The organism is Novosphingobium sp. BW1 (assembly GCF_008107685.1).
Classification (GTDB): domain Bacteria; phylum Pseudomonadota; class Alphaproteobacteria; order Sphingomonadales; family Sphingomonadaceae; genus Novosphingobium.
The window spans coordinates 109,988-223,559 of record NZ_VIRF01000041.1 but is presented as its reverse complement, the minus strand read 5'-3'; the positions used below and the strand labels follow the sequence as shown (position 1 = coordinate 223,559).

At 64.6% G+C, this 113,572-nt stretch carries 102 protein-coding genes, 1 other RNA gene and 4 pseudogenes (1 of these 107 only partly in view); 72 read left to right on the top strand and 35 right to left on the bottom strand.

Going from position 1 to position 113,572, the window contains the following annotated elements; translation table 11 throughout:
- The 4 genes from FMM79_RS02670 to FMM79_RS02655 form a co-directional block, all read left to right on the top strand.
- Positions 1–40, top strand: partial view of a PepSY domain-containing protein gene (locus FMM79_RS02670; RefSeq protein ID WP_162853532.1) — the end only. 284 nt of this gene lie to the left of the window's left edge; only the last 40 of its 324 coding nucleotides appear in the window; the start codon falls outside the window, past its left edge; the stop codon is at positions 38–40.
- A 123-nt stretch (positions 41–163) separates the two neighbouring features.
- Complete coding sequence (locus FMM79_RS02665) at positions 164–841, top strand: response regulator transcription factor (RefSeq protein ID WP_148625876.1); 678 nt, start codon at positions 164–166, stop codon at positions 839–841.
- Between the two features lie 55 nt (positions 842–896).
- Complete coding sequence (locus FMM79_RS02660) at positions 897–2,255, top strand: ATP-binding protein (protein ID WP_148626172.1); 1,359 nt, start codon at positions 897–899, stop codon at positions 2,253–2,255.
- A 144-nt stretch (positions 2,256–2,399) separates the two neighbouring features.
- Positions 2,400–2,603, top strand: coding sequence for a hypothetical protein (locus FMM79_RS02655; RefSeq protein ID WP_039394598.1), 204 nt, complete (start codon positions 2,400–2,402; stop codon positions 2,601–2,603).
- 109 nt (positions 2,604–2,712) lie between these two features.
- Here the strand turns inward: FMM79_RS02655 and FMM79_RS02650 are convergent, their stop codons facing one another.
- The gene (locus FMM79_RS02650; protein ID WP_148625874.1) at positions 2,713–3,012 is read right to left on the bottom strand and encodes a chorismate mutase; all 300 of its coding nucleotides are present in this window, start codon (positions 3,010–3,012) and stop codon (positions 2,713–2,715) included.
- Positions 3,013–3,121: 109 nt separating this feature from the next.
- On the opposite strand from FMM79_RS02650, the gene FMM79_RS02645 reads away from it, so the two are divergent.
- Both FMM79_RS02645 and FMM79_RS02640 read left to right on the top strand, forming a co-directional pair.
- Positions 3,122–4,138, top strand: a complete 1,017-nt coding sequence (locus FMM79_RS02645; protein ID WP_148625872.1) for a polyprenyl synthetase family protein — start codon at positions 3,122–3,124, stop codon at positions 4,136–4,138.
- Between the two features lie 123 nt (positions 4,139–4,261).
- A complete protein-coding gene (locus tag FMM79_RS02640; RefSeq protein ID WP_148625870.1) occupies positions 4,262–5,029 on the top strand; it encodes an energy transducer TonB in 768 nt (255 codons plus the stop codon).
- A 27-nt stretch (positions 5,030–5,056) separates the two neighbouring features.
- On the opposite strand, the gene FMM79_RS02635 is transcribed toward FMM79_RS02640, so the two are convergent.
- Positions 5,057–7,012, bottom strand: a complete 1,956-nt coding sequence (locus tag FMM79_RS02635; RefSeq protein WP_240338933.1) for a bifunctional diguanylate cyclase/phosphodiesterase — start codon at positions 7,010–7,012, stop codon at positions 5,057–5,059.
- Positions 7,013–7,182: 170 nt separating this feature from the next.
- On the opposite strand from FMM79_RS02635, the gene hrpB reads away from it, so the two are divergent.
- The 3 genes from hrpB (at position 7,183) to ffs (ending at position 10,158) form a co-directional block, all read left to right on the top strand.
- Entirely contained in the window at positions 7,183–9,636 is a 2,454-nt protein-coding gene (gene hrpB / locus FMM79_RS02630) for an ATP-dependent helicase HrpB (RefSeq protein WP_148625866.1), read from the top strand.
- A 45-nt stretch (positions 9,637–9,681) separates the two neighbouring features.
- Positions 9,682–9,960, top strand: a complete 279-nt coding sequence (locus FMM79_RS02625) for an ETC complex I subunit (RefSeq protein WP_039394582.1) — start codon at positions 9,682–9,684, stop codon at positions 9,958–9,960.
- Positions 9,961–10,063: 103 nt separating this feature from the next.
- Positions 10,064–10,158: signal recognition particle sRNA small type (ffs, locus tag FMM79_RS02620), an RNA gene on the top strand.
- Between the two features lie 35 nt (positions 10,159–10,193).
- Here the strand turns inward: ffs and FMM79_RS02615 are convergent.
- Entirely contained in the window at positions 10,194–10,691 is a 498-nt protein-coding gene (locus FMM79_RS02615) for a hypothetical protein (protein ID WP_162528422.1), read from the bottom strand.
- A gap of 164 nt (positions 10,692–10,855) precedes the next feature.
- Between FMM79_RS02615 and FMM79_RS02610 the strand changes: the two genes are divergently transcribed.
- From FMM79_RS02610 to FMM79_RS02580, 7 genes are all read left to right on the top strand, one after another.
- Entirely contained in the window at positions 10,856–12,952 is a 2,097-nt protein-coding gene (locus FMM79_RS02610) for a DNA polymerase III subunit gamma/tau (RefSeq protein ID WP_148625863.1), read from the top strand.
- Positions 12,953–12,956: 4 nt separating this feature from the next.
- Complete coding sequence (locus FMM79_RS02605; RefSeq protein ID WP_148626171.1) at positions 12,957–13,292, top strand: YbaB/EbfC family nucleoid-associated protein; 336 nt, start codon at positions 12,957–12,959, stop codon at positions 13,290–13,292.
- 206 nt (positions 13,293–13,498) lie between these two features.
- Entirely contained in the window at positions 13,499–15,904 is a 2,406-nt protein-coding gene (lon, locus tag FMM79_RS02600) for an endopeptidase La (RefSeq protein WP_240338949.1), read from the top strand.
- Positions 15,905–16,178: 274 nt separating this feature from the next.
- Positions 16,179–17,204, top strand: a complete 1,026-nt coding sequence (locus tag FMM79_RS02595) for an aspartate-semialdehyde dehydrogenase (protein WP_148625859.1) — start codon at positions 16,179–16,181, stop codon at positions 17,202–17,204.
- Between the two features lie 248 nt (positions 17,205–17,452).
- The gene (locus FMM79_RS02590) at positions 17,453–17,818 is read left to right on the top strand and encodes a carboxymuconolactone decarboxylase family protein (protein WP_148625857.1); all 366 of its coding nucleotides are present in this window, start codon (positions 17,453–17,455) and stop codon (positions 17,816–17,818) included.
- A 168-nt stretch (positions 17,819–17,986) separates the two neighbouring features.
- Complete coding sequence (locus FMM79_RS02585; RefSeq protein WP_371710731.1) at positions 17,987–18,685, top strand: alpha/beta fold hydrolase; 699 nt, start codon at positions 17,987–17,989, stop codon at positions 18,683–18,685.
- Between the two features lie 105 nt (positions 18,686–18,790).
- The gene (locus FMM79_RS02580) at positions 18,791–20,629 is read left to right on the top strand and encodes a M2 family metallopeptidase (RefSeq protein WP_148625853.1); all 1,839 of its coding nucleotides are present in this window, start codon (positions 18,791–18,793) and stop codon (positions 20,627–20,629) included.
- Positions 20,630–20,706: 77 nt separating this feature from the next.
- Here FMM79_RS02580 and FMM79_RS02575 read toward each other — a convergent pair whose 3' ends face one another.
- The 7 genes from FMM79_RS02575 to FMM79_RS02545 all read right to left on the bottom strand — a co-directional run bounded on the left by FMM79_RS02575 (position 20,707) and on the right by FMM79_RS02545 (position 28,281).
- Positions 20,707–22,140 carry an AMP nucleosidase gene (locus FMM79_RS02575; protein ID WP_148625851.1) on the bottom strand — a complete coding sequence of 478 codons (1,434 nt, stop codon included), beginning with the start codon at positions 22,138–22,140 and terminating at the stop codon, positions 20,707–20,709.
- A 169-nt stretch (positions 22,141–22,309) separates the two neighbouring features.
- Complete coding sequence (gene rplI, locus FMM79_RS02570) at positions 22,310–22,912, bottom strand: 50S ribosomal protein L9 (protein WP_148625849.1); 603 nt, start codon at positions 22,910–22,912, stop codon at positions 22,310–22,312.
- Between the two features lie 15 nt (positions 22,913–22,927).
- Positions 22,928–23,152, bottom strand: a complete 225-nt coding sequence (gene rpsR / locus FMM79_RS02565) for a 30S ribosomal protein S18 (RefSeq protein WP_039284546.1) — start codon at positions 23,150–23,152, stop codon at positions 22,928–22,930.
- A gap of 3 nt (positions 23,153–23,155) precedes the next feature.
- On the bottom strand, positions 23,156–23,515 hold the full coding sequence (gene rpsF, locus FMM79_RS02560) for a 30S ribosomal protein S6 (protein ID WP_039394560.1): 360 nt from the start codon (positions 23,513–23,515) through the stop codon (positions 23,156–23,158).
- Positions 23,516–24,296: 781 nt separating this feature from the next.
- A complete protein-coding gene (locus FMM79_RS02555; protein ID WP_148625847.1) occupies positions 24,297–26,420 on the bottom strand; it encodes a TonB-dependent receptor in 2,124 nt (707 codons plus the stop codon).
- Positions 26,421–26,540: 120 nt separating this feature from the next.
- The gene (locus FMM79_RS02550) at positions 26,541–26,945 is read right to left on the bottom strand and encodes a DUF2946 family protein (RefSeq protein WP_148625845.1); all 405 of its coding nucleotides are present in this window, start codon (positions 26,943–26,945) and stop codon (positions 26,541–26,543) included.
- Between the two features lie 100 nt (positions 26,946–27,045).
- Positions 27,046–28,281, bottom strand: a complete 1,236-nt coding sequence (locus FMM79_RS02545; RefSeq protein ID WP_148625843.1) for a polyhydroxyalkanoate depolymerase — start codon at positions 28,279–28,281, stop codon at positions 27,046–27,048.
- A gap of 321 nt (positions 28,282–28,602) precedes the next feature.
- Between FMM79_RS02545 and FMM79_RS02540 the strand changes: the two genes are divergently transcribed.
- From FMM79_RS02540 to FMM79_RS02530, 3 genes are all read left to right on the top strand, one after another.
- Complete coding sequence (locus FMM79_RS02540; protein WP_148626170.1) at positions 28,603–29,250, top strand: glutathione S-transferase; 648 nt, start codon at positions 28,603–28,605, stop codon at positions 29,248–29,250.
- Positions 29,251–29,620: 370 nt separating this feature from the next.
- Positions 29,621–30,046 carry a DUF2231 domain-containing protein gene (locus tag FMM79_RS02535; RefSeq protein WP_148625841.1) on the top strand — a complete coding sequence of 142 codons (426 nt, stop codon included), beginning with the start codon at positions 29,621–29,623 and terminating at the stop codon, positions 30,044–30,046.
- Positions 30,043–31,395 (top strand): sorbosone dehydrogenase family protein, encoded by a 1,353-nt coding sequence (locus FMM79_RS02530; protein WP_148625839.1) that lies wholly within the window; start codon positions 30,043–30,045, stop codon positions 31,393–31,395. Before FMM79_RS02535 ends, FMM79_RS02530 begins: the two co-directional genes overlap by 4 nt.
- A 158-nt stretch (positions 31,396–31,553) precedes the next feature.
- Here the strand turns inward: FMM79_RS02530 and FMM79_RS02525 are convergent, their stop codons facing one another.
- Positions 31,554–32,378, bottom strand: a complete 825-nt coding sequence (locus FMM79_RS02525; RefSeq protein ID WP_148625837.1) for a flagellin — start codon at positions 32,376–32,378, stop codon at positions 31,554–31,556.
- A gap of 261 nt (positions 32,379–32,639) precedes the next feature.
- Between FMM79_RS02525 and FMM79_RS02520 the strand changes: the two genes are divergently transcribed.
- Together FMM79_RS02520 and FMM79_RS02515 are read left to right on the top strand one after the other, a co-directional pair.
- Positions 32,640–33,590, top strand: coding sequence for a DUF808 domain-containing protein (locus tag FMM79_RS02520; protein ID WP_148625835.1), 951 nt, complete (start codon positions 32,640–32,642; stop codon positions 33,588–33,590).
- Positions 33,591–33,730: 140 nt separating this feature from the next.
- Complete coding sequence (locus FMM79_RS02515) at positions 33,731–34,180, top strand: hypothetical protein (RefSeq protein WP_162528421.1); 450 nt, start codon at positions 33,731–33,733, stop codon at positions 34,178–34,180.
- A gap of 82 nt (positions 34,181–34,262) precedes the next feature.
- Here the strand turns inward: FMM79_RS02515 and FMM79_RS02510 are convergent, their stop codons facing one another.
- The 3 genes from FMM79_RS02510 to FMM79_RS02500 all read right to left on the bottom strand — a co-directional run bounded on the left by FMM79_RS02510 (position 34,263) and on the right by FMM79_RS02500 (position 37,228).
- Positions 34,263–35,822, bottom strand: coding sequence for a globin-coupled sensor protein (locus tag FMM79_RS02510; protein WP_240338932.1), 1,560 nt, complete (start codon positions 35,820–35,822; stop codon positions 34,263–34,265).
- 199 nt (positions 35,823–36,021) lie between these two features.
- Entirely contained in the window at positions 36,022–37,041 is a 1,020-nt protein-coding gene (locus FMM79_RS02505) for a hypothetical protein (RefSeq protein ID WP_148625832.1), read from the bottom strand.
- A complete protein-coding gene (locus tag FMM79_RS02500; RefSeq protein ID WP_039394532.1) occupies positions 37,013–37,228 on the bottom strand; it encodes a hypothetical protein in 216 nt (71 codons plus the stop codon). The genes FMM79_RS02505 and FMM79_RS02500 overlap by 29 nt, the downstream gene beginning before the upstream one ends.
- Before the next feature lie 440 nt (positions 37,229–37,668).
- On the opposite strand from FMM79_RS02500, the pseudogene FMM79_RS22040 reads away from it, so the two are divergent.
- A pseudogene (locus FMM79_RS22040) lies at positions 37,669–37,839 on the top strand (putative quinol monooxygenase); the annotation flags it as partial.
- A gap of 57 nt (positions 37,840–37,896) precedes the next feature.
- On the opposite strand, the gene FMM79_RS02490 reads toward FMM79_RS22040, so the two are convergent.
- Entirely contained in the window at positions 37,897–39,360 is a 1,464-nt protein-coding gene (locus FMM79_RS02490; RefSeq protein WP_148625828.1) for a glutamate ligase domain-containing protein, read from the bottom strand.
- 58 nt (positions 39,361–39,418) lie between these two features.
- On the opposite strand from FMM79_RS02490, the gene FMM79_RS02485 reads away from it, so the two are divergent.
- The 4 genes from FMM79_RS02485 to fabG all read left to right on the top strand — a co-directional run bounded on the left by FMM79_RS02485 (position 39,419) and on the right by fabG (position 42,735).
- On the top strand, positions 39,419–40,243 hold the full coding sequence (locus tag FMM79_RS02485) for an LD-carboxypeptidase (RefSeq protein ID WP_148625826.1): 825 nt from the start codon (positions 39,419–39,421) through the stop codon (positions 40,241–40,243).
- Positions 40,244–40,349: 106 nt separating this feature from the next.
- Positions 40,350–41,300, top strand: a complete 951-nt coding sequence (gene fabD, locus FMM79_RS02480; protein ID WP_148625824.1) for an ACP S-malonyltransferase — start codon at positions 40,350–40,352, stop codon at positions 41,298–41,300.
- Between the two features lie 55 nt (positions 41,301–41,355).
- Positions 41,356–41,952, top strand: a complete 597-nt coding sequence (locus tag FMM79_RS02475) for a cyclopropane-fatty-acyl-phospholipid synthase family protein (RefSeq protein WP_148625822.1) — start codon at positions 41,356–41,358, stop codon at positions 41,950–41,952.
- Between the two features lie 18 nt (positions 41,953–41,970).
- Positions 41,971–42,735, top strand: coding sequence for a 3-oxoacyl-[acyl-carrier-protein] reductase (gene fabG / locus FMM79_RS02470; RefSeq protein ID WP_148625821.1), 765 nt, complete (start codon positions 41,971–41,973; stop codon positions 42,733–42,735).
- Between the two features lie 148 nt (positions 42,736–42,883).
- On the opposite strand, the gene FMM79_RS02465 is transcribed toward fabG, so the two are convergent.
- Entirely contained in the window at positions 42,884–43,252 is a 369-nt protein-coding gene (locus FMM79_RS02465; RefSeq protein ID WP_148625819.1) for a hypothetical protein, read from the bottom strand.
- Between the two features lie 257 nt (positions 43,253–43,509).
- On the opposite strand from FMM79_RS02465, the gene dnaN reads away from it, so the two are divergent.
- The 8 genes and pseudogenes from dnaN to FMM79_RS21710 all read left to right on the top strand — a co-directional run bounded on the left by dnaN (position 43,510) and on the right by FMM79_RS21710 (position 54,456).
- A complete protein-coding gene (gene dnaN, locus FMM79_RS02460; RefSeq protein ID WP_148625817.1) occupies positions 43,510–44,628 on the top strand; it encodes a DNA polymerase III subunit beta in 1,119 nt (372 codons plus the stop codon).
- 373 nt (positions 44,629–45,001) lie between these two features.
- Positions 45,002–47,626: an EAL domain-containing protein gene (locus FMM79_RS02455; protein ID WP_240338931.1), complete on the top strand. Its 2,625-nt coding sequence runs from the start codon at positions 45,002–45,004 to the stop codon at positions 47,624–47,626.
- Positions 47,627–47,658: 32 nt separating this feature from the next.
- The gene (lepA, locus tag FMM79_RS02450; protein ID WP_148625813.1) at positions 47,659–49,476 is read left to right on the top strand and encodes a translation elongation factor 4; all 1,818 of its coding nucleotides are present in this window, start codon (positions 47,659–47,661) and stop codon (positions 49,474–49,476) included.
- Positions 49,477–49,963: 487 nt separating this feature from the next.
- Positions 49,964–50,674, top strand: a complete 711-nt coding sequence (locus FMM79_RS21550; RefSeq protein WP_240338930.1) for a helix-turn-helix transcriptional regulator — start codon at positions 49,964–49,966, stop codon at positions 50,672–50,674.
- Positions 50,675–50,683: 9 nt separating this feature from the next.
- A complete protein-coding gene (locus FMM79_RS02440) occupies positions 50,684–51,193 on the top strand; it encodes a hypothetical protein (RefSeq protein WP_148625812.1) in 510 nt (169 codons plus the stop codon).
- A gap of 166 nt (positions 51,194–51,359) precedes the next feature.
- Complete coding sequence (locus FMM79_RS02435; protein WP_148625810.1) at positions 51,360–52,994, top strand: alpha-D-glucose phosphate-specific phosphoglucomutase; 1,635 nt, start codon at positions 51,360–51,362, stop codon at positions 52,992–52,994.
- Between the two features lie 186 nt (positions 52,995–53,180).
- Positions 53,181–53,873: pseudogene (locus tag FMM79_RS21715) on the top strand (OmpP1/FadL family transporter); the annotation flags it as partial.
- 79 nt (positions 53,874–53,952) lie between these two features.
- A complete protein-coding gene (locus FMM79_RS21710; RefSeq protein ID WP_240338929.1) occupies positions 53,953–54,456 on the top strand; it encodes an outer membrane protein transport protein in 504 nt (167 codons plus the stop codon).
- Positions 54,457–54,585: 129 nt separating this feature from the next.
- Here FMM79_RS21710 and malQ read toward each other — a convergent pair whose 3' ends face one another.
- The 4 genes from malQ to FMM79_RS02410 all read right to left on the bottom strand — a co-directional run bounded on the left by malQ (position 54,586) and on the right by FMM79_RS02410 (position 60,480).
- Positions 54,586–56,655, bottom strand: coding sequence for a 4-alpha-glucanotransferase (gene malQ / locus FMM79_RS02425; RefSeq protein ID WP_148625808.1), 2,070 nt, complete (start codon positions 56,653–56,655; stop codon positions 54,586–54,588).
- Positions 56,656–57,126: 471 nt separating this feature from the next.
- Positions 57,127–57,654 carry a molybdenum cofactor biosynthesis protein B gene (gene moaB / locus FMM79_RS02420; protein ID WP_148625806.1) on the bottom strand — a complete coding sequence of 176 codons (528 nt, stop codon included), beginning with the start codon at positions 57,652–57,654 and terminating at the stop codon, positions 57,127–57,129.
- 31 nt (positions 57,655–57,685) lie between these two features.
- Entirely contained in the window at positions 57,686–59,512 is a 1,827-nt protein-coding gene (locus tag FMM79_RS02415; RefSeq protein WP_148626168.1) for a lytic transglycosylase domain-containing protein, read from the bottom strand.
- Between the two features lie 209 nt (positions 59,513–59,721).
- Positions 59,722–60,480: a uracil-DNA glycosylase family protein gene (locus tag FMM79_RS02410; protein ID WP_148625804.1), complete on the bottom strand. Its 759-nt coding sequence runs from the start codon at positions 60,478–60,480 to the stop codon at positions 59,722–59,724.
- A 90-nt stretch (positions 60,481–60,570) separates the two neighbouring features.
- Between FMM79_RS02410 and FMM79_RS02405 the strand changes: the two genes are divergently transcribed.
- From FMM79_RS02405 to FMM79_RS02395, 3 genes are all read left to right on the top strand, one after another.
- Entirely contained in the window at positions 60,571–62,229 is a 1,659-nt protein-coding gene (locus FMM79_RS02405) for an electron transfer flavoprotein-ubiquinone oxidoreductase (protein ID WP_148625803.1), read from the top strand.
- A gap of 81 nt (positions 62,230–62,310) precedes the next feature.
- Positions 62,311–63,123, top strand: coding sequence for a 4-(cytidine 5'-diphospho)-2-C-methyl-D-erythritol kinase (locus FMM79_RS02400; protein ID WP_148625801.1), 813 nt, complete (start codon positions 62,311–62,313; stop codon positions 63,121–63,123).
- Positions 63,124–63,133: 10 nt separating this feature from the next.
- On the top strand, positions 63,134–63,868 hold the full coding sequence (locus FMM79_RS02395) for an N-formylglutamate amidohydrolase (RefSeq protein WP_148625799.1): 735 nt from the start codon (positions 63,134–63,136) through the stop codon (positions 63,866–63,868).
- Positions 63,869–64,433: 565 nt separating this feature from the next.
- On the opposite strand, the gene FMM79_RS02390 is transcribed toward FMM79_RS02395, so the two are convergent.
- From FMM79_RS02390 to FMM79_RS02380, 3 genes are all read right to left on the bottom strand, one after another.
- Positions 64,434–64,664 carry a hypothetical protein gene (locus FMM79_RS02390; RefSeq protein WP_148625798.1) on the bottom strand — a complete coding sequence of 77 codons (231 nt, stop codon included), beginning with the start codon at positions 64,662–64,664 and terminating at the stop codon, positions 64,434–64,436.
- 76 nt (positions 64,665–64,740) lie between these two features.
- On the bottom strand, positions 64,741–65,136 hold the full coding sequence (locus tag FMM79_RS02385; protein ID WP_148625796.1) for a hypothetical protein: 396 nt from the start codon (positions 65,134–65,136) through the stop codon (positions 64,741–64,743).
- A 213-nt stretch (positions 65,137–65,349) separates the two neighbouring features.
- Entirely contained in the window at positions 65,350–65,781 is a 432-nt protein-coding gene (locus FMM79_RS02380) for a DUF3806 domain-containing protein (protein WP_148625794.1), read from the bottom strand.
- Positions 65,782–65,904: 123 nt separating this feature from the next.
- Here FMM79_RS02380 and FMM79_RS22165 point away from each other — a divergent pair.
- The 11 genes and pseudogenes from FMM79_RS22165 to FMM79_RS02330 form a co-directional block, all read left to right on the top strand.
- A pseudogene (locus FMM79_RS22165) lies at positions 65,905–66,249 on the top strand (DUF805 domain-containing protein); the annotation flags it as partial.
- A gap of 31 nt (positions 66,250–66,280) precedes the next feature.
- Positions 66,281–66,502 (top strand): DUF805 domain-containing protein, encoded by a 222-nt coding sequence (locus FMM79_RS21705; RefSeq protein ID WP_240338928.1) that lies wholly within the window; start codon positions 66,281–66,283, stop codon positions 66,500–66,502.
- A gap of 196 nt (positions 66,503–66,698) precedes the next feature.
- Entirely contained in the window at positions 66,699–68,555 is a 1,857-nt protein-coding gene (gene ilvD / locus FMM79_RS02370; protein WP_148625791.1) for a dihydroxy-acid dehydratase, read from the top strand.
- Between the two features lie 46 nt (positions 68,556–68,601).
- Positions 68,602–68,955 carry a hypothetical protein gene (locus FMM79_RS02365; RefSeq protein WP_148625789.1) on the top strand — a complete coding sequence of 118 codons (354 nt, stop codon included), beginning with the start codon at positions 68,602–68,604 and terminating at the stop codon, positions 68,953–68,955.
- Positions 68,942–70,360 carry an NAD(P)H-hydrate dehydratase gene (locus FMM79_RS02360; RefSeq protein ID WP_148625787.1) on the top strand — a complete coding sequence of 473 codons (1,419 nt, stop codon included), beginning with the start codon at positions 68,942–68,944 and terminating at the stop codon, positions 70,358–70,360. Before FMM79_RS02365 ends, FMM79_RS02360 begins: the two co-directional genes overlap by 14 nt.
- Positions 70,357–71,634: a class I SAM-dependent RNA methyltransferase gene (locus FMM79_RS02355; RefSeq protein WP_240338927.1), complete on the top strand. Its 1,278-nt coding sequence runs from the start codon at positions 70,357–70,359 to the stop codon at positions 71,632–71,634. Before FMM79_RS02360 ends, FMM79_RS02355 begins: the two co-directional genes overlap by 4 nt.
- A gap of 101 nt (positions 71,635–71,735) precedes the next feature.
- Complete coding sequence (gene alaS, locus FMM79_RS02350; RefSeq protein ID WP_148625784.1) at positions 71,736–74,393, top strand: alanine--tRNA ligase; 2,658 nt, start codon at positions 71,736–71,738, stop codon at positions 74,391–74,393.
- Between the two features lie 229 nt (positions 74,394–74,622).
- Positions 74,623–75,090, top strand: a complete 468-nt coding sequence (locus FMM79_RS02345; protein ID WP_148625782.1) for a transposase — start codon at positions 74,623–74,625, stop codon at positions 75,088–75,090.
- 45 nt (positions 75,091–75,135) lie between these two features.
- Entirely contained in the window at positions 75,136–76,209 is a 1,074-nt protein-coding gene (locus tag FMM79_RS02340) for an acyltransferase (protein WP_148625781.1), read from the top strand.
- Positions 76,210–76,268: 59 nt separating this feature from the next.
- Positions 76,269–77,196 (top strand): annotated as a pseudogene (locus FMM79_RS02335) (glutaminase).
- A 115-nt stretch (positions 77,197–77,311) separates the two neighbouring features.
- Positions 77,312–77,515 (top strand): hypothetical protein, encoded by a 204-nt coding sequence (locus FMM79_RS02330; protein ID WP_148625779.1) that lies wholly within the window; start codon positions 77,312–77,314, stop codon positions 77,513–77,515.
- Between the two features lie 117 nt (positions 77,516–77,632).
- Here the strand turns inward: FMM79_RS02330 and FMM79_RS02325 are convergent, their stop codons facing one another.
- Entirely contained in the window at positions 77,633–78,070 is a 438-nt protein-coding gene (locus tag FMM79_RS02325; protein ID WP_148625778.1) for a GNAT family N-acetyltransferase, read from the bottom strand.
- Positions 78,067–79,863, bottom strand: coding sequence for a cation:proton antiporter (locus FMM79_RS02320; RefSeq protein ID WP_148625776.1), 1,797 nt, complete (start codon positions 79,861–79,863; stop codon positions 78,067–78,069). The genes FMM79_RS02325 and FMM79_RS02320 overlap by 4 nt, the downstream gene beginning before the upstream one ends.
- Before the next feature lie 182 nt (positions 79,864–80,045).
- On the opposite strand from FMM79_RS02320, the gene FMM79_RS02315 reads away from it, so the two are divergent.
- The 6 genes from FMM79_RS02315 to ligA all read left to right on the top strand — a co-directional run bounded on the left by FMM79_RS02315 (position 80,046) and on the right by ligA (position 87,008).
- Entirely contained in the window at positions 80,046–80,843 is a 798-nt protein-coding gene (locus FMM79_RS02315) for an outer membrane protein assembly factor BamD (RefSeq protein ID WP_148625774.1), read from the top strand.
- Positions 80,844–81,289: 446 nt separating this feature from the next.
- The gene (gene recN / locus FMM79_RS02310; RefSeq protein WP_148625773.1) at positions 81,290–82,954 is read left to right on the top strand and encodes a DNA repair protein RecN; all 1,665 of its coding nucleotides are present in this window, start codon (positions 81,290–81,292) and stop codon (positions 82,952–82,954) included.
- Complete coding sequence (locus FMM79_RS02305; RefSeq protein ID WP_148625771.1) at positions 82,954–83,292, top strand: hypothetical protein; 339 nt, start codon at positions 82,954–82,956, stop codon at positions 83,290–83,292. The genes recN and FMM79_RS02305 overlap by 1 nt, the downstream gene beginning before the upstream one ends.
- A 79-nt stretch (positions 83,293–83,371) precedes the next feature.
- Positions 83,372–84,268, top strand: a complete 897-nt coding sequence (locus FMM79_RS02300) for a histone deacetylase (protein ID WP_148625769.1) — start codon at positions 83,372–83,374, stop codon at positions 84,266–84,268.
- Between the two features lie 339 nt (positions 84,269–84,607).
- Positions 84,608–84,784 carry a hypothetical protein gene (locus FMM79_RS21350; protein WP_162528420.1) on the top strand — a complete coding sequence of 59 codons (177 nt, stop codon included), beginning with the start codon at positions 84,608–84,610 and terminating at the stop codon, positions 84,782–84,784.
- 76 nt (positions 84,785–84,860) lie between these two features.
- Positions 84,861–87,008, top strand: a complete 2,148-nt coding sequence (ligA, locus tag FMM79_RS02290) for an NAD-dependent DNA ligase LigA (protein WP_148625766.1) — start codon at positions 84,861–84,863, stop codon at positions 87,006–87,008.
- A 124-nt stretch (positions 87,009–87,132) separates the two neighbouring features.
- Here ligA and FMM79_RS02285 read toward each other — a convergent pair whose 3' ends face one another.
- On the bottom strand, positions 87,133–87,435 hold the full coding sequence (locus FMM79_RS02285; RefSeq protein WP_148625765.1) for a DUF1153 domain-containing protein: 303 nt from the start codon (positions 87,433–87,435) through the stop codon (positions 87,133–87,135).
- Positions 87,436–87,674: 239 nt separating this feature from the next.
- On the opposite strand from FMM79_RS02285, the gene FMM79_RS02280 reads away from it, so the two are divergent.
- Complete coding sequence (locus tag FMM79_RS02280) at positions 87,675–87,956, top strand: PilZ domain-containing protein (protein WP_148625763.1); 282 nt, start codon at positions 87,675–87,677, stop codon at positions 87,954–87,956.
- A 207-nt stretch (positions 87,957–88,163) separates the two neighbouring features.
- Here the strand turns inward: FMM79_RS02280 and FMM79_RS02275 are convergent, their stop codons facing one another.
- Both FMM79_RS02275 and bla read right to left on the bottom strand, forming a co-directional pair.
- Entirely contained in the window at positions 88,164–89,078 is a 915-nt protein-coding gene (locus FMM79_RS02275; protein WP_148625762.1) for a 50S ribosomal protein L11 methyltransferase, read from the bottom strand.
- Complete coding sequence (bla, locus tag FMM79_RS02270; protein ID WP_148625760.1) at positions 89,075–90,043, bottom strand: subclass B3 metallo-beta-lactamase; 969 nt, start codon at positions 90,041–90,043, stop codon at positions 89,075–89,077. Before bla ends, FMM79_RS02275 begins: the two co-directional genes overlap by 4 nt.
- Positions 90,044–90,201: 158 nt before the next feature.
- On the opposite strand from bla, the gene sdhC reads away from it, so the two are divergent.
- From sdhC to FMM79_RS02240, 6 genes are all read left to right on the top strand, one after another.
- Positions 90,202–90,594, top strand: coding sequence for a succinate dehydrogenase, cytochrome b556 subunit (gene sdhC, locus FMM79_RS02265; protein WP_148625758.1), 393 nt, complete (start codon positions 90,202–90,204; stop codon positions 90,592–90,594).
- Positions 90,595–90,610: 16 nt separating this feature from the next.
- Entirely contained in the window at positions 90,611–90,991 is a 381-nt protein-coding gene (sdhD, locus tag FMM79_RS02260; RefSeq protein WP_148625756.1) for a succinate dehydrogenase, hydrophobic membrane anchor protein, read from the top strand.
- Between the two features lie 4 nt (positions 90,992–90,995).
- Entirely contained in the window at positions 90,996–92,816 is a 1,821-nt protein-coding gene (gene sdhA / locus FMM79_RS02255; protein WP_148625755.1) for a succinate dehydrogenase flavoprotein subunit, read from the top strand.
- A gap of 243 nt (positions 92,817–93,059) precedes the next feature.
- Positions 93,060–93,671: an HdeD family acid-resistance protein gene (locus FMM79_RS02250; protein WP_148625753.1), complete on the top strand. Its 612-nt coding sequence runs from the start codon at positions 93,060–93,062 to the stop codon at positions 93,669–93,671.
- Between the two features lie 109 nt (positions 93,672–93,780).
- Positions 93,781–94,191: a BlaI/MecI/CopY family transcriptional regulator gene (locus FMM79_RS02245; protein ID WP_148625751.1), complete on the top strand. Its 411-nt coding sequence runs from the start codon at positions 93,781–93,783 to the stop codon at positions 94,189–94,191.
- Positions 94,188–95,858 carry a M56 family metallopeptidase gene (locus tag FMM79_RS02240; RefSeq protein ID WP_148625749.1) on the top strand — a complete coding sequence of 557 codons (1,671 nt, stop codon included), beginning with the start codon at positions 94,188–94,190 and terminating at the stop codon, positions 95,856–95,858. The genes FMM79_RS02245 and FMM79_RS02240 overlap by 4 nt, the downstream gene beginning before the upstream one ends.
- A 70-nt stretch (positions 95,859–95,928) precedes the next feature.
- Here the strand turns inward: FMM79_RS02240 and FMM79_RS02235 are convergent, their stop codons facing one another.
- Positions 95,929–96,591 (bottom strand): hypothetical protein, encoded by a 663-nt coding sequence (locus FMM79_RS02235; protein WP_148625747.1) that lies wholly within the window; start codon positions 96,589–96,591, stop codon positions 95,929–95,931.
- 280 nt (positions 96,592–96,871) lie between these two features.
- Here FMM79_RS02235 and FMM79_RS02230 point away from each other — a divergent pair, with 280 nt between their 5' ends.
- From FMM79_RS02230 to FMM79_RS02210, 5 genes are all read left to right on the top strand, one after another.
- Positions 96,872–98,452, top strand: coding sequence for a M28 family peptidase (locus FMM79_RS02230; RefSeq protein ID WP_240338926.1), 1,581 nt, complete (start codon positions 96,872–96,874; stop codon positions 98,450–98,452).
- Between the two features lie 176 nt (positions 98,453–98,628).
- Positions 98,629–100,086 carry an IMP dehydrogenase gene (gene guaB, locus FMM79_RS02225; protein WP_148625745.1) on the top strand — a complete coding sequence of 486 codons (1,458 nt, stop codon included), beginning with the start codon at positions 98,629–98,631 and terminating at the stop codon, positions 100,084–100,086.
- Positions 100,087–100,100: 14 nt separating this feature from the next.
- Positions 100,101–100,328, top strand: a complete 228-nt coding sequence (locus FMM79_RS02220) for a hypothetical protein (RefSeq protein ID WP_148625743.1) — start codon at positions 100,101–100,103, stop codon at positions 100,326–100,328.
- Positions 100,325–101,497, top strand: a complete 1,173-nt coding sequence (locus tag FMM79_RS02215; protein ID WP_148625742.1) for an RsmB/NOP family class I SAM-dependent RNA methyltransferase — start codon at positions 100,325–100,327, stop codon at positions 101,495–101,497. Before FMM79_RS02220 ends, FMM79_RS02215 begins: the two co-directional genes overlap by 4 nt.
- Positions 101,498–101,546: 49 nt before the next feature.
- Entirely contained in the window at positions 101,547–102,071 is a 525-nt protein-coding gene (locus FMM79_RS02210) for a hypothetical protein (RefSeq protein ID WP_240338925.1), read from the top strand.
- 88 nt (positions 102,072–102,159) lie between these two features.
- On the opposite strand, the gene FMM79_RS02205 is transcribed toward FMM79_RS02210, so the two are convergent.
- On the bottom strand, positions 102,160–102,642 hold the full coding sequence (locus FMM79_RS02205; RefSeq protein ID WP_148625738.1) for an RNA pyrophosphohydrolase: 483 nt from the start codon (positions 102,640–102,642) through the stop codon (positions 102,160–102,162).
- A gap of 276 nt (positions 102,643–102,918) precedes the next feature.
- Between FMM79_RS02205 and FMM79_RS02200 the strand changes: the two genes are divergently transcribed.
- Entirely contained in the window at positions 102,919–103,896 is a 978-nt protein-coding gene (locus FMM79_RS02200) for a metal-dependent hydrolase (RefSeq protein ID WP_148625736.1), read from the top strand.
- On the opposite strand, the gene FMM79_RS02195 is transcribed toward FMM79_RS02200, so the two are convergent.
- Positions 103,868–104,599, bottom strand: coding sequence for a phosphatase PAP2 family protein (locus FMM79_RS02195; protein ID WP_148625734.1), 732 nt, complete (start codon positions 104,597–104,599; stop codon positions 103,868–103,870). The two genes, FMM79_RS02200 and FMM79_RS02195, sit on opposite strands and share 29 nt — an antisense overlap.
- A gap of 41 nt (positions 104,600–104,640) precedes the next feature.
- Between FMM79_RS02195 and FMM79_RS02190 the strand changes: the two genes are divergently transcribed.
- On the top strand, positions 104,641–106,017 hold the full coding sequence (locus FMM79_RS02190; protein ID WP_148625733.1) for a deoxyribodipyrimidine photo-lyase: 1,377 nt from the start codon (positions 104,641–104,643) through the stop codon (positions 106,015–106,017).
- 115 nt (positions 106,018–106,132) lie between these two features.
- Here the strand turns inward: FMM79_RS02190 and FMM79_RS02185 are convergent, their stop codons facing one another.
- The 3 genes from FMM79_RS02185 to purF form a co-directional block, all read right to left on the bottom strand.
- Positions 106,133–106,486: a PilZ domain-containing protein gene (locus FMM79_RS02185; protein WP_148625731.1), complete on the bottom strand. Its 354-nt coding sequence runs from the start codon at positions 106,484–106,486 to the stop codon at positions 106,133–106,135.
- A gap of 95 nt (positions 106,487–106,581) precedes the next feature.
- Positions 106,582–107,310: an SDR family NAD(P)-dependent oxidoreductase gene (locus FMM79_RS02180; RefSeq protein WP_148625729.1), complete on the bottom strand. Its 729-nt coding sequence runs from the start codon at positions 107,308–107,310 to the stop codon at positions 106,582–106,584.
- Positions 107,307–108,743 carry an amidophosphoribosyltransferase gene (gene purF / locus FMM79_RS02175; protein ID WP_148625727.1) on the bottom strand — a complete coding sequence of 479 codons (1,437 nt, stop codon included), beginning with the start codon at positions 108,741–108,743 and terminating at the stop codon, positions 107,307–107,309. The genes FMM79_RS02180 and purF overlap by 4 nt, the downstream gene beginning before the upstream one ends.
- A gap of 315 nt (positions 108,744–109,058) precedes the next feature.
- Here purF and FMM79_RS02170 point away from each other — a divergent pair, with 315 nt between their 5' ends.
- The 4 genes from FMM79_RS02170 to FMM79_RS02155 all read left to right on the top strand — a co-directional run bounded on the left by FMM79_RS02170 (position 109,059) and on the right by FMM79_RS02155 (position 111,912).
- Positions 109,059–110,300, top strand: coding sequence for a lipoprotein-releasing ABC transporter permease subunit (locus tag FMM79_RS02170; protein WP_148625725.1), 1,242 nt, complete (start codon positions 109,059–109,061; stop codon positions 110,298–110,300).
- The gene (locus FMM79_RS02165) at positions 110,293–111,006 is read left to right on the top strand and encodes an ABC transporter ATP-binding protein (protein ID WP_148625723.1); all 714 of its coding nucleotides are present in this window, start codon (positions 110,293–110,295) and stop codon (positions 111,004–111,006) included. The genes FMM79_RS02170 and FMM79_RS02165 overlap by 8 nt, the downstream gene beginning before the upstream one ends.
- A gap of 140 nt (positions 111,007–111,146) precedes the next feature.
- Positions 111,147–111,431, top strand: a complete 285-nt coding sequence (locus FMM79_RS02160) for a hypothetical protein (protein WP_148625721.1) — start codon at positions 111,147–111,149, stop codon at positions 111,429–111,431.
- On the top strand, positions 111,424–111,912 hold the full coding sequence (locus FMM79_RS02155) for a glutathione peroxidase (RefSeq protein WP_148625719.1): 489 nt from the start codon (positions 111,424–111,426) through the stop codon (positions 111,910–111,912). The genes FMM79_RS02160 and FMM79_RS02155 overlap by 8 nt, the downstream gene beginning before the upstream one ends.
- Before the next feature lie 7 nt (positions 111,913–111,919).
- Here FMM79_RS02155 and FMM79_RS02150 read toward each other — a convergent pair whose 3' ends face one another.
- Positions 111,920–113,203 carry a diguanylate cyclase gene (locus FMM79_RS02150; protein WP_148625717.1) on the bottom strand — a complete coding sequence of 428 codons (1,284 nt, stop codon included), beginning with the start codon at positions 113,201–113,203 and terminating at the stop codon, positions 111,920–111,922.
- Positions 113,204–113,572: the final 369 nt, after the last annotated feature.

The window sequence follows — 113,572 nt, the reverse complement described above, 5'->3', positions numbered from 1 at the left end:
CGATGCGCGTACGGGGCGGATCATCGGCCAGTCGCACTGAGCCTGTCCGCTTCGCCATCGAGGCAAGTCGGGCTCGTGTCGCGGGAACCTCCCGCGGCCCCGTCGCTTGACGCTGCACAGCTTTGCACCCATCTCGCATGGGATCTTAGAGGGAGGACCAGAATTGCGCATCCTGATCGTCGAGGATGAACCCACACTCGGCAACCAGCTCAAGTCGACGCTGGAGCAGAACGGCTATGCCGTCGATCTTTCGACCGATGGCGAAGATGGCCATTTCCTCGGCTCAACCGAAGACTACGACGCGGTCATTCTCGACCTCGGCCTGCCCGAGATCGATGGTCTGACGGTGCTTGGCATGTGGCGCAAGGAAGGGCGCAACTTCCCGGTGCTGGTGCTTACGGCACGCGATTCTTGGTCGGACAAGGTCGCGGGGCTCGACGCGGGCGCGGATGACTACCTCGCCAAGCCGTTCCAGACCGAGGAGCTTATCGCGCGCCTGCGTGCCTTGATCCGCCGCGCCTCGGGCAACACTTCCAGCGAATTGACCGCAGGGGACGTGCGCCTTGATACGCGCTCGGGCCGCGTGACGTTGGCCGGAGAGCCGGTCAAGCTCACCGCGCAGGAATACAAGCTGCTGTCATATCTCATGCACCACAAGGGCAAAGTGGTCAGCCGCACCGAACTGATCGAGCACATCTACGATCAGGATTTCGATCGCGATTCGAACACGATCGAGGTCTTCGTGACGCGCATCCGCAAGAAGCTCGGGTCTGACGTCATCACCACGATCCGTGGGCTTGGTTACAGCCTCGACGATCCCGCAGAGCCGACCCGGGCCTGAGGCGTCGGGAGAGGCGAAGGTGATCAGCGCGCGCGGGCCGGTGCCTGCACAGGACATGCCGGCCAATACCGGCTCGCTCGCGCGGCGCATGATGCTGATTGCGGCAGGCTGGATCTCGATCCTGCTGCTGCTGGGCGGATTTGCGCTCGACAGTGCGCTGGCGGGTCTTGTCACGCGCAATTTCGACGAGCAACTCAGCTACATGCTGCTCGGCATGATCGGCTCGGCCGAAATCGCACCCGATGGTGAGGTCTATTTCAACCGGCCACTTGGCGACCAGCGCTTTCTTGAGCCCAATTCGGGCCTGTACTGGCAGATTCGCGCCAAGGGGCATGAGGACTTTTCCTCTCGCTCCTTGTGGGATCTGACGCTGGATGTGCCACCCGATCACTACGATGCGCAGCCCCACGTCTACAATTCCGACCAGTTTTCCGGCGAACCGTTGCGGGTGATGGAACGCTCGATCATTTTGCCTGGCAGCGATGCCGAGTGGATGTTTACCGTGGCCGCAAGCCGCGAGGAACTGGACGAGCAGATCAAGACGTTTCGCTCAATCCTCATCTACAGTTTCGCGGTGCTTGGGGTCGGTCTCCTGCTCATGGCGGGGCTCCAGACCTGGTACGGCCTGTTCCCCTTGCGCCATGTGCGCCGTGCAATCCAGAAGCTGCGCACCACCGGCGTAGCCCGCGTGAACGATCCGCTGCCCAAGGAAGTCGCCCCGCTGGTCGAGGAGCTGAACGCGCTGCTCGCGCATACCGAGAATCAGGCCGAAGAGGCACGCACTCATGCGGGGAATCTTGCTCATGCCCTCAAAACGCCACTGACGGTCGTCACCAACGCGGCTTCGGCACAGGAACCGGACCTCGACAAGACGGTGATCCGGGAGGTTGCCAACATGCGTCGCCATGTCGACCACCATCTCGCCCGCGCCCGCGCCGTGGGGCGTCGCGCTGCGGGCATGTCGCGCGCCGAAGTCTGGCCCAGCCTGGAAGCGGTGTTCCGCGCGGTCGAGCGGCTCTACGACACGACCCGCTTCGACCTTGATGGCGACAAGGGCGCCACGGTCGCGCTGGAAAAGCAGGACCTGGAAGAACTCCTCGGCAATCTTATCGAGAATGCGGCGAAGTACGGCGGCGGCAGTGTCTTTGTGACCGTCGATCCGCCGGGGGCCAATCCTCGCCCGGGGCTCTGCGAAATTTGGATCGAGGATGATGGCATGGGCATCCCGGAAGCCGAGCGTCCGCGCATCTTCGATCGCGGCGCGCGTCTCGATACCGGCAAGCCTGGTACTGGCCTTGGCCTTGCCATTGTGCGCGATGTCGTGGAAATCTATGGCGGTTCGGTCGAACTGGCCGAAAGCGAGGACCTTGGCGGCCTGTTGGTCAAGCTGAGGCTCCCGCGCGCAGCGGTGTAAGGGACGGTGTGAATGGCAACCTTCCAAGGGGCCATGCGCTTTGGGGGAAATGTGGCCGGGCAACGGTTGCAGCGTAGGCGCGAAAGTCTATGTCGGCCCCATACCGACATTCCCCATTCTCATGCGACAAGGCGAGGAGCCGACATGAACGAAGACATCACCCTGACGCTGACCACGGACGAAGTCGCCATGCTGGTCGATGCCCTGGAAGTGGACCTTGAAGGTTATCTGGAATCCTCCAAGGAAGCCGAATCGACGGGTAACCGTTCGGAAGTGAAGACCTTCAACGATGCGGCCCTTCGCATCCAGACCCTCATGGCCAAACTCCAGGAATACGTTCCGGAGTGAGCCTTTCGGGCGCGTTCGCTTGCCGCGTGACGCGGCGCCGTTCGCATACGAAAAAAGCCGTCGCGTAATGCGACGGCTTTTTTCGTATGCGGGCAGGGCGTGCGCGGGATCAGGCGTTCTTGGCCCGCTCGTGATGGCGGATCACTTCCTGGATGATGAAGCGCAGAAACTTCTCGCCGAAGTCCGGGTCCAGATTCGCATCCTCGGCGAGCTTGCGCAGACGGTCGATCTGGATCTGCTCGCGGCCGGGATCTGAGGCGGGCAGATCGTGTTCGGCCTTATAAGCCCCGACCGCCTGCGTGATCCGAAAACGCTCGGCCAGCATGTGGATGAGGGCGGCATCGATATTGTCGATGCTCGAACGAAAGCCGGCAAGAACCGGATCGGTGGCGGGCGTATCCTGTGTCATCGTCTGGGCGCGCTAGCATGGCTTTGGCCCTTCGGCCAGTCGCGCAATGGAGCCGAAGGCGTCCTTTTTGCACTTGCGTCAGAGAGCGTGAGCCCCCATTGCGCCCCCGATGAGTGCAGAAGTCATATCCTTGCGGGAACGCGGGTCGCAGCCTTCCCTCGCTCCCATGCTGGCGCTGACGGCGCCGGGCATGAACAGCGTCAACGCTGTCATCCTTGACCGGATGCAGAGCGAGATCCCCCTGATTCCGGCGCTCGCCGGGCATCTGATTGCCGGCGGCGGGAAGCGTATGCGCCCGATGCTGACGGTCGCCGGGGCCGAGCTGTGCGGCTACCAGGGCACGCGCCACCACAAGTTGGCGGCCGCCGTGGAATTCATCCACACCGCCACCCTTCTGCACGACGACGTCGTGGACGGTTCGGAAACGCGCCGCGGCAAGGCGGCGGCCAACATTGTCTTCGGCAATCCCGCGACGGTGCTGGTGGGCGACTTCCTCTTCACCCGCTCGTTCGAACTGATGGTCGAGGACGGCAGCCTCAAGGTGCTCAAGATCCTCTCGACGGCAAGTTCGATCATCGCGGAGGGGGAAGTTGACCAGCTGACCGCCCAGCGCCGGATCGAGACGAGCGAGGACCATTACCTCGACATCATTGGCTCCAAGACGGCAGCGCTCTTTGCTGCGGCCACGCGCATTTCCGCCGTGATTGCCGAAAAGAGCGAGGCCGAGGAACTGGCGCTCGATTCCTATGGCCGCAATCTTGGAATTGCGTTCCAGCTGGTGGACGATGCCATCGACTACGATTCCGAGGCCGCTGAATCGGGCAAGGACAAGGGCGACGATTTCCGTGAGGGCAAGATGACCCTGCCGGTGATCCTGGCCTACGCGCGCGGCAACGCCGAGGAGCGCAAGTTCTGGGAAGATGCCATTGCGGGCTTTCGCTGCGATGACGAGGACCTCGCTCACGCGATCACGCTTATCAACAAGCACGGCTGTGTCGAAGCGACCCGCGAGCGCGCGCGTATGTACGCGCAGCGTGCCATCGATGCATTGTCGATCTTCCCGTCGGGCGCGGCGCGCGACGCCATGGCCGAAGCTGTCCAGTTCGCGGTCGCTCGTCGCTACTGAGGGGCGGATCGTCACTTGATTTCAAGTGCGTAGCGTTACGCGCCCGATAAGGGCGGCGTAACGCACGATTTGCGCGGCCACGGCAATTGCAGCGCTCTTGGCAGACCGCTAAGGCAGGCCGTGATGCGAGACGTCTCGGCACTTTCCCATACCGGTTACCGCTCCGGTTCCGCGCGCCAGCGTGCCCTTTCAGCGTCGCTGTCGGCGGGGATCGTCGTGCTTGTTCTGCTTGCGGCGATCTACCAGACCCAGATCGCGCCGCACCTTGACGATGCCGCCCCCAAGGTGACGAGCTTCGACGTCGAGGGCGAGCATCAGGACAAGGGCGACAAGGCCGCTGAGGAAAAGCAGGAAGAGGCGGAAGAAGAGGAAAAGCCCGCCGAGCGCGAAGTGCCCGAGCGCTTCGTCGAGCCGGTCGAAGTGCCGCCGGAAAAGGCGCCGACTGCGCCGCAGCCCAAGCCTGCCTATTCCTGGCTCAAGATGTCGAGCACCGACATGGCCGCCGCCGATATTGGCAAGATGAGCGCGCCAGCGCCAACGACCGGAAACGAAGCGGGAGGGGGCAAGACCTACGGGCCGGGTGAGGGGCCAGGCGGCGCTGTTCTCTATAACGCGGATTGGTACCGACGGCCGACCAATGCCGAACTGGCCAGCTACCTGCCCGCGCAGCGGCCCGATGAGGGATACGGTCTCATCGCATGCCAGACCATTGCCGACTACAGAGTGGAGAACTGCCAGATTCTGGGCGAATCGCCGCGGGGATCGGGCTTCGGGCTCGCGGTCCTCAACGCAGCTTGGCAGTTCCGCGTGAAGCCGCCGCAGATCAACGGGAAACCCCAATTGGGCACCTGGGTGCGGATCCGCATCGACTACGGTATCCGTAGGCTCTAGGCCTTAAAAACCATCACGCGGACTTTGCTATTGGGCCAGCTGCGTGTGGACGTTGCTGTCCATTTCCATCCGGTGCAACAGGGCCGCAAGCGGCATGGGCCGGGCAATGAGATAGCCTTGCGCAAGCGGGAAACCAGCCAGGCGTGCGCTGATAAGCTGGTTGTCGGTTTCAATGCCCTCGATCACGCATTCCAGGTCAAGGGAACGGGCAAGGTTGCGGATCGCCGTGTTCAGCCGTCGTCCGGCCGCTTCGTCGAGCTGCGAGGCAAAGCTGCGGTCGATCTTGAGCACATCGAGCGGCAACTGATGAAGCGAAGACAAGCTGGAATATCCAGTGCCGAAATCATCGAGCGCGATCTTGGCCCCGGTTGCGTGAAGGCGGCCAAGCGCGCTGCGGGCACGTTCCAGTTCGGTGATGAGCGAAGTCTCGGTGATCTCGAAGAGAAAGCGCTTGGGCGAGCAGGTCATTCCCTCGATCCGTTCGAGCAGCCCGGCAATCGTGCTCGGGTCGGAAAGGTCGTGGCCGGACAGATTGAAGGACATGCGCAGGTTCTCGGGAAGCGCGCCCATCGCCTGCAACGCCTTGTCGAAAAGGATCAGGGTGACGTCGCGGGCGCGTCCAAGACGCTCACCTGTCGCAATGAGCTGTTCGGGCGAAACCTCACCGATCAGGGGGGACGTCCAGCGCGCCAGGCACTCGACGCCGATGAAGCGAAGGTCTGTCGTGTCGACGATCGGTTGGAAGGCGAGCGAGAGTTCGGCGTCGAGATCGGCCGCCTGGAGCGCGGTCTCGAGCGTCTGCTCGGATCGGATCAGGGCTTCCAGCTCCTCGGTAAAACGCACGCATTGCCCGCGCTTGTGGTTCTTGGCGTGGTAGAGCGCAAAGTCGGCGCGGTCGAACAGCAGGTTGGCGGTTGTCGCCGCTTCGGGATAGGAGGCAAGGCCAACAGAGCAGCCGACCGACACGACCACATCGCCCAGTTGCCCAGGCTTGCCGATTTCCTCGGCGAGGCGCTGGGCGACGGCTTCGGCTTGCTCGAGGTCGCCGATGACAATGAGCCCGAATTCGTCACCGCCGAGCCGCGCAAGGATGGTATCGACGGGCGCGGCTTCGACCATTCTCTGGCCCAGAATGGAGAGCAGGCGATCACCGATGGCATGGCCATAGGTGTCGTTGACCGGCTTGAAGCGGTCGAGGTCGAGCAGCCCGACGCAAAACGGGCGCTCGCGCGGCGAACCGGCAAGGAGCTTCTCGAGGGCGGTGAAGAAGTAGCGGCGATTGGGAAGGCCAGTGAGAGCATCGGTCTGCGCGAGGTAGGCGTTTTCTTCGCCCAGCGACTGGGCCTGGCGCCGTTCGCTGTTGAGCGCGCGCTGCGAGACTTCGAGCTCCACGAAGGCGTTGTAGGAGTTGCGAGTCAGCTTCAAGATGACGACAGCCACCAGCGCGAGATTGATGGCGATTGCGATGTTGACTTCGGTTCCAACGTAGAGCGCGTGGGCGAGGAAGGATAAGGTGCCGGTCAGGCAAACCGCCTCGGCGGCCTGCGGCAGGAAGCTGAGGCAGTAAACGCAGCCAAGCAGGGTTACGGCTAGAAAGATCGAAACATGTCCGTGTTCATAAGGTCCGCCATAGAGATCGAGCGTGAAGGCCCAGAACACGAAGGCGAGAGAGAACAGGAAGGAGAGGCGCGTCGTGGCTTGGAGCTTGGCCGCTACCAGGCTGGGAACGAAGGAATCCGCCTTGACCGGTCGGATCCAAATCACCATGCGCACCAGCGAAATGCCGACCATAACCGCAGGTATGGCGAATACGAGTAGTGCAGGGGCCACGTGGCGATGGGTAAAGGCCAGGATCGTGGTGTTTGTGGACAGAAGCCCGTAGAGAGCCGGGATCTGCTGGCGCAGACGCAAATACTGCGCGACAACCAACGGATGCTGACCGGCTTTCGCGGTGTTCAGGCGAGGGCTATTCTCTTGCTGCAAATCCGTAGTCTCCGCAGGCATGGCTAACGGACAATGATTGACGAAATGTACACGTGCCGGAAATTGAGGCAGGTTTTTCCTTCTACGATGTTTCATGCATTTAACCATATAACTTGCGTATTGTTGCGGAGATCGTGTGAATGCGGCGACCATCTTTCGGGAGGCCGGAGATGACACGCTTGCCGGTAGAGGAGGTTTTTCCCCAGCTTCGCATGGCCCTCAATACGCATGCAGGGGCGGTCCTCATCGCACCTCCAGGGGCCGGCAAGACCACCGCCGCCGCGCCCATGCTGCTCACCCAGCCATGGTGTACGGGTAAGATCATCCTGCTTTCACCGCGCCGTGTCGCGGCCCGGGCGGCGGCGGAACGGATGGCCGAGCAGCTTGGTGAAAAGGCGGGCGATACGGTTGGCTATCTGACGCGGCTCGATAGCCGGACCTCGGCGCGCACGCGGATCCTGGTGATGACGGAGGCGATTTTCGTCTCCACGATCCTGGCCGATCCTGAGCTGGAAGGGGTCAGTGCGGTGCTGTTTGACGAGGCGCACGAGCGTCATCTCGACAGCGATCTCGGCCTGGCCATGGCGCGCGAAAGCCAGGACGTGCTGCGTGAGGACCTGCGCCTCCTGGTCATGTCCGCGACGCTCGACGGTGCCCGCTTTGCGAGTCTGTTGGGGCCGGGCACGCAGGTTATCGAGAGTGAGGGGCGTGCCTGGCCGCTCGAAATCCGCTGGCTCGGGCGCGCGGCCGAGAAGCGTATCGAGGAATCGGTGGCATCGGCCGTCCAGCAGGCCTGGCGCGAGGAGGACGGGGATATTCTGACCTTCCTGCCTGGCGTGCGCGAGATCGAGCGCGTCTCGGAACGTCTTCGCGAACGCCTGCCGTCCGCGCAAATTCATGCGCTGCACGGCCAATGCGATCCCGCAGCCCAGCGCGCAGCTATCCGGCGCGATCCTGAAGGGCAGCGCCGGATCGTTCTGGCCACCGCCATCGCCGAAACTTCTCTTACTCTCGATGGCGTGCGCATCGTGGTCGATGCCGGGCTGGCGCGGCGCGCGGAGTTCGACAAGGCCGCAGGCGTGACCCGCCTCGTTACGCACGCGGCCAGCCAGGCCTCGGCGGCGCAGCGGGCCGGACGCGCGGGCCGTCAGGGGCCGGGCGTAGCCTACCGATTGTGGGAGGAGGCGGCGCACGCGGGACGGCCCGCCTTCGAGCCTCCCGAGATCAAGGTCAGCGACCTGGCGCCCCTCACGCTTTCGCTTGCACAGTGGGGAGCAGGCGATCCGGCTCGGATGGCGTGGATCGACCCGCCGTCCGAAGTCGCGCTGGCGGCGGCGAGGACGCAGCTTCGCGGGCTTGGGGCGCTTGACGACGGGGGGCGGATCACGCCTTTCGGAGACAAGGTTTCGCGCCTGCCTGTCAGTCCAAGCCATGCGAGCATGATCCTTCAGGCCTGCCCACATGGATGTGCGCGCACAGCTGCCCGGCTCGCGCTGCTCTTGCAGGAAAGGGGCCTTGGTGGGCGCAGCGATGATCTTGCGCAGCGCCTGGCGCGGTGGGGCGCGGATCGCTCCGGGCGCGCCGAAGCTGCGCGCCAGCTGGCGGCAGGCTGGGCCCGCAAGGCGCAGGCGCTGATGGGAGGGGCTGTCGAGGAGGAGGACGTGCCGCTCGCGATATTCCTTGCCAGGGGGCAGCCCAGCATGCTGGCCCGGCGCCGCGATGCGAGCGGGGAGCACTGGTTGTCGGCGGGGGGGCGTGGGTATGTCCTCGATCCGGCCTCACCTCTCGCAGCAAGCGAGTGGATGGTGATCGGCGATGCGCAAGGGCAGGCACGCGGTGCGCGCATTCTCTCGGGCATCCCGCTGGAAGCGGCGGATGTCGAGGCCTGGCTGGGGGATCGAATGGAGCGCTGCTCGATCTTGCGCTGGAACGAGGCAGAGGCGCGCGTGGAGGCCCGGCTTGAGAGACGGATCGGTGCGATCGTGCTGGCGAGCAGACCCGATCCCGCACCCAACCAAGATGCGATTCGCACCTTTCTTCTCGAGAGAGTGCGCGCCAGTGGGCTCGACATCGTGCCGATGGGCAGGGCCTCGCAGGCGCTTTTACGACGTGCGCGTCATGCCGGGTTGGATGCCTTGGCCGAGGCTGCGCTGCTCGAAGACCTCGAAAGCTGGCTGGGCCCGGCTCTGGGACGGCGACTCGACGCAATCGACCAAGGAGCGCTTCATGGCGCGCTGCGCGGGCGCCTGACATGGGATGATCAGCAGCGAATTGATCATCTGGCTCCAGCGGAATTTCGTAGTCCGGCCGGCACGAGCCATGCCATCGACTATGAAGATGAAGGCGGGCCAAGTGTCGAGGTGCGCGTGCAGGCGCTGTTCGGGCTCGACCGGCACCCGGCCTATGGGAAGTCTGAAAATCCATTGCTTTTGAAGCTGACATCGCCCGCAGGCCGTCCGATCCAGACCACCCGGGATCTCCCTGGGTTCTGGCGGGGTAGTTGGAAGGATGTACAGCGCGAGATGAAGGGCCGCTATCCCCGGCACCGCTGGCCGGACGAACCCTGGAACGAGAACCCCAGTCTGAAGACCAAAAACGCGTTCGAACGCTCCGGAAAGGCGTGATTTGAACTTGATTTCTGGCGCGATTTGGGGGCAATGCTCATCCCCATGAGTGCACGCATCTACCAGCGCCCGAAGAATGCCATGCAGTCGGGCAAGGCCCTCCTGGACCAGTGGGTCCTCGAATTCCAACCCGCCGAGGCCAAGAAGCCCGATCCCCTCATGGGGTGGGCCGGTTCGGGCGACATGAAGCAGCAGCTCCAGCTGCGCTTCAACAGCGCCGACGAAGCCAAGGCCTACGCGACGCGTTACGGTATCGATGCCGAAGTCCACGCGACTCCGCCGCGCCGCCTCAAGATCCAGGCTTACGCCGACAACTTTCGCTGAGCTTTTCCCTCAGCGGGCAAGCGTTTGAAAGGAATTGCCCGGCTTCAGGAGCTCCAGGCAATTCCCGGGTTGCATTCCTGCCAAAGCATTGCCATAGGGCGCGCCGGGAGTCGGATGGACGTTTGCGTTCGCCAACTTGGTCAGGTCCGGAAGGAAGCAGCCACAACGGATTGCGACGGGTCATTCGGCTCCTTTGAAAACAGCGCCCATCGGGCGCTGTTTTTGTTTGTGCCTCAATCGTTCTCTTCGGTCCTGGTGATTTCCCGGTCGATCGTGAGCGCAAGCCTGTCCCACTGGGCTGCGACTGAAAGCAGCATTGTGTGGATCTCACCCGAGATGTGGACGATGGCGCGGCAGGCCTCGGCATCGCTGGGATCGCTTTCCAGCGTCTTGAAATGCGGCTTGAGCGCGGCGTCGCGCCGGGCATTTTCATTGGTTGTCGACGCAAATTCGGGGCTCATGAGCGTCGCATCCAGAATCGCGCGGCGTTGCTCTGCAGAGATGTCCGTGTGGTCGAGGCGCCCCAGCGTGCCTTGCGCGCGCGCATTTACATAATCCTCCAGGTGCTCCTCGTAGGTTCCATCGGCAAAGGGGCTGGTCAGGACCTTGGCGCGCGAATTGGCGCTGGCGCAGTCGTCTGCCGCGAACACGGGTAGCTTGGGCAGGGGTGTTGCTGTGGGCGCCGGCGCAGCTGCGGAGGCGGCAAACAGCGCAAGAACTTCCGAAATCATATCAAATCCAATTGTTTGATGGGGGAGCATTGGTGATGTGCGCTGGTACTGTCTTTGGCAAGCTGCGTGCGGTGTACGGCTTGTCCTCAAGAGCGCGCGAGTCTGTGGAGCAACGCGCAACGCACCTGACATTCCGTGCGCAAGCGCCTAGTCTTGCCAGCACGATGGACGATTCACGCGAAAACCCTGAGAACCGCCCGCCCTGGGATGACGCCGGGCAGGACGATCCGCGCCCCACCTCTCAGGAGCTTGAGGATGCCGGGCAGGCCTCGATGCTCGGGGAGGCTCCGGCGCAGGACCGCGGAGACGATGCGGACAAGACCCCTGACGGGCCCAGTGCGGCGGAACAGGAAGCGGCCGGACAAGCCTCCATGTTCGGTGGCAAACCTGCGGCACCTGCCGAGGAGGCCGCTCCAGCCATCGAGCCGGCACCATCTCCGGCTCCGGCCGCGTCCGTCACGGATGTTGCGCCTACGCCGGCGGCAAAGTCCGCCCCGGCTGTCTCGTCCGAAGACGCGCAGCAGCCTTACCGGGTGCTTGCCCGCAAGTATCGCCCCCAGACCTTCGACGAGCTGATCGGGCAGGAAGCGATGGTTCGCACGCTGGCCAACGCGATCAAGCGCGATCGCCTGGCCCATGCCTTTCTGATGACCGGCGTGCGCGGGGTGGGCAAGACCTCGACCGCGCGCCTGATCGCCAAGGCGCTCAACTGCATCGGTCCCGATGGCGAAGGCGGCCCCACGATCCATCCGTGCGGCCAGTGCGAGCCGTGCCGCGCGATTGCCGAGGGGCGCCATATCGACGTGATCGAGATGGACGCGGCCAGCCATACCGGCGTCGATGATGTCCGAGAGATCATCGAGGCGGTACGCTATGCTGCCGTTTCGGCGCGCTACAAGATTTACATCATCGACGAGGTACACATGCTTTCGCGCAACGCGTTCAACGCGTTGCTCAAGACGCTCGAGGAACCCCCGGCGCACGTGAAGTTCCTCTTCGCGACGACCGAAGTTGACAAGTTGCCGGTCACCGTGCTCTCGCGGTGTCAGCGCTTCGACCTGCGCCGTATTCCCACACCCATGCTGGCCGAGCATTTCGCTAAGGTCTGCGGACTTGAGGGTGTCGAGGCCGAGGACGAGGCGCTGGCGATGGTCGCGTCGGCCGCCGAGGGCTCGGTGCGCGATGGCCTCTCGATTCTCGACCAGGCGATTGCCCATGCCGACCTGGACGGGGAGGGGCAGGTCCGCGCTGACAAGGTGCGCGACATGCTGGGCCTGTCTGACAAGACCGTGCAGCGCCAGCTTTTCGCTAGCCTGCTGGAAGGTAACGGCGCGGGCGTTCTCGAGATCGTGGCGCGCCAGTTCGCGCTCGGCGTCGAGCCGATCGCGCTGATACGCGGGCAGATGGACCTTGCACACCGTATCGCGCTGGCGCAGGTCTCCGGTTCCGAGCCGGAGGCGCATTCGGCCGAGGAGCGCGAAGCCATTGGAGGCTGGGCAACGTCCCTCTCTGCCGGACAGGTCCATCGGCTGTGGCAGCTCCTCCTCAAAGGCTTCGAGGAAGTGAAATCCGCGCCCGATCCGCTGGTTGCCGCGCAGATGGCGCTGCTGCGGATCATGCATGCCAGCGACATACCCGATCCGGGGGCGCTGGTGAAGAAGCTGGAAGACCTCGTCGCGCGCGGACCCGTGCCCACCCAGGCATCTGCGCCAGCGCCCGCGACCGCTGCTCCATCGGGCGCAACGGCTGAGGCGGTCGCGTCGGCTGCTCCTGCAGGTTCGGCTCCTGCGACATCAGCGCCGGACCAGGCTCCCGCGCCGGACCCGGCAGTTCCGCCTGCTTCTGCGACTGAGGCTATCGCACCGGAATTTCTGGCGGCGCGCTGGGACAGTCTGGTCGATGAAGTCGAGCATGCAGGCGGTCCGACGGTTGCGAACATCATGCGCATGCAGGTGCGGGTGGCACAACTTGCACCGGGAACGTTGAAATACGAGCTTGCACCGAGCTTTCGCGAGGATATCAGCGGCTACCTGCGTGATGGTCTCGCCAAGGCAACTGGCCAGCGCTGGGAAGTCGAGCGCGTCGAAAGTGGCGGGATGCCGACAATTGTCGAGCGGGCCGAGGCCGACCAGGCGGCGGCTTCGCAGGCCCTGCGCAGGGCTCCGCTCGTGGAGGCGACTCTGGCAGCCTTCCCGGACGCCGAACTGATCGAGGATGAACGGCCCGCCGCCATTGGCGGTGGTGGCCGCAACTGGAGATAATGCAATGAAGTCCATGGAAGAAATGATTCAGGCGGCCCAGCAGGCTGCCGAAACGATCCAGAAGCAGATGACCGAAACGCAGAGCAAGCTCGACTCGATGGAAGTCGAGGGACTTTCGGGTGGCGGTCTTGTGAAGATTCGCTGCTCGGCCAAGGGTCGGGTCATCGGTGTCGCCATCGACGACAGCCTGATGCAGCCGAGCGAGAAGGGAATGCTCGAGGACCTGATCGCCGCGGCCTACAACGACGCACGGGTCAAGGCCGATTCGGTGGCGAATGAAGAGATGGGCAAGGCGCAGCAGGGCATGGGTCTGCCGCCGGGCTTCAAGATGCCGTTCTGAAGAATTTGTGCCGGGTTGTCCGCAGCTTGGGTGACCCGGCTGTGCCGTGATCTAACAGGGCAAGGGAAACTGCCGCAGGGCCTTCGAAGCACTTCCACAAGGCTTTGCGCGCTACCTCCATTGCGGATTGATAATTCGCCCCCATATCGTGCAACACTCTAAGCTGGGTGGCCGTTACGGCCCCCCATGAACAAGACCAGATGGAAATGCCCTTGAACCTGCTGCCCCTGCTTCCGCTCCGTGACATTGTCGTCTTTCCCGGCATGGTGGTGCCGTTGTTCGTCGGCCGTGAAAAATCGGTGGCAGCCCTTGAAGCCGCGATGGCAGGCGACAAGGACATTTTCCTGCTCGCGCAGCTTGATCCGGGCTGCGACGACCCGGATCGCGATGATCTCTACGATACAGGCGTAATTGCCAGCGTTCTTCAGCTTCTGAAGCTCCCCGACGGCACCGTGCGTGTTCTCGTCGAAGGGCAGGAGCGCGCGAAGCTGGAACGCCTACGCGCCGAGCAGACCGACGATGGCGAGATGCTGCTCGCCGAAGTCGAGAAGCTTGAAGGGGCGGAGGCCGAGGGCACCGAGGTCTCGGCCATGATGCGCTCGGTGATTGACCAGTTCAATGAATACGCCAAGCTCAACAAGAAGCTGAGTCAGGACGCGGGCGACCAGCTCGACGATATCGAGGATGCGGCCAAGCTCGCGGATACGGTCGCCGCACAGCTTTCCGCCAAGGTTTCCGACAAGCAGGCGGTCCTCTCCGAGGACGATCCGCTCAAGCGTCTGGAAATGGTCTATTCGTTCATGGAAGGCGAGCTCGGAGTCCTCCAGGTAGAGCGCAAGATCCGGGGGCGCGTGAAGCGCCAGATGGAAAAGACGCAGCGCGAGTATTACCTCAACGAGCAGCTCAAGGCGATCCAGTCCGAGCTCGGCGGCGGCGAAGGCGAGGAAGCCAACGAGCTGCAGGAATTGCAGGACAAGATCGAGAAGACCAAGCTTTCCAAGGAAGCGCGCGAGAAGGCGAACGCCGAACTCAAGAAGCTGAAGTCGATGCAGCCGATGAGCGCGGAAGCGACCGTCGTGCGCAACTATCTCGACATTCTTCTCGGCCTGCCGTGGGGCAAGAAGAGCAAGCTCAAGCGCGACATTTCGACCGCGCAGGACGTGCTCGATGCCGACCATTACGCGCTCGATAAGGTCAAGGACCGCATCATCGAGTATCTGGCCGTCCAGGCACGCACCAACAAGCTCAAGGGGCCGATCCTGTGCCTCGTGGGGCCCCCGGGCGTGGGCAAGACGTCGCTGGGCAAGTCGATCGCAAAGGCGACGGGCCGTGAGTTCATCCGCCAGTCGCTGGGCGGGGTGCGCGACGAGGCCGAGATCCGCGGCCACCGCCGCACCTATATCGGTTCGCTGCCGGGCAAGATCGTCTCGAACCTGCGCAAGGCAGGCAAGTCGAACCCGCTCTTCCTGCTCGACGAGATCGACAAGCTGGGCCAGGACTTCCGCGGCGATCCGGCTTCGGCGCTGCTTGAAGTGCTCGATCCCGAACAGAACGCGAAGTTCCAGGACCACTACCTGGAACTCGACATCGACCTGTCCGACGTGATGTTCGTGTGCACCGCGAACAGCCTCAATCTGCCGCAGGCGCTGCTCGATCGCATGGAGATCATTCGCCTCGAGGGGTACACCGAGGACGAGAAGGTCGAGATTGCCGAGCGTCATCTTGTGGCCAAGCAGGTCGAGGCGCATGGACTGAACGACGGCGAATTCACGCTGGCTGAAGCGGGTCTGCGCGATCTTATCCGCTACTACACCCGCGAGGCGGGCGTGCGTACGCTGGAACGTGAGATTGCGCGTCTTGCCCGCAAGTCGCTGCGCCAGATCCTTGAGGGCAAGACCAAGAGCGTGATCATCACGCCCGAGAATCTTGCCGACTACGCCGGTGTCCAGAAGTTCCGCCATGGCAATTCCGAAGAGGAGAACCAGGTCGGTGCGGTGACAGGCCTTGCCTGGACCGAAGTGGGCGGCGAGTTGCTGACTATTGAAAGCGTGACCGTTCCGGGCAAGGGCCAGATCAAGGCAACCGGCAAGTTGGGCGAAGTCATGAACGAGTCGATCCAGACCGCTTGGAGCTTCGTGAAGGCGCGCTCGCCAGCCTACGGCGTGAAGCCGAGCATCTTTAACAAGCGCGACATCCACATCCACCTTCCCGAAGGTGCTGTGCCCAAGGACGGACCTTCGGCGGGTATCGGTATGGTGACTTCCATCGTCTCGACGCTGAGCGGCGTGCCGGTGCGCAAGGATGTCGCGATGACTGGCGAAGTTACGCTGCGTGGTCGCGTTCTGCCCATTGGTGGTCTCAAGGAAAAGCTACTCGCGGCGCTGCGTGGTGGCATCACCACGGTGCTGATCCCGGAAGAGAACCGCAAGGACCTGGCTGAGATCCCGGAGAATGTGAAGCAGGGCCTGGACATCATTCCCGTCAGCCATGTTGACGAAGTGCTTGCCCGCGCGCTGACTGATACGCTCGAGCCCATCGAGTGGACTGAGGCGGATGAACTTGCGGCAGCGCCTCCGGCCCACGGCGGCGTGAGCGGGGCGACCGCGCACTGAGCAAAGCGGCGACCAGATTGAGAACAGGGCAAAGGGCGTCGCTTCGGTGGGCGCCCTTTTCCTTTGTGCTGTGGCACATGGACAGTTCGTTCCGCGCCAGGATTGACCGATTTTGCGTGTTGCTGCTGCTGTTTGCGTAATCTTTTGCGGCAATCGGGCGCATTTTGCGCAATCAATGGCAAAGGGCGCTTGTCATTGGGGGCAGGACCCTGTAACCGCCCGCCTTCACGTTTGGGCATGGGTCCTTGCGTGTTAAGCCAAGAAGGATCTTGAAATGGGTTACCGGGTAGCCGTTGTCGGCGCGACCGGAAATGTCGGCCGCGAAATGCTGAGCATCCTTGCCGAGCGCGAGTTCCCCTGCGACGAGATCGCAGCGGTGGCTTCGTCGCGTTCCACCGGCACGGAGATTGATTTCGGCGAGACCGGCAAGAAACTCAAGGTCAAGAACATCGAGCACTTCGATTTCACGGGCTGGGACATTGCGCTGTTCGCCGCGGGCTCGGGTCCGACGAAGATCTACGCACCCAAGGCCGCTGCACAGGGCTGTGTCGTGATCGACAATTCGTCGCTCTACCGCATGGAGCCTGACGTGCCACTGATCGTGCCGGAAGTGAACCCGGATGCGATCGATGGCTACACGCAGCGCAACATCATCGCCAACCCCAACTGCTCGACCGCGCAAATGGTTGTCGCGCTCAAGCCGCTGCACGATGCCTTCGGCATCAAGCGCGTCGTGGTCTCGACCTACCAGTCGGTTTCCGGCGCGGGCAAGCAGGGCATGGACGAACTGTTCGAGCAGAGCCGCGCGATCTTCGTAGGCGACCAGGTCGAGGCCAAGAAGTTCACCAAGCAGATCGCCTTCAACGTGATCCCGCACATCGACGTCTTCCTCGACGATGGTTCCACCAAGGAAGAGTGGAAGATGGTCGTCGAGACCAAAAAGATCATGGATCCCAAGATCAAGCTGCACGCGACCTGCGTGCGCGTGCCGGTCTTCGTGGGCCACTCCGAAGCGCTCAACATCGAGTTTGAAAAGGAAGTCTCGGCCGAGGAAGCGCAGAACATCCTGCGCGAAGCTCCGGGCGTGATGCTCGTCGACAAGCGTGAAGACGGCGGTTACGTCACCCCCGTTGAGTGCGTGGGCGACAGCGCCACCTACATCAGCCGCGTGCGCGAAGACCCCACGGTCGAGAACGGCCTTGCTCTGTGGTGCGTTTCGGACAACTTGCGCAAGGGCGCGGCGCTCAACGCGGTTCAGATCGCCGAACTGCTTGGCCGCCGCCATCTCAAGAAGGGCTGATTTCAGTACTTTGCGAACGGTTTTTGAAGCCCCCCGTCAGGTGTACTGGCGGGGGGCTTCTTTGTCCGGTCCTCTCGATAGCCGACATCCGAACCTTTGTCGCAAGCAAGCCTCGGGACATACCCCGATAGTGCCGGGAGGCCGACGCTGCCTTGGAAGGTGGGCCTGTGTTGGGTGGCTCTTGATCTGGCGCAAGGCGACACGCGGATCACGGGGCGCACAGTGCTCCCATCAAGGAGGTAGAAGGTATGTCAAAGAGCAACTTTCACGACTGGCCGCAGATGGCGAAGGACCTGAACCCGGCCATCGGTGAACTCAAGAAGAGCTCGCCGGGGCCGATGCAGGCTTTTTCCGAGATGGGTAAGGCAGCCCTTGCGCCCGGTGCGCTCGACACCAAGACCAAGGAGTTGATCGCGCTGGCTATCGGCGTGGCGGCACGCTGCAGGCCTTGCATCACCTACCATTCCTCAGGGGCCCAGCGTGCCGGGGCGACCCGCGATGAGATCGCCGAGGCCATGGGCCTTGCGGTCTACATGGGGGCAGGCCCTTCCGCGATGTATGCGGCACAGGCCCTGGAAGCTTTCGATCAGTGGGAGGAGAAAGCCTCTGGCTAAGGTTGCAAGATCGCGCCGAGCCGCGCAAAGACCCCCGGTGAGAGGTAGGATGCTGGTCCCGCGAGGCCGGTGCCTGCCTCTTCTGGTATGAGAAAGGGCGCGCGCGTGAGTGAGATCGAAAGCCGGATTGTCGAGGGTTTCGCCGATACCAAGTTGGTGGTGCATTGCATGGGGGAGGCGAGCGGGCATCCGCTAGTCCTGCTGCATGGCCTGTTCTCCAGCGCGCACGTGAACTGGATCAAGTACGGCAATGCACAGATCCTCGTGGATGCGGGATTCCGTCTCTACATGCCCGATCTTCGCGCGCACGGTGAAAGCGAGGCGCCGCATGATCCGCGCGCCTATCCCGAGGATGTCCTGGTCGAGGATCTCAAGAGCATTATCGCCGAGCTGGAGCTGAGAGATTACGATATGGGCGGCTTCTCGTTGGGGGCCCGGACTTCCGCGCGCGGTGTTCTGGCCGGGCTTGCGCCGCGCCGTCTGATCCTCGCGGGGATGGGCCTGTCCGGGCTTTCGGGCTGGGCGCATCGTTCGGCTCATTTCGTCGATGCCATCGACCGTTTCGGTTCCATTGAGCGCGGAGACCCGGCTTTCGTGGCCCAGGCTTTTATGAAGACGATGAAGATTGATCGCGAGGCCGCCCGGCTGCTGTTGGGTTCGGTCGACGATACCGCGCCTTCGGAGCTGGCGCGCATCATGATGCCGACGCTGTGTGTGTGCGGTGCGGACGATGAGGACAACGGCAAGGCGCAGGAACTGGCCGATGCCTTGCCGGACGGCCACTACGCCGAAACGCCGGGCAACCACATGTCTTCGGTGACCTTCAAGGAGATGGGGCGTGCGATGGCCGAGTTCCTGCTCGCCTGATTCGGCCGGCGTCCTTGCGGTTCGCCCTGTCTCTTATGTTGATCTTGTCGGACCATTGGCTAGTCTTCCGGTCCGACAGATACAAAACAGGGTGATTTTCTTTCCATGAAACGTGCGACCACAGCTCTTGCCGCGCTGGCGGCGAGCTTGTCCTTTGCTGCAGTCCCCGCCGCCTGGGCTCAGGAAACCGCGGCGAGTTATCCGCACACCGTGCGAGGCGCTGGGGATTTCGTCGCCGCAGCCGAACAGGATCTTTCCGACTTCTCGCTCGACAATGCGCGCGTGAACTGGGTCAACAGCACCTACATCACCGACGACACCAACGCGCTCGCGTCCAAGTCGAATGCCGAACTAACCGAAAAGCAGGTCGCGTACGCGGTCGAAGCGGCGCGCTACAAGGACATTCCCGGGCTCGCTCCCGACGTCGTGCGCAAGCTCGATATCCTGAGCCAGGGCATCGTCATGCCTGCGCCAACGACGCATGGCGCGGCGGACGAGCTGGGCACGATCATGACCGATCTCAGTGCGACCTATGGCAAGGGCCGGGGCACTCTCAATGGTCAGGAGATCAACGGCTCGGACATCGAGGAGGAAATGGGCAACCTCGATCACACACCGGCCGAATTTGCCGAGATGTGGGCGAGCTGGCACGACAACGTCGGTGCGCCGATGAAGGACGATTATGTGCGCATGGTCGAGATCGGCAACGCTGGTGCTCGCGAACTTGGCTACGCCGACGTCGGCGCGATGTGGCGCTCCGGCTACGACATGGAGCCGGAAGCTTTCGCCGCCGAGACCGAGCGCCTGTGGCAGGAGGTCAAGCCACTCTATCTTGCGCTGCATACGTATGTCCGCAATAAGCTCAACGCGAAATATGGTTCGGACGTGCAGCCGCAGACCGGGCCGATCCGTGCCGATCTGCTTGGCAACATGTGGGCGCAGGAATGGGGGAGCATCTACCCGCTCGTCGCGCCCGAAGGGGCTGGCGATCTTGGTTACGACATCGGTGATCTGCTGAAGGCGAAGGGCGAAACGCCTGTCGACATGGTGAAGACCGGCGAAGGCTTCTATTCCTCGCTCGGCTTCGATCGGCTCCCGGAAACCTTCTGGACGCGCTCGATGATCACCAAGCCCGCCGACCGGGAAGTGATCTGCCACGCTTCGGCCTGGGATGTCGACAACAAGGACGACATCCGCATCAAGATGTGCACCAAGGTGAATTCGACGGACTTCATCACGATCCACCATGAACTGGGACACAACTACTACCAGCGCGCCTACAACGAGCAGCCTTACTTGTACCTCAACGGTGCGAACGATGGCTTCCACGAGGCTATCGGTGACTTTGTCGCGCTTTCGATCACGCCGCGCTACCTGGTCCAGATCGGCCTGCTTGAACCGGCCAAGGTGCCCAGCGCCGATAAGGACATTGGCCTGCTCTTGCGTCAGGCAATGGACAAGGTCGCGTTCCTGCCGTTCGGCCTGATGATCGACCGCTACCGCTGGGGTATCTTCGACGGTTCGATCAAACCTGCGCAGTATAACTCGGCATGGACCAAGATGCGCCTGGAGTACCAGGGCATCGTGCCACCGGTGGAGCGTCCGGCGGACGGCTTTGATGCCGGTGCCAAGTTCCACATTCCTGGCAACACGCCTTACACGCGCTATTTCCTCGCGCGGATACTGCAGTTCCAGTTCTATCAGGCTGCGTGCAAGCAGGCCGGATGGACAGGGCCGCTGCACCGCTGCAGCTTTTACGGCAACAAGGAAGTGGGCGAGAACCTGAACGCGATGCTGAGCATGGGTATGTCCAAGCCTTGGCCTGAAGCGCTCAAGGCGTTCACCGGCTCCTCGAAGATGAGCGCCAAGCCGATGCTCGACTACTTCGCGCCGCTCAAGGAGTGGCTCGACGAGCAGAACGAGGGGCAGAAGATGGGCTGGTAAGCCTTTACTTCACGCATTAAAAAAGCCGGGATGCGAACGACGCATCCCGGCTTTTTTCGTATCGACTCCAGCGGGCTTTAGCGGAACGGAGGCTCATCGAAGGCGCGCAGCTTGCGGCTGTGGAGGCTGTCGCCTTCTGCCCGCAGCAGGGCGCAGGCGTGGAGCCCGATCTTGAGGTGTCCGGCGATGGCTTCCTCGTAGAAGCGGTTGGCCTGGCCCGGAAGCTTCAGTTCACCGTGAAGGGGCTTGTCCGAGACGCACAGCAGCGTGCCGTAGGGGACACGGAAGCGGTACCCTTGCGCGCTGATGGTCGCGCTTTCCATCTCGATGGCAATCGCGCGCGAGAGGCTGAAGCGGTGGGCCGATGCGGTGTAGCGCAGTTCCCAGTTGCGGTCGTCGGTGGTGACGACCGTGCCGGTGCGCATGCGCTTCTTGAGGTTGGCTCCGCTGTCGCCGCTGACGATTTCGGCCGCCTCGGCAAGCGCCTGCTGGACCTCGGCGATGGCAGGCAGGGGGATCTCGGGAGGCAGCACGGGATCGAGAACCTTGTCGTCGCGCAGGTACGCGTGGGCGAGCACAAAGTCGCCGATGCGCTGGGTTTCGCGAAGGCCGCCGCAATGGCCAATCATCAGCCAGGCTTCGGGGCGCAGGACCGCGAGGTGATCGGTGATCGTCTTGGCGTTGGAGGGGCCAACGCCGATGTTGACCAGCGTGATGCCCGACTTGTCCTCGCGCACAAGATGGTAGGCGGGCATCTGGTGGCGGCGCCAGGCGGTGTCGGACAGACGCGCGCGGGCGTTGTCGGTGCGCTCGTCCAGATAGAGGCCGCCCGCGCCTGCCAATGCGGTGTAGCCGTCCTGACCGATCTGCTTGCCCGCCCAGTCAACGAATTCATCGACATAGCGGTGGTAGTTCGTGAACAGGATGAACTTCTGGCAGTGGTCAGGGCTGGTCCCGGTGTAGTGGGCCATGCGTGCGAGGCTGAAGTCGGTGCGCAGACCGTCGAACAGCGCGAGCGGCTTGGGATCGGTTTCGGCAAAGACCATCAGGCCATCGGCGATTTCGTCGCCGATCATCGCCAGTTCCGTGCTTGGGAAGTGGGCGGCAAGCTGCTGCGGTGTCGCCGTGCCTACGCCGATCCCGTCGAGAACATAGGGGAACGGAATTTCCTGATCCGAGCGTGCGACCTCTATCTCGATGTCGTACTCGGCATCGAGCAGGGTGAGCTGCTCCTTGAGGTAATCGGCAAAGAGGTGGGGCTTGGTGATCGTGGTCGCGTAGGTGCCCGTTTCGACGAGGCGACCAAAGGCGCGGCCATAGACGGCCTCGCGTTCGTGCCCCGCATAGCGCACGGTGAGTTCGGGATAGGTCCACTCCCGCTGGCTGCGGCGCTCCAAGGGCGGGAGTGTGCCGTGTTCGACATAGGCGGCGATGTCCGCCTTGAGAGTGGCGACGGCGGTTTCATAGACGCGGACCAATTCCGCGTGGATCTGATCTATTCTGTTTTGCATCGCCTGTAGTTACGCAATCCATGTTGCAGTGCAAGGGCAGGCGGGGAGATTGCATTCGTGCAGTGGCCCGAGCGTTGCGCGGGCGCAACAGGTGGAGGAGCCACGAAAAAACCCCCGCAGCCGTCCGGCGCGGGGGTTTTTCGTGTCCTGAAGGTCAGGAAGAGGAGGCTCAGGCTTGCTCTTCGCCGTCCTCGGCAGGAGCTTCTTCCTCGACTGCGATCTCGCCGGGCTCGGCGTTGGGATCGTAAGCCTCAGTGAAGCCGCTGGTGTCTTCTTCGAACATGGCTTCCATGACGTTGACGCCCTGGGCCTGCAGTTCGGCTTCGTCAGGCGAACGTGCGACGTTCACCTGGACGTTGACGGCCACTTCGGGGTGCAGCGAGACGCGCACGTCGAAGACGCCGAGGGTCTTGATCGGGTGCTCGAGCACGATCATCTGTTTGGTGACCTGCGCGCCTTCGGCGTTCAGGGCCTCGGCGATGTCACGCACGGTGACCGAGCCGTAGAGCTGGCCCGAGTTCGACGACGCGCGGATCAGGACGACCTGCTTGCCTTCGACGCTGGTCGAGTGCGATTCGGCGGCCGAACGCTTTTCGGCGTTGTCGGCTTCGATCTTGGCGCGGTTGGCTTCGAAGACCTTCTTGTTGGCTTCGTTGGCGCGCAGGGCCTTCTTGTTGGGAAGAAGGAAGTTGCGTGCGAAACCGTCCTTGACGGTGACGACGTCGCCGATGTTGCCGAGCTTCTCGACGCGTTCGAGGAGGATGATATCCATGAGGTAATTCCTCCCTTACTTGACGATGAAGGGCAGCAGGCCGATGTGCCGGGCGCGCTTGATGGCCTGGCTCAGCTCACGCTGCTTCTTGGCGGACACCGCGGTGATGCGGCTGGGGACGATCTTGCCACGCTCGGACATGAAGCCCTGGAGGAGGCGCACGTCCTTGTAGTCGATCTTGGGCGCGTTCTTGCCCGAGAACGGGCAGGACTTGCGGCGGCGGAAGAATGCACGTGCCATGGATCAGTTCTCCCGGTCGCGACGGCGACGGTTGTCGCGGTCGTTCTTGCGCATCTGGACCGAAGGGCCGCCTTCGTGCTCTTCGACCTTGATGGTCATGTAGCGGATGACGTCTTCGTTGATCTGCGTCTGGCGCTCGAGCTCGGCGATGGTGTCGCCGGGGCACTCGATGTTCAGCATCACGAAGTGAGCCTTGCGGTTGCGCTTGATCTTGTAGGCGAGGTTCTTGAGGCCCCAGGTCTCGGTCTTGGTGACCTTGCCCTCGTGGCTCTCGACGATCTCGGTGGCGGCGGCGGCCAGCGCATCAACCTGCGACTGGCTCAGATCCTGGCGCGCCAGGAACACGTGCTCGTAAAGCGGCACTGCAGCTTCCTTTATCTGTCTAACCGATCGCTGGCTTGCCGCACCATTGCGGGGCCCCTCCGGCTTTCTTCAAGTTTCCCGCGAATCCGTGTACGAACGCGTGGGAAGCGGCGCCTTTAGCCGATTGCGGGCCAAATGCAAGATGCCTGAGCACATTCTCGAGTGCGAGGCCGGGGACGAGGGGTGCGCGGAGTGTGACACCCAGGCTGACACAGGTGACCCACTTCAGTGGGAAAAAGGTGTCAGCTGTCACCCTGTCCGACCGGGTCGTCCTGCCGCGCCGGGCCCGCGTGCGCGAACATCGCGGCAAGCAGGGGACGTCGATCCCGCAGGCCCGCATGCGCTGCTTCCGATGAGGACCAGTTCATCGTCGAAAGGTCTCGTGAAACGAATGTTGTTCCTGCCAGGGCGTGGGAAGTGCAGATCTTGCGGTCCTGGCGGAGCCTGGACGGGGAAAACGATGTGCGGGCGTTCGGCAAGGAACGTACATTCAACTGCTGTTTGCGCGACACGCAGATTGAGTTTTGTTCGGTAATTGATTGGTGAGGGGTAACCTTCGAGGTTGCCCCTGAATGTCGATGGAGTATTCGATGACGCTTCGCTCAAGATCAATTTCGAGAGCCGGCGAGAGGTTTTGACGCGGATGGTCTGGATGCCCTGCGTCCCGATCTGATGCGCTGGTCGATCGTGGGCCGGAAATTGGGCGCGTGTGGAAGTTCGCCTGACGTGAACGCCCACGGACGCAAGGCCCGGTCGTGCGCGCCGGGCCTTGCGCTGATGGTCAGAACGCGGTTGAGATCGACAGGTTGACGCTGCGGCCTTGTCCGGCGACCGGGCGCCAGGTGTCGGTCGCGGCGAAGCCGCCCAGGGCCATGCCGCCGAGAGGCAGGTAGTAGCTTTTATCGAAGAGGTTGTTGGCCTCGATCCCGAGGCGCCAGCCTTGCAGGGTATAGGCAGCGCCCAGGTTGATGAGGGCGTAGGCCGAAGTCTCGGGCTCGTTGCGGCGGGTGTCGACGCGGTCCTTGCGGTCCACCCACTCGACGCCTCCGGTCAACTCCAGCGGGCCAGTCCGATGGGTGACGGCGAGCACGGCGTTGAGCGGCATCTGGTGGTAGAGCGGCACTTCTGCGCCGGTGTTCTCGCCATGCACATAGGCCAGCGTTGCGGTGAGGAGCGTGCCCTGTTCGGCGCTGCCCTGAAGGATCGCGTCGGCCGAAACATCCACGCCGTAGAACTCGGCATCGGTGTTGGCGAACTGGAGCTGGACGGCGCGTTCGCCGAGCGTGCCGATTACGTTGGCGTCGATATAGTCGTTTACATGGGTGTAGTAGGGGGAGACCTTCAGGTGCACGTCCTTCGCCGGGGAGACGGCAAAGGCGGCGCTGAAAGTATCGGCGTGCTCGGGATCGAGCGCGATGTCGCCGACATAGCCGTTGCCATCGCCGTACCAGCCGATCATCCGGCTCGCCATCGATCCGCGCCCCCAAGTGTAGCGCTCGTAGATGTTGGGTGAGCGGACCTTGTGCGCATAGCCCAGTTCGACAGAGAGCGCCGCGCTCGGCGTCCAGCGCACCAGTGCCGAGCCCGACCAGTTGGAGTCGGTGCGGCGGCGGTCGGCGGCGTTGAAGGCGGTGGCGGCCGCGACGTCGGCGGCTTGCATCATGCCCGTGCCGTAAGGGGCGACATCGCCGGTGTTCATCTCTACCCGGTCATAACGCAGACCCAGCGTGGTGGTGAGGCTCGATGTCCAGTCGCCGGTCCACTCGCCGAAGGCGCCCACGCGGTTGCGCGATCCCTCGTTGATGTTCACGAAGGCATTGGGGCCCATCATCATCGAGCCTTCGACCGGCGGCCACCAGTCGTTCAGCCACTGGTGATGGTATTCGAGCCCGGTTTTCAAAACGTGATGCTCGCTCAACGGGATCTCGAACTTCGCCGCGCTGGTGAACATGTGGACGCGCGTTTCCATCGGCATGGAGCCCGGGAGCTTGTCGTCCAGGAAGTTCATTGTGTGGTCGGTGTCGCGGTAGCTGGCCGAAAGATCGGCCTTGCCCCAGTCGTATTCGCCCCGGAAGCGTCCCTGGACGAACCACGAGCGGTTGTCGGTCATGTCCATCGACTGGTTCACGAAGCCCTCGTAAGGGCTGTAATGGTAGCCCCCCTTGAGTTCCAGAAGGCCCGCCTCGGTGCGCAGCGCAAGGGCGAGCGCGTGGTCGTTCTTGGCGTATTCGCTGGAGTGGACGGTGCCCAGGTGCCCGCCCGCCTTGTAATTTTCGGACCGGGTGTAGGCGCCGGTATAGGTGGCCGAAAGGTTCTCGCCCGCCAGCGTCAGCGAAACCGAGGTGCCAACGGCGTCGCCGTTCGAGCGGTAGTAGCCCGAGGCGCGCCCGGTCACGAGAAGTGAGCCATCCTTCGAAAAGACCGGCGGCGCGCTCTCGGCGGCAATGACGCCGCCGATTGTGTCACCGCCCAGGCTTACCGGCGAGATGCCCGGGATCACGGTCAACGCGGAGAGCGTCTGCGGGTTGGTGTAGGACAGCGGCGAATTCATGTCGTTGGGGCAGGCCATGTCGATCGGCTGGCCGTCGACGGTGATGCGCAGGCGTTGCTCGGAGAGGCCCCGGATAGCGGGCATGGCGGAAAAGCCGCCGCCGGTGTTGGCCGAGACCCCCGCGATGCGCGCGAGGACCTGCGCGGTGTCGCTGGCCATGGCGCCCTTTTCGAGCAGGTCCTGCTCGGACACGCGCGATCCGACCACAGTGGGATCGGGCATGTGGCCCTCGACGACGGTGAGCGGGGGCGGGGCCTCGTCGGCTTTTGCGGTAGTGCTGGCAAGGAGGGCGGGGGCAAGGAAGGTGCTGGCGTAAAGAACGGTGCGCGCCGCGCGCACGAGACAGGTCTGCATGGTTATGGGGTGTCCTGAATGCGGGATCGGGCGAACGGCGCCGCGCGGCCGCACGCAGGCGGCGCATCGTGGGGGCAATGTTCGCAAGCTAAGAGGCCCCGCCATGGGGCCTCGCAAAAGTCAGGACAGGTGGGGCGGGGCGCGCAGCGGCGGGGTCCAGTAGCGAGGCCGGAAGAGCCGAAGGGGCGGTGCGGGCAGGAAGCCAAGCGCCAGGATGAACGCGAGCGCCAGCGCCAGCAGCGTGGGCTCCGCATGGCCCAGGGCATGCGCGGACAGCGCGGTGAAGGGGCATTCCTTCGCCGCCTTGGCGTGCTGCTGCGAGGAGGTGTCGGGCTTGCCCGGAAGCGCGATCTTCTGGAGCCGGGTGTGGCCCTGGCTGTCGCAGATCCCGACCGTGAGGACCTTGGCGCCCGCGCTCTCGATCATGAAACCCGCCGGGACCAGCGCCTTCATGGCCAGCGCCATCGCGAGCACGAGCGCGAAGAGCCACAGGTGGCGCGCAAGGAAGGAGCGAAGGGCGTGCATGGTGGTCCTGCGCCTAGACCGGAACACAGGGCCTGTCACGCGGGCACGGTGATGATCGCCGGGACAAATCGTCCCAGCCCTCGGGGCTCGTGCGTCGAACTTAGTTCATCGCGAGGATGAGATTCTTGACCTGGGGGTAGACCTGCTTTTCCCACTTCGAGCCCGAGAAGGTGCCGTAGTGGCCCACGCCGGGCTGGAGGTGGTGCTGCTTCAGGTGCGGGCGCAGGCTCGTGCACAGGAGGTGGGCGGCTGCGGTCTGGCCGACCGCGCAGATATCGTCGCGCTCGCCCTCGACGGTGAGGAGGGCGGTCTTGCGGATCGCGCCGCAGTCGACGGGCTCGCCCCGGAAGGTCAATTCGCCCTTGGCGAGAAGCGCGCGCTGGAACACCTTGTCGATGGTATCGAGGTAGAACTCCTCGGTGAGGTCGAGCACGGCGAAGTACTCGTCGTAGAAGCTCTCGATCTTGGTGACGGTGGCCGTCTCCTCATCGGCCAGCGCCTGGTAGAGCTTGCGGAACTGGTCGATGTGGCGGCCCATGTTCATCGACATGAACGCAGTGAGCTGGAGGAAGCCGGGATAGACCCGCCGCCCGGCCCCGCGATTGCGCCAGGGCACGGTCTGGATCATGTTGGCGGCGAACCAGTCGTAGGAATTGGTGGTGGCAAGTTCGTTCACCAGCGTGGGCGATTCGCGCACGTCGATCGGCCCGCCCATCAGGGTCATCGTGCGCGGCTGGCAGGGATCATCGTCGCTCGCCATGATCGCGACGGCGGCCAGCACCGGCACGCAGGGCTGGCATACGGCAAGCACGTTGGCGCCCTTGCGCGCGACCGGATCGCCCAGCTCTTGCAGGAAGGTGATGATGTAGTCGATATAGTCGTCGAGCCCGAAGTCGCCAGCCGAAAGCGGCACGTCGCGCGCGTTCTTCCAGTCGGTGATGTAGACATCGTGGTCGCACAGCATGGTTTCGACCGTGTTGCGCAGGAGGGTCGAGAAGTGGCCCGATATCGGCGCCACGATGAGCACCTTGGGCTGGGGCACCGCGACATCGGGCTTGGCGAAATGAAGCAGGTCGCCGAAGGGCAGGTCCATGAGCACTTCCTCGACAACCGGTGTCTCACGGTTGCCGCAGGGCACGCTCTCGATGCCGTAGGACGGGCGCTTGTGGGTGATCGCGGCCTTTTCGTAAACTTCGGCCAGCGCGAAGAGGCGGCGGGCAAAGGGCATGTCTTTTGCACCATCGAGCGCCTCGTCGCGGAAGCGCCGCGCCATCTTCGCGACAAAGCGAGAGGGGGCGAGGAGATCGTTGGTGGCCTCGTAGGCGTCGTAAAGCATGGGTCTTATCCCTTGTCTTCCGCGTCGGGCGTCGGGTTCCCGTGGCAGGGAACGCGGCGCTCTTCCATCTGCCGGCGGTCCAGGCCCCCGGCCGGCATTGCTGCCTTGCACATGCGCTATGCACCCGGCATGCTGCGCTGCATCATTGGTGGATGCAAGCGAAACCGCCTTTCGTAAGAGAGGCATTTCCGCAGTGCGTCAAGCCTGCAGGGGTGATAGGCTATCCGGCGAGCGGCCAGACGAGGAAGAAGGATACGAGCCATGGTTGAGACGGCGTCCACGCCTGATGGCAAGGCCACGAAGGGCAGCACGGTGCCCGAAATGGCAACTCTCACGATCTCCAGCAAGACCTATTCGGCCTGGTCACTGCGCGGCTGGCTGATGTGCCGCCTGGCCGGCCTCAAGGTGATCGAGAAGCCCGCACCCAACGATGCCAATAATCGGGCCGAACTGCTCCTGCTCTCGCCCTCGGTGCTGGTGCCGCGCCTTACTTATGATGGGGCGAGCGTGTGGGACGTGCTCGCCATTGCCGAGTTCCTCAACGAGGAATGCCCCGATGCACATCTCTTCCCCGAAGACCGCATCGCGCGCGCGCATTGCCGCTCGGTCTCGGGGGAAATCCATTCGGGCTTCACCAACCTGCGCTCGGCGCTGCCGATGAACCTCAAGGTCCGTCACGAGAGCTTCCCCGTCTTCTCGGGCGCGCGTCCCGACATCGAGCGGGTCGAGACGGTCTGGACCGAGTGCCTCGAAACCTACGGCGGCCCATTCCTCTTCGGCGAGCACCCCACCGTGGCCGATGCCATGTATGCGCCCGTCGCGACCCGCTTCCTCACCTATGCCGTCGCCGTTTCGGCGCCGTGCCTCGCCTACTGCAAGACGATCACCGAGTGGGCGCCGATGGCCGAGTGGATAGCCGCAGCGAAGGCTGAACCCGAAGAGATGGAGGAACTCGAAGTCGAGTTCTGAGGTTCGGTTCAGGGAAGACGACATCCGTTCCGCGTACCGTCGTCCTCGGGCTCCCCAAACCATCGACCTCACGTCTCGCGCGCTACTTTCGGCTGAGAGGGGGGAGGTCGCCCATTTTGGGGCCGAGGGGGATGATCCCTTGAAACTACCTGCTTCCTTTTTCGCCTTCTGGCTGTCCTGGTCTGTGGGCCATGTGTGCGACAAACCTCGTTATTTCTGCTAGGAAGTGCCCGCAACCCTATTGAATTTCAGCGATTTTGAGGGGCGTTGGGAACAAGCCCGGCCTTCCCGCTTTCTCAGGAGGTATCGCTGTGTGCGGCGCCGATGGCGCAGCCCGGACATTTCCTCCTCCTGACATGGGATCGCCGCCATGCCTCCTTCTCATCGATTTCGCCCCGCTCCGGCGCGTGCGCTGCACCCGGTGCACGCGGCCCTTCTTGCCGGTTCGCTGCCGCTCTTTGCGGGCACGCTGCTGAGCGACTGGGCCTATGCCGCCAGCTACGAGGTGCAGTGGACCAACTTTGCGTCCTGGCTCAATGCTGGCGCGCTCCTGTTCCTGGGGCTGGCGCTGGTGTTCGCGCTGGTGGATACCATTCGCGGCCTTGGCCGGGGCATCATCTACCTGGTGCTGGTGGCGGCGACCTTTGCCATCGGTCTCGTCAATTCCTTCATCCACGCCAAGGACGGCTGGGCCTCGATGCCGACCGGCCTTGTCCTCTCGATCCTCGTGACGGGCCTCGCGCTGGTCGCGGTCTGGTTCGGCTTTGCCACGCTGCGCAAGGGAGAGGCGGCATGAGGGCGCGTTCCTTCTTCGGCACGCTGGCGGCCTGCGTCGCGCTCGCGGCCTGTTCGGGTGGCAGTGAGGCGCCCGAGTATGGCGAGAATCCGCAGCTTCCCGAAAAGCAGCGCGGGCTTTTGCCCAACATGGAGATCGCCAATCCCGCGTCCTGGGGTGATGCCCGGCCGCAGGTTCCCGAAGGCTATGCGATCACGGCCATCGCCACTGATCTCAAGGTGCCGCGCCAGACGCTGGTCCTGCCCAACGGCGATATCCTGGTGGCCGAGGGCAGCGGCGGCCATGCGCCCAAGCTGCGCCCCAAGGACATCATCGCGGGCTACATCAAGGCCAGGGGCAAGACCTCCGTGGAGGGCGGCAACCGCCTGACGCTGCTGCGCGATGCCGATGGCGATGGCACCTATGAGGCCCGCAGCGTCTTTGCCGACGGGCTCGACGCGCCCTATGGCCTCGCCTTCGCGAACGGCATGATCTATGTTGCCAACCAGGGCGAACTGGTGCGTTTTACCTATCGCGATGGGCAAACCAAGGCCGATGCGCCGCCGATCCGGGTCACCAGGTTGCCAGAGAAGATCAATCACCACTGGACCAAGTCGCTCGCGGCGAGCCCGGACGGGCGTTTCCTCTATGTCGGCATCGGCTCGAACAGCAACGTGGGTGACCGGGGGATGGACGTGGAGGAGGACCGCGCGATGGTCTGGCAGATCGACGCGCGCACCGGCATGCACCGTCCTTTCGCCACGGGCATCCGCAACCCGACTGCGCTCGCCTTCCGCCCCGGCAGCGACGAGCTGTGGGCGGTGGCCAACGAGCGCGACGAACTGGGCGCGAACCTTGTGCCTGACTACCTCACCTCGGTGCGCGACGGCGGTTTCTACGGCTGGCCCTACAGCTACTGGGGGCAGAACGTGGACACCCGGGTCAAGCCCGCGCGGCCCGACCTGGTCGCTGCCGCGATCAAGCCGGACTACGCGCTTGGCGCCCATGTCGCGGCGCTGGGTGTCACCTTTTCCGCCCCGATCATGGGCGAGCGCTTTGCCCAAGGCGCCTTCGTGGGCGAGCACGGCAGCTGGAACCGCAGCGAACCTGTCGGGTACAAGGTCGTATTCGTGCCCTTCAGCAACGGGCGTCCGGCAGGCGATCCGGTCGATGTCGTCACTGGCTTTCGGGGCGAGGACGGTCTGACGCGCGGGCGTCCGGTGGGCGTGACCTTCGATCCGCGCGGGGCGCTCATCATCTGCGATGACCTGTCCAACACCGTCTGGCGCCTCGTGCCCGAGACTCCGGGCAACTCAAAGGACTTCGTACCGGTGGGGAGCACGCGGACGGACATGATGGACGAGGGGTAGGGCGGCGCCCGCACGCCAGCTTCCGCCGTTGGCCACACCCGACAACCTGCCCGAAGCACCCTGAACGCGCAGCCACCCGCTGCACACGCGATTGACCCGGTGGGGACCATTCCCCACCGGGTGCTTTCGGGACCTGGTTGGTCTGAGGCTCGCCGCGCTTAGCGCAGGAGGCTCATCACGTTCTGCTGGGCCTGGTTCGCCTGAGCGATCATCGCCGTCGACGCCTGGCTGAGGATCTGCGCCTTGGCCATCGCGGTCGTTTCCGTCGCGTAGTCGGCATCCTCGATGCGGCTGCGGGCATCGGAAAGGTTGGTCACCGTGCTGGTGAGATTGTTGACCACCGATTCGAGGCGGTTCTGACCGGCACCGAGCGAGGCACGGGTGGCGTTCACTTCATCGAGTGCGGTGTCGACGTTGTCGAGCGTCGTGGTGGCCGCGGCCGCAGTCGAGACGTCGAGCGCCGTGGCGTCGATCAGCGTGCCGTTGATCGCGGTGGAGGTCAGGGTGACCGTCTCACCCGAGTTCGCGCCGGTCTGGATGTCGAAGGTCAGGTCGGTGCCCGAGGTGGTCGAGAACAGCGTGTTGCCGTTGAACTCGGACTGGCTGAGGACATCGTCGATCTGATCGGTCAGCGCGGTCACTTCCTGCTGCATCGCGGTGCGGTCGGTGTCCTGGTAGGTGCCCGAGGCCGACTGGATGGCCAGTTCACGAACGCGCTGGAGCATGTTAGTGACTTCCGACAGCGCGCCGTCGGCGGTCTGGGCAAGGCTGATACCGTCGTTGGCGTTGCGCATGCCCTGGCTCATGCCGCGGATCTGCGAGGTCATCGAGGTCGAGATGGCCAGGCCAGCGGCATCGTCCTTGGCCGAGTTGATGCGCTTGCCGGTCGAGAGGCGTTCCATCGACACGCCGAGCATCTTGTTGGCGGCGATCGAAGCGTTCGAAGCACGGATGGCGGAGATGTTGGTGTTGATGACAGACATGATTTAATTCCCCAGTTTCAGAAAGTTGTGAGAGCGTTTGGTTGTTCGCTCCGGTCATGGGGAAGAACGGACGGGGCGTGGGAGCTTTAAGGCGCCGTTCGCGTTTTTTCGTGATTGGGGGCGCATGCAAGGCCGCTGCGATGGGGGCAAGGCCCCGGAAAGGCGCAGGTTACGGCGGCTTTCGCTTGATTGCCGAAAAAATCCCCCGCATGTCGTCTCGAAGGGGCCTTCTGCCCCGTTCTTCATGAGGATTACTGCACGATGCCCACCGGTCTTGTCGCCCTTCTCGACGACGTTTCGGTCATTGCCCGCGCGGCCTCTGCCTCGATCGACGATGTCGGGGCGGGCGTGGCCAAGGCGGGAAGCAAGGCTGCGGGCGTGGTCATCGACGATGCCGCGGTGACGCCCGGCTATGTCACCGGCTTCACGCCCGACCGCGAACTCCCGATGATCTGGCGCATCACCAAGGGCTCGATCTTCAACAAGCTGGTGATCTTGCTCCCCATCGCGCTGATCCTGAGCGCTTTCCTGCCCCAGGCGATCACCCCGATCCTGATGGCGGGCGGCCTGTTTCTCTCCTTCGAGGGCGCCGAGAAGGTGATCGAGAAGCTCTCGGGCACCAAGCACGGCGAAACGCTGGAGGACGAGATCAAGGACCCGGTCGCCTTCGAGAAGGCGCGTACCAAGGGCGCGATCCGCACCGACCTCATCCTCTCCGCTGAGATCATGGCAATTGCGCTGTCCGAAGTGAGCGACGAGGGGCTTGTCACCCGCGCGATCACGCTGGCCGTCGTGGGCCTCGTCATCACCTTCTGCGTCTATGGTGCGGTCGCGCTGATCGTGAAGATGGACGACGTTGGCCTGCATCTGGTGCGCAAGTCCTCCGAGCTGGCGCAGGCCGTCGGGCGTTTCCTGCTCAAAGCGATGCCGGTGGTGCTCAAGGTGCTGAGCTTCGTGGGCATGCTGGCCATGCTGTGGGTCGGCGGGGGCATTATCCTTCACGGTTTGGAGGAACTGGGCCTGCCGGCCCCGGCGCATTTCGCCCACGGTGTCGAGCATGCGGTGGCGAAGGCTTCGGGCACGCTGGGCGGCGTGACCGGCTGGGTGTCCTACGCCGTGGTCTCCGCGCTGCTCGGGCTGGTGCTGGGCACGATCATCGCTTTTATCTTACACATGTTTGCCAAGGATGAGGGCTGCGAAGCGGCGCATTGATTGTTTAATTGCCGACACAATCACTGTCCAGATTTAGGACATATGCCTATAATTAACCTTGTTTTTATTTAATTCAGCCGATCAGTTCATTCATGCTTAACTGCATTTAATTGTTGTGGTTTGGAGAGAGTGTGGTGGGCATGTCGATGAATAATCGGAATGAATACGGGTATGTCGCAATGATGCGGGCGCGCGCCGCCATCGACGATCTGACGAAACTTCTTGAGGTACAGCAGGCGGCAGGCGCGGATGCACAGGTGAGGCCGAAGTCACCGTTGGAGGCGGTCTCGAACCTCTACCGTGTACGCAGAATGCGCGACGAAGTCCTGGGCAAGGACCTGTTCGGGGAGCCAACGTGGGACATTCTTTTGGATCTCTACGCGATGCACCAGCAGGGCCGCGAGTGTAGCGTGAAGTCGGTTTGTATCGCCTCGGCCGTTGCTCCCACGACGGCGCTGCGCTGGTTCAATGTGTTACTGGGCAAGGGGCTGTTGACGCGGCTGGACGATCCACGCGACGGGCGAAGATCAATCGTGCAGATGACCGAGAAGGGACTTCGCGCGATGGATGAGCTTGTCGCGCGGATCTGAACGCGACCTTCGCGGTTGCGATCGTGACCGGCTTGGTCAGAGGTGCGCTATCCGTTGTTCGAGACTGCCGATCACGCGGTGATCAGAATTCGGCCCAGTCGGCGTCGGTGGCTTCCTCGGGCTTAAGCGCGAGCGCGCCCGAGGTGCGCGGCGCGGAATAGGCCGCCGGTTCGGGCAGGGCGCGCGGTGCAGTCGCCTGGGCGGGCGGCACGACGCTCAGGGGGTTTCCTCCCGTCGCGCCGACATCCAGCTTGAACATGCGCACCAGCTTGGCAAGGTCCTCGGCCTGCTGGGCGAGGTTGCGTGCGGCCGCGGTGGTTTCTTCGACCATGGCCGCGTTCTGCTGGGTCATGCGGTCCATGTCGCCAATGGCTGAATTGACCTGGCTAAGCTGCCCGGCCTGGTTCTGCGAGTTGTCCGAAATCTGCGCGGCGAGCCCGGTGATCCCGGAAACCTTCTCGACGATGCGGCGGAACACCTCGCCGGTGCGCCCGACCAGCGCGACGCCGCGTCCGACCTGCTGTTCGGACGATCCGATGAGGTCCTTGATGTTCTGTGCGGCTTCCGCCGAGCGCTGGGCGAGCGCGCGCACTTCGTTGGCGACGACCGCAAAGCCCTTGCCGGCATCGCCGGCGCGCGCGGCCTCGACTCCGGCGTTCAGCGCGAGAAGGTTGGTCTGGAAAGCGATCGAATCGATGACGTTGACGAAGGCGCCGATTTCCTGGGTGGACTTCTGGATACCGTCCATCGCCTCGACCGCTTCTTCGACGACCTTGCCGCCTTCCCGGGCCTCGGCCTCGGCGTCGGAGACCGAGCGGTTGACTTCGCTCGCCCCTTGCGCCGACGTTTGTACGCCATTGGTGAGCTGGTCGAGCGCGGCGGCCGATTCCTCGAGCGCGGCAGCCTGGCTTTCGGTGCGCTGTGAGAGGTCGTCACTCGCTGCCCGGATTTCGGAGGCGCCGACTCGGATCTGCTCGGAGGAGGCGGCGACCGCGCCCAGCGTCTGGGCGATGCAGTCGCACATCGCGGCAAAGTCGGACTGGATCTGCTCGAACCCGGCGGGCAGCTCGCCCAGCTGGGTGGTGAGATCGCCCTGCGCGACGGTCTCGAGCGCGACGGAGAGCGATGAGAGCGTGCTCTCGCGGCTCTGGTCCTGCGCGGCAAGATAGGCCGAGGTGGCGATGTCCATGTCCATTAGCGAGACCTTGATGAGCGTGCCCAGGCGCTTGGCGCGGGTCTTCATCAAGGGGCCGGCAATGCCGCCGGTGATGTCGCGTTCGATCACTTCGGCAAGGATCTGCGCATAGGCGCCGATGTAGAACGTGGGCGGAAGGCCGATGCGGGCGTGGACCTGCCCAATGCGTTCGGCGCGCGCCATGTAATTGCTGTCGATCCGGCCCGAGAACAGGTCGACCCAGTGGTCGAGCTGCTTGGCGCGGGCGTGGTCCATGACGCTCTGCGACTTGAAGAAGGAGGCGCGTCGCCGGTCGGCCCGGACGAGCGCGTAGAACTTGTCGAGGACGGCCGGCCCGGCGCGGGAGATGAGCCGGGCGATCCCGCCGAACCGGGAATTGTCGGTTTCTGTCAGTGCGAACATTTCCAGCCGGTCGGAAATGTCCATTTTCGATGTCGTCTCGGACATGCCATGGCCTCGTTGGATTTCGATGCCTTGGTCCTAGGGATGCTTGTGGAATTTAGCGTAAGCAAGGGCTTAGGTAGCCTTACGCGAAGCGGTGCAGGAAAGGGGGCGGTAAAGGCGTTGCGAGCCGACGCAACAATGCGCGCCGGGAAACCGAAGTCTCCCGGCGCGCCGTGGCCGTGTGCGGGGGATGGAGAAGGGATCACTCCTTGCGCAGGACGACCATGGTCTGGTTAAGCAGCTGGTACGCGATCTCGCCGAAGGTGACGGGCCCGGCCGCGCCGCCGATGGCCACGCCCTCCAGCTTGCCGAACGTGAAATTGAGGATGCAGTTGCACGACCACACCGTGCCCGCCGTGGGGTGTTCGGCGAGCGCCTGCCGGAAATCGTCCGCATAGTCCGCCACCGGCGCGGCAAAAGCATAGTCGACTCCGGGGAATACGGGCGCAAACAGTTCCACCGTGCCCGTCTCGGTATCGATGGTCTTGAGAGAGGCGTTGACGTGCGCGCCGCCATAGTTGCCTACCAGTGGCAGGTCGCACCCCTGGAGGCCCCGCGCCAGCACGTAGTCGTGGAAGCGCTGCCGGTTGCCATTGACGGTGCACCACTCGGGCGTGAAGCTGGTCTCTTCGAAGTGGATCACGTCGCCGCCGTCGGGTGCGAAGATGTTGACGATCTCGATCAGCGGGCTCTCGCCGTTGGGCAGGGTGACCTGGGCCACCGCGACGCGGTCGGGGAAGGCCTTGGCCACCTGGCCGTCGTAGACCCAAGGGGTATGGCCTGCCTTTTCCAGATCATGCCCCGAGATCCAGCCCACGGTCGGGCGCATGAAGGCCATCGGGTAGTTCGCCGCGTTCTGGGCAAATTCGGTGTGGCATGCCGAGCCGCCCGGAATGATGGCAAGCGCCAGGCCGTTGTCCGGCGCCTCGCCCGAGATGCGCTCCAATTCGTGCGCTTCGTAGGTGGCAAAGGTAACCGTCCCGATCGCGCCGAGGTCGGTCACGAAGAGCACGTCGTCATCGACGATCTGGCCCCCTTGCGCAGTCATGAAATAGGGCGAGGTGCCCGCGATCCAGTTGCCCGCGGGCAGCCGATCAAGCGCGGCCTTGCGGCCGGCCAGGCTGAGGCTGGCCCCGGCCTTGATGAGATCGACAACGGTGTCGATAGGCAGGAGGCCGTTGATGGCCCCGCCCTCAGAGACGATTGAGCTGGGCGACTTCATTTGCAAGGGACCTCTCCCACTTGACGAAATAGTTATAGATTTCGGTGGCCTTGGCGCTGGCCGGGGCCGGGCTGAGTTCCAGCCTCTTCATGAGCATCTGCGTGCCCAGATGGCTCGTTTGCAGGCGCGAGAGGCCGCCATTGGCCAGTCGCCCCCACACCGGCGAGCCTTGTGCAGGTAAAGACATATCCGCTCCCGAATGTTCGTGGCATCCGCCCTCTAGCGGAGGGTCTGCTAAATCCGGGTTGGAGGCCCTTAGGGATATCTGCGAGGCTGGCGGACGACCGGGCGCTATTGCGAGGCCTCGCAACAAGCAGGCAGGGGGCCCCGGAAATACAGGATGAGAACTTCGCGTCGCGCCGTGGAGCCGGGCAGGGCTTTACAGTCGCCCCTACGCTACCTGCTAGGTGATTGAAAAAACTCTCTTTACACGGCTTCCCCGCGCCGCAGAAAGGGCTGTCCCACCTCTGCGTGCACAAAGGAATGACCCATGAGCACGACCAATACTCTGCCTGTCCATTGCGTGGCCCTCAATTTTCGCCAAGCCCGGATGCGAGGACAAGCTTCGCGACGCGCCGCTGGAGCCCGGTGGCGTAGGTCCACAAGGACAAACGCTTTGTAAGCTACGATCTGCACCAGCACCTCGACGATCCGCGCCGCTTCGTGATCATCCCGCAGGGGCATGACCGCGCGACTTTCGATCCCCACATTCGCGCGCCGCATGTCAACGCGTTCCAAGCCAAGGTTGATGACTGGATCGAGAGCGGCTTCTGCCATCCGCTGGCGCGCATTTCCTGACGCTGTCCGGCCCGCGCGAAGGGCCGGCTGCTCGGGGACTGCGCTCGAACGCGGTGCTCAGGCGAGGCGGGCGAGCAGGTCGTGGGCAAAGACCGTCAGCGTGTCGTCGCGCGCGCCCATCACCACGATGCGGTCACCGGCCTGCGCGATCTCGGCAATCCGGTCCGCGCAGGCGCTGCGTTCGGGAACGTACTCGGCGCGCGCGCCAGCCTCCTCGATCTGGCGCACGATCCGTTCGCTACCTTCGCTGCGGTCGACCGTGCCACCGAAATAGACCGGATCGCACAGGATCGCGACGTCGTTTGCGCCCAGCTTCCAGCCGATTACCTGCGCCAGCTCGGCGCCCATCTGGCGCAAGGGACCGTAGCCGTGCGGCTGGAAGAAGGCGATCACGCGGCCCGGGTGGGATTTGAGCGTCGTGAGCGTTGCTGCGACCTTGTCCGGGTTGTGCCCGAAGTCATCGATGACGGTAATTCCCGAAGGCGAGGTGCCCACGATGTCGAAGCGACGGGCGAGCCCTGCAAAGCTGGAAAGCGCTTCCACCGCGTCGGCGATCGCCACCCCGGCGGCGTGGCTGGCGGCAATCGCGGCAAGCGCGTTGTAGAGGTTGTGGCGCCCGGGCACCTGCAGCGTGAGCGCGTGGCGGGTGCCTTCCAGCCGGTCGTGGACGGTAGCCTGCAGCGAGGTTGGCCCCTCCATGATCTCCCCGGCGCGCAGGCGCGCATTGGGACTGCTGATGCCAAAGGTGATCGCGGCATTGGCCCGGTGGGCGAGCGCGGCGCTTTCGGAATCGTCGAGGTTGATCGCGGCGATCTCGGCTGAGGCGAGGAAATCGCCGAAGAGTTGGCGCAGCTCCTCCATCGACTTGTGGTCGAGGCTGACGTTGAGAAGGGCAGCCACCTTGGGACGGTAGAGCGCAATCGAGCCGTCGCTCTCGTCGACCTCGGAGACGAACGCGCGGCCCTTGCCCACGCGCGCGCTGGCGAAGGGCGCGTCCTCGGAGACGAAGTTCTTCATCACCGCGCCGTTCATGATCGTGGGATCGGCGCCCGTTTGCGTGAGGATCCAGCCGGTCATGCCGGTGACGGTCGACTTGCCCGAGGTGCCGCCGATGGCGATGCCTTCTCCGGCGGCGTTGAAGAGCGTGGCGAGAAGCTGCGCGCGGCTCATACGCGCACAGCCCAGTTCTTTCGCGCGCACGACTTCGGGAACGGTGTCCTCGACAGCGGCCGAGGCGACGAGGGTCTGTGCGCCATGCGTTATCCCGCTGCCGTCCTGAGGGTGTAGCGCGAAGCCCAGCTCTTCCAGCCAGGCGAACTTTTCGGGGCTTCGGCCCTGGTCCCGGCCCCGGTCCGAGCCTGCGATGGTGGCGCCAAGGCCCTTGAGGATCAGGGCAAGCGGCAGCATGCCCGATCCGCCGATGCCGCAGAAGAACCAGGGATGCGCGGTCAGGTCCGCGGGCGTCGTGGCGATAACGGGGGTATTGGCGGGAACGGCGGCGGCCTCGGGGCTTTGGGTCATGCCGCTATCGGTATGCGCCCTTGCAGCGCATGACAACATGGATAGGAAGGACATCACCATGCGTATCGCTGTTTGTGCACCGTCCACCCCGATCACCCGCGAGGATGCCGCGCGCGTCCAGGCGTTGGCCGCGTCTGAGTTCCCCGGCGTCGAGCTCCTCGTCCACGAGCAGTGCTTCGCCCAGGAGGGCCATTTTGCCGGCAGTGATGCGCAGCGCACCGCGGCACTTGTCGCATGCGCCAACGATCCTGCCATCGATGCCGTCTGGTTCGCGCGCGGTGGCTATGGCGCGTGCCGCGTGGCCGAGGACGCGCTCGCGGCGATGGACCATGCGGCGCAAGGCAAGGTGTTCCTGGGCTATTCGGACGCGGGGTATCTTCTGGGCGGGCTCTACCGCGCGCGCATCGGGCGCCCCGTTCACGGCCCGATGCTTGCCGACATCCGCCGCGAGGGGGGGGGGGAGGCGATCCGCCGTGCGCTCAGCTGGCTGACAGGGGCAGGGCAGGGGGAGGAAGAGCCGAGCCTAGCGCGCGAAAAACACCCCGTCGTGGCCTTTAACCTGATGACGCTGGCTATGCTGGCAGGCACGCCGCTGATGCCGGGTCTTGCGGGCCATGTGGTCATGGTCGAGGAGGTTTCGGAATACCTTTACGCAGTCGACCGCCTGTTCTTCCACCTCACCGCGCACCTGGGCGGCATCGCGGGCCTGCGCCTTGGTCGGGTGAGCGCGGTGCCCGAGAACGAGCGGCCTTTCGGCGCAAGCGCGCAGGAGATCGCGCGCCACTGGTGCCAGCGCCACGCCATCGCTTATCTGGGCGAGGTCGACATTGGCCACGATGCGGCCAACAAGATCGTGCCCTTCGGGCGGGCAAGCGCCCGGTGAAGGGCGCTGCCGATGGCTTGCCCTTGGGCGCGGAGCGCACTAAGCGCTGCGAGTTTCCCCGGCACTTACCATGGACAGACACGGCCGGGATGAAAGGATTTTGCTGATGCGTGCGTTCGTTTTTCCGGGTCAGGGCAGCCAGAAGGTGGGCATGGGCGTCGAGTTGGCGCAGGCCAGCGTAGCCGCGCGCGAGGTATTCGAGGAAGTCAACGACGCGCTTGGCCAGGACCTCTTCAAGATCATGTCCGAAGGCCCTGAGGACCAGTTGACACTGACCGCCAACGCCCAGCCCGCGATCATGGCCCACGCCATCGCCGTGCTGCGCGTGCTGGAAAAGGACGGCGGCATCAGCCTTGCCGACAAGGCCGATTTCGTCGCCGGGCACTCGCTGGGTGAATACACCGCGCTGTGCGCCGCAGGTGCCTTCAGCCTCGCGGACACGGCCCGTCTCCTCAAGCTTCGCGGCGAATCGATGCAAGCCGCCGTGCCGGTCGGCGTGGGCGCCATGGCCGCCCTGCTGGGCGCGGACATCGCCAAGGCGACCGCGCTCGCCGAAGCGGCCGCGACCGGCCCTGACGGCGAAATCGAGGTCTGCACCGTTGCCAACGACAACGACCCCGGCCAGGTTGTCCTCTCCGGCCATAAGGGCGCGATCGAGCGCGCGGTCGCAATGGTCAAGGACCATGGGATCAAGCGCGGCGTGCTGCTGCCCGTCTCGGCGCCGTTCCACTGCCCGCTGATGCAGCCCGCTGCCGATGCGATGGCCCAGGCGCTCGAGGAAACGCGCCCGGGCGCGGTCAGCGTGCCGCTCTTCGCCAATGTCACGGCCGCCATCGTCACCGACCCGCCCTTGATCCAGTCCCTCCTCGTCGAGCAGGTCTGTGGCCGCGTGCGCTGGCGCGAGAGCGCGATTGCGATGGCCGAGGCAGGCGTGACCGATTTCGTCGAACTGGGCGGCAAGGTCGTGGGCCCCATGATCAAGCGCTCGGCAGGGGATGTGAACGTACTGACCGCTTCGAGCATGGCCGAGATCGAGGAACTGGCCAAGTCTCTCTGAGGCGCTATAGCTGGTCGGCGCAAGGCAACCCTCATACCTGAAGGAGTGTGCACCCATGTGGGATGAACGCTATGCCGAAGCCGACTTTGCCTATGGCTCCGAGCCCAACGACTTCCTGGTCGAGCGTGGTGCAGACCTGACGCCGGGGCGCTGCTTGTGCCTCGCCGAAGGGCAAGGCCGCAATGCGGTCTGGCTGGCGCAGCACGGCTTCGATGTCACCGCCATAGACCAGTCGCCGGTTGGGCTTGATCGCGCCCGCGACCTTGCCGCCGAGCGGGGTGTGGAGATCGCGACGCGCGCCGTGGACCTGGCGGACTACGACATGGGCACGGGTGTGTGGGACAGCGTGGTTGCGATCTTCGCGCACCTACCCCCGCGCCTGCGCCGCGATGTCCACGCCCGCGTGGTCAGGGCGCTGAAGCCGGGCGGGACGGTCCTGCTCGAAGCCTATACGCCCGACAAGTACACCCAGCCCGGTAAAGGCGGCCCGCCGCCTTCGCAGAAGGACTGGACGATGACCCGCGAGGGCCTGCTGGCCGAATTCGCCGGGCTTCAACCCATCTGCGCCGAGGAAGTCGTGCGCGAGATCACGGAAGGCGAATACCATCGCGGGCAAAGCGCCGTCGTGCGCTTCCTCGCGAGGAAGCCTTGAGAACCAATGAGGAAAGACATGTTTGACCTTCACGGAATGACCGCCCTTGTAACCGGCGCCAGCGGTGGCATTGGTTCGGCGATTGCCCGCAAGCTGGCCGCGCAGGGCGCGCGCCTTGCGATCTCGGGTTCCAACGCGGACAAGCTGCGCGCTTTCCGCGACGAGCTGGACGAACACACCCCGCAGGCCCCGCAGGAAGTCGACCATGTCGCCATCCCCTGCAACCTTTCGGACGCCGAGCAGGTCGAGAGGCTGGTCCCCGCCGCGCTCGAGGCGCTCGGCAAGATCGACATCCTCGTCAACAACGCGGGGATTACCCGCGATAACCTCGCCATGCGCATGAAGGACGAGGAGTGGGACCAGGTCATCAAGATCAACCTGGAATCGACCTTCCGCCTGATGCGCGGCGTGACCAAGCCGATGATGAAGGCGCGCTTCGGGCGCATCATCAACGTAACCTCGGTCGTGGGCACGACCGGCAATCCGGGGCAGATGAACTACTGCGCGGCCAAGGGCGGTATCACGGCCATGTCGAAGAGCCTCGCGCAGGAACTCGCCAGCCGCAACGTCACCGTCAACTGCATCGCGCCGGGCTTCATCCGCACCGCGATGACCGACGTGCTACCCGATGCCCAGAAGGACGCGCTCAACGCGAAGATCCCGATGGGCCGCATGGGTGAGGGCGACGACATCGCCGCAGCCACGGTGTTCTTGGCGTCGAAAGAAGCGGGCTACGTCACCGGGCAGACCATGCATGTCAACGGCGGCATGGTGATGATCTGATGCGATACCGGGTGCGCTGCCCGCAGCGGGGCCTGCCCTGCCGGTAGGGAGCTGCACCCGGTATTCCGACCGCGACGGGCGGGAAGGAAGGCGAGAGCATCGTCTTCAAGCCTTGCAACTGGGCGATGCCATCGGATCGTAAACCGGGCTAGTCGGTCTCGACGCCCTCGTCGTTGTAGATCTTCGCATCGAGCTTGAGGGCGAGGCTGCGCGCGAGCGAGAGGCGGTGCAGTTCTTCGCGTACGCCTGGTTCGGGCGCGGGGAAGCTGATGTAGCCTTCGGGCGAGTACCAGAAGACGCGCAGCCAGTCCTCGCAGTCCGGACGCCAGATCTCGACGTCGCCGCCACGGTTGGGCATCGAGACGATCTCGTGCGTGCGCGGGTTGATCTGCTGCGCGTCGCCATCGGCGAGGCGCAGGTCCTCGATTGTGGCGACAGCCTTTTTCCAGTCCTCCAGGTCGATCATGGCAAGGGCGCCGTCGTGGTCCTTGCGCTGGATATGAAGGGTACTCGACACGTCGCTTCGACTCCCGTGGTTTCGCCGGTATCTCAGGGGCTTTGAAGCGAACATGGCGCTTCCTTGCTGCAGTGCAAGGTCAATCTTGCCAGCGCCCTCATGTGAAAAAAGCATGAAACTCCCCCGAATTATCCCCAGATTCACCTTCTGTGGACCAGTTCCCGCTTGCCGCGAGGCTTGCGTGCGTTAGAGATATTTGTCCTGTTTTTGGGGATTATGAACATTCCCGGGCCGACCAAAGGGGACCTGAGGCTGCTATGAAGGCCACCATCGAACGTTCCACGCTGCTGCGTTGCCTGAGCCACGTGCAGTCCGTTGTCGAACGCCGCAACACCATTCCCATCCTCTCGAACGTCCTGATCGAGGCATCGGGCACTTCGTCTCTGCGCATCATGGCGACCGACCTCGACCTCCAGGTCGTCGAGACGCTCAACGCCAACCACGTCGAGCAGCCCGGCGCGATCACGGTGTCCGCACACCTGCTGTTCGACATCGCCCGCAAGCTGCCCGACGGCAGTGAGGTGAGCCTGGCGGCCGCGGACAACCGTCTCGTCGTCAAGGCCGACCGCAGCCGCTTCCAGCTGCCCACGCTTCCTCGCGATGATTTTCCCATGATCGCGGAAGGCGAGCTGCCGACCAGCTTTGAGATTCCGGCCGCGACGCTGGCGCAGATGATCGACCGTACGCGGTTCGCGATCTCGACCGAGGAAACGCGCTATTACCTGAACGGTATCTTCTTCCACGTCACCGAGGACGAGTTGAAGGCTGCGGCAACCGACGGCCACCGTCTCGCCCGCTTTACTATCGCGCGCCCCGACGGGGCCGATGGCATGCCCGACGTGATCGTGCCGCGCAAATGTGTTGCCGAACTGCGCAAGCTGCTGGAGGAATCGCTTGATTCCAACGTGCTGATCGATCTTTCGGCAAGCAAGGTGCGCTTCACGCTTGGTGGTGAGATCGGCGTCGTGCTCACCAGCAAGCTGATCGACGGTACATTCCCCGATTACACCCGCGTCATCCCGACCGGGAACGACAAGCTGCTGACGCTCGATCCGCGCGCCTTCTTCGAAGGTGTGGACCGCGTCGCGACGATCGCCACGGAAAAGACCCGCGCGGTCAAGATGGCACTCGACACCGACCGGATCACGCTTTCGGTGACCTCGCCCGACAACGGCACGGCGGCCGAGGAAGTGCCCGCCGGCTATGGCGCGGACAACTTCGAGATCGGCTTCAACGCCAACTACCTCAAAGACATCCTGGGGCAGATCGACGGCGACTCGGTCGAACTGCACCTTGCCGATGCCGGGGCGCCAACGCTCATCCGCCAGAACGACAAGAGCCCCGCGCTCTACGTACTGATGCCGATGCGCGTCTGATCGCGCCACCATCGTGAAGCCATGGCATTCGGGGCCGGGAGTGCATTGCCCTCCCGGCCCTTTTGCATGGGGGAGGGCGGAGGCTCCCGTGCGTTAACGCTTTGGTCCGGCGAATCTTGGGGAATTTTCGTGCGAATGTGGCCTGTGAAGTGCGCGCAGATGGTTCACATTTAACCGTTTCGCAATTGCTTTGCGGCAAGACCATCGCATGAGCAGAAAGGGACCCGGTCGCCGGAGCGCTGCGCGTCGCGCGCAAGCCGCGCAATCGGACGCGCGGCGGCAAACGATTGAAGGCGCTGGGAAAGGTTCGGGCGACACTGCTGCCCGGAGCGATTCCGGTACATGCCGACGTACGCCTGGAATCCCGGGGAAGGTGGCCGTTGCGCGCGGCAAGCCGGGCGATTTCGCGGTGGCCGCCGAAGGCGTGGCCGCGACCAGCGACCCGCTCCTCTATCTTCTTCCGGCCAATTGGATCCTGATCGTCATCTGCATGGGCTCGATCCTGATGACGATGGGGCTCCTTTCGCACAGCTTCCCGGCACCGCTCTCTGCCGGTCTTCTGGTGATCAGCTTTGCGATCTGCCTTGCAGGTACGCGCCTGTTCCGGCTGGAGCAGAACATCGGGCGCACCGGCTGGAAGCGCTATCTTCTGCTGATCTTCGCAATCGGGGTGCCCATGGCGCTGTTCGGCCATGTCGGCGCGCGCTGGACCGAGCGGGTGCCGGAACTGGGCTGGGAGACGACCGCGAGTTGCTTCGTCATCCTTATCCTCATGGCCAATGTCCTGCTCGAAGGGCGGCTGGCCTCAATCATCGTCGCCACCGTTGCGTTGTGGGGCGGGGCCTGGACCATTTCAGGCTCGGTGCCCTCGTTCATGCTTCTGCTGGGTGGAAGCGCGATCGGGCTCTACCTCTCAGTGAAGCGCAGTGAGCAGGTGCGCGCCGAGATCGAGGCCCGGTCCGAGCGCGAGCGCGAGCAGCGCCGCGCCGAGGAACTGCTCAACGAATACGAGGAGACCGGGCAGGGCTGGTTCTGGGAGACCGACCGACGCGGCCAGCTCACCTATGTTTCGGCGCATATCTGCGCGCTCCTGAAGACGACGCCCGAGGACCTGGTTGGGCGTCCGCTTTCGGCGCTGTTCCTGCTCCAGGGTCATGAGAACGAGAACGAGCGCACGCTTGTCTTCCATCTCTCGACGCGCTCCTCGTTCAAGGATCTGTCGGTCCGTGCGGCGACGGCTGGTGCGCCCGGCGATGAGCGCTGGTGGTCGATCTCGGGGCGCCCCGTGCTCGACCCGTTCGACAATTTCATGGGCTTTCGTGGCTCGGGCACCGACCTTACCGAAACCCGCCGCTCGCAGCAGCATGTCACCCAGCTGGCGCGTTTCGATTCGCTGACCAAGCTGGCCAACCGCTTCCAGATGTCGGAGTGGCTCGAGAAGATCCTCGCTGCGCCCCGGCTCGACAGCCGGGCTTGCACGGTGTTTCTGCTCGACCTCGACCGCTTCAAGCAGGTCAACGACACCATGGGCCACCCGGCGGGCGATGCGCTGTTGCGCCAGGTTGCCGATCGGTTACGCGCGACCGTGGGCAAGCATGGCCGCGTGGGCCGCCTGGGCGGTGACGAATTCGAGGTGATTCTGCCCGGTCACCACGTCACCGAGGGCCTTGCCAATCTGGCGCGCCGGATCATCGAGAACCTCTCGCAGCCCTATTCGATCGACGGTGCACGCGTGGTCATCGGCGCCTCCGTGGGGATCGCCTCGTGCCCGCAGAACGGCACAACGTCGGAGGAGATCATCCGCAACGCCGACCTTGCACTCTACGCGGCCAAGGGTGGCGGGCGTGGGCGCCACCACTTCTACGATGACGATCTCCACTCCGACGCCAAGGAGCGTCAGCAGATGGAGGAGGACCTGCGCGATGCCATCACCCACGGCACGCTGGAGCTGCACTACCAGCCCCAGGTTCGCACGACCAGTGAGACGATCACCGGCTTCGAGGCGTTGCTGCGCTGGAAGCACCCGGTTCACGGCTACATCTCTCCGGCCAAGTTCGTGCCGATCGCCGAGGATACCGGACTCGTGGCGCCGATCGGCGAATGGGCGCTGCGCACTGCCTGCCGCGACCTCGCCCGCTGGCCCGAGAGCGTGCGCGTGGCGGTCAACGTATCGCCGCTGCAGTTTGCCAACCCGGCGCTTCCGGCCATCGTGACGAGTGCGATTGCCGAAGCGGGCATCGCGCCGGGACGTCTTGAACTGGAGATCACCGAGAGCGTGTTCCTGGGTGAGGACAAGTCGACCGAGACGATGTTCAGCGCCTTGAAAGGCGTGGGCGTGCGCCTTGCGCTCGACGATTTCGGAACCGGCTATTCCTCGCTCGGCTATCTGAAGAAGGCGCCCTTCGACAAGATCAAGATCGACCAGAGCTTCGTGCGCGGCGCGACCATCAAGGGCAGCCGCAACGGTGCAATCATCTCCTCCATCGTCAATCTGGCCGAGGCGCTGGGCATGGAGACGACCGCGGAAGGGGTGGAGACCCTCGACGAGCTGGACCTTGTGCGCATGCTGGGCTGCAGCCACGTGCAGGGCTACATTTATGAAAAGCCCCTGACCGTTATCGACGCCAATGCCCGCCTTGCCCGCGGACTCGAGGCGGTCGCGCAGGGGCCCCGTTCCAGCCGCGCCCCGCGCCAGACTATGCTGCGCAAGGTCATGCTCGAGCATGGTGGTCACGCCTACAACGGCACCATCCGCAACATCTCGCAGACAGGGGCCCTGATCGAGGGGCTGTGGAACGTGCCTGTGGGCACGACGTTCGCCGTGCACCTGGCCCGGGACTACGTGCTCGACGCCCATGCACGCTGGAGCCGGGAGGACCGCATGGGCGTGGAATTCGCGGTCCCGCTCGAGCTTGATGCCAATGGCGCGGTGCTGTTTACGCCCCCGAAGGGCGGATCGGATGAAAATCCTTCACGCTCGCTGCGCAAGGCAGGCTGACAGCGCATCAAACCGCTGCTAACGGCGATTCCATGACAGACCTTTCCCTGATCCGAAATTTCTCGATCATTGCCCACATCGACCATGGCAAGTCGACGCTGGCCGACCGCCTGATCCAGTACACCGGTGGCCTCACCGAGCGTGAGATGTCCGCGCAGGTCCTGGACAACATGGACATCGAGAAGGAACGCGGGATCACGATCAAGGCGCAGACCGTGCGTCTGAACTACACCGCCAAGGACGGCAAGACCTATGAGCTTAACCTCATGGACACGCCGGGCCACGTTGACTTCGCCTACGAGGTCAGCCGCAGCCTCGCGGCCTGTGAGGGCGCGCTGCTGGTCGTGGACGCGGCGCAGGGTGTGGAAGCCCAGACGCTCGCCAACGTCTACCAGTCGATCGAACACGACCACGAGATCGTGCCCGTCATCAACAAGATCGATCTTCCCGCCGCCGAGCCCGACAAGGTCAAGGCCGAGATCGAGGACATCATCGGCATCGATGCCTCCGAAGCGGTGCTCGCCAGCGCCAAGTCGGGGATTGGCATCGAAGAGACGCTGGAAGCCATCGTTACCAAGATTCCGGCGCCCTCGGGTGAGCGCGATGCGCCCTTGAAGGCGATGCTGGTCGATTCCTGGTACGATCCGTACCTGGGCGTCGTCATCCTCGTGCGCGTGATGGATGGAGTCATCAAGAAGGGCCTCAGCGTCAAGTTCATGCAGGGCGGGACCGAGCACCTGATCGACCGCGTGGGCTGCATGACGCCCAAGCGCGTCGACCTGGCCGAACTGGGCCCGGGCGAGATCGGCTTCATCACGGCGCAGATCAAGGAAGTCGAACAGGCCAAGGTCGGTGACACCATCACCACCGTGAAGAACGGATCGACCACGCCGCTACCGGGCTACAAGGAAGTCCAGCCGGTCGTCTTCTGCGGCCTGTTCCCGGTTGATGCGGCCGACTTCGAGAAGCTGCGCGATTCGATCGGCAAACTGCGCCTCAACGACGCCTCGTTTTCCTACGAGATGGAAACCAGCGCGGCGCTCGGCTTCGGCTTCCGTTGCGGCTTCCTGGGCCTCTTGCACCTTGAGATCATCCAGGAACGCCTGTCGCGCGAATACGATCTCGACCTTATCACCACCGCGCCCTCGGTGGTTTACCGCATCCAGCTCTCGCACTCGAAGAACGAGGATGCCAAGACCATCGAGCTGCACAACCCGGCTGACTATCCCGATCCCAACCGGATCGAGACGATCGAGGAGCCGTGGATCAAGGCGACGATCTACACCCCCGACGAGTACCTAGGCGCGATTCTCAAGCTGTGCCAGGATCGCCGTGGTATCCAGACCGACCTGACCTACGTTGGCGGGCGCGCGCAGGTGTCCTACGAGCTGCCGCTCAACGAAGTCGTTTTCGACTTCTACGACCGCCTGAAATCGATCAGCCGCGGTTATGCCAGCTTCGATTACGAGCAAATCGGCCTTCGCGAGGGCGATCTTGTCAAGATGAACATTCTTGTCAACGCCGAACCCGTCGATGCGCTCTCGCTCATCGTCCACCGCTCGGTCGCCGAGGAGCGCGGGCGCGGTATGTGCGAACGCCTGAAGGAGCTCATTCCCCGCCACCTCTTCAAGATCCCGGTCCAGGCCGCGATCGGCGGCAAGGTGATCGCGCGCGAGACCATCGCCGCGATGCGCAAGGATGTCACCGCCAAGTGCTATGGCGGTGACATCAGCCGCAAGAAGAAGCTGCTGGAGAAGCAGAAGAAGGGCAAGGCCCGCATGCGCGAGTACGGCAACGTCTCGATCCCGCAGGAAGCCTTCATCGCTGCGCTGCGCATGGGCGAGGAATAACTCCGCCTTCTTCTGGCTTCCAGACCCGCAGGGTCTTGCCGCCCAAGGCTTGAAGAGGGCCCGTTCCTATCTGGGGACGGGCCCTTTTTCGCGGCCGCGACACTGGAGGCGGGAGTGCGGGTACTTCTGTTTTGTGAGCCGCTCGAAAACGCCCGGAGCAGCCGGCGCAGATGGCGCTTGCTAGCGCGATCTTGCGGCTCGTCGTGCCAAAGGCTTCATTTCATTGCTCGAAAATGCACTTTTGGTTCTCGACAAGTGACCAACAAATGTTCCATGTTGCTGTGCATCGAGATCGTGGTTCTAGCTATATCTCCCTCGATGTTTCGGGAATTCAATCCGAAATTTCAGCGAGTATCGAGAGTTAGTTCTGCGAAACACACGTTCCGTTTAGGAACGTAGCGCTTGTGTGTGGAAGCTGTGTCGGCCCGTCCCGAGAGGGCAAGTCGATGCGGCACTTTCACAGGCCTTGGCAGGCGGAATTTTAAGGGTGGAATACAAAGTGTCGGTGTGTGAGAATGCTTTGCAGCTGGATGATGCGTTCGCGAACGTTACCGAAAAGCAGCACGAGGTTCTTCGGCTTGTAGGCGACAATTTCACAAGCAAGCAGATCGCCCACGAACTGGGGATTTCGATCAGTGCGGTAAACCAGCGGATCGAAACCGTCCGCGCCCGTGCAGGATCGGTTTCTCGCCTGGAACTGGCGCGCGCTTACCGGGAATACCGTCAAGCGCAGGACGAAGAGCAACTTCAGGACCCGGAAGAGGCCGAGGAAGGCAGTTCGACGGCGGTCACTATGCCCGAGCAAGACCATGCGCTGCCGGGCGCAGAGGCGGACGAGCTTGCAGGCGAGCCGCATGGCGCGTGCCTGGACGACGCCGCCTGCCGCGATTGCGAGCATTGGCCAGGCGGCGACCTCGGCTCCGGGCAAGATGCAGGGCGATTTCAGATAATCAGGGTGCAGCCGCCATCGGTGGAAGCCGAACGTGTGCCTGTCGGCCTTGGCGGGCCTCGTCCCGCCAGCGGGGCCGCGGGTGCGCTGGCAGGAGGAGAGCAGACACCGGGACCTGTCCCGGACTTGCTTGACGGGCGCAATGGGCGTCTCGGGCGCACGGCGGCCATCGTCGTGATGGCGTTCGGCCTGCTGCTCGTTTCGGTAATGGGCCTGGGTGTGCTGCATTTGCTGGCCGAGCTGTTCTGAGCCGCAGGCATGTTCGAGACACTCATGGACCTGCGGGTCCAGTTGCAGACGGCAATGATTTTTATTCTGTTCCTGGCCACGCTGCGCTGGGGGGCGGTTCCGGAGAAGCTGGTGGCCGCCCTGCTCTCCGCCACGATCGTGTTCCACGTCGGCTACCATTCGCTCGTGGGTGGAGAGATCGTCCTGGCCGGGGTGGACCTGGGCCATGTCGTCATCGATCTGGCGCTTCTCGTTGGGCTGGGCGCCGTGGCGCTCCACGCGAATCGGGTCTATCCGCTCTGGCTCACCGCGGCCCAGTTGATTTCGGTTTTCTCCTACGCCTACCGGTATCTCTATGGGGAGGAGGATCTGGGCCGAGGGCCCTATGACGTCATGGCGACACTGCCCTTCTATCTGTGCGTGCTTTTTGCCTGGGTGGGATTCGTGCGCCATGTCCTGCGCCAGCGGCACCACGGCGATTACCCCGCCTGGAGTAGGGCCGCTGCTCGTCGGCACAGCGGCGATCCGGTCCGCAACTGACCGCAGAAGGCGGCCATCCCGTCGCCGGGATGCGTAGGGTGCACGTAAATTTTCCAAATAGTCTTCGAAAAAGCAAAAAGAAATGCCATCTGCGGGATGGAACATTCAGGGGCGTTCGATTTATTCCCCAAGAGTGAAAGCCTTCACGTTGTCTGGAGAGACTGTTTTGACCGAAATCGTGTCCATGCCCACCACGCCTTTTGATGGTCAGAAGCCGGGAACCTCCGGGCTGCGCAAAAAGGTGAAGGTCTTCCAGCAGCCGGGCTATGCGGAGAATTTCATCCAATCCGTCTTCGATGTGGTCGACAAGGGCGAGGCGGCAACGCTGGTCCTGGGCGGCGACGGGCGTTTCCATAACCGCACCGTGATCCAGCAGGCGATCCGCATGGCCGCGGCCAACGGTTACGCGCGCGTGCTGGTGGGGCAGGGCGGTATCCTCTCGACCCCGGCGGCGAGCCACATCATCCGCAAGTACAAGGCGAGCGGCGGCCTTGTCCTTTCGGCTAGTCACAACCCCGGCGGGCCGGACGAGGATTTCGGCATCAAGTACAACATTTCCAACGGCGGCCCCGCACCCGAAGGCGTGACCGGAGCGATACATGCCCGCACGCAGGAGATCGACCGCTGGCTGACGATCGAGGCCGCAGATGTCGATCTCGACACCGTGGGCATCGTCGAGGTGGGCGACATGAACGTCCAGATCATTGACCCGGTCGCCGATTACGCCGATCTCATGGAAGAGCTCTTCGACTTCGCCGCGATCCGCAAAGTCGTTGCCTCCGGCTTCACCATGCGCTTCGACGCGATGAGCGCGGTGACCGGCCCTTACGCGAAGGAGATCCTGGAAGGGCGCCTGGGCTTTGCCGAGGGTACGGTCGTCAATGGCACGCCGCTGGAAGACTTCGGTGGCCATCATCCCGATCCCAACCTGATCCACGCCAAGGAACTTTACGACTTGATGATGAGCGAGGGCGCGCCCGATCTGGGCGCGGCGTCCGATGGCGATGGCGATCGCAATCTCATCATCGGGCGCGGGCGTTTCATCACCCCGTCCGATTCGCTGGCCATGCTGGCCGCCAACATCGAGTGCGCGCCCGCCTACAAGGGCCGCCTGACCGGCATTGCTCGCTCGATGCCGACGAGCGCGGCCGCGGACCGCGTCGCCGAGGCGTTGGGCGTGCCCGCCTTCGAAACGCCGACCGGCTGGAAGTTCTTCGGCAACCTCCTCGATGCCGGGATGGCGACTATCTGCGGCGAGGAAAGCGCCGGCACCGGCTCGGACCACGTGCGCGAGAAGGATGGCCTGTGGGCGGTCCTGCTCTGGCTCAACATCCTGGCCGTGCGCGACATCTCGGTCGATGATCTGGCCAAGGCCCACTGGGCCCGCTTCGGACGCAACTACTATGCGCGCCACGACTATGAGGGGATCGAGAAGGACGGTGCCGACGCGCTCATGGCCACGCTGATGGACGAACTGGAGGCGCTGCCCGGGCAGGAATTGGGTGATCTCGTCGTCGAGGACGCCGACAGCTTTTCCTACACCGATCCGGTCGACGGCTCGGTCAGCGCCAATCAGGGCATCCGCATCCTCTTCGTGGGCGGCAGCCGCGTGGTCTTCCGCCTATCCGGAACCGGGACGGCAGGAGCCACCTTGCGCGTCTATCTTGAGAACTACGTGCCCCCCTCGGGCGATCTCGATGCCGAGACCGGCGAGATGCTGAAGGCCCAGGTCGCGGCAGCCGAGGTGGTCGCGGGGATCTCCCGCTTCACCGGACGCACGGCTCCCGACGTCATTACCTGATCGGGAGGCCGGGGCAGGACGCCTGCTCCGGTCCTAGTTGCCCGCAGGACACGCTATCTCGCGGTTTGCGGGCAACTAGGGAATCTTTCTTTCCCAAGGCGTGCAAATCATCAGGGCAGGCCCCCTGCACACCGGGGCGTGTTCGATCCCGGTCATCTACCGCTTTCAGGGATCGCCGCACCTTCCATGTCTACTTTCGTGATCCGCGCCGGCGGTGCCCGCGCGCCGCGCGCGGCCCTTGCCGTCAGCGCCGCCGCTCTCGTCCTTTTCGCCAGCCCTGCGCAGGCGACCGACGGTTACTTCCTCAATGGTTCGGGGGCGAAGGCAAAGGGCGCGGGCGGGGTCGGCATCGCGATGCCGCAGGACGCTCTTGCCATCGCCGCCAACCCGGCCGCCGCCACCTCGCTCGGCCACCGACTCGACATCTGCGTCGAACTCTTCGTGCCTGATCGCGGGGCAGAGATCACGGGTAATGGTGCCGGGCTCGACGGGCGCTATTCGGGCAACGGCAGCAATCCCTTCGTGCTCCCCGAGATCGGATATGTCCGCCCGCTTGCGGACCGTGTGGCGCTTGGCCTCGCGATCAACGGCAACGGGGGCATGAATACCCATTACAAGGCCAACCCCTTTGCCAGCTTCGGGGCGGAAGGGGCCGCAGGCGTCAATCTCCAGCAGATTCAGGTTTCGCCGACGCTGGCGGTTGAGGCCGTACCTGGCCATTCGCTCGGTGTGTCGCCGGTGATCGTGTTGCAGGGCTTCGAGATGACCGGCGCACAGCCTTTCGCGGGCTATTCGCAGGCTCCTTCGAACTTCACCAACCGGGGGACCGACTGGTCGGCGGGCGTCGGCGTGCGGCTGGGCTATCTTGGCCAGCTCACGCCGTTCCTCAAGGTCGGCGCGTTCTACCAGTCCAAGGTCAAGACCGGCGATCTTGATCGCTACGCGGGGCTCTTTGCCGATGGCGGGAGCTTCGAGGTGCCCGAGGCCTGGGGGCTGGGCGCCGCGCTCACGCCTGTTCCGGCGGGCGGATTACAAGCGCATCAACTATGGCGGTGTCGCCGCGGTCGGCAATCCTATCGACGCACTCTTTCAGGGGCGCCCTTTCGGGTCCGAAGGAGGCCCCGGTTTCGGCTGGCGCGATGTCGAGGTGTGGAAGCTGGGCGCCGTCTACAGCGCATCCGACAGGCTGACCCTGCGCGCAGGGTATGGCCGCTCGGACAACCCGGTGCCGCGCGCGCAAACGCTCCTCAACATCTTTGCGCCGGGTGTTGTGCGCAGCCACTACACGCTGGGTGCGACGTTCGCCCTCTCGGGCAGCGCGGAGATCACCGGCTACGCCATGCGCGCCCCGCGCCAGACGGTGCACGGCGAGGGATCGATCCCCGCGCCCTTCGGTGGCGGCGAGGCGGACGTGTCGCTGGCGGAGACCTCGGTAGGGTTTTCGCTGGGTCTGAAGCTCTGAGGTGGACCATCGCCCCTTGCCTCCGCGACCGGCGACTTTGCCATTCTCAGCCAAGGCGGTGTGAGAGCCCCGAGGTCGCCAGTTTTGAGAGCCTGAGGGCGATGGCCCGAATCATCTTTTCTGATTTTTCTAACCGGAGGGCGGATCGGCCGGCGCCTTGCGCGCGGTGTCCAGCGCCGAGATCCTTCCGGTGATCTGCGCATCCTGCAACCATTCCCCCAGTGGCCGCGCCAGCCGGCGGCGCCAGTTAGGGTGCTCGGTGACGGTGCCGGGCAGGTTGGGTTGCTCGCTCTCGCCCAGAATATCCTCGAGCGGGGCGATGGCGAGCCCGGCCGGGCTCTTGCCGATGTGCATGAGGGCGGCCTTCAGGACCGGGGCGGGATCGCCGGGCTCTGGGCGCGGCGTGGCGTCATGGGTGAGGCTGGCCCACAGGAGCCCCCGGTCCCACGCGCGCTTGCGTTCGGCGTCCTCGCGCGTGGTGCCTTCGGGCAGGCGGCCCAGGTCCTGCGCCCAGTCGAGATCGCGCCCGCGCCACCAGCCTGCGATGGTCGCTGTGTCGTGCGTACCGGTCATTGCCACGCTGTCGGCCGGGTAGTCGCCCGCGCCAATGAAGCCCTCGTCGGCGGCGCGCTCGAACCAGAGCACACGCATGTCGAGGAGGCGGCGTTCCTCCAGCGCGCCGAGGAAGCCGAAGGGGGCGGTTCCCAGGTTTTCGGCGATGAGAAGCGCGCCTGCCCGGTGCGCTTCCAGGACGGCAAGGCGCAGCATGTCCTCGAAAGGATAGGAAAGGTAGGCACCTTCCTCCGGGCCTTCGCCGTCCGGAATTACCCAGAGCCGGGCCATGCCGAAGGCGTGGTCGATGCGCAGCGCGCCAGTGCGCGAGAGTGCCGCGCGTAGCATCGCGATCCAAGGCGCATAGCCGGTGCGCTGCAGGCCCTGCGGCGAGAATCCCGTGAGCGTCCAGTTCTGGCCGAGTGGGCCGAGCGGATCGGGCGGCGCGCCGATGGTGAGCCCCTCTAGCATCGCGCCCTGCAGCGCCCAGGCGTCCGCGCCTGCGGTGTGGACGCCCACGGCCAGATCTCCGACGAGCCCGATCGCCATGCCCGCGGCCTTCGCGCGCGCCTGCACCGCGTCGAGCCCCTTGGCTGTCAGCCACTGTGTGAAGGCATGGAAGGCGACGTCCTCGGCATGGGCCTTGGCAAAGTGCGCGGCGCCCTTGCCATCAGGATCGCGGTGCTTGGCGGGCCAGTCCTGCCAGCGTGCGCGCCCGTGGCCGCGGTGGTGGACGTCGAGCGCGTCGAACAGGGCCTGGCGCTGCAAGCTTTCATCCCCTGCAGTCTCGGCGGCAATGCGCGCACGCGTGGCGGGATCGAGCCCGTCGAACAGTGCGCGCAGCGCGGCGTGCTGACGGGGCAGCGCCTCTTCCCAGTTGATGAATGCAGGTTCGTTGGAACCGCGAATATCCAGCGTGGGGAGGCCGGCCAGTTCGGGCGCGGCGAGTGCAGTGTTGAGGTGGAGGCGGCTTGAAGGGGAATAGGGGCTGTACCCCTCGCCAACCCCTGCAAAGAGGGCGTGGATAGGGTTGATGGCCAGCGCGTCGGCCCCGCGTGCGGCAAAGAGGTCCACGGTCTCGGCCAGTTCGGCGAGCGTGCCGTAGGGCTGGCCGCTGCACGCCGAACGCAGGGCGGGGATCTGTACGGCCGGGCCCCAGAGACGCTCGCCTTGGCGTGCTTTGGGCAGGACGTCGGCCAATGTCGGGCTGCGGGTCGGCGCGACGGCCAGCGTCAGTTGGTGGCCGTAGAGGCTGACCTGGTGGTAGCCGGGGGTGTTGATGGCTGGCAGGATCCCGGCCTCCAGCGTCACGTCCTGCACCTCGCCGTTTTCGGCGGTCACGCGCGCGCGGGTGAGGCTGGCAGGAAGCGGGGTTGGCCGACCGACCTCGGTGACGAGCATCGCGGGCAGACTGCGCGCTGCGATGGCAAGGCGTGCGTGGCTGCGGGTGAGCGCCTGAGGTGTGGCGGAAGGGTAGCCCAAAGCCGTGACGATGCGGGCGAGCGCGGTGTCCGATACGGTCTGGTCGCGTCCCTCGACATCGCGCCAGTGCCGCGAAAGGCCGAGCGCCTTGGCAAGCGCATGGAGCGAAGTGGCCGGATCGCCCGGATCAAGAGCACGGGCGCACGGATCGGGGGAAGGCTCCAAGGCGGTCTCCTGGCACAGGCGCAAGATGGCGCCCTGCCAAGCGTACTTGCAATCAGGGGGGCTCGGCAATCGTCTTGATCGGCGCAGGCGGCCATGCGGGGCGCGTGGTTACCCACCTGCTATCGGCACGATATCCTCACGCTACGAACAGAATATCCACAACCATGTCCACATGACGAGCTTGGAGTTCGGCCGGGATAGGTCGCCCGCTTCCTGGATTTGCGAGGAGGTGGAGGGCCGCGGAGCGCAGCGCACGAGATGCGCAGGGCATGACATTCTCGCGCATTGGCCCGAGGGCGCGGTGCGCGGGATCGTACCCTGGAAAGGTATAAGACAGGTTTTCCAAGGGGCTATTTCCCCTTGCCCCGAGATAGGGCGACGCCGTCTTTTCACCCACGGTGGCGCGTGTAAGGTAAGCCAGACGGTACGGGAAGCCCGAAGGCGATGGCCCGCGGATATCCTTTTGCCTGCTTAGATTTCGCGCAGGCGCGGCATCAATTCCACGAAATTGCAAGGCCGGTTGCGCGCGTCGAGCTGTTCAGCGAGGATGCCGTCCCAGCCGTCCTTGACCGCGCCGTTCGAGCCGGGAAGCGCAAAGATGTAGGTGCCGCGGCTGAGCACGGCCATGGCTCGGCTCTGCACGGTCGAGGTGCCAATGGTCTGGTAGCTGATCCAGCGGAACAGCTCGCCAAAGCCGGGGATGTCCTTTTCCTTCACTCTGTCGAGCGCCTCGGGGGTCACGTCGCGCCCGGTAAGGCCGGTGCCTCCCGTCGAGACGATGGCGTCGATGCCTTGGTCGTCGATCCAGTCGTTGAGGCGGCTGACGAGGCGCTGGGCATCGTCGCGCTCGATCGCGCGCGCGACCAGCTTGTGCCCTGCTCCCCTGATCCGCTCGGCGAGGATGTCGCCCGAGGTGTCATCCTCGGGGCCGCGCGTGTCGGAAACGGTCAGAAGCGCGATGTTGATGGGCTTGAACGTGCGGTTGGTGTCGATGGCCAAGGCGGTACGGGTCCTGGTGTTTCAGCGAGTGTCAGCGGCGGCTGTCGGCAAAGCGCACGGCGCCTGTGTGCAGTGACTGGGGTGTGGCGAGCTGGCCGTTGGCCGACATGCGCACGCCCTTGGAGCCTGACAGGCCGGGGAAGGTGGGCCACATGCCCTGGGCCAGCGCCATCCGGCTCTCGGATTCGCCGCCCGCCTGGCGCTCGTACATCCAGTAGTTGCGCATGACGATATTCACGTAGCCGCGCGTTTCCCAGTAGGGCAGCGACTCCATCCACAGCAGCGGATCGCCGCCGTCGCGCACTTCGGTGTTCCAGCGGCGGACCGGCACGGGCCCTGCGTTGTAGGCGGCCATGACCTTGGGCAGCAGCCCCTGCGTGCCGCTGTCGTTTTGAAGCATGAGCAGGTGGTTCTGGCCGAAGGCAAGGTTGATGTCGGGCTTGTTGAGGTCGCTCGCCGAACCCGAGACGCCGAGCGAGGCGGCGTGATCGCGCGCGGCGGCGGGCATGATTTGCATCAGGCCGCGCGCGCCTGCCGGACTGACGATGCTGGTGTGGAAGATCGATTCCTGCAACGCGTGGGCGTAGACCAGCGCCGGGTCGACGCGCCAGCCGTTGGCAGGCGCCCACTTGGGCGTGGGGAAGCGTGAAGCCGGGTCCGGACGGCCGCCGCGCGGTGCGTTGTAGGCCATCCACAGCTGGGTCTGAGGGAGGCCGAGATCGCGCGCGAGACGCGAAAGCGGGGCATACTGCGACGCCTCCCCAATGCGCGCCTGGTGGCGCAGCACTTCGTCGGCAAGGCCATCCTCGCCGATCTCGGCGAGCGAGACGGCTGTGCGCACGTTGGGAATACCGCGCAGCTTCTGCCAGTCGGATTGTGAGAAGTCGGCCTGCGCGTGCTGGGCGGGAAGCTGCATGCCCAGCTGCTCGACCGCGAGCATGCCGTAGAGTGTTTCGTGGCGCGCGGCGGCCATGCGTAACACGTCGGCGGCCAGTTCGGGGCGGCGCGCGCGGGTCAGAGCGCGCGCGTTCCAGTAGTAGCCCGCGCTCTTGAGCTCATCGTTCTCCGCCGACTTTGCGCAATTGGCGAAGGCCTCTGCCGCGCCGTCGAAGTCGCCGATGCGCCAGGCCGCGAGCCCGGCGGTCCACCACGCCTCGCCGACCCAGGGGCCCACGCCTTGCGTCGCGAACTGGGCCATTTCGTAGGCTGGCGCGTCCTGGTTGGAGATGTAGTAGCTCCACGCGACCTTCTGGCGCCATTCCGCGCGGGCCGAGCCCGAGAGACTGGCGTCGACCCCGTCGAGCAGCATGCGTGCGCCTGCCGGATCGTCGGCCTTGATGTGGTCGACGATGGCGGAGGAGATCGCCTCGGGCATGGTGCCGTCGTTGATCGAGGAGGGGCGAACGCGCTTGGGCAGAGTAGGCAGGCGCGCAAAGCTCTGTTCGCTTGGGAGTGCGGGTGTGGAGGAGACGCCGCGACGCTGGGCGAGGCGGGTAATCTGGTCGGCGCCGGGAAGCTGCGTGCCCTCGGCCAGCCAGGCGGCAAGGTCAGGCCCTTCGATCTTCGGCGAACCGGCGGCGAGGTAGTACTCGGCCCGGGCCTCCTGATGCATCGGGCCATCCGGGCGCTGGGCCAGCATGCGCTGCACCTTGGTCCAGTCCTTGGCCTCGACCGCAGCGAAGTACTCGCGGTAGTAGTCCCGGTCGTCGTGGCTGAGCAACGAGGGCACGACGCTGGTGGTCCCCCGGCTGCGGAAATAGTCGACTGCGGCGCTGTTCGCATGGGCGGTGCTTACGCTGCACAGAAGCGCGGCAAGCCCTGCAGCGCCCAGCGCAGCCTTGTCGAGCGTCCTGATCATCGTGCCTGCGATTGCATCACGCGCACTGGCGGTCTTGCGGACCTGTGTCTGGCTGCGTGCTGTTCCCCAAACTCGTTTCACGTTGCGTACCCCGAAAAAATGCCGTTTCGCATATGTGCCGCCGGGTCCTTGCGAGGCCTCGTGCGGCGTGTTTCGCCTTGCCCTGTCCCATCGCCTGCCAGTACCCTTTGTGTCGCGCGGAGGGCCTGTCAGGTGGCGGTCCAGTCGAGCATCGCCTTCCACAGGACCGGTTTGGTTCGCGGCCGGTTCAGCAGCGAGTCCAGGCCCCAGGAAGCGAGCAAGGGTATCGATGTTCCTTGATGGTTAAATTTTCGCGAAACGGCAGCCCGTTGCGGTGATTCGTGGCCCAAAAGCGCTGGAACGTTCCCTCCCAGCACGAAAAGCCGTTTCGGGCCGACAAGGCCGATATGGTGCGTCAGCACATCGCCCAAGCCCAGCGCACGCGCCTCGGCCCAATCCGGGGCGGGCATCGCGCGGGGCAGGGCGCTGGCGAGGTAGGCGTCCTCGCGGGAAATTCCGACACTGGCGAGGATCGCATCGAGTAGCTGGCCATGGGGGCCTGTGAGCAGTCCTTCGCGGTCCTCGCGTTCGGGCGCCTCGACGATCACCATAACCTCGGCGCCCGCCTTGCCGACCGGCGCGATGCGCGTTTCGAGCGAGCCGGGGGCCAGCAATGGCTCGGCCTTCCACCAGGGGGCGAAGCCTTCCAGAGTTGCAGGCAGGGTCGCGATGTCGATGCGCTTGGCGTTCTCCGGCGCAATTGCGGCCTTCGCCTCGTTCTCGGCGCGCGCGATGCTCCACTCGCTTGGCGGGGGGAGTTCCTCTTCGGGCGGCGCCAGCCAGTCCTGCGGATCGTCGACATAATCGCAATCGACGCCCGCCAGTCTCCACCAGTCGAGCGCGCCCGTGATATCTGACAGAAAGTGCTGGTTTGACCCGTGATCCATTGCGGGGGGTATTGACCTGTCGGCACCGAGCAATCAAGGCAAAGGGAATAAAGCGCGCAACAAAATCGGTGTATTGGATCAGGGGACCCCATGATTGAACGCGAAGAGATGCCTTATGACGTCGTTATTGTCGGCGGCGGGCCTGCGGGCCTGTCGACCGCGATTCGACTGAAGCAGGTCGATCCCGATATTCAAGTCTGCGTGCTGGAAAAGGGCTCCGAGGTTGGTGCCCACATCCTTTCGGGGGCTACCTTCGACCCCAAGGCGCTTGACGAACTGCTGCCCGAATGGCGCGAGATGGACTGCCCGATGGCAGAGACCCCGGTGACTGACAACTGGCACTGGCACCTGACGCGCGGAAAGAAGTTCTCGATCCCCCACGCGATCCAACCCAAGTTCATGTCGAACCACGGCAATTACACAGGCTCCTTGGGCAACCTGTGCCGCTGGCTGGCCGAGCAGGCCGAGGCGCTGGAAGTGGAGATCTTCCCCGGCTTCCCCGCCGCCGAGATCCTCTACGACGAGGCGGGCGCGGTCATCGGTGTGCAGACCGGCGACATGGGTGTGGGCCGTGATGGGGAACCCAAGGCCGATTTCCAGCCGGGCATGAACCTGCTCGGCAAGTACACCGTCTTCTGCGAGGGCGCGCGCGGGCACCTGACCAAGCGCCTCAAGGCCAAGTACGACCTGGAAGCCAACTGCGAGCCGCAGATCTATGGTCTGGGCATGAAGGAATTGTGGGACATCGACCCCGACAAGCACGTGCCGGGCCGCGTGATCCACACGCAGGGCTGGCCCTTGTCGGAGAACGATGCCTGGGGCGGTGGCTTCCTGTACCATCAGGCGAACGGGCAGGTCTCCTTGGGCTTTGTCGCCGCACTCGACTACAAGAACCCCTACATTTATCCTTTCGAGGAGTTCCAGCGCTGGAAACAGCACCCCGAGATCAAGGCGATCCTGGAAGGCGGCAAGCGAGTGGCGTATGGCGCGCGCGCCATCAACGAGGGGGGCTGGCAGTCAGTGCCGCAGCTGGCCTTCCCGGGCGGCGTGCTCGCGGGGTGCTCGGCAGGCTTCGTCAACGTGCCGCGCATCAAGGGCAGCCACACCGCCATGAAGTCCGGCATGCTCGCCGCCGAAAGCATCGCCGCGGCGGTGAAGGCCGAGCGCGCGCACGACACGCTGCAGGACTATGATGATGCCGTGCGCTCCAGCTGGATTGCCGATGAGCTGAAGCTCGTCCAGAACGCCGAGCCGCTCGTTGCCAAGTGGGGCGGTGAGATGGGCACGGTGCTTGCCGGTGCGGACATGTGGCTGCGCACGCTCTTCGGCTTTGGCATCACCAAGCCGATGAAGCACCACACCGACGCCTCGTGCTTGCAGCGTGCGGACCTTTACAAGCCGATCGACTATCCCAAGCCCGATGGTGTCATAAGCTTCGACCGCCTCACCAGCGTCTCCTACTCGTTCACCAACCACGAGGAAGAGCAGCCTTGCCACCTTCTGCTCAAGGATCCGGCGATCCCGACCAAGGTCAATTTGCCGGTCTACGCAGGGCCCGAGGCGCGCTATTGCCCGGCAGGGGTCTACGAGTTCGTGGCGGATGAAAGCGCGGAGGGCGATGCCCTCAAGCTCCAGATCAACGCGCAGAACTGCGTCCACTGCAAGACCTGCGACATCAAGGACCCGACCCAGAACATCGAATGGGTCACGCCCGAAGGCGGCGGTGGACCGAACTATCCCAATATGTGATCGGGCTTATCGCCGGATGACGGACGATTGTGGAGCGTCGGGGCTTGCCCCGGCGCTCCTGTCGTTTCAGGGACATGAGCCATGAACGAAACCGCCTACGCCAAGATCAACCTTGCTCTCCATGTGCGCCGCCGCCGTGAGGACGGCTACCATGAGCTGGAAACGCTGTTTGCCTTCGTCGACGATGGAGACGCGCTTGTGGCCACCCCGGCGGACGAGGATCTGCTGGAAGTGCACGGCGAGTTCGTGGGGAGCCTTACCAATCCTTTCGACAACATCGTTGCGCAGGCGCTGGGCGCCTTGCCGCACGGGAAGGGGTGGGCGGTAACACTGGAAAAGCGCCTGCCGGTCGCAGCCGGGCTGGGCGGTGGGTCGGCCGATGCGGGCGCGGTGTTCCGCATGGTCGAGCGCGCGCAAGGCTTGCCCGAAGACTGGCACGCACGCGCCGCGAAGCTGGGCGCGGACGTGCCCGCCTGCGTTCTCTCGCGCGCGTGCATCGGGACAGGCACGGGCACCGATCTCGCCGAAGTCGCCGAGAACAATCTGGCGGGCTGTCCGGTACTCCTCGTCAACCCGCGCGAGGCAGTGCCGACAGGCCCCGTGTTTATGGCCTGGGATGGCGTGGATCGGGGCGCGATGCCAACCGAAGGCTCCTTGCGCGCGATTGCCCTTGCAGGCCGCAACGATCTGGAAGGCCCCGCGCTCAAGATCTGCCCCGTGATCGGCGATGTGCTGGCCGCGCTGGAGGCGACGCAGCCCTTCCTTGCGCGCATGTCCGGCTCGGGCGCGACCTGCTTTGCGCTCTACGACAGTCTTGAAGCGCGCGACGAGGCGGCGGAAAAAATGGCGCAAATGCATGGCGACTGGTGGCAAATGGCGGGCAAGCTGCGTTAGGACGGATGCCATGCAGACCACGACCGAGACCGAAAGCTACCGCATCGTTGGCACGCCCCGCTTCGGGGGCATTCTTGTCGTTGCCGATCACGCCTCGAACCGCGTGCCGGACGACATTGACCTGGGCATCGCGCCCAAGCTGATGCACGAGCACATCGCCATCGATATTGGCGTTGCCGCGATTGCCGAGCGGATGTGCGCGCGACCCGGCACCGCTGCATTGCTCGGGAATGTCAGCCGCCTCGTCTGCGACACCAACCGCACCGTGGACGATCCCGCCGCGATCCCCGAGACGAGCGATGGTTCGGCCATTGCGGGCAATGTCGGTATCGACCGCGAGTCCCGCTTGGCGCGCTTCCATCACCCCTTTCATGAGAGGCTGACCGCGCTCCTTAACGAGCAGCCGCCCCAGCTCACGCTGATCCTGCACAGCTTCACCCCGCAGATGGCGACGAAGCCCGACGAGACCCGGCCCTGGCACTGTGGTGTTCTCTACGATGCGGACGATCGCGGCGCGCGCATCGCCACGCGCCTGTTCGAGGAAGAGGGCCTCATCGTTGGTGACCAGGAACCCTACTCCGGCAAGATCTATAACGCCGCCATCGAACGCCATGTCGAAAGCGAAGGGCGACCCTACCTCTATCTCGAGGTCCGGCAGGACCTGATTTCGGATGAGCACGGCCAGGCGCAATGGGCCGAACGCCTCATCCGGGTGTGCAACCAGGTGGCGCTCGAGATCGCCTGACGGAGGCGGGCCCCTGGAATAGTCCGCCCCGATTTGAGCGGACGATTCGGATGGCCATTGCCCTCGGGCTCCCCATACTGTCTGGCGCACTTCGTTCGCGCCACCTTGCCTAACCAAGGCGAGGGCGCCCGTTTTCGGCAGTGAAGGTGCCTCCATCATTTTGGGAGGAATGGCGCCCCACGTATCCCGGGCAGGATTGCGTGAGGAGCTTGAGTTCGACAAATTCCGGAGCCCCAAGGGCGATGGCTCTTGGAATAAAATTCTGATTTCCGGTCTTTTTCTGAAAGAAGGCGTTCTGAGCCTTTTCAACCTCTGGGGTGCTCGCCTCAGCCGATAGGTTCTCGATCCTCGCCTTCGCGCGGACGATGGCGGCCGGGCCGGGGACTGGGTCGGCTAGAAACGGGTCGCCAAGCGCGCATGAGAAAGGCGCCGGGAAGCCAAGCTTCCGGCGCCTCAATTCATAGCGGGTTAGACGGCCTCGGCTATGCCGCTCGGGATGCAGGGAAGGTGTCTGAGCCTCCCAGCTTTCTGCCGAGCTCGATTGTCGGAACGGTGCCTGTCGCCGTTAACGTGCGGCGGCGCTGTGCAGACCGGCTTCGAGTTTTGCGGGCGCGGCGCAGGGTGTATGCATCCAGTCCTGGGCCGCGGCGGCGCCGAGGTCCTGCTGGAAGCTGCCGATTCGCGTCGCGATGCGCGCGGCATCGGCGAGGCGGTCTCGGCGTGCCTGCGGGTCGATCGCCATGCCCGCTGCCATCAGGGCGCGCTGGTGCGCGGCGTAGGCCTTGTTGAGATCCATGTCGTGTTCTCCTGGTTGGCGAGGCGGATAGGGCGGATGAAGCGGTTCGGGCCGGTGGGGCAGCAACTGGGGCTGATCAGTCGACCATCCCGGCAACGAGCCGCTGGAGTTCGGATGTCGGGATCAGCGCGGGGCTGCCCTTGGTATCCTGCGCCGCACTGGCGCGAACCATCGCGCGGTGGTGTGGCAGGGCGGGGTTCCTCTCGAGGTGCATGTTCTTGTACTTCATATTCGTTTCGTGCGGCAGGTTCGTCCTGCCTCCTTCTTCAATGGTCTGTGCGCCGGATTGGGCGCCGGTGTCTTCAAAGACGTTGTAACGGCCTTTGCGGTCGTTTGGATGACAGCCTGTTAGCAAGGCCTTGGCAACCCCGAGCCGGACCGGGATGGACCCATCTGGCGAGGCGGTGCGCGCAAGGCGCGGCGCAAACAGTCGGAACGTCCGCTGGAAGGTGGAGCTGTCCGGGTGGATCATGCTCCGGCGTATTGTGAACGCGTCTGTCGCCAAGTGGTTGCTGTGGCAGATAAAAAACTCTGCGAGGAGCCTTGCTCCCGAGCAAATTTAACTGGCGAGAAATGAAAGCCGAAATCGTGAGATGTGTCAGCAATCGTCACCGCGATTATTGGCGACTTAGTGCCTTGTATACCCCAATCCTGAAAAAATACAAGTGCCAGTGTATCGCAGCGCCTATTCGACATCGCCCGAGAAGGCTATTTCGTTCAATTGCACACGTGTGGTCTCGTACATGGTGTCGATGTCGACATGCTCGCCCTCTTCGACGCGCTGGGCGATCATGGTGAGGGGAAAGCACACGATCGAGGTGCCTGGCCAGTGCAGCGCGGGCTGGCGTCCGAACTCGTCGTCGATGGTCACCCAGTCGAGCATGAGATCCTGCGCCAGCGCATCGCCCATCGCGATGCCCAGCGACTGCAGTTTCCAGGTATCGTCGGGGCCGACCCAGCCTTGCGCAAGGTTCGCACGCACCACGGCCAGCTTTCCATCCACCGAGGAATAGGCATCTTCGGGGTCGCTGGCGAAGTGGCCCTTGATCCAGACCCGCGCGAGGTCCAGCCACTCCTGCTCTTCCGGTTCCAGTACGAGGCGATCGACGGGTTCCATGGGAGGAAGATAGCGAACTATCTGTTGCGATGCAAAATACGCGAAATTCTCTATGAATGGGAATGCGTTGGCCGCGGTGGCCACGGCTCGCTAACCCTGCCTTGGGTCGGATGAGGGGGATCGATGATAGCCTATCATATTCGCAACTCGGGGCGCCTCTCCGGGCGTGAAGGGCAGCGCAGCTTCTGGCTCTGGTTTGCGCTCGTGGCCGGGCTGTGCGTGGCACTTGGTGTCGCGGTTGTCGGGTCGCTGATTCAGGCTGCGTTCGCCCACATGGCGCGTTTTGCGCGCGATCATCCCGAGAGTGCGACGGTCTCGCGCGGGCCGGGCCGCGTCGAGATCCAGATCTACGGGCCGCACCCTGAATTTCTCCCCAATATGAACGCGATCATGGCATTTGGCGCGGTTGTCTCCCTGATTGCCATCGTCTTGCTGTGCGCGGCCATGGTTCGGCGGCTTCACGATGGCAATGGCAATGGCAATGGCAATGGCAATGGCAATGGCAATGGCACGTGGGTGCTGCGTCCAGTGCCCTTCTGGGGTGTGGGGGGCGGTGGGCTATCCTGCGATCTCTGCAATGCGAGACGGGGAGATGCTGGGCGCCGGCACCTTTGCGCTGATGTTGCTCGGCAACATGGGCGCGCTGGCAACGCTGCTGATCTTCCTCGTGCTGCCCGGAACGGCTAGCCCCAACCGCTTCGGTGACGTGCCCGAGAGATAGGCGCGGGTTTGAGTGGCGGTAGGGCGCTTGGGTACGATCCGGCAAGCCGCTGGCCCTTCGTGTGAAATTTTATGCCTTTCGGCCCTTCGCCTTTTGGCGTAGGGGCGCCACATGATCCGCGCGCGGGAAAACGTGCCCGCGCGCACAACCCAGACCTTAGGGCCAGAGCGCTGGCCAGACCTTTCGGAGTGTACCCATGCCCGCCTTTCGTTCCCGCACGTCGACCCACGGCCGCAACATGGCAGGCGCGCGTGGCCTGTGGCGTGCGACCGGCATGAAGGATGGCGACTTCGGCAAGCCGATCATCGCCGTCGTCAACTCGTTCACGCAGTTCGTGCCGGGCCACGTCCACCTGAAGGATCTGGGGCAGCTGGTCGCGCGCGAGATCGAGGATGCGGGCGGCGTCGCCAAGGAATTCAACACCATCGCGGTCGATGACGGCATTGCCATGGGCCATGACGGCATGCTCTATTCGCTGCCCAGCCGCGATCTCATCGCCGACAGCGTGGAGTACATGGTCAACGCGCACTGCGCCGACGCGATGGTCTGCATTTCCAACTGCGACAAGATCACGCCGGGCATGCTGATGGCCGCGATGCGCATCAACATCCCCGTCGTCTTCGTCTCGGGTGGCCCGATGGAAGCGGGCAAGGTTACGCTGAAGGGCAAGGAAACCGCGCTCGACCTCGTCGATGCGATGGTCGCCGCAGCCGATGAGAGTTACTCCGACGACGAAGTCGCCGCGATCGAGCGTTCGGCCTGCCCGACCTGCGGGTCGTGCTCGGGCATGTTCACCGCCAACTCGATGAACTGCCTGACCGAGGCGCTGGGCCTTTCGCTGCCGGGCAATGGCTCGACGCTCGCCACCCACGCCGACCGTGAGCGCCTGTTCAAGGAAGCGGGCCGTCTCGCCGTGGACCTGTGCCAGCGCTACTACGAGCAGGAGGACGAGAGCGTCCTGCCGCGCGCCATTGCTAGCTTCGAAGCCTTTGAGAACGCGATGAGCCTCGATATCGCGATGGGCGGGTCGACCAACACCGTGCTGCATCTTCTGGCCGCTGCCGTGGAAGCGGGTGTCGATTTCACCATGGCCGACATCGACCGCCTCTCGCGCCAGGTTCCCTGCCTCTCCAAGGTCGCGCCTGCCAAGGCCGACGTCCACATGGAGGATGTGCACCGGGCTGGCGGCATCATGGCGATCCTGGGGCAGCTCGACCGCGCCGGCCTGCTGCACTCGGAATGCCCGACCGTGCATGCCCGGACGCTGGGCGATGCGCTCAACCGGTGGGACATCAGCCGCACGAATGATGAAAGCGTGCAGAACTTCTACAAGGCCGCGCCCGGCGGCGTGCCGACGCAGACCGCGTTCAGCCAGGCCAACCGCTGGAAGGAACTGGACCTTGACCGCGAAGGCGGCGTGATCCGCTCCAGGGAGCACGCCTTCAGCCAGGATGGTGGCATTGCAGTGCTGTTCGGCAACATCGCGCGCGATGGTTGCATCGTAAAGACGGCGGGCGTGGACGAGAGCATCCTCAAGTTCACCGGGACCGCGCGCGTCTACGAAAGCCAAGACGCGGCTGTCGCGGGGATTCTGGGCGGCCAGGTAAAGGAGAACGACGTCGTCGTGATCCGCTACGAAGGTCCGCGCGGCGGGCCGGGCATGCAGGAAATGCTTTACCCCACGAGCTACCTCAAGTCGAAGGGCCTCGGAAAGGCCTGTGCCCTTCTCACCGATGGGCGCTTCTCGGGCGGCACTTCGGGCCTTTCCATCGGGCACGTTTCGCCCGAGGCCGCCGAGGGCGGTGAGATCGGCCTTGTCGAGAACGGCGACACGATCGAGATCGACATCCCCAACCGCACCATCAATCTGATGGTGAGCGATGAGGAAATGGCCGCGCGCCGCGCCACGCAGGACGCTCGCGGCCCGGACGCCTGGTCGCCGGTCCATCCGCGCAAGCGCAAGGTTTCGGCCGCACTCCAGGCCTACGCCGCGATGACCACCAGCGCCGCCAAGGGCGCGGTGCGCGACGTCACCCAGCTCAAGCGCGGCTGAGCAGGCGAGCGTGCCGCGCAGCCGATTCAGGGCAGTCAGCCGGGGCATGGTTGCCCCGCTGCTTGCCGTGGGCGGGCTGGCGGCTTGTTCCTCGTCGGACGCGCCCCCTGATGTGGCCGAGGGCGAGGAGCATATACCTTGCGCGTTGAACGGTGCAGCGGAGCTCAAACCCGTCTGCGCGGTCGAGCGTGTGGTGCACAGCGGTTTCCTGACCCTCGTGGTGCGTCATCCCGACGGGGGATTTCGTCGCTTCGATGTCCAGACTGACGGATCGGGCCTTGCCCCCAGTGACGGGGCAGATGCCATCGTCGCGCGGCTGGGCGAGGACCGGATGGAAGTTACGCTGGGGGACGACCGCTATCTCTTTCCGGTAACGATGAAGATGCATGACCCACGTTGATACCTATAGCTCCTCCGACCAGATCCTGACCGTTGCGCAGATGCGCGCCGCTGAAGAGGCGCTGATCGCGCAAGGGGCATCGGTCGACGAACTGATGCAACGGGCAGGGCAGGGGGCGGCCGCCTGGGTCTGGCGCGTTTCGGGCGGCAATGCGGTGAGCGTGCTGTGCGGTCCGGGCAACAACGGCGGGGATGGCTATGTCATCGCCGAAAGTCTGCGAAGGCGCGGCGGCAAGGTCGTAGTCATCGCTCCGATGGCGCCGGCAACGGAAGCGGCGAAGACCGCCCGCGGGCTCTACCAGGGCGAGGTGCGCGATGGTGAGGGGGACCTTCCGCGCGGCGAGGTCTTCGTCGATTGCCTTTTCGGATGCGGCCTTTCGCGTCCGCTGGAAGATGCGCACTGCGACCTTGTGACCAGGCTTGCCGCGCGCCATGCCAAGGCGGTCGCGGTCGATATGCCGAGCGGCATCGCCTCCGATTCCGGACTTCTCCTGAACGAGAACCTGCCCACCTACACTCTGACCCTCGCGCTCGGGGCGTGGAAGTTCGCGCACTTCCTGATGCCTGCGAGTGCCCGCATGGGGGCGCTGCGTCTCGTGCCCATTGGCGTGACGCCCCTCGAGGACGCCGCACAGGCCATCGTGCGGCCCGAGATTGCTATGCCTCAGGCCGACGCGCATAAGTATACGCGCGGGCTGCTTGCGGTCGTGGGGGGCGCGATGCCGGGCGCCGCGATCCTTGCCAGCACCGCCGCGCAAGGGGCCGGGGCGGGCTACGTCAAGCTCTTCGCCGCCGACAAGCGCAATTGTCCGAGCGACCTTGTCGTCGAAACCGGACCTGTTTCGGAACTTCTCTCCGACCACCGCAACGCCGCGATCCTGATTGGACCTGGTCTTGGGCGCAACGGTGCGGCGCGCGAGCGGCTGGCTGTCGCACTGGCGGATCCGGTGCCGGTCGTCCTCGACGCCGATGCGCTGGTGCTGCTGGGACCGCGCCTTCTGGCCGAACGCAGCGCGCCGCTCATCGCCACCCCGCACGAGGGCGAAATGGTTGCGCTCGAACGTGCGTTTGCGTGCGAGGAAGGCACCACCCGCATCGAACGCGCCGTGGCGCTTGCCCGCGCGAGTGGCATGGTGATTGTTGCCAAGGGGCCGGACACGGTGATCGCCGGGCCGGACGGACAGCTTGCCTGCGCGCCGCGTGCCTCGGCCTGGCTCTCGACGGCGGGATCCGGCGATGTGCTGGCGGGCATCATCGCCAGCCGCCTTGCGACGGGCCTCGATCCGTTCGTGGCGGCGTGTGAGGGCGTGTGGCTTCACGGCGAGGCCGCGCGTCTTTCGCCCAAGCCTTTCACCGCATCGCAGCTTGCCGAAATGATACCGGCTGCGCTAGCGGCCTGCTTGTGAACGAGCAAAACGAAGAAATCCTGCGAATCGCCTCCAAGGGCGACGGTGTAACTGCCTCGGGCCGCTTTGCCTGGGGTGCGGCGCCGGGCGATATCCTGCGCGCCGATGGCACCCTCGAATGGGGCCCGCACCACATCGAGCCGGCCTGCAAGCACTTCGGGCGCTGCGGGGGCTGCCAGCTCCAGCAGCTCGATGCCGAGGCGCTGGAGGGCTTCGTCGAGGCGCGTGTGGCCAACGCCTCGTCCTCGCAGGAACTGGGCGCTGAAGTGATAACCGCGCCCTATCTTTCGCCGCCCGGCGCGCGCCGTCGCGCCTCGCTGCGCGCCGAAAGCTCGGGCGGGCGCATCGTCATCGGTTTTCGCGAAGCCAAGTCCCATCGGCTCGTCGAGCTGGAGGAATGCCCGGTCCTTGCCCCCGAGCTCACCGCGCTCCTGGGCCCGATCCGCAAGCTTCTCATTACCATGGGCAAGGCCGCGCCCGTGAAGAAGGGCCCGCGCGGAAAGGGCGGGAAGTCCTCCCCAAATGCCATGCCGCGCATGGCCTGTGATATCGAGATGACTTTGGTCGACCAGGGCGTGGACCTTGGCGTCAAGGGCCTCACCGCTGAAGGCCTGGCCGCCACCGAGGCGATGCTGGACTTCGCGCAGGCCCATGGCCTGGCCCGTCTCACGATGGACGGAGGCTACGGCTACGAGACCGTGTGGGAGCCCGCGCCCGTCACCGTGACATTGGGCGAGACGCCCGTGCCGTTCCCGCCCGGAACCTTCCTTCAGGCGACCAGGGATGGCGAGGACGCGCTCGTCTGCGCCGCGCGTGAATGGATCGGCGATGCGGCGAGCGTGGCTGACCTGTTCTCCGGCCTTGGCACTTTCGCGCTCGCACTGGCCGGGCCAACATGCAAGGTCTTTGCCGCCGAAGCCGCGCGCGATGTGCATCTTGCGGGCAAGTCTGGCGCCGACCGCGCCCAACGCCCGGTCTTCAGCGCCCACCGCGACCTCTTCCGCAACCCGCTCATGGCCGATGAACTGTCGAAGTTCGAGGCGGTCCTCCTCGACCCGCCGAGGGCCGGTGCGCGCGAGCAGGTGGAGTGCATCGCGGATTCGAGCGTCAACCGCGTGGTCTACATCTCCTGCAACCCGTCCAGTTGGTCGCGCGATGGCGCGCGGCTTTCCGAAGCGGGCTTCCGCCTCGTCGAGCTGCGCCCCGTCGGCCAGTTCCGCTGGTCCACCCATGTCGAACTGGCCAGCTACTTCGTGCGCGACCGGGAAGATTGAGCGCGCTCACCGCACAAAACCCCGTTTCATCGCCCAAAACGAACAGTCTGACCGCACGCAGCGTCTTGCCGACCCCGCCCGGGTAGCTTATCGGCGCTTGCATGCAGACGACGAACGATATCCGCCGGTCCTTTCTTGACTACTTCGCATCCAAGGGCCACGCACAGGTCCAGTCCGCGCCGCTGGTCCCGTACAACGACCCGACGTTGATGTTCGTGAACGCCGGCATGGTGCCGTTCAAGAACGTGTTCACGGGCCAGGAAAAGCGTGACTACACCCGCGCGACGTCCTCGCAGAAGTGCGTACGCGCCGGCGGCAAGCACAACGACCTCGACAACGTGGGCTATACCGCGCGTCACCACACCTTCTTCGAAATGCTCGGCAACTTCTCGTTCGGTGACTATTTCAAGGAAGAGGCGATCCTCAACGCCTGGACGCTGCTGACCAAGGAATGGGCGCTCCCCCAGGAAAAGCTGCTCGTCACGGTCTACCACACCGACGATGAAGCGGCCGAGCTCTGGAAGAAGATCGCAGGTCTGGGCGATGACCGCATCATCCGCATCCCGACCAAGGACAACTTCTGGACGATGGGCGATGATGGCCCGTGCGGTCCATGCTCGGAAGTCTTCTTCGACCATGGCGATCACATCTGGGGCGGCCCTCCGGGATCGCCTGAGGAGGACGGCGACCGTTTCATCGAGATCTGGAACCTCGTCTTCATGCAGTTCGAGCAGGCAGGCGGCGAGATCGTTGGCAACCTGCCCAACCAGTCGATCGACACCGGCATGGGGCTGGAGCGTATCTCGGCGGTCATGCAGGGCGTCCACGACAACTACGATATCGACACGTTCCGCAACCTCATCGCGGCCTCGGAAGGGCTGACCGGCGTCAAGGCTGAAGGTGATCGCACCGCGAGCCACCGCGTGATCGCCGATCACCTGCGCTCGACCAGCTTCCTTCTCGCGGACGGCGTGCTGCCCTCGAACGAAGGCCGTGGCTATGTCCTTCGCCGTATCATGCGCCGCGCCATGCGCCACGCGCACCTGCTGGGCGCCAAGGATCCCCTGATGCACCGACTGGTGCCTGCGCTCGTTGCGGAAATGGGCCAGGCCTTCCCGGAGCTCGGCCGCGCGCAGGCGCTGATCGAGGAAACGCTGGAGCGCGAGGAAGTCCAGTTCCGCCGCACGCTCTCGAACGGTTTGAAGCTGCTCGATGAGGCGACCGGCGACATGGCCGAGGGCGCGACGCTTGCGGGCGAGACCGCCTTCAAGCTCTACGACACCTACGGCTTCCCCTATGACCTTACCGTCGATGCGCTGCGCCCGCGCGGCATTTCGGTCGACGAAGAGGGTTTCCAGTCGGCAATGGCCCAGCAGAAGGCCGCCGCGCGCGCCGCGTGGAAGGGCTCAGGCCAGGCCGCCGACGCCGAGATCTGGTACGACATCGCCGAGCGCGAAGGTGCGACCGAGTTCACCGGCTACACCGCCACTACGGGCGAGGGCCGCGTTGTTGCGCTGCTTGTCGATGGCAAGGAAGTCTCCGAAGCCGAGGCGGGCGAGAAGGTCACGGTCCTGACCAATCAGACTCCCTTCTATGGCGAATCGGGTGGCCAGGTCGGCGATGCGGGCACGATCACCGGCGCGGTTCCGGGCAGTGACCTTGCGATCACCATCGAGGATACGGCCAAGCCCTTGGGCCGCCTCCACGCAATGTCGGGCACGGTTACGGCCGGCGCGATCAAGCTGGGCGATTCGGTGCTGATGTCGGTCGATGTCGCGCGTCGCGACGCGATCCGCGCCAACCACTCGGCCACGCACCTTGTCCACCAGGCGCTGCGCGACCGTCTGGGCGATCACGTCACGCAGAAGGGTTCGATGGTTTCGCCCGACCGCCTGCGCTTCGACTTTGCGCACCCCAAGGCGCTCTCGGACGAGGACATCACGGCGATCGAGGCCGAAGTGAACGCGGAAATCCGCGCGAACGAAGGCGTGATGACGCGGCTGATGACCCCGGACGATGCCATCGACGCCGGCGCTATGGCGCTCTTCGGCGAAAAGTACGGCGATGAAGTCCGTGTCCTTTCGATGGGCCGCACCGATGGCAAGCGTTCGTATTCGGTCGAGCTGTGCGGGGGCACCCACGTCAACGCGACCGGCGACATTGGCCTGTTTCGCATTGTTTCGGAAAGCGCCGTCTCCTCGGGCGTGCGCCGCATCGAGGCGCTGACGGGAGAGGGCGCGCGCCAGTGGCTCGTTGCTCGCGAGGACGCGCTCAAGGCCGCGGCCTCGGCGCTGCGCACGACGCCCGACGACGTGACCGAGCGTGTCGTGGCGCTGCTCGACGAGCGCAAAAAGCTGGAACGGGAACTCGCCGAAGCGAAGAAGGCGCTGGCTCTTGGCGGCGGTGGTGCGGCTTCGGGCCCGGCCGACGAGGACGTCGGTGGCATCACCTTCTCCGGCCAGGTGCTTGAAGGGCTCGACCCCAAGGAACTGCGCGGCCTGCTCGACCAGGCCAAGCAGCGCATTGGCTCGGGCGTCGCAGCGATCGTTGCGGTAAACGAAGGCAAGGGCGCCATTGCGGTCGCCGTCACCGATGACCTCAAGGACAAGGCTTCGGCCGTGGACTTGGTGCGCGCCGGTGTCGCTGCGATGGGCGGCAAGGGCGGCGGTGGCCGTTCCGACATGGCGCAGGGCGGCGGCCCGGACGGCTCCAAGGGCGCCGAGGCGATTGCCGCCGTAAAGGCCGCGCTCGCAGGCTGATCGTTCCGCTGCAGCGTGATGCGGCGACGGACTAGGATAGATGCTCGGGGGCTCTGCCCTCGGGCGTTTTTCGTTGTGGGTAAGAGAAGGCTGGAAGAAATACATTTTTCAGGGGGTTATTATACCAACCTGCGATAAGGCTGGCTCATTTGGGGGCTCCAAGGCGGCGACAGTCTGACTCAATGGCGTCCTGCATCAGGAGGATGCGATGATGGGCTGAGCGATTGGCTTGCGGGACAATTTCGACGGACCGGCGCTTCGGCGACTGGCATGTAATTCGAAGATTGCGCCGCCGGCCAGGCAGTTGCTAGCACTGGCCCAGATCGCGCTTGCGGTGGCCCCCGGCGCGCATGCTGTCGTGCTGATGGATCAGGCCGGTTGGCACGTGACCGGCGAGCTCAAGGTGCCTGCCAACATCGGCATCGTCGCGCTGCCGGCCAAATGCCCCGAGCTGCACTCGGTTGAAGACGTCTGGCAGTTCATGCGCGACAATTGGTTCTCCAGCCGCATCTTCATCTCTCACGACAATACCATCGATCGTCGCTGCGAGGCTTGGAGCAAGCTCGTCGATCAGCTCTGGGCGCATCATGACCATCGAACGCCGCAAATGGGCCCAGAATTTCCGATCAATGCAGGTTGGTACAAGCCTCCAGAATGGAGCCGTTTGCACTCCCGGTATACGCGGCCGGCGAGGTAGCGTTCGAGACGCGGCATTTCCGCCGCATCTTTGAGCGAAACATCAATGCCGGGATCTGCGGGACCTGTCCTGATCAACGTACAGGTGCTCCGCGCCGTGGCTGCCTACATGGTCGTGGCGCACCACATTGCGAACAACCTTGCGCATTACACGGCTGCGGGACGTGTGCCGGAGCTTCCGGCGCTGGGCGCGCGCGGGGTGGATATCTTCTTCGTGCTGTCCGCCTTTCTGGTGGTGACGCGCAGTGACCGGCAGGGTCCTTCCCCGCGTGCGTTTCTGTTCCAGCGTTGCGTGCGGATCGTGCCGGTTTACTGGCTGCTGACAGGGCTTGCCACACTTGGCATTGCGGCGGGGTATCGGTTGTTTGACCGTGGCGCCATCACTCTTGATGCGCTTCTTGCTGCGCTCTTTTTCCTTCCCGACTTTACCCAGCTCGGCGCCGTGCGTCGGCCGATCCTGGTGGTTGGCTGGACGCTGAACTACGAGATGGCCTTCTACCTGCTCTTTGGCCTGTGCCTGCTGGCGCCGCGGCGCGGGCGCGTGGCGTTGGCGTGCGGCGTTCTGGGTCTGCTGTGGCTGGCGCAGGTGTTCGGGGCGGGGGGATTGGTCGGGTACTGGGGAGCCGACAGCGTGCTGGCCTTTGCCTTGGGAATGGTGCTCGCGCGGAGCCTTCCGTCCTCCGGATTGGCCCCGGCTCTGGCCTTTAGCGCTCTGCTGGTGGGCGCTCTAGGACTGTGCACGCTCGAGGTGCTCTACGTTCCTTCCGGGGTGGCCCATTCCGACCTGTGGGGGGCAATGCTCGCTGCGCTTGTCGTACTGGGGGCCGTGGCGCTTGAGCGGCGCGGGATTTCGCTGCGGGCCGCCTGGCTGCATCGCCAGGGCGATGCGTCCTTCGCGATCTACCTCGTCCACGTATTCGTTCTCCAGTTCGTGAGCAAGGCCTGGAAGGCCTGGGGGCTGACCCAGACAGTGGCCGGGCTGGTGGTGATGGTGGCACTGATGGTGGCCCTGGTGCCGCTTGTGAGCCTGGCCTTCCACCGGCACGTGGAGGTGCCGCTCACACGCTACCTGCGCGGCAGGACGGCCCTTGCCAGGCGTGGCCCCGGACTGGCGCTCTAGCCTCCCGGCCTTGCGATTAGCGCTGGCGGGCCGGCGCGGCCTGTGCAACGATTTTTGCCATGGATATCACGCAGCTGGTCGAAGAGATTGCCGCCGACATGGCGACCCGCCGGGAACGCGGCAGGGTGGCGGACTACATCCCGCCACTGGCCGCACTCCCGGACAGCAAGTTCGGGATCGCGGTGGTTCTCAAAGATGGCTCGGTGCACACGGCGGGTGATGCGCATGAGCCCTTCTCGGTCCAGTCCATTTCCAAGGTTTTTTGCCCTGACGCTGGCACTGGGTACGGTGGGTGACCAGCTCTGGAGCCGGGTCGGGCGGGAGCCCTCCGGGTCGGCCTTCAATTCCATCGTCCAGCTTGAGAGCGAGCGGGGAATACCGCGCAATCCCTTCATCAATGCCGGTGCCATCGTGGTGACGGACGTGCTGCTGGGCCATCTCGAACCGCGCGAGGCGATCGGCCAGATGCTGCGCTTCGTGCGCGAACTCGCGGGCGACGAAACAATCGTGATCGACAGTGCGGTTGCGCGGGCCGAGGAAGAAACCGGTTTTACCAACATGGCGCTTGCAAACTACATGCGCGCCTTCGGAAATATCCAGGGCGAGGTGGCCAAGGTGCTGGGCACCTATTTCCATTTCTGTGCGCTCTCCATGTCCTGTCGGCAACTCGCGATGGCCGGACGCTACCTCATGGATGCGGGGCAGGTCGAGGGGCGCAGGATCGTTACGGCGCGCCGCGCGCGGCGCATCAACGCGCTGATGATGTCCTGCGGGCACTACGACAATTCGGGCGATTTCGCCTACCGCATCGGCCTTCCGGGCAAGTCGGGGGTGGGCGGCGGCATCCTGTGCGTGGCGCCCGGGCGTGCAAGCATCGCGGTCTGGTCGCCGGGGCTCAACGCAAGCGGGAATTCGCATCTCGGGCAAGTCGCGCTGGAGAAATTGGTTCACGCGACTGCCTGGTCTGTGTTTGATTCACACAAGTAATAAAGTTTTGTTTGTGCCTAATAGGGGCAATATCGAAATCGAAATAGAAATTTCGTTCATCATGTAAAATGATATATGCACTTTCACTTAGTTTTTGCGTTCGGGGGGTTTCTGCATGCCAATTGTCGATGTTTTTGCGGATGAGGATGACGAGGAGCCGCTGTTCGCGACCGAGTTCGACTTTCTGCCGCACAAGGGGGAATTTCTCGCGCTCGAAGTCGACGCGGAGTCGCTCCACCTCGAAGTCGTCGAGGTCTGGCACCGGCAGGACGAGGATGACGGCGCCTTCCATGCCTGCATCCGCATCGAGATCAACTGACGGGTTGTATTTGGTTAACGTGAATCAAGCCTGTTGATTCAGGCACAGGCCTCTATCTGCGCGGCAAGACGCGAGGGGCCAGGGGCTCTGATCAGAAGCGCGCCGCTAAACCTGCATTTAGAGGGGGCGCACCATGACCAGGCGATCCTGTCCGGGGCCATAGTAGTCCGGGCGCAAGGCCTCGGCGCAAAATCCATTCTTTTCATAGAGCGCGACAGCGTGGCCGTTACCTGGCAGTACCGTCAGGCGGATCACGGGGGCATCCTTCAGCGTGGCAAGCACCGCGCCGAGCAGTCGCGTCCCGATGCCTTGACCCTGGAAGGCCGGGCTGACGCCCAGCGAGAGCAGCCAGCCCTCGCCCGCATCGTCGATACCGCCCAGCGCATAGCCGGCAACCGTGTTCTCGCTCTCGGCCACGAGAAAGCGGGCGGGGAACAGGTCGATGAACTGGCGCAGCGCGATCTCGCCGTAGGTTTCCTCGGGGAAGGTGGCCTCCTCCAGGGCGAGGATCGCGCCGAGATCTGCACGCCTTGCAGGGCGGACCTGGACGCTCATCGCGCGGCTCCCGGAGTATCGCGGTCCTTGGTAAGGACGCCCGAACGCAGGGCTGGCTTTTCCGCAAGGCCGCCCTGTTCCATGATCTGTTCGCGCAAGGTGTCGCGCTTCTCGTGGATCGAGGCGATGACCGGACCCATCGGCACGCCGGTCTCGACCAGCACGGCCTCGGACAGCTGGAGCGAGCTTTCCAGCGTCTCGGGCACGGCGTGGGTGGCGCCGGCGCGGTAGAGCAGGGCGGCGTGCTCGGCATCGCGCGCACGGGCGATGATCGGCAGATCGGGATACTGCTGGCGTAGCTTGCGCACGATGCGCTGCGCGGTCACGGGGACGTCCATGGTCAGAATGACTGCGGCCGCGTTATCGGCGCCCAGGCGCTCCATTGCATCGCCGCGCGCGGCATCACCGAAGGCGACGTTGTAGCCTTGCGTGCGCCCTTCGGCGATGAAGTCGGTGTCGGTGTCGATCGCGATGTAAGGGCGGTCGTGGCGGGTCAGCATGTCGGCGACCAGCTTGCCTACGCGCCCAAAGCCGATGATGATCGTGCTCGGCTTGTCGTCTGTCTCGGCGGGGTGGTGCGGGGCCTCGACCTGGTCGACCCGGCGCGCGGCGATCTTGCCGAACATCGAGAGCAGCGGCGTGACGGTAAGGCCGATGGCGGTCACGATCTGCCAGAACTGGTTGGTGCCGGGCTGGATGAGCTGCGCCGTGGCCGCGGCCGAGAGGACGATCAGGGTCGTCTCCGAGGGGCTCGACATGAGAATGCCGGTCTCGGTCGCGGTGCCGCGCCGCGCGCCCATGAGGCGTAGCAGGACGCCCGTGACGACCGCCTTGAGAAGGATCACGCCCACGGTCGCGACCAGGATCGAATAGAGGTATTCCCAGACCACCAGCAGATCGATGCTCATGCCGATGGTGATAAGGAAGACACCGAGCGCAAGGCCCTTGAAGGGCTCCATGATCTGCTCGACCTCGGAGTGGTACTCGGTCTCGGCGATGAGGAGGCCCGCGATGAGCGAGCCCACGATGGGCGAGAGGCCGACAGCGGCCGTCAGCAGCGAGGCGAGAATGACCACCAGCATCGAGGCGGCGAGGAATAGCTCAGGGCTCTTGGTGCGCGCGGCCTGCGCGAAGAGCGGGGGCAGCAGGTAGCGCCCGAATACCAGCAGCCCCGCGATGACCGCCGCGCCCCACAGCAGCGTGTGGATGAGATTGCCCATCCCGTCGGCCGATGCGTGCGGGGCGAGCGCGCCCAGAAGGAAGATGATGGGGACAAGCGCGATGTCCTCGAACAGCAGCATGGCGAGCGCTGCGCGCCCCACCGGCGTTGCCGCGTTGGTGATCTTGAGCACGAGCGCGGTCGAGGACAGTGAGAGCGCGAGGCCGAGCGCCACCGCGCCGGCAAAGGCCTGGCCGATCGCGGCGAGGATGAAGGTCAGCGCGCTGCCGATCACCACCAGTTCCATCATGCCCAGCCCAAAGACCATCCGGCGCATGTCCCACAGACGTCCGAATGAAAGCTCAAGGCCGATCGAGAACAAGAGAAGGATAATTCCGAACTCGGCAAAGATGTCGAGCCCGCCGGGGTCTGTGATGCTGATATGGGTCAGCCAGGGATGCTCGAAGACGTGCCGGCCGAGGCCGAAGGGGCCCACCAGCAGGCCCACCAGGATGAACCCGATCACGGGTGTGATCTTGAAGCGGTTGAAGACGGGGATGACGATGCCCGCGGCGCCCAGGATGACCAGGGCGTCGGACATGACGGGGGAATAGAGTTCGTTGCTGCCGGCCATTGCGGGCCACTATGGCAGGCTGGAGGGGGCAGGCAAGGCGCATCTGCCGAAGTTTTCACCCTAAGTCTTTGGCGTTGCCCGCTTGCATCGCCTCAAGCCGGCGCCGGGTGAAGAAGGGGCGGGTGGAAAAACAGTGCGCAACTTCACTTGGCGTTCAGCCGCGCGCTGGTTATAGACGCGCCATGTTCGAACGTTCGCGCCTCAAACCCGTTGTCCTGGCCGCTGCATGCGGCGCCCTTGTCCTCACGGCCGGCTGCGGTGGCGGTTCGGGTGGCGCCAAGGATACCGCCTACGTCGCGCGCGACGTCGACACGCTCTACGCCGCCGCGCGTGAGCGTCTCGATACCGGCCGCACCAAGCAGGCCGCAGCGCTCTTCGATGAGGTAGAGCGCCAGCATCCCTATTCGCCCTGGGCGCGCCGGGCGCAGCTGATGAGCGCGTTCAGCTATTACGCTGCGCGCGATTACAACAAGGCGATCCAGTCGGCGCAGCGCTTCCTCTCCATCCATCCGGGCAACAAGGATGCGCCTTACGCCTACTACCTGATCTCGATGTGCTATTACGAGCAGATCAGCGACGTGACGCGCGACCAGAAGACGACCGAGCAGGCCAAGGCCGCGCTTACCGACATCATCCGACGCTATCCGACCACGCAGTACGCGGCCGACGCGCGCCTCAAGCTGGACCTGGTCAACGATCACCTCGCCGGCAAGGAAATGACTGTCGGGCGCAACTACCAGCAGCGCGGCAAGTGGCTGGCCGCCACGCTGCGCTTTCGCGCCGTGGTCGACAACTTCGAGACCACCAGCCACGCGCCCGAGGCGCTGTTCCGCCTGGTCGAGTGCTACCTCTCGCTCGGCGTTCCCGAGGAAGCCCAGAAGGCAGCGGCCGTGCTCGAGAACAACTACCCCAATTCCAAGTGGTATGAGCGCGCCTACAAGCTGATGGACAAGAACGCGCCCGACTTCATCGCCGCCTGAACGAACGGGACCGACGACGGTTTTCAAGCCCCGCGCAGCCTGCGCTGCGGGGGGCTTTTCGTATGTGCGGCGCTGTGTCGAGCGCTCTTTGCGATTGCTAAAAATTCACTTTGTCTACTTTTTTGGTCGAGATAAAAGGCGCGGGCAACGGCGCGAGGGATGCGCCGATTGGCTTCAGGAAAGTTTCGCTACGATGGCTGCTCCGCACAATTTCGAAGCCTCAGGTCGCTGCTGGGAAATCGAGGCCCTGTGTGCTCTTGTCCTTGGTGTCTGGACACTGGGGATCGCCGCCGGGCTCCATCTGCTCGCCTGACGCTTCCGCCCTTCGGGGCGCACCGGAACAGGGCAAGGGAACAAGGCGGGACGCCAGCGCCCGCGGACAGCGCGTCGACAGGCGTAAAGCCGGGTGACGAAAGCGAATTCGTACGATAGAACGATTCGCGAACATGCTGACTCGTCTCTCCATCCGCAACATCGTCCTGATCGAGGCGCTCGACCTCGATTTTGTCCGTGGCCTTGGTGTGCTGACCGGTGAAACCGGTGCCGGCAAGTCGATCCTGCTCGACGCGCTGGGCCTCGTTATCGGCAACCGCGCCGATGCCGGCCTTGTCCGCGCGGGCGAGGCACGGGCCAGCGTGACAGCGACGTTCGAGTTTGCCGAATTGCCCGCTGTAATCGAGGCGGCTCTTGAGGGAGCTGCCATTGAGGTGGAGCGGGGCGAACCGCTCATCCTGCGCCGGCAGCTCAAGGCTGATGGCGGCTCGCGGGCCTGGCTCAACGACCAGCCAGTCAGCGTCGCGCTCCTGCGTGAAATCGGTCCGGCCCTGGTCGAGATCCACGGCCAGCACGATGACCGCGGCCTCGTCAACGCCAAGGGCCACCGCGATCTGCTGGACCGTTTTGCGGGCGGCGATCTCGCCGGGCTCGAAGCCGCCTTCAAGATCTGGCGGCGCGCACAGGACGCGCTCGACCTCGCGCGCGAGGAAGTCGCCCGCGCGGCCGAAGACGAGGAATTGCTCACGGCGCATCTTGCCGAACTGGAGGCGCTCTCGCCCGAAGAGGGCGAGGAGGAAACCCTCGCGCTGGCCCGCGCCGACATGCAAAAGGGCGAGCGCCTGTCCGAGGACCTTGAGGGCCTGCGCTTCTTGTGGGACGGTAACGATTCGCCGCTCGCCGCCTTGCGCGGGGCTGCACGGCGGCTTGACCGCATCGCCCCCGAACATGCCCTCCTGGCCGAAGCGCTCGACGCGCTGGACCGCGCCGTGATCGAGGCAGGCGAGAGCGAAGCCAAGCTGGAGGAAGCCGCGCAGGCGCTCGCCTTCGATCCCGCCGAACTCGACCGTATCGAGACGCGCCTGTTCGACCTGCGCGCGCAGGCCCGCAAACATTCGTGTAATGTCGATGACCTGCCCGGCAAGATGGCGACAATGCGCGCTGCGCTCGACGCCATTGAAGGCGGCAGCGAACATATCGCCAAACTGGAGGCCGCCGCGCAGAAAGCTGCGCTCGACTACCGCGACAAGGCGAGCAAGCGCCACGATCTGCGCCGTTCGGCCGCGCGGCGGCTCGACAAGGCCGTGGCGGCCGAGCTCGCCCCGCTCAAGCTTGATGCCGCGCGCTTCCAGACCTCGGTCGTCAAGCTGCCCGAGGCACGCTGGAACGCGAGCGGCATGGATGGGGTGGAGTTCCTCATTTCGACCAATCCGGGCGCCGATTTCGCACCGCTCGCCAAGATCGCGTCGGGCGGTGAGCTTTCACGCTTCATTCTCTCGCTCAAGGTCGCGCTGGCCGAAGAGGGCGGCGCCGCAACGGTGATCTTCGATGAGATCGACCGGGGCGTGGGCGGCGCGGTAGCCGATGCCATCGGTGAGCGCCTCGCGCGCCTTGCCTCGAACGGGCAGCTTCTGGCCGTCACCCACAGCCCGCAAGTAGCCGCGCGCGGCAACCGCCATTACATGATCTCCAAGTCCTCGCGCGGGACGGTGACCAAGACCTCGGTCGTCGCGCTGTCAGATGCGGAGCGCAAGGAAGAGATCGCGCGCATGCTTTCCGGCGCACAGGTGACCCAAGAGGCCCGCGCACAGGCCGACCGGCTGCTCCAGGGCGCCTGATGCGCCGCCCCACCCGCGCCGAACTTGGTGCATTTGGAGCGACGCTTGCTTTTCCCTTTGGCGCGCTGGCGTGGGGGATCAGTTCCTTTGGCTGCGCGGTGTGGATGCTCCTCCTCCTCGTGGGGCTTGCCCTGTCAGGCTTCAGTGCCTTTTTCATGACCCCGTTCGGGATGGCGGTCCTCGCCTGGACGATCGTGGCGGGGGTGTTGGGGGCTTGGAATTTCTCCCGCTTTTTTCGCTGGTTTGGTGACGAAAGCGGGGCGCGCGATCTGGCACTCGTGGCCCTGAATTCCGTTGTCCTGTGCACCACTAACCCTGTCGTGTGGGTCGGAGCGTAAGGCCTGAACCCGAGCCACAATGCGACGCGGTGCGCGTCAAGGGCTCGACCGGAGCGGCGCGCCCGATTAACCGCGAGGGATGCTGCACATCGTCCATCACTCCGATTATGCGGTGGAAACCGCGCGTGCCGGAACCTTCCCGCACGACAAGTACGCGCTGGTCATGCTTGCGCTGGGCGAGAGCGGGGCGGCGATGACGGTCCATGAACCCGAGGCCATGCCCCCCGAATGGCTAGAGGCTGTCCATGACCCGGACTATGTCGAGGAGGTACTTACCTGCCGCGTACCACCGGCCAAGCAGCGCCGGATCGGCTTTGCAATCGACGCGCGGATCTCGCGCCGCTCGCAGCTTTCGCCGGGAGGTACGTGGCTGGCGGCCCGGCTCGCGCTCACCCACGGATACGCCGCCAACAGCGCGGGCGGCAGCCACCATGCGCTGGCCGATACCGGCGCGGGGTACTGCGTGTTCAACGATCTGGCTCTGGCGGCCAACCGGCTGATCGAGGAGGGAGACGTTTCGCGCATCCTGATCCTCGACCTTGACGTGCACCAGGGCGATGGGACCGCCGCATTGACGGCTGGGCGGGGGGACATCTTCACGCTGTCGCTTCATGCCGAGAAGAACTTTCCCTCGCGCAAGGCGCGTTCCTCGCTCGATATCGGCCTGGCCGATGGCCTTGGCGATGCGGACTATCTGGAGGCGCTGGCGGGCGCGCTCCCGCAGGTGCTGGATGGCTTCGCGCCCGAACTGATCCTGTTCCAGGCGGGCGTCGATGCCCACGTGGACGACAAGCTGGGCCATCTCGCGCTGTCGGACGAGGGGCTGGCGGCCCGGGACCGCATGGTCGCGGGAGAGGCGCGCGCGCGCGGTGTCCCGTTGGCCAGTACGCTCGGTGGTGGCTACGGCGCCGACCGCCGCGCCGTAGCCCAGCGCCACGCGCGCACGATCCTGACGCTGGGGCAGGCACTGGGTTGAATTTCGCGCCTTCTGCGGATGCATGATCTCGCGCGGCCTTTGTCCCTTCCTTCTGATACCAATCCAATGGTACAAGAGGAGAAGAACATGCTTCGCAGGCTGACCGGGTTGGCGTGCGACACCTTTCTGGCGGGTGCTGGTGTGCCTTCCACGATCCCCTTGGGCGAAATCGAAAGCCAGAATGCGATAGCGTTGAAGGCGTGCCTGCTCCCGGCCGATCTCGCCGCCCATGTCGTACCGCGTCGCCGAGATGGGCGCGGATGCCGTAGTATGCGCGGCAGAGGAAAGTTATGTGGCGCTTCGCGAGTCCCGGACAATGCCGCGAGCCAGGAGCCGCGCATGTCGCTGGCGCATGTGCCGATGGTTGCACGGTTTGGGATTGATGTTGGCCACTACGGCGGCAACGTCAACTTTAGCAGAGATATGGAATATGTGTCCGAGGAGGTTCTGGCCCAAAAGGGCGATGGCGCGATGCCCGTCATCGTGATGCGTCGCGCCGAGTTCCTTTACCACTGATATCGGGTGGCAAAAGTCGGGGGCAGGGCCGCAATGCAGGCTCCCGTTCTGGCGGGTTTTGCGCCATAGCGGGGTCATGAGTTCCGAATCCGCACCCGATTTTCTCGCCGAAGCCGACGCCGCCAACGAACTGATGCGGCTCGCGCGCCAGATCAAGCGCGCCAACCGCAAGTACCACGCCGAGGACGCGCCCGAGATCTCGGACGCGGAGTACGACGCGCTGGTGCGCCGCAACGCCGAGTTGGAAGAGGCGTTTCCGCACTTGAAGCGCCCCGACAGCCTGTCGAGCGCGGTCGGCCACGAAGTTGCCGCTTCGCCGCTCGGCAAGGTGACGCACGAAGTGCGCATGATGAGCCTCGACAACGCCTTTTCCGATGAGGAAGTGGCCGAGTTTCTGGCGCGCGTGCGCCGGTTTCTCTCGCTTTCGGCCGAGGAAGCGCTGGCGGTCACCGCTGAGGACAAGATCGACGGGCTTTCCTGTTCGCTGCGCTACGAGAAGGGCAAGCTGGTGCGTGCCGCGACCCGGGGCGATGGCCAGGTGGGTGAGGACGTGACACCCAACGTCGCGCACATCCCCGACATCGTGCAGGAACTGACCGGGGCGGGCATCCCCGAGGTCTTTGAAGTGCGCGGCGAAGTCTACATGGAGAAGGCCGCTTTCCTCGCGCTCAACGACGCACTGATGGAAGAAGCCCGGGCCGAGGCGGAACGCAAGGGCGAGCCGCTCGACGAGGCCAAGGTGCGCCAGTTCGCCAATCCGCGTAATGCGGCCGCCGGCTCGCTGCGACAGAAGGACGCGAAAGTTACCGCCAAGCGGCCCTTGCGTTTCTGGGCGCATGGTTGGGGGGCGGCGAGCGTGGTGCCGGGTGACACCCAGTATGAGGTCATCCGCCGGATCGAGTCCTGGGGCCTGCCGGTCTCGCCCCAGTTCCGCCGCTGCGAAAGCCTGGACGAACTGCTCGATGCGTACCGCGCGATCCGCGATGGGCGGGCGAACCTCGATTTTGAAATCGACGGCGTGGTCTACAAGATCGACCGGCTCGACCTGCAGCAGCGCCTGGGTTTCGTGGCCAAGGCACCGCGCTGGGCGCTCGCGCACAAGTTCCCCGCCGAACAGGCGGAGACTAGGCTTGAGAAGATCGAGATCCAGGTCGGGCGTACCGGCAAGCTGACTCCGGTCGGACGCCTGCAGCCGGTGCTGGTGGGCGGTGTCACGGTCACCAATGTCACGCTCCACAACCGCGACGAGATCGCGCGCCTGGGCGTGCGTCCGGGCGACCGGGTCGTGATCCAGCGCGCGGGCGACGTGATCCCGCAGGTCGTCGAGAACCGCACCCGTGATGAGGTGCGTGATCCCTTCGTATTCCCCGAGCATTGCCCCGAGTGCGGCTCGGAAGCGGTGGCGGAAGAGGGTGAGGTCGACGTGCGCTGCACGGGCGGTTTGATCTGTCCGGCCCAGCGCACCGAGCGCCTCAAGCACTTCGTCAGCCGCGGCGCGCTCGACATCGATGGTCTGGGCGAAAAGACCATCGACGAGTTCTTCGCCAAGGGGTGGCTGGAAAGCCCGGCCGACATCTTCCGTCTGCGCCAGCGCCGGGACGATATGCTTGCGCTTGATGGGTGGAAGGACAAGTCTGTGGACAACCTGTTGGCCGCTGTGGAAAACCGCCGTGCGCCCGATGCAGCGCGGCTGCTGTTCGGGCTGGGTATCCGCCACATCGGCATCGTGACCGCGCGCGAGCTTCTCAAGCGTTTCGAGACGCTTCCTGCTCTTCGCGAGATCGCCGAGAAGGCCCATGTCAAGGACGGCGAGGAGGCAGTCGCAGAAGCGAGCGAGGCCTATGCCGAACTCATTTCGATTGACGGTGTGGGGCCGGTGGTCGTGGGTGCGCTTGGCGATTTTTTCCACGAGGAGCACAACCGCGCGGTCTGGGACGATCTTCTGTCGGAAGTGACGCCGCCGCCTTTCGTGGTCGAAAGCGTCGAAAGTGAAGTGGCGGGCAAGACTGTTGTCTTCACCGGCAAGCTGGAGACGATGAGCCGCGATGAGGCCAAGGCGCAGGCCGAACGGCTCGGCGCCAAGGCGGCGGGCTCGGTCTCGGCCAAGACGGATCTCATCGTTGCGGGGCCGGGCGCAGGCTCGAAGCTCAAGAAGGCAGCGGAACTGGGAATTGCGGTTATCGATGAAGCAGCCTGGGCGAGGATCGTCGCCGAGGCTGGCTGAGAAGCGATGTAAAAGCGGGCTGGGCAAAAACGGGCTGGCGCCCGCAAGCGTCAGCCCGTTCTCAAAAGGGATCCTCAAAAGACGCCAGGCCCGTACCGCCGAACAGACCGCTGCGGGTCATCTGTCAGGACTTGCGTCCCTGCCGTTCATGCATTTGCCTGTAATGCTGAACGCGCGTGGCTCGAAGTCCCGCCATCCCTTCACGTTCGACAGAGCGTTGCCACGACGCAAGTTCTTCGAGCGTTAGTCCATAGCGGTCGCATGCTTCCGCTATCGTAAGCAGACCGCCATTGACGGCTGCGACAACTTCGGCCTTGCGGCGCACGACCCATCGCGAAGTATTCGCGGGCGGTAATGTTGCCCTCTCTAGTTTTTCCCCTAAGGGCCCAATAACGGAATCGGGCCGTTTTTTCTCGTCATGTTCCATGGTTGGCCTCTCTCGATTGTCAGCACCAACCCCCCTGACGGCAACTATTCTTGCCAAAATGCGTTAAAATTAATTAACTTGCGAAGGTTAATTACAAATTATGTATTATACCGAGGAAACGCGGATGATCTCTTGTGTGTCACTAAATGTGCTGTTTACGAAAGTTTACAAGACATTAATCTTTATTAATTAGCCTTGCGGGCAGGAGAAGCGGCGCAGCGGAGGAGGGCATCAAGCAGATGCGGGACGTATGCGACCATCCAAGCGTGGTAGCCCGGCATGTTTCGTCGGCGGGCTGCCAGTTCGTAGTGGAATGCGGCGAACTGGTGTGCGGCCAGAAACTGGCCTTCGCGCTCGATGGTGTAGGGAAGATCAAGGCGCGGGTGCGCTGGAGCGTGGCTGATCGCGTGGCTGATCGCGTGGGGGTGGCGTTTGACCGGGTGCTGGATCCCGGTGCGGAGAAGATATTGACGCGCTATGGCCGCGCGGCCCGGCGTTTGGAGCTGGAGATCGTTGTCTGAGCTGAAGCGAGCCGGCCCTTCGGGCGCTCATGTCAAAGGAATTGAGTGACAATGTTTCCCAAGGGTCATCGCCCTCGGACTCCTCAAATTTGTGACCTCATCTTGCCTGCGCCGCCCTGGCTGAGAAAGGTGAGGTCGCCGGGGGCGGGGGCAAGGGGTGATGGCCCCTTGATAAATCCCTTTCTTCCCCATTTTCTGCGGCCAGCCTCAGCTGGCCCGCCAGCGGCGGCGCTTGCGCAGCCACAGGATCGACCAGTCGCCGTTCACCATGCGTCCGGCGAGGCGAAGGCCCGCCTGCCGGCAGGCGCGGCGCACGGCAGGTTCCTGCGTTTCCAGAAGGCCTGCAAGGACGAGGTGTCCGCCCGGAACCAGCGCATCCGCGAAGTCGGGGGCGAGTTCGACGAGCGGTCCGGCCAGGATGTTTGCGAGGACAAGATCGTAGGGGCCTCGCGCGTGGAGCAGGGGGTGGTCCATGCCGGCCGCGACGGTCATGATGAGCTCGCCGTTACCTTCGCCCATGGCAATGCCGTTGGTTCGTGCATTGGCTTTGACCACGGCGGGGCAGACCGCGTCGATGTCGCTCGCGATGGCCAGCGCATTGGGCCACAGGCGCAAAGCGGCAAAGGCGAGGAGCCCTGTGCCCGTGCCGATGTCCGCGCAGCTGCGTACGATGACGCCGCGCTGCTTCATGTGCGTGAGCATGGCAAGGCACCCTGCGGTTGTCGCGTGCTGTCCGGTACCGAATGCCTGGCTTGCGGGGATGGTGAAGTCGAAAACGCCGCCTTCCTTCAGAGCGGGGTGTTCGGGTGTGTGGACATGAAAGGCGCCTGCGCGGATCGGTTCCAGGTCCTGCTGGCTGGAGACTAGCCAGTCCGTCTCGGGCAGTTGCTCGATCTCGAATTCCGGAGCCTCGCCGGGGAAGAGAGCTGTCAGTGCCTCGGTTTCAGCCGGGCCGGGTTCGTGTCCGAGCCAGGCCTCAAGCTGCCAGTCGTCGGGCTTGTCCTCGGCGATCTCGCTGCCCGAGATGACGATCTCGGGATCCCAGTCGAAGGCGTCCTCGTGCGCGATGAGGACATGTTCGATGGTGGCGCGGTCGGCAAAGGCGGTAATCTTCCAGCTCATGGCTTTGTTACTTCTGCTTGGGGGGCGTCCTCGCGCTCTTGGGTGAGGCGGGTGTCGAGATAGGCGGATGCCTTTGCGGCATAGCGGGCGCAGGCCCCGGCGTCGATCAGCGGGGCTTTGCCGGCCAGGCGTGCAAAGAGATCGCTGGCCGAAGGGTGCGGGGTGACAAGGACGTGGCAAGGCAGGTTCCGGATAACGGAAAAGCCGTTGCGTGCCTGTGCCACGCGGTCGGGATGGTCGGTGAAGCGATAGCCCTTGGCCGAAATGGTGGTGGCGCTGTCGACATAGGCGATTGTCATCGCAGGCGCCTCGGCCGCGCTTCGCGCAATGGTCCAGCTCATCGATCCGGGCGTGTGGGCGGGCGTTGCGTGGACCGCGATCTTGAGCGATCCTACCGCGAGCGCGCCGCCATCGGCAAGGATGCGGTCGACCGGAAAGGGGGGGAAGTCCGCGATCCGACCACGCTGGGGGTCTTCCGGACTGATTTTCCCGCGCGCGAAACTGCGCGCAGCGACAGCGAGGGCCGCTGTCTTCGCGCCTGTTGTGCGTCGCAGCGCAGCATGGCCACCGACATGATCGTGGTGCTCGTGCGAGCTGAGCAGCCAGCGTACATCGCGTGGATCGAAACCCAGCTTGCGGATATTGCCAAGGACGATGTCCGCGGCCTCGGCGACACCACTGTCAATCAGCACCAGTCCATCGTCGCTGTCAAGGAGCAGGGTGGTGATGCCACAAGTCCCGACATACCACGCCTTTATCCCGGTTTCCGAGGCGATGCGCGCAGGTGGCGCGGGCTCGGCCCAGCCATCGCGACCCGCGCAGGCCTGCGCCAGTCGTGCGCCGGACGCATCGTCGCTGCGCGCAAATGCGTATGGGGCGAGCAGGGCGAGGGCACCTGCGGTCAGCGCGGCGAGAAGGCGATGCGAGCGGCGTGCGCGGGGCATAAAGAGGGCGGGCTTCGTCATCTTGCGTGCCTTAGGCGCGAGGCCTGCGCTTGGCTAGTTGCGCGCCCCAATCCTGCGGATGTGACTGTGGAACTTGCGCGTTGCAGCGAAATGACTAAGGGGGACTTCCACGAGGGCAGCGTACCTAGGCTGCCGCAGGCAAGGGGATTCGCAAGGACATGGCCACCGCTGGCAGCAAGAACCGTCCGTTATCGCCGCACCTCCAGATCTGGCGCTGGGGTCCGCATATGTTTGTCTCGATCATGCACCGCGTGAGCGGGCACGGTCTGGTTGTCGGCCTCGCGCTGCTGCTGTGGTGGCTTGGCGCGCTCGCCAGTGGCCCTGCTGCGTACGCGCAGCTTGCCGAGTGCATGACCTCGCCCATTGGTTACATTGTTCTGGTCGGCGTTAGCTGGGCCCTTTTCAATCACATGATGAGCGGCCTTCGCCACTTCGTCCTCGATATCGGCGCCGGTTTCGAGTTGAAGGGCAACCGCAACTGGTCGATCCTGACCAGCGTGCTGGGTGTCGTTCTCACCATCGCCTTCTGGGCGATCCTGCTGCTGCGCTGAAGATAGGGTAGACATCATGGGTAACGGAACCTCCATCGGCCGCGTGCGCGGTCTCGGCTCGGCCAAGCATGGCGCGCATCACTGGCTGGTCCAGCGCTTCACCGCGGTCGGCAACCTCTTCCTGCTGATCTGGCTGGTCGCCTCGATCCTTCTGTTCGACGATCTGTCCTACGTCACGGTCATCGACTGGATCTCCGCGCCGGTACCGGCAGTCGCCATGGGCCTGCTCATCATCTCCACGTTCTGGCACGCGCGCCTGGGCATGCAGATCATGATGGAAGACTATGTCCACGACCACGGCACCAAGTTCGCGTGCCTTGCCGCTCTTAACATCGCCGTTTTCGCAGGTGCCGCCTTTGGCGTCCTGTGCATCCTTCGCCTCGCGCTGGGAGCCTGATTGAATGACCCAGGATAAGACTGGTCCCGCCTACAAGATCATTGACCACATGTATGACACCGTCGTCGTCGGCGCCGGTGGCTCGGGTCTGCGCGCCACGATGGGGTCGGCCGAAGCCGGCCTGAAGACCGCGTGCATCACCAAGGTCTTCCCCACCCGCTCGCACACCGTGGCGGCGCAGGGCGGCATCGCAGCCAGCCTCAAGAACAACACGCCCGACCACTGGACCTGGCACATGTACGACACCGTCAAGGGGTCGGACTGGCTGGGTGACCAAGACGCGATCGAGTACATGGTGCGCGAAGCGCCCGACGCGATCCTCGAACTGGAGCATGCGGGCATGCCCTTCAGCCGCAACGAGGACGGGACGATCTACCAGCGTCCGTTCGGCGGCCACATGCAGAACATGGGCGAAGGCCCGCCGGTGCAGCGCACCTGCGCTGCGGCCGACCGTACCGGCCACGCCATGTTGCATACCCTGTACCAGCAGTCGCTGAAGTACGCGGCGGACTTCTTCATCGAATACTTCGCCATCGACCTCATCATGGACGGTGGCAAGTGCGTCGGCGTGATCGCGCTGTGCCTCGATGACGGCTCGATCCACCGTTTCCGTTCGCAGGCTGTGGTGCTGGCGACGGGCGGCTATGGCCGCAGCTATTTCACCGCGACCTCGGCCCACACCTGCACCGGCGACGGCGCGGGTATGGTCCTGCGCGCAGGGCTGCCGCTCCAGGACATGGAGTTCGTCCAGTTCCACCCCACCGGCATCTACGGTGCGGGCGTGCTCATCACGGAAGGTGCGCGCGGCGAGGGCGGCTACCTCACCAACTCCGAGGGTGAGCGCTTCATGGAGCGCTATGCCCCGTCGGCGAAAGACCTTGCCTCGCGCGACGTCGTCTCGCGTTCGATGGCGCTGGAAATCCGCGAAGGCCGCGGCGTGGGCCCGAATAAGGACCACATCTACCTGCACCTTGACCACATCGATCCCAAGGTGCTGGCACAGCGCCTTCCGGGCATCACCGAATCGGGCAAGATCTTCGCGGGCGTCGACCTGACCCGTCAGCCGCTGCCTGTCGTTCCCACCGTCCACTACAACATGGGCGGCATCCCGACGAACTACCACGGCGAGGTCATGACGATCGGTGCCGATGGTAACCCCGAGACGGTTGTCCCGGGTCTGTTTGCGGTGGGGGAAGCGGCCTGTGTGTCGGTCCACGGCGCGAACCGCCTGGGCTCGAACTCGCTGACCGACCTTGTGGTATTCGGCCGTGCGACCGGCCACCGCCTCAACGAAACGGTCAAAGCTGGCGCGGCTCAGCCCGAACTGCCCAAGGATTCGGCGGACCTGGCGCTCACGCGTCTCGATCACTTCCGCTACGCCGATGGCAACACCCCCACGGCTGAGATCCGCAAGGAAATGCAGCAGAACATGTCGGCCCACGCCGCCGTGTTCCGCACCGAGCAGCTCATGGCCGACGGCAAGACCGCCATGGCTGAGACCTACAAGAAGATGCAGGACATCAAGGTTTCGGACCGCGGTCTGATCTGGAACTCCGACCTCGTCGAGACGATGGAACTGGACAACTTGATCGGTGCGGCCACCGTGACCTTGCACGGTGCCCATGCGCGCGAAGAAAGCCGCGGCGCCCACGCGCACGAGGACTTCCCCGATCGCAACGACGGCGAGTGGATGAAGCACACTGCCGCCTGGTTCAACGGCTGGGGCGGCAAGGGCGGCGAGGTCCGCCTCGACTACCGTCCGGTGCACGAATACACGCTCACTGACGATGCCGAGTACATCAAGCCCAAGAAGCGCGTGTACTGATCCCGGCGCCTTCGCTCGGTCCGAAGGCCAGGTGTTCAAAAGGCGGTGTTCCCGGAAGGGAGCGCCGCCTTTTTACGTCTCGGGCGGCTACTGAGATCAGGCGACGCAGGAAAAATCGTTTGCAAGAGCGCACTTTCCTACGCGCGGCGGCAACTTCCTGGTGGGTTTCAGTGTTTTTGCCAGTGTCGCTCCTCCTGTGGTGAGGGCACATTTTCAGCCCGTGAGCCCGCCAAGGAGACGCCCATGCCGCGCGAAGAACTCGACCCCGCTCTCACCCCCGATGTTGAGAAGGACCCGGTCGTGGCCGCGCTTGCCCATGCGCCGGGCAAGATCTGGGGCTGGATACTGGCCTACGGGATCTTCCTGTTAGTCCTGGGCCTGCTGATCCTCACGAACCCTATTGCGACGGGGGTGGCGACAGGCATCATCGTGGGCATCACGCTTCTGCTTTACGGTGTCGCCGCGATTGCCGCAGGGGCCACCTCGATGGCACATCGTGGGCGCTGGGTGGAAATCGCGCTGGGCGTCCTGGCCCTGATCGCGGGCCTCTTTGCCCTGTTTAACCCGGTGGTCGGCGCGCTGTCGCTCGTCTGGGCGATCGGCGCGTGGCTCGGGATTGCGGGTGTCCTGCAAATCGCCTGGGCACTCAAGGCCAGCCACGACAGGGGCTGGCGCCTGTTCATGGGCGCGCTCGACCTCGTGCTCGGCCTCATCCTGCTATTCTCTTCGCCCGCGACGGGCCTTGCGTTTCTGGCGGTGATCCTGATGATCTCGTTCGCCGTGCGGGGCGTATTCCTGATCGTGCTGGCGCTGGGCATGCGCAAGGTCGGCAACGCGGTACGCTCCCGCCTTTAGGGGGCTCCGGGGCGCTGGTGCTCGACCAACGGCATCCCGGGATCTGCGAACGACATCTGCGCGATTGACGCTCATTGTTTACAGGCGTAGTCGATTACGTGTGTAAACGATGGAGCAAAACGTGGCCGCAACACCCGAAGCCAAAGCCCAGTCTGGCGAGCGTATTTCCGAAGCCGAGCATGCGGTGATGGAAGTCCTGTGGGAAGAGGCACCGCTCTCTGCGCAGGATGTCTGTGCAAAAGTCTGCGCCGCGCGCGGGTGGAGCCTGCCAACGGTCAAGACCCTGCTCGCGCGCCTCGTGACCAAGCAGGCGCTCAGCACCACGCGCGATGGCAAGCGCTTCCTCTATAGCCCCGCCATGGCCCGGTCCGACTATGTCGGCACCGAAAGCCGCCGCCTTGTCGACCGTCTGTTCGGGGGCAGGGCGGCGCCGCTGTTCGCCCAGCTCGCGCAAGCTGAAGCGTTGACCGATACCGACATTGCCGAGATCGAAGCTCTCCTCAAGGAGTTGAAATCATGACCGAATGGTTGATTGATACGCTGACGATGACCGGCGCGCTGATGGCGCTGGTACTGCTTCTTCGCCGCCCGGTGGCGCGTAGCTTTGGTGCGCAGGCCGCATATGCCCTGTGGCTGTTGCCCGCGCTTCGCTTCGTGATGCCGCCGCTGGCCTTGCCCGCGGCTCTGGCGCCGACGCGTTGGCTCGCGGGGCTGGAAGTCGGCGTCGCGCAGAGCTCGGCGCGCGCCGGGGAAGCATCGACTGCGCTTCGGCCTGCGTCCGAGGCGGCGGGGATCGTCTTTGCCGCCGAGCCTCCCGCTGATTTTGTGTTCGTGCCCGCCGAGCCCGAGTCCTGGATGCAGATCCCCTGGACCAGCACGCTCCTCATGGTCTGGCTGGCAGGGGCACTTGCGTTCCTTGTCTGGCGTACCTGGAACTACCAGATGATGCGCCGGCAGATCCTCGCCGATGCGCGGGCCGTCGCCAGCGCAGGCCGCGTTCGCATTATCGAAAGCCCGCTGGTGGCTGTGCCGCTTGCCTTCGGGGTCTTCGACAAGGTGGTCGCGCTGCCCTTTGGCTTTCTTGCCAAGGCCGATTCCGAAACCTCGGACTTTGCTATTGCCCACGAACTCGAGCACCACGCTGGGGGGGACCTCATTGCAATCATGGCGCTGCAGCCGCTTTTTGCGCTGCACTGGTTCAATCCGTTGGCTTGGGCATCATGGCGCGCGCTGCGCGGCGACCAGGAGGCGGCCTGCGATGCCCGCGTCATGGCTGGCCGGGACCGGGCCGAGAGGGCGCGCTATGGCCAGCTCATTGCCTCGTTTGCCGGGCATGCACCGCTGGCTCTGGCTGCGCCGATGGCGGGCGGGCTTGGCGGCGGCAAGCCTATCATCCAGCGCCTGCGGGCGCTCAACCAGGCCGAGACAGGCCCCAGGCGCAAGCTGGCCGCGCGCAGTCTTTTCGCGCTCGCTATCGTGGCGGTGCCGATGACCGCGACGGTCAGTTACGCGGCGCGCGGGCAGGACGAGGTCACGGCCGCCACGGACCTCGACGTGCCGCTATCTCCTGCGCCTCCCGCGCCTCCATTCGTGCCCGGCCGCATTGCCGCGCCGCTCCCGCCGGAGGCTCCCTCCGCTCCCGAGGCCCCCGCCAGCGTGAGGGATATTCCCCCGGTGCCGCCCGCTCCGCCCTCCGTGTTCGATGAGGTCGCAGCCTCGACCGAACGCGCCGTGCGCCGGGCCGAGAAGCAGGCGCGCCATGCGGGACTGAACGAGGTCGAGATCGAGGCGATCGTCGCCAAGGCCCTGGCGAATGCGCCCAAGGTCGAGGAGTTGGTCTCGAGGGATGGCAAGGTGAAGACCCTGCGCATTGTGCATCCGGCGCAAGACGGTGTGGGAGAGGCACGCCGTGAGATGGTGATCGATACGCGCTGCCCGGCCGACACCCAAGGTCGCTCGCGCGCTCGGAAGCAATCCAAAGACGGCGAGCACGTCGTGATTTGCTCAGGGCCCCCGCAACACATCGCGCAGATCGTGCTCAGCGCGCTGGAAGGTGCCCGCCACGAGATCGCTGCGCAGGCGGGGCACGATGCGCCAAGCCGTGCAGGCGCCTTAGCCGAGATCGAGCGCGAGCTGGCTGAGGCGCGGGCCGAGGTGAAGCGCGACCTGCGCGCCGACGAGATCTGAAGAAGACCTGTACAGCCGAGAAGGCGAGGAAGGCAGTGCAGCGCCGTTCCCGCCTTCGCGCATTGCGGGCCTAGATCTGGCCCTGCACCACGGGCTGGCTGACGATGGGAACGCCCGCGCTGGTGCGGTCACCCTGTTCCTCGCCGCGCTCGACCTTCGTATCCTTGTCACCGTTCTTTTCTTCGGTGTCGCGGCGGTCGAGTTCGGCTTCGATGGCGGCGATATCCTCGGCGGTGGCGGGTGCGGCGGGGTAGTCGCATCCGCGCGAAGCGCCCACCCCCTTGAGGAAGCCGCGGCGTGTCATGCCGGCCTGGATCGCGGCGCGCACTTCACGCTCGCGGTCGTTCGCGCCCGAGATTTCGCGGATGAGGCCGCGAAAGGGAATGAATGAGGAGACGATCCACTTGGCGACACGCCCGGCGCTGATGCGGTCGCGCTCCTCCTTGGGAATGTCGACGTCGGGGCCGATGGCCGCGAAGATTTCCTGCACCGACCGGCCGATGGCCGCGCAGCTGTTCAGTCCGGTCAGATCGTAGGGCTGCTTCACCGCTCGGGTCAGCACCTCGGGTATTTCCTTGGAGTCGAGGTTGAGGTCGGTCACCGGCGTCTTGGCAATGTCGAGCGCGGAGGGATCCTTGCTGGTGATCGGCTTGCTGTCCCCCTGCGCGAGCGCGGGTTGGGCAAGTGGCAGTAGGGCAAGGGCGGCAATGAGGGCGCGGGTTCGCGTGGACATTCGAACGTCTCCATAGTAGCGGCCTTGGAAGCGAGCGAATGCGCCGGGCAGCTTTTTTCTATCGGCTTGATATCCGCACATTCTGTCCGGCTTGATGCGTTCAACGTATCACACGTGTTCGCGTTCCCGTTGCGAAAATTGCACAAGCCATGCGGTGTGTTGCGGCGGTCTTGGGCCCTCAATCTCCTACACGGTGCAAACCGCCGTTGCGGCATCGGGAGCGCTTGTGCCATGAGGCGGCTGCGGCGTCCTGCCGCACAAAGGAAAAGCGATACCTTCCGTGTTCGTCAGACCGTTCTTGAACGCCGTGTGGCTGCTATCTGCCTGGCCTGTGGCGCGCGGCGACTGGCGCGTGCGGGGCAGGCGGACCTGGCTGGCTGCTCTTGCGGGGGTGATGGCGGTGACCGGCCCGGCCCCGCTCGAGGCCGCATCGCGGCGATTCGAGCGCGCGCTCGAAGGGCGCCTGCGCCACCATATCGAGATACTGGCGAGTGACGACTTCGCGGGCCGCGAACCGGGCACCGAGGGTGAGGCCAAAACGCTGCGCTACCTGGGCCGGGAATGGTTCGACATCGGCCTCGTCTCGGGCACCAACGATCCCGCCAACGAGTGGTTCGCGCCCGTCACCCTGGTCGCGCGTGAGCCTGCGACGTCGTCGGCGCAGTTCTTCCGGGGGCGCGGCACGAAGGCGCTGACGCCCGAGGATGTGATTGTGCTGACCTCGGGCAAGCGCGGCCTTGCCCGCCGCTCGCCCCTGCTTTTCGTCGGCAACCTGGAAGCTGGCGCGCTGACACGTAACGAACTGGCCGGGCGCATCGTCGTCCTGCTCGACGGCCTGCGTGAGGATGAAGTCGCATCCGGCACGCGGCAAAGCGCGTTCCTGGCAATGGGGGCGGCGGCCGTGCTCACCGTGCTTGACGGGTCGCGCAGCTTCGAGGAGGTTGTCGCCCGGCGCGGACGTTCGGGCTATGCACTGGCGCAAGATGCGACTGGCGGCGACCTAGAGGCCTTCATCAGCCCCGAGGCGATGGCAGAGCTTCTGAAAGGAACCGCGCAGACACTCCCCTCGCTGGAGGCGAAAGCGGCGCGCGCCGACTTCATGCCGCTTGCTCTCGGTCTCTCCGCCTCGTTCGAGGCCACCACCCGCTCCACGACCATTCACACCCACAACCTCATCGGCAAGCTGCCCGGGCGGAACCCGGATGCGGGCGTGGTCCTGTTCGTCGCGCATTGGGACCACTTCGGGGCCTGTGCCGAGCCGCCCGCAGAAGATACCGTCTGCAACGGCGCGATTGACAACGCGAGCGGGGTGGCCGCGCTCACCGAAGTGGCCCGCGCGCTCGCCAAGGGGCCGCCGCTTGAACGCGACATCTACTTCCTTTCCACAACGGGCGAGGAAGTCGGGCTGCTAGGTGCTCATGCTTTTGCCGAGAACCCGCCGGTCCCGCTCGACGGCATCGTGGCGGCGTTCAATATCGACTCGGTCGCCATCGCACCCGCCGGCACGCCGTTCGCCATCGTCGGCAAGGGTATGACCGGACTTGACGAGGACATCGCCAAAGTAGCCCGGCGTGCCAACTTTGATCTTCTCGAGAGCGAGGATGCCAACGAATTCGTGCGCCGTCAGGATGGCTGGGCCTTGCTTCAGCATGATATCCCGGCGGTCATGGTCACAACGGCCTATGGCGATATCAGCCGTATGCGTGCTTTTTACGAGAGCGACTATCACCGCCCCAGCGACGACCTGACCCATGGGTTGGCACTGGGAGGCGAAGTTGAGGACGTGCTTCTCCTCACAGACCTGGGACGCTGGTTTTCCGATCCGCGCAACGCGCCGCTTGCTCGCCCCGAGGCGCCCTGAAACCCTGCGCAAGGCCGCGCTGCACCACCAGGACGTCTATCCAAATTGGTGTTTGGCCACAAAAACGCGTTTTTGTGCACCAGCGAGGCATAAGAAGCGCATCTGCCCACTAGCCCAAAGCGCACCACTTGGTTACATGGGCCGCCACGAATCTCCCCAAAGGCATGGTGGCACACATGGAAATCCAGCTCGGACTCACCTTTGACGACGTTCTGCTTCGTCCCGCGAAGTCCGACATCGTTCCCAATCAGGCCGATACCCGCACGAAACTTACGCGCGAAATCGGTCTGAACATCCCCGTTATCTCTTCGGCCATGGACACCGTGACCGAAGCCGACATGGCAATCGTCATGGCGCAGCTGGGCGGGATCGGCGTGCTCCATCGCAACCTGACCATCGAGGAGCAGTGCGCGGCTGTCCGCCAGGTCAAGCGCTTCGAGAGCGGCATGGTCGTGAACCCCATCACCATCGCCCCGGACGCGACACTGGGCGAGGCGCAGGCGCTCATGCAGTTGCATAAGATCAGCGGCATTCCCGTGGTCGAAAGCTCGGGCAAGCTGGTTGGCATCCTCACCAACCGCGACGTGCGCTTTGCCGACAACACCGCACAGCCCGTGCGCGAGCTGATGACGCACGAGAATCTGGCGACTGTCAGCACCGGCGTTGGCCAAGATGAGGCGCGCCGCCTGCTGCACGCCCGCCGCATCGAGAAGCTGCTTGTCGTCGACGATGCCTTCCACTGCGTGGGCCTCATCACAGTCAAGGATATCGAGAAAGCCGTCACCTATCCCGATGCGACCAAGGACGCGGCAGGCCGTCTGCGCGTCGCGGCGGCGACGACCGTGGGTGACAAGGGCTTTGCCCGCACCGAGGCGCTGATCGATGCCGAGTGCGACGTGGTCGTGATCGACACCGCGCATGGCCATAACGCCGATGTCGCGCGCGCCGTCGAACGCGCCAAGAAGATCTCCAACTCGGTTCAGGTGATCGCGGGCAACGTCGCCACCGCCGAGGCCGCCAAGGCGCTCGCCGAGGCGGGTGCGGACTGCATCAAAGTGGGCATCGGCCCGGGCTCGATCTGTACGACGCGCATCGTCGCGGGCGTGGGCGTGCCCCAGTTGACCGCCGTCATGGACGCGGCCGAAGCGGCCGACAAGCTGGGCGTGCCGGTCATTGCCGACGGTGGCCTTCGCACTTCGGGCGATGCCGCCAAGGCGCTCGCTGCCGGTGCCTCGACCGTGATGGTCGGCTCGATGCTGGCAGGCACTGCCGAAGCGCCGGGTGAGACCTTCCTGTACCAGGGGCGCGCCTACAAGTCGTACCGCGGCATGGGCTCTGTGGGCGCGATGGGCCGGGGCTCGGCCGACCGCTACTTCCAGGGCGACATCAAGGACCAGATGAAGCTCGTCCCCGAGGGCATCGAAGGCCAGGTGGCATTCAAGGGCCCCGCCAAGGACGTGATCCACCAGTTGGTGGGCGGCATCAAGGCGGCTATGGGCTACACCGGATCGGCCACGATCGAGGATCTGCGCAAGAACTCGCAGTTCGTGCGCATCACCAACGCGGGTCTCAGCGAAAGTCACGTCCACGACGTGACCATCACCCGCGAGGCACCCAACTACCCGACGCGCTGAGCCGGAGGCCGGGAATGGAGGAATTCCTTCCCTGGATGCTTCTGGTGCTGGCCGATCCCGGAGCGACGTCCGCCGCTCCGCCAGTCACCCGTGTTCCCGGCCTGTTCGTATCGAACGAGGCATGTGAGGCCGCCGCTGCGCGTCGCAAGGCTGCGCCTCACGCATGTCTCCAGGTGCCGCCGGGCGCCGAGATGGAGGCCGCCTGGCAGGCGTTTCGGGCCGGCCAGGAGACTTCCCGATGACCCCTTCCGCCCGCGTCCAGGCCGCGATCGAGATCCTTGACCTCGTGATCGAGGCGGCGCGTTCCAATGGTGCGCCTGCCGACCGCATCATCGCCGACTGGTTCCGCACCCGCCGCTTTGCCGGCAGCAAGGACCGGCGCGCGGTGCGCGAGTTGACCTACCGTGCGATCCGCGCCTGCGGTGAGGTGCCCGAAACGGGCCGCGCCGCGATGGTGCGTGTTGCCCAGGAAAACCCCGATATTGCGGAGCTTTTTGACGGTTCTCGCCACGCACCTGCCGCGATCTCGGCTGATGAGCCGGTGGCCGCCCGCGGGGCGGCGCCCTATTGGTTGATGATGCGACTTGCGAACAGTGGCATCGATGCCGAGGCCGCCGCGCACATGCTCGACCGGGCCCCGCTCGATGTCCGTCTCAACACACTCAAGGGCACGCCGGACGATCTGCCCGAGGGCGCGGAGAAGACGCAGGCCGTCAACGGATGGCGTTACCCTCCCGACACGCGCATCGAGCCGACCGAGGCGTTCGCCAGCGGCGCCATCGAGGTGCAGGACACCGGTTCGCAGTTGACCTGCGAAGTGGTTGCCGCCGCGCCCGGCGAGACGGTTGTCGACTTGTGCGCGGGCGCAGGCGGCAAGACCCTTGCGCTGGCCGCAAGCATGGCCAACACCGGGCGCCTGATCGCTTGCGACAGCGACCGTACGCGCCTTTCACGGCTTGCCCCGCGCGCGGAGCGGGCGGGCACCTTGCCCATTGAAACGCTTCTCCTGAACCCGGGTAAGGAGCCTGCCCGGCTCTCAGGCCTTGTCGGGGCCGCGGACGCTGTGCTGGTGGACGCGCCGTGCTCGGGCACGGGCACCTGGCGCCGCAATCCCGAGGCCCGCTGGCGGCTCACCGACAAGCAGATCTTGCGCTATGCCACCACGCAGGCGCGCCTGCTCGACATTGCGGCAAGCCTGGTGAAGCCCGATGGGCGCCTCGTTTTCGTGACCTGCTCGTTGCTCGATGCCGAGGGTGCGGACCAGGCCGAAGGCTTCCTTGCGCGCAATCCGGGCTGGCAGGCCGAGGCGATTGCGCTTCCGGCCGGAACGCCGCGCGGAGCAGGGCTGCGCCTCGCGCCAGGCCAGGACGGAACCGACGGGTTTTTCGTCGCGCGCTTCAAGCGGCTGTGATAGCTTTGCGGTCATGTCGCGGAAACAGACCTCTGCCAAGGACTTCCTGATGCGTTACACGCCTGCTGCCGTTGCCCTTTCTCTTGTTGTTGCCGTCTCCTCCAGCATGTCGCATTCGCAGGCGAGCGAAGTGCTGGACCCGCGTGCGAGCGCGCTGATGGAGCAGGGCCAGGCAAGCCTGAAAGCGGGCGCTACGGCGCAGGCCGTCGATGCCTTCGAAGCCGCGCTGGCGGTCGAGCCGGGCAGCGTCGCCGTGCTGGTTGCATTGGCTGAGGCGGAACGCGCCAAGGGCCTTACGGGCAAGGCGATCCGGTACTACCGCATCGCGCTCGAGCGTGATCCGCGCAACCTTGAAGCTCTGGCGGGTGAGGGGATTGCCTTGGCTGAGAAGGGCGCGACCGAGAAGGCGAACCGTCGCCTCGCCCGGCTGGAAAGCCTGTGCGGTGCCGACTGCACGCAGGCCCGTGACGTTTCGGCAGCGATTGCCAGAGGCCCTTCGTCCGAGAATGCCGCCAAGGTCGTGAGCGCGTCCGAGGTCAAGACGACACCGGGGACGCAGAGCGCTAACCAGTAAGCGCCAGAGCTACCCCGAATGACGAAAAAGCCCGCCGAACCTTCGGGTTCAGCGGGCTTTTTCCTTGCCATTGGAGATTTGACGCTGTTCAGATCAGCGCTCGGAATTCTTCGAGCACCGAGCGGTAGACGCGCTTCTTGAAGGGCACGATGAGCTCGGGCAGATCATCGCCATCGACCCACTTCCAGTCACAGAATTCGGCCGGTTCGTGCGCGTTGAGGTCGATGTCCTCATCGCTGCCTTCGAAGCGCGCGAGGAACCAGTGCTGGCGCTGGCCGCGAAACTGCCCCTTCCAAAGTTTGCCGAGCAGTTCGTCGGGCAGGTCGTAGAGCAGTTCGTCCTTGGTGCGAGTGAGGATCACCGCCTTGTCGGCAGGCACGCCGGTTTCCTCGAACAGCTCGCGCAGGGCCGCGTCCTTGAGGTTTTCGCCATCGTCCACGCCGCCCTGCGGCATTTGCCAGAAATTGCCCTCCTTGGTGTCGATTCGCTTGCCGACGAAGACTTTGCCGTCGGCATTGACAAGCATCACCCCGACGCAGGGGCGGTAAGGAAGATTCGCGTAATCGGTCATTGCCTGGATTGATTCCGGTAAATTGAATGAGAGCCCGCATGGCGGCAGATCCGGAAAGGGGAAGGCGCGGCGGGCATCGATTTCAAGATGGCCCATGCGCCCCCGTTTTGCCAGCCTGATTTGCCGATTTCCGTCGGGTCTTTCGTGCAAGTCGACCTTCGGTTGCGTGAAGGTCAGGCACCTTGAAGGTTAGTGCGCGTTGGGAGCTGTATCCTTGCCAGCGCGGCTGTGTGCCGCGATACACGGCGCTGAACCTAGTTCAAGATACGGGAAAAAATGGATAACATCACCCACAGCCTGACTGGCTGGGCGCTCGCGGAAACCGGCCTCAAGCGGCGTACGCGCAAGGGCCTGGCGGCCTGCGTGCTGGCGGCAAACATGCCCGATATCGATGTGTTCTTCGGTTGGGCGCCCTGGGCGCCGATGGCGATGCACCGGGGTTTCACACATGGCCTCGTCGGCGGCGTGCTCGTCATGCCCCCGATGCTGGCCGGGCTGTTGTGGTTGCTCGATAGCTGGCAAGTGAAGCGTGGCGCAACCTTCGCCAGCGGCCTGGAGATGCGGCCCTGGTGGCTTCTTGCGCTGTGCTATCTGGGCGCGCTCACCCACCCCTTGCTGGATCTTCAGAATACGTATGCAGTGCAGATCCTGTCCCCCACCAGCACGCGCTGGTTCCACACTGATGGACTGTTCATCATCTCGCCCTGGCTGCTGGCGATGCTGTGGGGCGGCCTATTCCTTGCCTGGCGCAAGGCGAAGGCAGGTGCAGCCTCACCGGGCACGGCGGCCATCGCGGGCCTTGCGGGCGTAGTCCTGTTCATCGGCGCGAACATCGGCATCTCGCAGATGGCGGGCACCGCGCTGCGCAACGCGCCGCCCCATGCCACTCCGGACCGGGTCTTTGCCAGCCCCGGCCCGCTCGCCTTCTGGCGGCGTGAGGTGGTGTGGCGTGAGAACGGCGCGCTTGGCTATGCCCGCTACGATCCGCTCGTCGCTGCCGGTGCGCTCAGCCAGATCCAGGCGCCCCAACCTGACAACATGGAACGGCCCGAGGTTCGCCGGGCCATCGCGGCGTCGGCGCAATTGCGCGATTTCCTCGACTGGTCGCAGATGCCCTTTGCCCGCATATCGAGCGAGGGCTGCACCGAGATGGTCACGGTGGGCGACGGCCGCTATGCGCGCGGTGGTTTCGCCGATGGCTTCCGGGTCGAAGTGGAGCTTCCCCTCAGTGAAGGGCGCTGCTCGGGCCGCTGAAGCGCTCGCTCTTCGCTGCGGTAAGGCGCGCGGCCGGGCCGAGGAGGGCGGCAGCCGAAAAGGCCCAGGCCGTCCCGCCCAGCCACCCGGCCAGCGCGTCGGAGGGCCAGTGGACCCCGAGCCAGACGCGGCTCCAGGCGACCATCAGGCTGGTCGCCAGCGCGCCGCCGAGAATCGTCACGCGCACCCGTTCACGGGAGCTGAAGCCAGCAAATGCGAGCGCGATGGCCAGAAAAACCACCGCCGCATTGAAGCTGTGCCCGCTGGGAAAGCTGGAACCGCCCGCGTCGGTCAGATGCAGCGTGATTTCCGGGCGTGGGCGTCCGACAAGCAGCTTGATCGCGACTTCGACTACCCAGCCCAACACGACTGTGAGGCTCAGCAGGCTCGCCGCGCGTCGGTGGCCCAGAAAGACGAGCGCGACGATGGCTGCGAGCGCGAAGAGATTGCGCAGCAGTACACCACCCAGCGCCGTGATGTCGCGCACGACTTCGAGCAGGAGGACAGGGCCAATCGGGCGCAGGTCTCCGTCGCGCCAGAACAGCAGGCCGGTGCGGTCGATGGTGGCGGTGTGCCCGGTCAGCACCGCCCAGGCGAGTATGGCAAAGCCGATCCAGCCCAGAAGCCCTACGATCAGGGCCTTGCGACGGTTGATCGGATGGCTGTGAAGCAGGGGGCGGGATATTTGCTCGGAAAGAATCATGGTCTAGGGAACGCAGCGCATAGGGAGGCGTTGCGCAAGCCATGAGTTCACCTGTAATCGTCTGGTTTCGCCGGGATCTTCGTCTTTCCGATCAGGCCGCACTGGTCGAGGCCGCGGCGAAGGGGCCGGTCGTTCCCGTCTATGTACTCGATGACGAGAGCGCGAAGCATCGTGCAATGGGCGGGGCCTCGCGCTGGTGGCTGCACCATTCGCTGGCAAGCCTTGGTGCGGCGCTGGAGGAGAAGGGCTCGCGCCTGATCCTGCGCCGTGGCAGGTGCGAGGATGTGCTCCTTGCGCTGGCGAAGGAGGTGGGGGCGAGTGAGGTCCACGCGATGCGCCACTACGAGCCCTGGTGGCGCAACGCCGAAAAGGCGGTTGGCAAGGCGCTGACGCTGCATCTTCATCACGGAAATTACCTGGCGCCGCCCGGATCGGTCACGACGGGCGCGGGCCAGCCCTACAAGATCTTCACGCCCTTCTGGCGTGCGCTGCACGAACGTTTGCCGCCGCCCGATCCGCTGCATCGCCCGCAAACCATCGCTGCGCCCGAGAGCTGGCCCGAGAGCGAGGCGCTGGATGACTGGGGCTTGCTGCCAACGAAGCCTGACTGGGCGGGTGGCCTGCGCGACTTCTGGACCCCGGGCGAGGATGGCGCGAAGGCGCGCTTGAAGGCCTTTGCCGAGAAGGCTTCGCGCTATGAAGGGCAGCGCAACCTCCCCGCGCGCAAGGGCACTTCGTTCCTTTCCCCCCATTTGCATTTCGGCGAGATCTCACCCGTGCAGGTGTGGCACGCCACGTCTTCGGCGGGCGGCTCGGTTGCCACGTTCCTCAGCGAGATCGGCTGGCGCGACTATGCGCAGAACGTGATCCTGCAGTACCCCGACTATGGCGGAACCTCCGCGCGCGAGGGCTTCGATGATTTTCCGTGGCGCAGCGGTGCGCAGGCCGAGGAGGACCTGGAGGCCTGGCAGCAGGGGCGCACTGGCTATCCCATCGTCGATGCTGGGATGCGCGAGCTATGGCATACCGGCTGGATGCACAACCGCGTGCGCATGATCACGGCCAGCTTCCTCATCAAGCACCTGCTGATTGACTGGCGTGAGGGGGAAAAATGGTTCTGGGATACGCTGGTGGACGCAGACTACGCCTCGAACGCGGTCAATTGGCAGTGGAATGCGGGCTCGGGTGTCGATTCGAACATGTTCGTGCGGATCATGGCGCCGCTCAGCCAGTCGGAGAAGTTCGATGCGGCGGGTTATATCCGGCACTGGGTGCCCGAACTGGCCGATCTGCCTGCGGGCGAGATCCACGACCCCTCACCGATGGCGCGCCCGAAAGGCTATCCGCAAAAGCTGATCGAACACCGCGCCGGGCGCGAACGCGCGCTGGGTGCATGGGAGCGCTTCAAGGGGGGGTAGGAAGTAGGACATCGCTGCAAGGGCGATTGCCCTCGGGCTCCCCGAACTGTGCGCCTCGCGTCGGTTGTACCGATTTCGAGGGAAGGGGGCGATGGCCTCTTTCTGCTTGGCCGGTTCAGCCTTCGCTCGTGCCAAGCCAGCCTTTCAGGCGCCAGCGGACCATGAGGTCTTCGTAGATGATCGGGGCGATGAGATTCTCGAAGGCGCACCCGACCATGCCCTCGTCCCACCAGATGACCTTGGCGGCCATCGACTCCATGCCCGGCAGGGTGAGCCAGCAGTAAGTGCCGGGGTGGACGCGGCTCATCGCCGTGGCCGAAAAACCTGACATTGAGAGATCGCGCACGACGGTCTGGTAGCCCTTGCCGCCGGATGCGCGCAGCGAGGCGGGAATGGAAATGCGCTCGCGCGGCGCGCTGCGATCTTCCTGCGCCGCGTTCTCGTACAACTGCTTGCCGGTGCTGGCCATGGTTAGGGGTCCCTGCGCCTGAATGCATTGCTGCCCGCAGCCGGAATCGACCGCGTGGAAAGAGCCTTTGCTGTCAGAAAGCAGTTTACCGCAGATTACTTCGATTGGTTAAGAAATTCGCGGTGTCCGCTGGGGAAGGGCTCGGCAAGGAGCTCCACCATGCGTTTGGCGACGGTCTCGGGGGTCTTGACGGTGGCGGGATCCTCGCCCGGATAGGCGCGTGCGCGCATCGCGGTGCGGGTCGCACCAGGGTTAACGATGGCGACCCGGATCTTCGAGGTTTTTTCCGTTTCCTGGGCGTAACAATCGAGCAGGACCTCGAGCGCGGCCTTGGTGGCGCCATAGGCACCCCAGAAGGCACGCGGGGCGCCTGCGACGGTCGTGGTCATGCCGATGACGCGCGCGTCCTGGCTCTTGCGCAGGAGCGGATCGAAATTGGCGATGAGCGCCTGCGATGCCAGCACGTTAGTCGTCAGCGCCTTGTTGAACACCCGCTGGTCGATGTCGGCGACGCTCGTCAGCTCGGGCAGGATCGCCGCGTTGATGACGAGAATGTCGAGCTGGCCCCAGCGCTGCGAGACGGCCGTGGCGAGGCGTGCGATGCCGTCCGGCTCGACGAGATCGACAGGGGCAATCGTCGCCGACCCGCCAGCCTCAAAGATCGCTTCCTCGACCGTTTCCAGGGCCTTTGTATCGCGGCCGGTGAGCACCACGTGGGCGCCTGCGGCCGCGAGCGCCCTGGCTGTGGCCGCCCCGATCCCCCGGCTGGCGCCGGTCACCAGGGCGATCTGGCCCTCGAACGTCGCTGCCGGGGCGGCGCTCATGCCGGGCTGCCCGCGGTCTCGAAGTCGGTTAGGCGGGTCGGGTAGTCGCCAGTGAAGCAGGCGTCGCAGAACTGCGGGCACTTCTTTGCGCGCTTGGGTTCACCCACCGCGCGGTAGAGACCGTCGATGGTGACGAAGGCGAGGCTGTCGGCCTTGATGAACTCGGCCATGGCCTGGGTGTCCATCTTTGCGGCCAGCAGCTTCGAACGCTCGGGCGTATCGACGCCGTAGAAGCACGAGTGCTGCGTGGGCGGGCTGGCGATACGCATGTGCACTTCGGCCGCGCCTGCATCGCGCATCATCTCGACGATCTTCATCGAAGTCGTGCCGCGCACGATCGAATCGTCGATGAGGATGATGCGTTTGCCTTCCACGATGGCGCGGTTGGCGTTGTGCTTGCGCTTCACGCTGGAATGGCGCGCCGCGTCGCCTGGCTGGATGAATGTGCGCCCGACGTAGTGCGAACGGATGATGCCGAGCTCGAAGGGAATGCCCGATTCCTGCGCGTAGCCGATGGCGGCGGGAACGCCGCTGTCGGGCACGGGAATGACCACGTCCGCGTTGGCGGGCGATTCCTTGGCCAGCTCCATGCCGATCTGCTTGCGCGCCTGATAGACCGAGATCCCGTCCATCACCGAGTCGGGACGGCTGAAGTAGACGTGCTCGAAGATGCAGGGGCGCGGAGACGGGCTGCCGAAGGGACGGTGGCTCGAGATCGTGCCCTTGAAATCCACCTGGACCAGCTCGCCCGGTTCGACCGCGCGGATGAACTCGGCGCCGATCACGTCGAAGGCCACCGTTTCGGAGGCAAAGACGATGGCATCGCCGATGCGACCCATCACCAGAGGGCGGATGCCCAGCGGGTCGCGGCAGGCCATCATGCCCTCGTTGGTCATGCAGATGAGGGCGTAGCCGCCTTCAACCATGCGCAGGGCATCGATGAACTTGTCGAGAAGGGTGGGGTAGCGGCTCGTCGCGACGAGGTGGATGATCACCTCAGTGTCGGATGTCGACTGGAAAATCGAGCCCTTCATCACGAGGTCGCGCTTGAGCGTCATCGCGTTGGAGATGTTGCCGTTATGCGCGATCGAGAAGCCGCCTGCGGCCAGATCGGCGTAGAGCGGTTGCACGTTGCGCAGGCCTGAACCACCGGTGGTTGAGTAGCGCACGTGGCCCGAAGCCATCGCGCCCGGAAGCGTCTCAAGAGTATCGTTGTCGAAGACCTGGGCCACGTGGCCAAGTCCGCGATGCGACCGGAAATCGCTGCCCGAGAAGCAGGTGATGCCCACCGCCTCCTGGCCACGATGCTGAAGGGAGTGGAGACCGGCGGCGGTGATGTTCGCCGCCTCCTGCGCTCCGATTACGCCAAAGACACCGCACTCTTCGCGCAGTTTGTCCCCGTCGGCGTCACGAAAGGGGTGTGTAAGGTTCATGGAATGAGGGCCCGCGCCTGCGTCAAGGTCGAGGGCGCATTTGCAGGGATCGGCCGCAATTGCAAGAGGGCGTGAACCCGCAAGCAGCGCCATTGTGCTCCTGACGGGAAAAGGTGGCGCGGATGTGACACGGCATGGCTCTTGTCTCGGGGCGGGAACCGGGAAACGTCTCGTGCGCTTTAGCCGGGCGCGTCCGGGCGGCGAGTGCGGGGCGCTGTCCGCTCCTTGCTTGCCTCCCACAAACCTTCACCCTAAGGCTTGGCGCCTGCACAGCTTTATCCGGTTTTCACCTCTTCACAGAAGGCGGCGTCCCGCTTGCTACTCTCTCCTTTCGAATGGACCATCGCCAAGCGCTACATGCTGCCCGGCAAGGGGGAGCGCTTCATTGCGCTCGTCGCCGGGATCAGCCTCGTGGCGGTCATGCTCGGCGTTGCCGCGCTTGTCATCGTGATGAGCGTGATGAACGGTTTTCGCGCCGAACTCTTCGACAAGATCGTAAGCCTCAACGGCCACGCTATCGTGCAGGCCTACGGCGGACGTATGGATAACTGGGAGGAGGTGCTCGAGAAGGCCCGCAAGACCCCGGGCGTCACCCATGCTTCGCCGCTGATCGAGCAGGGGCTGATGAGTACCTTCAATGGCCGGGTCGAAGGCATCCTTGTGCGTGGTAACACGCAAGGCGACATCGATGCCCTGGCCGACAAGGTAAAGGAAGGCAGCCTTAAGTCGCTGGCGGACGGCGTGAGCAACATCGCCATCGGCTCACAGCTGGCTCAGAATCTGGGCGCGCGGGTGGGCGATACCATCACCATCGTCAACCCGGCTGGCCGCCCGACACCATTCGGTACCGTGCCGCGCCAGATCGCCTACACGGTCACCGCCATCTTCGAGATCGGGATCTACGACCTAGATCAGACCTACGTGATCATGCCCATGGCGAATGCGCAGCAACTTCTGCTTTTGGGCGACACTATCGGTACCATCGAGATCACGACTTCCGACCCTGATCGGGTGAGTGAGTTCCTGGCCCCGCTGGAACGCCAGCTCAAGGGCAAGGCCGTCGTCACGACCTGGAAGCAGATGAACGCTTCGCTTTTCGAGGCCCTGGCGGTCGAACGCGTGGCGATGTTCGTGGTGCTTTCCATCATCGTCCTGGTTGCGGTGTTCAATATCCTGTCCTCGCTCATCATGCTGGTGCGCGCCAAGACGCGCGACATCGCGATCCTGCGCACGATGGGCGCGACGCGCCGCTCGCTGATGAAGGTCTTCGTGACTGCGGGCTTCTGCATCGGCGCAGCGGGGACTGTCGCCGGCCTGGTCCTGGGCGCGGTCTTCCTCTATTTCCGCCAGCCGGTTGTGCATCTGGTCGAAAGGCTGACTGGGCAGAACCTGTGGGACCCCTCGATCCGCTTCCTTACCGAGCTGCCCGCGCGCACCGATCCGATAGAGATCGTGGTCATCTGCGTGCTCTCGCTCGTCCTCAGCTTCCTCGCCACGCTTTACCCGGCGTTCAAGGCGGCGAGCACCGATCCTGTTCAGGTCCTTCGCTATGAGTGATCCTCTCGTCGTTCCGGCCCCGGCCGACCCGTCCACCGACCCGGTCGTGCGCCTTGAGGGCGTAACCCGCAGCTTCGAGCAGGGGGGTGTGCGCATTGACGTGCTGCGCGGTGTCAACCTTGCCGTCCAGCCGGGCGAGATTGTCGCACTTCTGGGGCCGTCGGGCTCGGGCAAGTCGACTATGCTTCAGGCCATTGGGCTGCTTGAGGGCGGCTTTGGCGGGCGCATCGAGATTGCTGGGATCGATGCCAGTCACCTGGGCAAGGACGCGCGCGCGGCGGTGCGGCGCGATCATATCGGTTTTGTATACCAGTTTCACCATCTCCTCCCCGATTTCAACGCGATCGAGAACGTGGTCCTGCCCCAGCTCATCACCGGCCGCGCGCGTGGTGCCTGTGAGGAGCGGGCGACCCAGCTTCTCACCGCGTTGGGGTTGGGCAAGCGGCTCGACCACCGGCCCAGCAAGCTCTCGGGCGGCGAGCAGCAGCGTGTGGCGGTTGCCCGTGCGCTGGCCAATTCGCCCCGGCTGGTGCTGGCAGACGAGCCGACCGGCAACCTGGATGAGGCCACCGCCGATACGGTCTTTGCCCAGTTCCTCGAACTCGTGCGCGGGCAGGGCAGCGCGGCGCTCGTTGCGACCCATAACGAGCGTCTGGCCGCAGCGATGGACCGGGTGGTGCGCCTGCATGAAGGTGTTCTCGCCTGAAAATTGCACATGCGTGTCCGCGCGAGCGCACGCGCGCGTTGATTTTGGTGATCGAGATTGCCAAATGGAAACAAAAGCTCGGTACAACTATCGTTAGCACCGGGCGATCCCATAAGAGTGAACATGAAAGGCCAAGCGCGATGAGCGACAATCCCTCCACCATTCACGGCGGTGAAGGCGCCGGTTCCGGCTTCGCCTGGAACGATTCGGCCGAACTGCACAAGTGCGAGGACGGCGGCGGCCTGTTCCACCGCTTTAAGGTCCTGCGCCGCGGGACTGTGGCCGAGATGATCGAATTCGTGATGGACCTGCCCGAGGAAAAGCGTGAGGACTACGCGATCCAGAAGGCGGGGGACCGCACCTTCAAGTACGCCGAGATCGTGACGCTTTACCGCCGTTCGGATTTCCCCAAGGGCGATGCCTGATCCACACACCATCGCCGATTTTTCGGCGAGGTTGCCTTCTGGCGAGACGGTGGGCCTGGCCGACCGTCTCGGCAGGGTGGTGCTGGTGGTCAATACCGCCAGCAAATGCGGTTTCACGCCGCAGTACAAGGGCCTCGAAGCCCTCTATCGCAATTATGGCCCGCGCGGGTTCGAGGTGATGGCCTTTCCGTGCAACCAGTTCGGCGGGCAGGAACCCGGCTCGGCCGAGGACATCGCCCAGTTTTGCGAGATAAATTTCGGCCTTTCCTTCCCGGTCATGGGCAAAATCAAGGTCAACGGCGCGAACGCCGATCCCCTCTTCCAGTGGCTCAAGGCCGAGGCGCCGGGGGTTTTGGGCACCAGAGCGATCAAGTGGAACTTCACCAAGTTCTTGATCGACCGTGAGGGCCATGTCGTGCGCCGCTACGGCCCGACCGAAAAACCCGACACACTTTCCCACGATATCGAGAAGCTGCTCTGAGCAAGGCTCAGGCGCGGCGGCGCTCCGGTCCGTCGGGTGCCAGGGCTTGCGTTCCCTGCGCGTCGGCGCTGGAAGTGGCCTGCGACGTCCCCCGGCTGGTATCGGCCTGCAGGGCCTCTTCCATGAGCCGCGCCATGCTTGCCTCGTCGGCGAGGACCGTACGATTGCGGCCCAGCGCCTTGGCGAGATAGAGCGCTCGGTCGGCCTCGTCGAGAAGCTGCTGGGGTGAAACTCCGGGCGTGTGGATGGCAACGCCTGCGCTCAGCGTTGCCAGGTGCGCGTGATCGGTGTTGCGATGTGCGCGGGCCGCGAAGGCGGCGCGGATGCGCTCGACCCTGGCGTAGGCGTTGTCCGGCGACGCGGCTTCGACGAGCACGGCGAATTCTTCCCCGCCATGACGAAAGGCGCTGCGATGATGGACAAACTCGCAGGCGACATTGGCCGCACCTGCAATCACCACGTCGCCAAAGCCATGGCCAAAGCGGTCGTTGATCGACTTGAAATTGTCAATGTCGAGCACAGCCAGCGCAAGCACCTGTCCCTCGCTCACGCCATCTTCGCGGGCCAGTTGCGCGAGCCGCCGGTCGAGCGCTCGGCGGTTGCCCACACCCGTCAGCGGATCGACCATGGCAAGCTGGAAATGGTGCAGTGCGATCCGCTCGCGTCCCAGCGTCGTCATGAATACGGCCAGAAGAAGTCCTTGCAGCACAAGGAGGAAGTTGAAGCTGGCGATGGCCCAGGTCTGCGTCTCGAGCGAGCCGTAGGGAGCCGGGAGGAGTGTCGTGAAGGGGAGACGCAGCGCGTGGTAGGCGCCGAAGGCGTAGAAGATCCAGGCCAGCGTCTGGGCTGAGGGCAGGTGGCGGTTGCGCAGGCTCTGGAACTCGCGCGCGCTCAGCAGGCTGAAACCCGCCATCAGCAGCGTGCGTGGCAACATGCGCCACTCTGGAAATTGGGCATCGTTCCCGAGCGTCAGCGAGAAAACGAGGCTGACAAGGCAGGCGATGAGCGCGGGGAACGGCAGCGGGCGACGACGTGCGGTATAGCGCGCGCACTGCCAGGCCGCGCCAAACATCAGCGTGAACAGGAACCAGCCCAGGGCAAGCGCGCGAGGGCCGCCCAACTCGTCCGGATAGCTTAGCAGGATACCGGCGGGGATGGCCACCGCGAAGGGCGAGAAAAGCCAAGCCGAATGGCGTGGGCGACCGTCCTTGAACCACGCCAGGACCATTGTGATGCACAGGATCGCCGCGGCCGCCGTACTGCACACGGCAATGGTGGGGATGTCCGCCATCCTGGGGTCAGCGCCGGGCCACGGCGCGTGCCGAAAGAGCAAAATGGAACAGCGTGATACCGGGCATGGCGAACTGGCGTCCTCATCTTGAGCGGGCGCAACCACCTGCGGTCAAGGCGCATGCCTTGCTGCCTATGGCTTACCCTGATTGCTGTCCGTCGCGCCGATGCACGCTCTCGTTCCAGGATGTATTTATCGGAAACTATCCTTAACTCTTTGTACGTAGATTGAAAAGAGGGAGGGTGCTTTAAACTTAGGGTGTAAGCTTTTATAACTACAAAGATTTCGTAATTGCAGTCGCGACGAGGGTATTATCGCTGTCCGGATGAGTGCCGTATTGTCGTGCCTTGGCGTTAACCACCGTTTACG

Excerpts from the sequence above, each read along its gene's own strand:
- FMM79_RS02595 (WP_148625859.1), top strand. The coding sequence starts at position 16,179 with ATGGGTTACCGGGTAGCCGTTGTCGGCGCGACCGGAAATGTCGGCCGC.
- FMM79_RS02520 (WP_148625835.1), top strand. The coding sequence starts at position 32,640 with ATGCCCACCGGTCTTGTCGCCCTTCTCGACGACGTTTCGGTCATTGCC.
- sdhA (WP_148625755.1), top strand. The coding sequence starts at position 90,996 with ATGACCCAGGATAAGACTGGTCCCGCCTACAAGATCATTGACCACATG.
- FMM79_RS02165 (WP_148625723.1), top strand. The coding sequence starts at position 110,293 with ATGAGTGATCCTCTCGTCGTTCCGGCCCCGGCCGACCCGTCCACCGAC.
- sdhC (WP_148625758.1), top strand. The coding sequence starts at position 90,202 with ATGGCCACCGCTGGCAGCAAGAACCGTCCGTTATCGCCGCACCTCCAG.
- FMM79_RS02185 (WP_148625731.1), bottom strand. The coding sequence starts at position 106,486 with ATGGCCAGCACCGGCAAGCAGTTGTACGAGAACGCGGCGCAGGAAGAT.
- rpsR (WP_039284546.1), bottom strand. The coding sequence starts at position 23,152 with ATGGCACGTGCATTCTTCCGCCGCCGCAAGTCCTGCCCGTTCTCGGGC.
- FMM79_RS02275 (WP_148625762.1), bottom strand. The coding sequence starts at position 89,078 with ATGAGCTGGAAGATTACCGCCTTTGCCGACCGCGCCACCATCGAACAT.
- FMM79_RS02660 (WP_148626172.1), top strand. The coding sequence starts at position 897 with ATGCCGGCCAATACCGGCTCGCTCGCGCGGCGCATGATGCTGATTGCG.
- FMM79_RS02160 (WP_148625721.1), top strand. The coding sequence starts at position 111,147 with ATGAGCGACAATCCCTCCACCATTCACGGCGGTGAAGGCGCCGGTTCC.
- FMM79_RS02285 (WP_148625765.1), bottom strand. The coding sequence starts at position 87,435 with ATGGAACATGACGAGAAAAAACGGCCCGATTCCGTTATTGGGCCCTTA.
- FMM79_RS02215 (WP_148625742.1), top strand. The coding sequence starts at position 100,325 with ATGACCCCTTCCGCCCGCGTCCAGGCCGCGATCGAGATCCTTGACCTC.
- FMM79_RS02650 (WP_148625874.1), bottom strand. The coding sequence starts at position 3,012 with ATGACACAGGATACGCCCGCCACCGATCCGGTTCTTGCCGGCTTTCGT.
- FMM79_RS02615 (WP_162528422.1), bottom strand. The coding sequence starts at position 10,691 with ATGATTTCGGAAGTTCTTGCGCTGTTTGCCGCCTCCGCAGCTGCGCCG.
- FMM79_RS21350 (WP_162528420.1), top strand. The coding sequence starts at position 84,608 with ATGTCGCTGGCGCATGTGCCGATGGTTGCACGGTTTGGGATTGATGTT.
- hrpB (WP_148625866.1), top strand. The coding sequence starts at position 7,183 with ATGACACGCTTGCCGGTAGAGGAGGTTTTTCCCCAGCTTCGCATGGCC.
- FMM79_RS02305 (WP_148625771.1), top strand. The coding sequence starts at position 82,954 with ATGCGCCGCCCCACCCGCGCCGAACTTGGTGCATTTGGAGCGACGCTT.
- FMM79_RS02400 (WP_148625801.1), top strand. The coding sequence starts at position 62,311 with ATGAACGAAACCGCCTACGCCAAGATCAACCTTGCTCTCCATGTGCGC.
- FMM79_RS02155 (WP_148625719.1), top strand. The coding sequence starts at position 111,424 with ATGCCTGATCCACACACCATCGCCGATTTTTCGGCGAGGTTGCCTTCT.
- bla (WP_148625760.1), bottom strand. The coding sequence starts at position 90,043 with ATGACGAAGCCCGCCCTCTTTATGCCCCGCGCACGCCGCTCGCATCGC.
- FMM79_RS02545 (WP_148625843.1), bottom strand. The coding sequence starts at position 28,281 with ATGCTTTACGACGCCTACGAGGCCACCAACGATCTCCTCGCCCCCTCT.
- FMM79_RS02210 (WP_240338925.1), top strand. The coding sequence starts at position 101,547 with ATGCGTTACACGCCTGCTGCCGTTGCCCTTTCTCTTGTTGTTGCCGTC.
- FMM79_RS02525 (WP_148625837.1), bottom strand. The coding sequence starts at position 32,378 with ATGTCTGTCATCAACACCAACATCTCCGCCATCCGTGCTTCGAACGCT.
- fabD (WP_148625824.1), top strand. The coding sequence starts at position 40,350 with ATGCGTGCGTTCGTTTTTCCGGGTCAGGGCAGCCAGAAGGTGGGCATG.
- FMM79_RS02490 (WP_148625828.1), bottom strand. The coding sequence starts at position 39,360 with ATGACCCAAAGCCCCGAGGCCGCCGCCGTTCCCGCCAATACCCCCGTT.
- FMM79_RS02590 (WP_148625857.1), top strand. The coding sequence starts at position 17,453 with ATGTCAAAGAGCAACTTTCACGACTGGCCGCAGATGGCGAAGGACCTG.
- FMM79_RS02205 (WP_148625738.1), bottom strand. The coding sequence starts at position 102,642 with ATGACCGATTACGCGAATCTTCCTTACCGCCCCTGCGTCGGGGTGATG.
- FMM79_RS02395 (WP_148625799.1), top strand. The coding sequence starts at position 63,134 with ATGCAGACCACGACCGAGACCGAAAGCTACCGCATCGTTGGCACGCCC.
- FMM79_RS02280 (WP_148625763.1), top strand. The coding sequence starts at position 87,675 with ATGCGGGACGTATGCGACCATCCAAGCGTGGTAGCCCGGCATGTTTCG.
- alaS (WP_148625784.1), top strand. The coding sequence starts at position 71,736 with ATGCAGACGACGAACGATATCCGCCGGTCCTTTCTTGACTACTTCGCA.
- FMM79_RS02320 (WP_148625776.1), bottom strand. The coding sequence starts at position 79,863 with ATGGCCGGCAGCAACGAACTCTATTCCCCCGTCATGTCCGACGCCCTG.
- FMM79_RS02180 (WP_148625729.1), bottom strand. The coding sequence starts at position 107,310 with ATGAGCGCCGCCCCGGCAGCGACGTTCGAGGGCCAGATCGCCCTGGTG.
- FMM79_RS02550 (WP_148625845.1), bottom strand. The coding sequence starts at position 26,945 with ATGCACGCCCTTCGCTCCTTCCTTGCGCGCCACCTGTGGCTCTTCGCG.
- FMM79_RS02625 (WP_039394582.1), top strand. The coding sequence starts at position 9,682 with ATGAGTGCACGCATCTACCAGCGCCCGAAGAATGCCATGCAGTCGGGC.
- FMM79_RS02240 (WP_148625749.1), top strand. The coding sequence starts at position 94,188 with ATGACCGAATGGTTGATTGATACGCTGACGATGACCGGCGCGCTGATG.
- FMM79_RS02300 (WP_148625769.1), top strand. The coding sequence starts at position 83,372 with ATGCTGCACATCGTCCATCACTCCGATTATGCGGTGGAAACCGCGCGT.
- FMM79_RS02515 (WP_162528421.1), top strand. The coding sequence starts at position 33,731 with ATGTCGATGAATAATCGGAATGAATACGGGTATGTCGCAATGATGCGG.
- FMM79_RS02330 (WP_148625779.1), top strand. The coding sequence starts at position 77,312 with ATGCCAATTGTCGATGTTTTTGCGGATGAGGATGACGAGGAGCCGCTG.
- dnaN (WP_148625817.1), top strand. The coding sequence starts at position 43,510 with ATGAAGGCCACCATCGAACGTTCCACGCTGCTGCGTTGCCTGAGCCAC.
- FMM79_RS02340 (WP_148625781.1), top strand. The coding sequence starts at position 75,136 with ATGCCGGGATCTGCGGGACCTGTCCTGATCAACGTACAGGTGCTCCGC.
- FMM79_RS02585 (WP_371710731.1), top strand. The coding sequence starts at position 17,987 with ATGGGGGAGGCGAGCGGGCATCCGCTAGTCCTGCTGCATGGCCTGTTC.
- FMM79_RS02510 (WP_240338932.1), bottom strand. The coding sequence starts at position 35,822 with ATGTCCGAGACGACATCGAAAATGGACATTTCCGACCGGCTGGAAATG.
- FMM79_RS02360 (WP_148625787.1), top strand. The coding sequence starts at position 68,942 with ATGACCCACGTTGATACCTATAGCTCCTCCGACCAGATCCTGACCGTT.
- FMM79_RS02580 (WP_148625853.1), top strand. The coding sequence starts at position 18,791 with ATGAAACGTGCGACCACAGCTCTTGCCGCGCTGGCGGCGAGCTTGTCC.
- FMM79_RS02530 (WP_148625839.1), top strand. The coding sequence starts at position 30,043 with ATGAGGGCGCGTTCCTTCTTCGGCACGCTGGCGGCCTGCGTCGCGCTC.
- FMM79_RS02415 (WP_148626168.1), bottom strand. The coding sequence starts at position 59,512 with ATGATCAGGACGCTCGACAAGGCTGCGCTGGGCGCTGCAGGGCTTGCC.
- FMM79_RS02605 (WP_148626171.1), top strand. The coding sequence starts at position 12,957 with ATGAAGTCCATGGAAGAAATGATTCAGGCGGCCCAGCAGGCTGCCGAA.
- FMM79_RS02325 (WP_148625778.1), bottom strand. The coding sequence starts at position 78,070 with ATGAGCGTCCAGGTCCGCCCTGCAAGGCGTGCAGATCTCGGCGCGATC.
- rplI (WP_148625849.1), bottom strand. The coding sequence starts at position 22,912 with ATGGATATCATCCTCCTCGAACGCGTCGAGAAGCTCGGCAACATCGGC.
- FMM79_RS02645 (WP_148625872.1), top strand. The coding sequence starts at position 3,122 with ATGAGTGCAGAAGTCATATCCTTGCGGGAACGCGGGTCGCAGCCTTCC.
- FMM79_RS02505 (WP_148625832.1), bottom strand. The coding sequence starts at position 37,041 with ATGAAGTCGCCCAGCTCAATCGTCTCTGAGGGCGGGGCCATCAACGGC.
- FMM79_RS02150 (WP_148625717.1), bottom strand. The coding sequence starts at position 113,203 with ATGGCGGACATCCCCACCATTGCCGTGTGCAGTACGGCGGCCGCGGCG.
- lepA (WP_148625813.1), top strand. The coding sequence starts at position 47,659 with ATGACAGACCTTTCCCTGATCCGAAATTTCTCGATCATTGCCCACATC.
- FMM79_RS02385 (WP_148625796.1), bottom strand. The coding sequence starts at position 65,136 with ATGATCCACCCGGACAGCTCCACCTTCCAGCGGACGTTCCGACTGTTT.
- FMM79_RS02365 (WP_148625789.1), top strand. The coding sequence starts at position 68,602 with ATGGTTGCCCCGCTGCTTGCCGTGGGCGGGCTGGCGGCTTGTTCCTCG.
- FMM79_RS02220 (WP_148625743.1), top strand. The coding sequence starts at position 100,101 with ATGGAGGAATTCCTTCCCTGGATGCTTCTGGTGCTGGCCGATCCCGGA.
- recN (WP_148625773.1), top strand. The coding sequence starts at position 81,290 with ATGCTGACTCGTCTCTCCATCCGCAACATCGTCCTGATCGAGGCGCTC.
- FMM79_RS02190 (WP_148625733.1), top strand. The coding sequence starts at position 104,641 with ATGAGTTCACCTGTAATCGTCTGGTTTCGCCGGGATCTTCGTCTTTCC.
- FMM79_RS02405 (WP_148625803.1), top strand. The coding sequence starts at position 60,571 with ATGATTGAACGCGAAGAGATGCCTTATGACGTCGTTATTGTCGGCGGC.
- ligA (WP_148625766.1), top strand. The coding sequence starts at position 84,861 with ATGAGTTCCGAATCCGCACCCGATTTTCTCGCCGAAGCCGACGCCGCC.
- FMM79_RS02315 (WP_148625774.1), top strand. The coding sequence starts at position 80,046 with ATGTTCGAACGTTCGCGCCTCAAACCCGTTGTCCTGGCCGCTGCATGC.
- FMM79_RS02610 (WP_148625863.1), top strand. The coding sequence starts at position 10,856 with ATGGACGATTCACGCGAAAACCCTGAGAACCGCCCGCCCTGGGATGAC.
- FMM79_RS02390 (WP_148625798.1), bottom strand. The coding sequence starts at position 64,664 with ATGGATCTCAACAAGGCCTACGCCGCGCACCAGCGCGCCCTGATGGCA.
- FMM79_RS02245 (WP_148625751.1), top strand. The coding sequence starts at position 93,781 with ATGGAGCAAAACGTGGCCGCAACACCCGAAGCCAAAGCCCAGTCTGGC.
- FMM79_RS02440 (WP_148625812.1), top strand. The coding sequence starts at position 50,684 with ATGTTCGAGACACTCATGGACCTGCGGGTCCAGTTGCAGACGGCAATG.
- FMM79_RS02555 (WP_148625847.1), bottom strand. The coding sequence starts at position 26,420 with ATGCAGACCTGTCTCGTGCGCGCGGCGCGCACCGTTCTTTACGCCAGC.
- FMM79_RS02195 (WP_148625734.1), bottom strand. The coding sequence starts at position 104,599 with ATGATTCTTTCCGAGCAAATATCCCGCCCCCTGCTTCACAGCCATCCG.
- FMM79_RS02535 (WP_148625841.1), top strand. The coding sequence starts at position 29,621 with ATGCCTCCTTCTCATCGATTTCGCCCCGCTCCGGCGCGTGCGCTGCAC.
- FMM79_RS02575 (WP_148625851.1), bottom strand. The coding sequence starts at position 22,140 with ATGCAAAACAGAATAGATCAGATCCACGCGGAATTGGTCCGCGTCTAT.
- FMM79_RS21710 (WP_240338929.1), top strand. The coding sequence starts at position 53,953 with ATGGCGGGAGCTTCGAGGTGCCCGAGGCCTGGGGGCTGGGCGCCGCGC.
- FMM79_RS21705 (WP_240338928.1), top strand. The coding sequence starts at position 66,281 with ATGGCAATGGCACGTGGGTGCTGCGTCCAGTGCCCTTCTGGGGTGTGG.
- guaB (WP_148625745.1), top strand. The coding sequence starts at position 98,629 with ATGGAAATCCAGCTCGGACTCACCTTTGACGACGTTCTGCTTCGTCCC.
- FMM79_RS02235 (WP_148625747.1), bottom strand. The coding sequence starts at position 96,591 with ATGTCCACGCGAACCCGCGCCCTCATTGCCGCCCTTGCCCTACTGCCA.
- FMM79_RS02250 (WP_148625753.1), top strand. The coding sequence starts at position 93,060 with ATGCCGCGCGAAGAACTCGACCCCGCTCTCACCCCCGATGTTGAGAAG.
- FMM79_RS02500 (WP_039394532.1), bottom strand. The coding sequence starts at position 37,228 with ATGTCTTTACCTGCACAAGGCTCGCCGGTGTGGGGGCGACTGGCCAAT.
- lon (WP_240338949.1), top strand. The coding sequence starts at position 13,499 with ATGCCCTTGAACCTGCTGCCCCTGCTTCCGCTCCGTGACATTGTCGTC.
- FMM79_RS02200 (WP_148625736.1), top strand. The coding sequence starts at position 102,919 with ATGGATAACATCACCCACAGCCTGACTGGCTGGGCGCTCGCGGAAACC.
- FMM79_RS02640 (WP_148625870.1), top strand. The coding sequence starts at position 4,262 with ATGCGAGACGTCTCGGCACTTTCCCATACCGGTTACCGCTCCGGTTCC.
- FMM79_RS02485 (WP_148625826.1), top strand. The coding sequence starts at position 39,419 with ATGCGTATCGCTGTTTGTGCACCGTCCACCCCGATCACCCGCGAGGAT.
- fabG (WP_148625821.1), top strand. The coding sequence starts at position 41,971 with ATGTTTGACCTTCACGGAATGACCGCCCTTGTAACCGGCGCCAGCGGT.
- FMM79_RS02540 (WP_148626170.1), top strand. The coding sequence starts at position 28,603 with ATGGCAACTCTCACGATCTCCAGCAAGACCTATTCGGCCTGGTCACTG.
- sdhD (WP_148625756.1), top strand. The coding sequence starts at position 90,611 with ATGGGTAACGGAACCTCCATCGGCCGCGTGCGCGGTCTCGGCTCGGCC.
- FMM79_RS02655 (WP_039394598.1), top strand. The coding sequence starts at position 2,400 with ATGAACGAAGACATCACCCTGACGCTGACCACGGACGAAGTCGCCATG.
- FMM79_RS02380 (WP_148625794.1), bottom strand. The coding sequence starts at position 65,781 with ATGGAACCCGTCGATCGCCTCGTACTGGAACCGGAAGAGCAGGAGTGG.
- FMM79_RS02475 (WP_148625822.1), top strand. The coding sequence starts at position 41,356 with ATGTGGGATGAACGCTATGCCGAAGCCGACTTTGCCTATGGCTCCGAG.
- purF (WP_148625727.1), bottom strand. The coding sequence starts at position 108,743 with ATGAACCTTACACACCCCTTTCGTGACGCCGACGGGGACAAACTGCGC.
- FMM79_RS02410 (WP_148625804.1), bottom strand. The coding sequence starts at position 60,480 with ATGGATCACGGGTCAAACCAGCACTTTCTGTCAGATATCACGGGCGCG.
- ilvD (WP_148625791.1), top strand. The coding sequence starts at position 66,699 with ATGCCCGCCTTTCGTTCCCGCACGTCGACCCACGGCCGCAACATGGCA.